At 40.9% G+C, this 115,343-nt stretch carries 103 protein-coding genes, 1 tRNA gene and 1 pseudogene (1 of these 105 running past the window's edge); 65 read left to right on the top strand and 40 right to left on the bottom strand.

The window, feature by feature from the left end; all coding sequences use genetic code 11:
* Window positions 1–241: the final stretch of an arginine--tRNA ligase gene (gene argS / locus ORQ98_RS11075; RefSeq protein ID WP_274688870.1), read on the top strand. 1,499 nt of this gene lie to the left of the window's left edge; only the last 241 of its 1,740 coding nucleotides appear in the window; the start codon falls outside the window, past its left edge; the stop codon is at window positions 239–241.
* Window positions 242–374: 133 nt separating this feature from the next.
* On the opposite strand, the gene ilvA is transcribed toward argS, so the two are convergent.
* Entirely contained in the window at window positions 375–1,895 is a 1,521-nt protein-coding gene (ilvA, locus tag ORQ98_RS11070; protein ID WP_274688869.1) for a threonine ammonia-lyase, biosynthetic, read from the bottom strand.
* A 187-nt stretch (window positions 1,896–2,082) separates the two neighbouring features.
* On the opposite strand from ilvA, the gene rpiA reads away from it, so the two are divergent.
* Entirely contained in the window at window positions 2,083–2,757 is a 675-nt protein-coding gene (gene rpiA, locus ORQ98_RS11065) for a ribose-5-phosphate isomerase RpiA (protein ID WP_274688868.1), read from the top strand.
* Between the two features lie 15 nt (window positions 2,758–2,772).
* Here rpiA and ORQ98_RS11060 read toward each other — a convergent pair whose 3' ends face one another.
* Entirely contained in the window at window positions 2,773–3,687 is a 915-nt protein-coding gene (locus ORQ98_RS11060) for a LysR substrate-binding domain-containing protein (RefSeq protein ID WP_274688867.1), read from the bottom strand.
* Window positions 3,688–4,170: 483 nt separating this feature from the next.
* Between ORQ98_RS11060 and ORQ98_RS11055 the strand changes: the two genes are divergently transcribed.
* The 4 genes from ORQ98_RS11055 to ORQ98_RS11040 all read left to right on the top strand — a co-directional run bounded on the left by ORQ98_RS11055 (window position 4,171) and on the right by ORQ98_RS11040 (window position 12,731).
* Complete coding sequence (locus tag ORQ98_RS11055) at window positions 4,171–5,574, top strand: MATE family efflux transporter (RefSeq protein ID WP_274688866.1); 1,404 nt, start codon at window positions 4,171–4,173, stop codon at window positions 5,572–5,574.
* 541 nt (window positions 5,575–6,115) lie between these two features.
* Entirely contained in the window at window positions 6,116–7,501 is a 1,386-nt protein-coding gene (locus ORQ98_RS11050) for an aminoacyl-tRNA deacylase and HDOD domain-containing protein (RefSeq protein ID WP_274688865.1), read from the top strand.
* Between the two features lie 449 nt (window positions 7,502–7,950).
* On the top strand, window positions 7,951–11,466 hold the full coding sequence (locus ORQ98_RS11045) for a LamG-like jellyroll fold domain-containing protein (protein ID WP_274688864.1): 3,516 nt from the start codon (window positions 7,951–7,953) through the stop codon (window positions 11,464–11,466).
* Window positions 11,467–11,492: 26 nt separating this feature from the next.
* The gene (locus ORQ98_RS11040) at window positions 11,493–12,731 is read left to right on the top strand and encodes an adenylate/guanylate cyclase domain-containing protein (RefSeq protein WP_274688863.1); all 1,239 of its coding nucleotides are present in this window, start codon (window positions 11,493–11,495) and stop codon (window positions 12,729–12,731) included.
* A gap of 134 nt (window positions 12,732–12,865) precedes the next feature.
* Here ORQ98_RS11040 and ORQ98_RS11035 read toward each other — a convergent pair whose 3' ends face one another.
* From ORQ98_RS11035 to ORQ98_RS11025, 3 genes are all read right to left on the bottom strand, one after another.
* The gene (locus ORQ98_RS11035) at window positions 12,866–13,867 is read right to left on the bottom strand and encodes a fatty acid desaturase family protein (RefSeq protein WP_274688862.1); all 1,002 of its coding nucleotides are present in this window, start codon (window positions 13,865–13,867) and stop codon (window positions 12,866–12,868) included.
* Window positions 13,868–14,271: 404 nt separating this feature from the next.
* Window positions 14,272–14,904 (bottom strand): hypothetical protein, encoded by a 633-nt coding sequence (locus ORQ98_RS11030; protein WP_274688861.1) that lies wholly within the window; start codon window positions 14,902–14,904, stop codon window positions 14,272–14,274.
* Window positions 14,905–14,999: 95 nt separating this feature from the next.
* The gene (locus tag ORQ98_RS11025) at window positions 15,000–16,205 is read right to left on the bottom strand and encodes a trypsin-like serine protease (protein WP_274688860.1); all 1,206 of its coding nucleotides are present in this window, start codon (window positions 16,203–16,205) and stop codon (window positions 15,000–15,002) included.
* 535 nt (window positions 16,206–16,740) lie between these two features.
* Here ORQ98_RS11025 and ORQ98_RS11020 point away from each other — a divergent pair.
* Window positions 16,741–17,124, top strand: a complete 384-nt coding sequence (locus ORQ98_RS11020; RefSeq protein WP_274688859.1) for a hypothetical protein — start codon at window positions 16,741–16,743, stop codon at window positions 17,122–17,124.
* Between the two features lie 76 nt (window positions 17,125–17,200).
* Here ORQ98_RS11020 and ORQ98_RS11015 read toward each other — a convergent pair whose 3' ends face one another.
* The gene (locus ORQ98_RS11015; RefSeq protein ID WP_274688858.1) at window positions 17,201–18,112 is read right to left on the bottom strand and encodes a LysR family transcriptional regulator; all 912 of its coding nucleotides are present in this window, start codon (window positions 18,110–18,112) and stop codon (window positions 17,201–17,203) included.
* Between the two features lie 128 nt (window positions 18,113–18,240).
* On the opposite strand from ORQ98_RS11015, the gene ORQ98_RS11010 reads away from it, so the two are divergent.
* The gene (locus ORQ98_RS11010) at window positions 18,241–19,203 is read left to right on the top strand and encodes an NAD(P)H-dependent oxidoreductase (protein WP_274688857.1); all 963 of its coding nucleotides are present in this window, start codon (window positions 18,241–18,243) and stop codon (window positions 19,201–19,203) included.
* Between the two features lie 256 nt (window positions 19,204–19,459).
* On the opposite strand, the gene ORQ98_RS11005 is transcribed toward ORQ98_RS11010, so the two are convergent.
* Entirely contained in the window at window positions 19,460–19,633 is a 174-nt protein-coding gene (locus tag ORQ98_RS11005; protein ID WP_274688856.1) for a hypothetical protein, read from the bottom strand.
* Window positions 19,634–20,012: 379 nt separating this feature from the next.
* On the opposite strand from ORQ98_RS11005, the gene ORQ98_RS11000 reads away from it, so the two are divergent.
* The 4 genes from ORQ98_RS11000 (at window position 20,013) to ORQ98_RS10985 (ending at window position 22,928) form a co-directional block, all read left to right on the top strand.
* Window positions 20,013–20,498 (top strand): DUF3592 domain-containing protein, encoded by a 486-nt coding sequence (locus ORQ98_RS11000; protein WP_274688855.1) that lies wholly within the window; start codon window positions 20,013–20,015, stop codon window positions 20,496–20,498.
* A 58-nt stretch (window positions 20,499–20,556) separates the two neighbouring features.
* Entirely contained in the window at window positions 20,557–21,078 is a 522-nt protein-coding gene (locus ORQ98_RS10995) for a DUF3592 domain-containing protein (RefSeq protein ID WP_274688854.1), read from the top strand.
* Between the two features lie 298 nt (window positions 21,079–21,376).
* Entirely contained in the window at window positions 21,377–21,799 is a 423-nt protein-coding gene (locus ORQ98_RS10990) for a hypothetical protein (protein WP_274688853.1), read from the top strand.
* Window positions 21,800–21,851: 52 nt separating this feature from the next.
* Window positions 21,852–22,928 carry an RICIN domain-containing protein gene (locus ORQ98_RS10985; RefSeq protein WP_274688852.1) on the top strand — a complete coding sequence of 359 codons (1,077 nt, stop codon included), beginning with the start codon at window positions 21,852–21,854 and terminating at the stop codon, window positions 22,926–22,928.
* Between the two features lie 183 nt (window positions 22,929–23,111).
* On the opposite strand, the gene ORQ98_RS10980 is transcribed toward ORQ98_RS10985, so the two are convergent.
* Together ORQ98_RS10980 and ORQ98_RS10975 are read right to left on the bottom strand one after the other, a co-directional pair.
* Window positions 23,112–24,380 carry an MFS transporter gene (locus tag ORQ98_RS10980; RefSeq protein WP_274688851.1) on the bottom strand — a complete coding sequence of 423 codons (1,269 nt, stop codon included), beginning with the start codon at window positions 24,378–24,380 and terminating at the stop codon, window positions 23,112–23,114.
* A 325-nt stretch (window positions 24,381–24,705) separates the two neighbouring features.
* Window positions 24,706–25,581, bottom strand: a complete 876-nt coding sequence (locus tag ORQ98_RS10975) for an SDR family oxidoreductase (RefSeq protein WP_274688850.1) — start codon at window positions 25,579–25,581, stop codon at window positions 24,706–24,708.
* Window positions 25,582–25,657: 76 nt separating this feature from the next.
* Between ORQ98_RS10975 and ORQ98_RS10970 the strand changes: the two genes are divergently transcribed.
* Both ORQ98_RS10970 and ORQ98_RS10965 read left to right on the top strand, forming a co-directional pair.
* Window positions 25,658–26,590 (top strand): LysR family transcriptional regulator, encoded by a 933-nt coding sequence (locus ORQ98_RS10970; RefSeq protein WP_274688849.1) that lies wholly within the window; start codon window positions 25,658–25,660, stop codon window positions 26,588–26,590.
* 117 nt (window positions 26,591–26,707) lie between these two features.
* Window positions 26,708–28,255, top strand: a complete 1,548-nt coding sequence (locus ORQ98_RS10965) for a substrate-binding periplasmic protein (protein WP_274688848.1) — start codon at window positions 26,708–26,710, stop codon at window positions 28,253–28,255.
* Between the two features lie 54 nt (window positions 28,256–28,309).
* Here the strand turns inward: ORQ98_RS10965 and ORQ98_RS10960 are convergent, their stop codons facing one another.
* The 3 genes from ORQ98_RS10960 to ORQ98_RS10950 all read right to left on the bottom strand — a co-directional run bounded on the left by ORQ98_RS10960 (window position 28,310) and on the right by ORQ98_RS10950 (window position 32,218).
* Window positions 28,310–29,764, bottom strand: a complete 1,455-nt coding sequence (locus ORQ98_RS10960; protein WP_274688847.1) for a helix-hairpin-helix domain-containing protein — start codon at window positions 29,762–29,764, stop codon at window positions 28,310–28,312.
* A gap of 381 nt (window positions 29,765–30,145) precedes the next feature.
* A complete protein-coding gene (locus tag ORQ98_RS10955; RefSeq protein ID WP_274688846.1) occupies window positions 30,146–31,375 on the bottom strand; it encodes a M12 family metallo-peptidase in 1,230 nt (409 codons plus the stop codon).
* A gap of 177 nt (window positions 31,376–31,552) precedes the next feature.
* On the bottom strand, window positions 31,553–32,218 hold the full coding sequence (locus tag ORQ98_RS10950) for a fumarylacetoacetate hydrolase family protein (protein WP_274688845.1): 666 nt from the start codon (window positions 32,216–32,218) through the stop codon (window positions 31,553–31,555).
* 338 nt (window positions 32,219–32,556) lie between these two features.
* On the opposite strand from ORQ98_RS10950, the gene hisB reads away from it, so the two are divergent.
* From hisB to hisF, 4 genes are read left to right on the top strand one after another with little or no spacing between them, the layout of a single operon-like run.
* A complete protein-coding gene (hisB, locus tag ORQ98_RS10945) occupies window positions 32,557–33,150 on the top strand; it encodes an imidazoleglycerol-phosphate dehydratase HisB (RefSeq protein ID WP_274688844.1) in 594 nt (197 codons plus the stop codon).
* A gap of 28 nt (window positions 33,151–33,178) precedes the next feature.
* On the top strand, window positions 33,179–33,823 hold the full coding sequence (hisH, locus tag ORQ98_RS10940; RefSeq protein ID WP_274688843.1) for an imidazole glycerol phosphate synthase subunit HisH: 645 nt from the start codon (window positions 33,179–33,181) through the stop codon (window positions 33,821–33,823).
* 23 nt (window positions 33,824–33,846) lie between these two features.
* Window positions 33,847–34,581 carry a 1-(5-phosphoribosyl)-5-[(5-phosphoribosylamino)methylideneamino]imidazole-4-carboxamide isomerase gene (gene hisA, locus ORQ98_RS10935; protein ID WP_274688842.1) on the top strand — a complete coding sequence of 245 codons (735 nt, stop codon included), beginning with the start codon at window positions 33,847–33,849 and terminating at the stop codon, window positions 34,579–34,581.
* A 33-nt stretch (window positions 34,582–34,614) separates the two neighbouring features.
* Window positions 34,615–35,388: an imidazole glycerol phosphate synthase subunit HisF gene (gene hisF, locus ORQ98_RS10930; protein WP_274688841.1), complete on the top strand. Its 774-nt coding sequence runs from the start codon at window positions 34,615–34,617 to the stop codon at window positions 35,386–35,388.
* Between the two features lie 457 nt (window positions 35,389–35,845).
* Here hisF and ORQ98_RS10925 read toward each other — a convergent pair whose 3' ends face one another.
* Window positions 35,846–36,220, bottom strand: a complete 375-nt coding sequence (locus ORQ98_RS10925; RefSeq protein WP_274688840.1) for a DUF2750 domain-containing protein — start codon at window positions 36,218–36,220, stop codon at window positions 35,846–35,848.
* A 461-nt stretch (window positions 36,221–36,681) separates the two neighbouring features.
* Here ORQ98_RS10925 and ORQ98_RS29590 point away from each other — a divergent pair, with 461 nt between their 5' ends.
* Window positions 36,682–36,840, top strand: a complete 159-nt coding sequence (locus tag ORQ98_RS29590; RefSeq protein ID WP_425347681.1) for a helix-turn-helix domain-containing protein — start codon at window positions 36,682–36,684, stop codon at window positions 36,838–36,840.
* A gap of 323 nt (window positions 36,841–37,163) precedes the next feature.
* On the opposite strand, the gene ORQ98_RS10920 is transcribed toward ORQ98_RS29590, so the two are convergent.
* A complete protein-coding gene (locus ORQ98_RS10920) occupies window positions 37,164–37,967 on the bottom strand; it encodes a S1/P1 nuclease (protein ID WP_274688839.1) in 804 nt (267 codons plus the stop codon).
* 52 nt (window positions 37,968–38,019) lie between these two features.
* Window positions 38,020–39,273: an ABC transporter substrate-binding protein gene (locus ORQ98_RS10915; RefSeq protein ID WP_274688838.1), complete on the bottom strand. Its 1,254-nt coding sequence runs from the start codon at window positions 39,271–39,273 to the stop codon at window positions 38,020–38,022.
* A 561-nt stretch (window positions 39,274–39,834) separates the two neighbouring features.
* Between ORQ98_RS10915 and ORQ98_RS10910 the strand changes: the two genes are divergently transcribed.
* Both ORQ98_RS10910 and guaD read left to right on the top strand, forming a co-directional pair.
* Window positions 39,835–40,500: a TetR/AcrR family transcriptional regulator gene (locus ORQ98_RS10910; RefSeq protein ID WP_274688837.1), complete on the top strand. Its 666-nt coding sequence runs from the start codon at window positions 39,835–39,837 to the stop codon at window positions 40,498–40,500.
* A 325-nt stretch (window positions 40,501–40,825) separates the two neighbouring features.
* Window positions 40,826–42,139: a guanine deaminase gene (gene guaD / locus ORQ98_RS10905; protein ID WP_274688836.1), complete on the top strand. Its 1,314-nt coding sequence runs from the start codon at window positions 40,826–40,828 to the stop codon at window positions 42,137–42,139.
* A 65-nt stretch (window positions 42,140–42,204) separates the two neighbouring features.
* On the opposite strand, the gene ORQ98_RS10900 is transcribed toward guaD, so the two are convergent.
* The 3 genes from ORQ98_RS10900 to gpmM form a co-directional block, all read right to left on the bottom strand.
* A complete protein-coding gene (locus tag ORQ98_RS10900; RefSeq protein ID WP_274688835.1) occupies window positions 42,205–43,521 on the bottom strand; it encodes a S41 family peptidase in 1,317 nt (438 codons plus the stop codon).
* Window positions 43,522–43,660: 139 nt separating this feature from the next.
* Window positions 43,661–44,842, bottom strand: coding sequence for a murein hydrolase activator EnvC family protein (locus tag ORQ98_RS10895; protein ID WP_274688834.1), 1,182 nt, complete (start codon window positions 44,840–44,842; stop codon window positions 43,661–43,663).
* A gap of 377 nt (window positions 44,843–45,219) precedes the next feature.
* Window positions 45,220–46,770 (bottom strand): 2,3-bisphosphoglycerate-independent phosphoglycerate mutase, encoded by a 1,551-nt coding sequence (gene gpmM, locus ORQ98_RS10890; RefSeq protein WP_274688833.1) that lies wholly within the window; start codon window positions 46,768–46,770, stop codon window positions 45,220–45,222.
* Window positions 46,771–46,971: 201 nt separating this feature from the next.
* On the opposite strand from gpmM, the gene ORQ98_RS10885 reads away from it, so the two are divergent.
* The 3 genes from ORQ98_RS10885 (at window position 46,972) to secB (ending at window position 48,424) form a co-directional block, all read left to right on the top strand.
* The gene (locus ORQ98_RS10885; RefSeq protein ID WP_274688832.1) at window positions 46,972–47,385 is read left to right on the top strand and encodes a rhodanese-like domain-containing protein; all 414 of its coding nucleotides are present in this window, start codon (window positions 46,972–46,974) and stop codon (window positions 47,383–47,385) included.
* Between the two features lie 49 nt (window positions 47,386–47,434).
* On the top strand, window positions 47,435–47,695 hold the full coding sequence (grxC, locus tag ORQ98_RS10880; protein WP_274688831.1) for a glutaredoxin 3: 261 nt from the start codon (window positions 47,435–47,437) through the stop codon (window positions 47,693–47,695).
* Window positions 47,696–47,935: 240 nt separating this feature from the next.
* The gene (gene secB / locus ORQ98_RS10875; protein ID WP_274688830.1) at window positions 47,936–48,424 is read left to right on the top strand and encodes a protein-export chaperone SecB; all 489 of its coding nucleotides are present in this window, start codon (window positions 47,936–47,938) and stop codon (window positions 48,422–48,424) included.
* A 100-nt stretch (window positions 48,425–48,524) separates the two neighbouring features.
* Here the strand turns inward: secB and trmL are convergent, their stop codons facing one another.
* Together trmL and ORQ98_RS10865 are read right to left on the bottom strand one after the other, a co-directional pair.
* Complete coding sequence (trmL, locus tag ORQ98_RS10870) at window positions 48,525–48,992, bottom strand: tRNA (uridine(34)/cytosine(34)/5-carboxymethylaminomethyluridine(34)-2'-O)-methyltransferase TrmL (protein ID WP_274688829.1); 468 nt, start codon at window positions 48,990–48,992, stop codon at window positions 48,525–48,527.
* 98 nt (window positions 48,993–49,090) lie between these two features.
* Window positions 49,091–49,654: a GNAT family N-acetyltransferase gene (locus ORQ98_RS10865; RefSeq protein WP_274688828.1), complete on the bottom strand. Its 564-nt coding sequence runs from the start codon at window positions 49,652–49,654 to the stop codon at window positions 49,091–49,093.
* A gap of 146 nt (window positions 49,655–49,800) precedes the next feature.
* Here ORQ98_RS10865 and ORQ98_RS10860 point away from each other — a divergent pair, with 146 nt between their 5' ends.
* Window positions 49,801–51,363, top strand: a complete 1,563-nt coding sequence (locus ORQ98_RS10860; protein ID WP_274688827.1) for an alkaline phosphatase family protein — start codon at window positions 49,801–49,803, stop codon at window positions 51,361–51,363.
* Between the two features lie 303 nt (window positions 51,364–51,666).
* Here the strand turns inward: ORQ98_RS10860 and ORQ98_RS10855 are convergent, their stop codons facing one another.
* The gene (locus ORQ98_RS10855; RefSeq protein ID WP_274688826.1) at window positions 51,667–52,137 is read right to left on the bottom strand and encodes a hypothetical protein; all 471 of its coding nucleotides are present in this window, start codon (window positions 52,135–52,137) and stop codon (window positions 51,667–51,669) included.
* Window positions 52,138–52,413: 276 nt separating this feature from the next.
* The gene (locus ORQ98_RS10850; protein ID WP_274688825.1) at window positions 52,414–53,166 is read right to left on the bottom strand and encodes a flagellar brake protein; all 753 of its coding nucleotides are present in this window, start codon (window positions 53,164–53,166) and stop codon (window positions 52,414–52,416) included.
* Between the two features lie 168 nt (window positions 53,167–53,334).
* Here ORQ98_RS10850 and ORQ98_RS10845 point away from each other — a divergent pair, with 168 nt between their 5' ends.
* The 3 genes from ORQ98_RS10845 (at window position 53,335) to ORQ98_RS10835 (ending at window position 55,689) form a co-directional block, all read left to right on the top strand.
* Complete coding sequence (locus ORQ98_RS10845; protein WP_274688824.1) at window positions 53,335–54,291, top strand: GGDEF domain-containing response regulator; 957 nt, start codon at window positions 53,335–53,337, stop codon at window positions 54,289–54,291.
* A gap of 630 nt (window positions 54,292–54,921) precedes the next feature.
* Window positions 54,922–55,056 carry a hypothetical protein gene (locus ORQ98_RS10840; RefSeq protein WP_274688823.1) on the top strand — a complete coding sequence of 45 codons (135 nt, stop codon included), beginning with the start codon at window positions 54,922–54,924 and terminating at the stop codon, window positions 55,054–55,056.
* A 557-nt stretch (window positions 55,057–55,613) separates the two neighbouring features.
* Window positions 55,614–55,689, top strand: a tRNA-Thr gene (locus ORQ98_RS10835).
* Between the two features lie 21 nt (window positions 55,690–55,710).
* Here the strand turns inward: ORQ98_RS10835 and ORQ98_RS10830 are convergent.
* The 5 genes from ORQ98_RS10830 to nudE all read right to left on the bottom strand — a co-directional run bounded on the left by ORQ98_RS10830 (window position 55,711) and on the right by nudE (window position 61,659).
* Complete coding sequence (locus ORQ98_RS10830; protein ID WP_274688822.1) at window positions 55,711–57,330, bottom strand: ABC transporter substrate-binding protein; 1,620 nt, start codon at window positions 57,328–57,330, stop codon at window positions 55,711–55,713.
* An 84-nt stretch (window positions 57,331–57,414) separates the two neighbouring features.
* Window positions 57,415–59,055: a peptide ABC transporter substrate-binding protein gene (locus ORQ98_RS10825; protein WP_274688821.1), complete on the bottom strand. Its 1,641-nt coding sequence runs from the start codon at window positions 59,053–59,055 to the stop codon at window positions 57,415–57,417.
* A 320-nt stretch (window positions 59,056–59,375) separates the two neighbouring features.
* Complete coding sequence (locus ORQ98_RS10820; RefSeq protein ID WP_274688820.1) at window positions 59,376–60,137, bottom strand: substrate-binding periplasmic protein; 762 nt, start codon at window positions 60,135–60,137, stop codon at window positions 59,376–59,378.
* An 80-nt stretch (window positions 60,138–60,217) separates the two neighbouring features.
* Complete coding sequence (gene cysQ / locus ORQ98_RS10815) at window positions 60,218–61,045, bottom strand: 3'(2'),5'-bisphosphate nucleotidase CysQ (protein WP_274688819.1); 828 nt, start codon at window positions 61,043–61,045, stop codon at window positions 60,218–60,220.
* Window positions 61,046–61,107: 62 nt separating this feature from the next.
* The gene (gene nudE / locus ORQ98_RS10810) at window positions 61,108–61,659 is read right to left on the bottom strand and encodes an ADP compounds hydrolase NudE (RefSeq protein WP_274688818.1); all 552 of its coding nucleotides are present in this window, start codon (window positions 61,657–61,659) and stop codon (window positions 61,108–61,110) included.
* Between the two features lie 79 nt (window positions 61,660–61,738).
* Here nudE and yrfG point away from each other — a divergent pair, with 79 nt between their 5' ends.
* A complete protein-coding gene (yrfG, locus tag ORQ98_RS10805) occupies window positions 61,739–62,413 on the top strand; it encodes a GMP/IMP nucleotidase (RefSeq protein WP_274688817.1) in 675 nt (224 codons plus the stop codon).
* Between the two features lie 66 nt (window positions 62,414–62,479).
* Window positions 62,480–62,887, top strand: coding sequence for a ribosome-associated heat shock protein Hsp15 (gene hslR, locus ORQ98_RS10800; RefSeq protein ID WP_274688816.1), 408 nt, complete (start codon window positions 62,480–62,482; stop codon window positions 62,885–62,887).
* A 50-nt stretch (window positions 62,888–62,937) separates the two neighbouring features.
* Here the strand turns inward: hslR and ORQ98_RS10795 are convergent, their stop codons facing one another.
* Window positions 62,938–63,474: a MerR family transcriptional regulator gene (locus ORQ98_RS10795; RefSeq protein WP_274688815.1), complete on the bottom strand. Its 537-nt coding sequence runs from the start codon at window positions 63,472–63,474 to the stop codon at window positions 62,938–62,940.
* A 17-nt stretch (window positions 63,475–63,491) separates the two neighbouring features.
* Window positions 63,492–63,914 (bottom strand): hypothetical protein, encoded by a 423-nt coding sequence (locus tag ORQ98_RS10790; protein WP_274688814.1) that lies wholly within the window; start codon window positions 63,912–63,914, stop codon window positions 63,492–63,494.
* 928 nt (window positions 63,915–64,842) lie between these two features.
* Between ORQ98_RS10790 and aepX the strand changes: the two genes are divergently transcribed.
* The 16 genes from aepX (at window position 64,843) to ORQ98_RS10710 (ending at window position 80,819) form a co-directional block, all read left to right on the top strand.
* Window positions 64,843–65,712, top strand: a complete 870-nt coding sequence (gene aepX / locus ORQ98_RS10785) for a phosphoenolpyruvate mutase (protein WP_274688813.1) — start codon at window positions 64,843–64,845, stop codon at window positions 65,710–65,712.
* 51 nt (window positions 65,713–65,763) lie between these two features.
* Complete coding sequence (gene aepY / locus ORQ98_RS10780) at window positions 65,764–66,873, top strand: phosphonopyruvate decarboxylase (RefSeq protein WP_274688812.1); 1,110 nt, start codon at window positions 65,764–65,766, stop codon at window positions 66,871–66,873.
* Between the two features lie 79 nt (window positions 66,874–66,952).
* Complete coding sequence (locus ORQ98_RS10775) at window positions 66,953–68,167, top strand: pyridoxal phosphate-dependent aminotransferase (RefSeq protein ID WP_342455196.1); 1,215 nt, start codon at window positions 66,953–66,955, stop codon at window positions 68,165–68,167.
* Window positions 68,168–68,234: 67 nt separating this feature from the next.
* Window positions 68,235–69,095 (top strand): phytanoyl-CoA dioxygenase family protein, encoded by an 861-nt coding sequence (locus ORQ98_RS10770; protein ID WP_274688811.1) that lies wholly within the window; start codon window positions 68,235–68,237, stop codon window positions 69,093–69,095.
* Window positions 69,092–70,246, top strand: coding sequence for a 2-aminoethylphosphonate--pyruvate transaminase (locus ORQ98_RS10765; RefSeq protein WP_274688810.1), 1,155 nt, complete (start codon window positions 69,092–69,094; stop codon window positions 70,244–70,246). Before ORQ98_RS10770 ends, ORQ98_RS10765 begins: the two co-directional genes overlap by 4 nt.
* A complete protein-coding gene (locus tag ORQ98_RS10760; RefSeq protein WP_274688809.1) occupies window positions 70,237–71,466 on the top strand; it encodes a pyridoxal phosphate-dependent aminotransferase in 1,230 nt (409 codons plus the stop codon). Before ORQ98_RS10765 ends, ORQ98_RS10760 begins: the two co-directional genes overlap by 10 nt.
* Before the next feature lie 11 nt (window positions 71,467–71,477).
* Window positions 71,478–72,833: a hypothetical protein gene (locus tag ORQ98_RS10755; protein WP_274688808.1), complete on the top strand. Its 1,356-nt coding sequence runs from the start codon at window positions 71,478–71,480 to the stop codon at window positions 72,831–72,833.
* Window positions 72,834–72,885: 52 nt separating this feature from the next.
* The gene (locus ORQ98_RS10750) at window positions 72,886–73,626 is read left to right on the top strand and encodes a phosphocholine cytidylyltransferase family protein (RefSeq protein WP_274688807.1); all 741 of its coding nucleotides are present in this window, start codon (window positions 72,886–72,888) and stop codon (window positions 73,624–73,626) included.
* Window positions 73,623–74,888: a pyridoxal phosphate-dependent aminotransferase gene (locus ORQ98_RS10745; RefSeq protein WP_274688806.1), complete on the top strand. Its 1,266-nt coding sequence runs from the start codon at window positions 73,623–73,625 to the stop codon at window positions 74,886–74,888. Before ORQ98_RS10750 ends, ORQ98_RS10745 begins: the two co-directional genes overlap by 4 nt.
* Window positions 74,885–75,499 (top strand): CDP-alcohol phosphatidyltransferase family protein, encoded by a 615-nt coding sequence (locus ORQ98_RS10740; protein WP_274688805.1) that lies wholly within the window; start codon window positions 74,885–74,887, stop codon window positions 75,497–75,499. The genes ORQ98_RS10745 and ORQ98_RS10740 overlap by 4 nt, the downstream gene beginning before the upstream one ends.
* Window positions 75,500–75,568: 69 nt before the next feature.
* Window positions 75,569–76,855, top strand: coding sequence for an ATP-grasp domain-containing protein (locus ORQ98_RS10735; protein WP_274688804.1), 1,287 nt, complete (start codon window positions 75,569–75,571; stop codon window positions 76,853–76,855).
* A 21-nt stretch (window positions 76,856–76,876) separates the two neighbouring features.
* On the top strand, window positions 76,877–78,127 hold the full coding sequence (locus tag ORQ98_RS10730; protein ID WP_274688803.1) for an MFS transporter: 1,251 nt from the start codon (window positions 76,877–76,879) through the stop codon (window positions 78,125–78,127).
* A 334-nt stretch (window positions 78,128–78,461) separates the two neighbouring features.
* Window positions 78,462–78,860 carry an acetyl-CoA sensor PanZ family protein gene (locus ORQ98_RS10725; protein ID WP_274688802.1) on the top strand — a complete coding sequence of 133 codons (399 nt, stop codon included), beginning with the start codon at window positions 78,462–78,464 and terminating at the stop codon, window positions 78,858–78,860.
* A gap of 59 nt (window positions 78,861–78,919) precedes the next feature.
* Window positions 78,920–79,789 (top strand): type 2 periplasmic-binding domain-containing protein, encoded by an 870-nt coding sequence (locus tag ORQ98_RS10720; protein ID WP_274688801.1) that lies wholly within the window; start codon window positions 78,920–78,922, stop codon window positions 79,787–79,789.
* 364 nt (window positions 79,790–80,153) lie between these two features.
* Window positions 80,154–80,522, top strand: a complete 369-nt coding sequence (locus tag ORQ98_RS10715; RefSeq protein WP_274688800.1) for a hypothetical protein — start codon at window positions 80,154–80,156, stop codon at window positions 80,520–80,522.
* 18 nt (window positions 80,523–80,540) lie between these two features.
* A complete protein-coding gene (locus ORQ98_RS10710; protein WP_274688799.1) occupies window positions 80,541–80,819 on the top strand; it encodes a hypothetical protein in 279 nt (92 codons plus the stop codon).
* A gap of 25 nt (window positions 80,820–80,844) precedes the next feature.
* On the opposite strand, the gene ORQ98_RS10705 is transcribed toward ORQ98_RS10710, so the two are convergent.
* The gene (locus ORQ98_RS10705) at window positions 80,845–81,591 is read right to left on the bottom strand and encodes a TrmB family transcriptional regulator (protein WP_274688798.1); all 747 of its coding nucleotides are present in this window, start codon (window positions 81,589–81,591) and stop codon (window positions 80,845–80,847) included.
* A 116-nt stretch (window positions 81,592–81,707) separates the two neighbouring features.
* On the opposite strand from ORQ98_RS10705, the gene glmS reads away from it, so the two are divergent.
* Window positions 81,708–83,540 carry a glutamine--fructose-6-phosphate transaminase (isomerizing) gene (glmS, locus tag ORQ98_RS10700; RefSeq protein WP_274688797.1) on the top strand — a complete coding sequence of 611 codons (1,833 nt, stop codon included), beginning with the start codon at window positions 81,708–81,710 and terminating at the stop codon, window positions 83,538–83,540.
* Between the two features lie 102 nt (window positions 83,541–83,642).
* On the opposite strand, the pseudogene ORQ98_RS10695 reads toward glmS, so the two are convergent.
* The 3 genes and pseudogenes from ORQ98_RS10695 to ORQ98_RS10685 form a co-directional block, all read right to left on the bottom strand.
* A pseudogene (locus tag ORQ98_RS10695) lies at window positions 83,643–83,879 on the bottom strand (helix-turn-helix domain-containing protein); the annotation flags it as partial.
* 326 nt (window positions 83,880–84,205) lie between these two features.
* Entirely contained in the window at window positions 84,206–85,381 is a 1,176-nt protein-coding gene (locus ORQ98_RS10690; protein WP_274688796.1) for a phage tail protein, read from the bottom strand.
* Between the two features lie 135 nt (window positions 85,382–85,516).
* Entirely contained in the window at window positions 85,517–86,401 is an 885-nt protein-coding gene (locus ORQ98_RS10685; protein ID WP_274688795.1) for a LysR family transcriptional regulator, read from the bottom strand.
* Window positions 86,402–86,662: 261 nt separating this feature from the next.
* Here ORQ98_RS10685 and tmpT point away from each other — a divergent pair, with 261 nt between their 5' ends.
* Window positions 86,663–87,307, top strand: a complete 645-nt coding sequence (tmpT, locus tag ORQ98_RS10680; protein WP_274688794.1) for a thiopurine S-methyltransferase — start codon at window positions 86,663–86,665, stop codon at window positions 87,305–87,307.
* A 2-nt stretch (window positions 87,308–87,309) separates the two neighbouring features.
* Here tmpT and ORQ98_RS10675 read toward each other — a convergent pair whose 3' ends face one another.
* Window positions 87,310–87,603, bottom strand: a complete 294-nt coding sequence (locus ORQ98_RS10675; protein WP_274688793.1) for a hypothetical protein — start codon at window positions 87,601–87,603, stop codon at window positions 87,310–87,312.
* 77 nt (window positions 87,604–87,680) lie between these two features.
* Between ORQ98_RS10675 and ORQ98_RS10670 the strand changes: the two genes are divergently transcribed.
* The 5 genes from ORQ98_RS10670 (at window position 87,681) to ORQ98_RS10650 (ending at window position 90,456) form a co-directional block, all read left to right on the top strand.
* Window positions 87,681–87,884 (top strand): hypothetical protein, encoded by a 204-nt coding sequence (locus ORQ98_RS10670; protein ID WP_274688792.1) that lies wholly within the window; start codon window positions 87,681–87,683, stop codon window positions 87,882–87,884.
* Between the two features lie 214 nt (window positions 87,885–88,098).
* Window positions 88,099–88,470, top strand: a complete 372-nt coding sequence (locus ORQ98_RS10665; protein WP_274688791.1) for a hypothetical protein — start codon at window positions 88,099–88,101, stop codon at window positions 88,468–88,470.
* Between the two features lie 224 nt (window positions 88,471–88,694).
* The gene (locus tag ORQ98_RS10660; RefSeq protein ID WP_274688790.1) at window positions 88,695–88,994 is read left to right on the top strand and encodes a hypothetical protein; all 300 of its coding nucleotides are present in this window, start codon (window positions 88,695–88,697) and stop codon (window positions 88,992–88,994) included.
* Window positions 88,995–89,106: 112 nt separating this feature from the next.
* Window positions 89,107–89,379 (top strand): N-acetylmuramoyl-L-alanine amidase, encoded by a 273-nt coding sequence (locus tag ORQ98_RS10655; protein WP_274688789.1) that lies wholly within the window; start codon window positions 89,107–89,109, stop codon window positions 89,377–89,379.
* Window positions 89,380–90,045: 666 nt separating this feature from the next.
* Window positions 90,046–90,456 (top strand): tail fiber domain-containing protein, encoded by a 411-nt coding sequence (locus tag ORQ98_RS10650; RefSeq protein ID WP_274688788.1) that lies wholly within the window; start codon window positions 90,046–90,048, stop codon window positions 90,454–90,456.
* Window positions 90,457–90,676: 220 nt separating this feature from the next.
* Here ORQ98_RS10650 and ORQ98_RS10645 read toward each other — a convergent pair whose 3' ends face one another.
* The 6 genes from ORQ98_RS10645 to ORQ98_RS10620 all read right to left on the bottom strand — a co-directional run bounded on the left by ORQ98_RS10645 (window position 90,677) and on the right by ORQ98_RS10620 (window position 105,063).
* Window positions 90,677–90,886, bottom strand: coding sequence for a hypothetical protein (locus ORQ98_RS10645; protein ID WP_274688787.1), 210 nt, complete (start codon window positions 90,884–90,886; stop codon window positions 90,677–90,679).
* A gap of 431 nt (window positions 90,887–91,317) precedes the next feature.
* Entirely contained in the window at window positions 91,318–91,737 is a 420-nt protein-coding gene (locus tag ORQ98_RS10640) for a hypothetical protein (RefSeq protein WP_274688786.1), read from the bottom strand.
* Window positions 91,738–91,739: 2 nt separating this feature from the next.
* The gene (locus ORQ98_RS10635) at window positions 91,740–93,032 is read right to left on the bottom strand and encodes a retron St85 family RNA-directed DNA polymerase (RefSeq protein ID WP_274688785.1); all 1,293 of its coding nucleotides are present in this window, start codon (window positions 93,030–93,032) and stop codon (window positions 91,740–91,742) included.
* A gap of 58 nt (window positions 93,033–93,090) precedes the next feature.
* Complete coding sequence (locus ORQ98_RS10630; protein ID WP_274688784.1) at window positions 93,091–94,968, bottom strand: hypothetical protein; 1,878 nt, start codon at window positions 94,966–94,968, stop codon at window positions 93,091–93,093.
* 244 nt (window positions 94,969–95,212) lie between these two features.
* Entirely contained in the window at window positions 95,213–101,773 is a 6,561-nt protein-coding gene (locus ORQ98_RS10625; protein ID WP_274688783.1) for a HEAT repeat domain-containing protein, read from the bottom strand.
* Window positions 101,770–105,063: a BRCT domain-containing protein gene (locus tag ORQ98_RS10620; protein ID WP_274688782.1), complete on the bottom strand. Its 3,294-nt coding sequence runs from the start codon at window positions 105,061–105,063 to the stop codon at window positions 101,770–101,772. The genes ORQ98_RS10625 and ORQ98_RS10620 overlap by 4 nt, the downstream gene beginning before the upstream one ends.
* 1,245 nt (window positions 105,064–106,308) lie before the next feature.
* Here ORQ98_RS10620 and ORQ98_RS10615 point away from each other — a divergent pair.
* From ORQ98_RS10615 to ORQ98_RS10560, 12 genes are all read left to right on the top strand, one after another.
* Window positions 106,309–107,502 (top strand): ABC-three component system protein, encoded by a 1,194-nt coding sequence (locus ORQ98_RS10615; protein WP_274688781.1) that lies wholly within the window; start codon window positions 106,309–106,311, stop codon window positions 107,500–107,502.
* Between the two features lie 14 nt (window positions 107,503–107,516).
* A complete protein-coding gene (locus ORQ98_RS10610; protein WP_274688780.1) occupies window positions 107,517–108,011 on the top strand; it encodes a three component ABC system middle component in 495 nt (164 codons plus the stop codon).
* A gap of 2 nt (window positions 108,012–108,013) precedes the next feature.
* A complete protein-coding gene (locus ORQ98_RS10605) occupies window positions 108,014–109,960 on the top strand; it encodes a DUF3732 domain-containing protein (RefSeq protein WP_274688779.1) in 1,947 nt (648 codons plus the stop codon).
* A gap of 7 nt (window positions 109,961–109,967) precedes the next feature.
* Complete coding sequence (locus ORQ98_RS10600) at window positions 109,968–110,504, top strand: hypothetical protein (RefSeq protein ID WP_274688778.1); 537 nt, start codon at window positions 109,968–109,970, stop codon at window positions 110,502–110,504.
* A 35-nt stretch (window positions 110,505–110,539) separates the two neighbouring features.
* The gene (locus tag ORQ98_RS10595) at window positions 110,540–111,238 is read left to right on the top strand and encodes a tetratricopeptide repeat protein (protein WP_274688777.1); all 699 of its coding nucleotides are present in this window, start codon (window positions 110,540–110,542) and stop codon (window positions 111,236–111,238) included.
* On the top strand, window positions 111,235–111,816 hold the full coding sequence (locus ORQ98_RS10590; protein WP_274688776.1) for a hypothetical protein: 582 nt from the start codon (window positions 111,235–111,237) through the stop codon (window positions 111,814–111,816). Before ORQ98_RS10595 ends, ORQ98_RS10590 begins: the two co-directional genes overlap by 4 nt.
* Window positions 111,817–111,822: 6 nt before the next feature.
* Complete coding sequence (locus tag ORQ98_RS10585) at window positions 111,823–112,197, top strand: DUF7674 family protein (RefSeq protein WP_274688775.1); 375 nt, start codon at window positions 111,823–111,825, stop codon at window positions 112,195–112,197.
* Between the two features lie 62 nt (window positions 112,198–112,259).
* On the top strand, window positions 112,260–113,060 hold the full coding sequence (locus tag ORQ98_RS10580) for a hypothetical protein (protein ID WP_274688774.1): 801 nt from the start codon (window positions 112,260–112,262) through the stop codon (window positions 113,058–113,060).
* Window positions 113,061–113,098: 38 nt separating this feature from the next.
* Window positions 113,099–113,236 carry a hypothetical protein gene (locus ORQ98_RS10575; protein ID WP_274688773.1) on the top strand — a complete coding sequence of 46 codons (138 nt, stop codon included), beginning with the start codon at window positions 113,099–113,101 and terminating at the stop codon, window positions 113,234–113,236.
* A gap of 24 nt (window positions 113,237–113,260) precedes the next feature.
* Window positions 113,261–113,878 carry a nucleotidyltransferase family protein gene (locus ORQ98_RS10570; RefSeq protein WP_274688772.1) on the top strand — a complete coding sequence of 206 codons (618 nt, stop codon included), beginning with the start codon at window positions 113,261–113,263 and terminating at the stop codon, window positions 113,876–113,878.
* Window positions 113,879–113,905: 27 nt separating this feature from the next.
* Entirely contained in the window at window positions 113,906–114,277 is a 372-nt protein-coding gene (locus ORQ98_RS10565) for a GFA family protein (RefSeq protein ID WP_274688771.1), read from the top strand.
* Between the two features lie 236 nt (window positions 114,278–114,513).
* The gene (locus ORQ98_RS10560; RefSeq protein WP_274688770.1) at window positions 114,514–114,924 is read left to right on the top strand and encodes a hypothetical protein; all 411 of its coding nucleotides are present in this window, start codon (window positions 114,514–114,516) and stop codon (window positions 114,922–114,924) included.
* Window positions 114,925–115,343: the final 419 nt, after the last annotated feature.

Raw genomic sequence — 115,343 nt, 5'->3', positions numbered from 1 at the left:
GCTCTCCCAGTTTGAAGAAGTTTTGCAACAGGTAGCTAATGAAGCCTATCCTCACATACTGTGTAATTATTTATATGAATTAGCATCTTGTTATATGAGTTTTTATGAGTCGTGCCCAATCCTTAAAAGTGACGTGGATGAAAAATCCAGAAATAGCCGGTTACTTTTATGTCACCTAACAGGAAGAGTTTTAAAACAAGGGTTGGAGTTATTGGGTATTGAAACTATGGATAAAATGTGAGGCTTGTTAAGGCTCGCTAAGAAGGCTGTGTGCTGAGTTCAGAAAGCCACAGCCTGCTTGCAACTCTCATTGTTGCTGGCTTCACAGTAGTGAGCCAGCCCAAAAAACCTTCACTTTGGCTATCTATAAAGAACTATTGATTTGATAAAAACAGCTGATAAGCAGGGTTTTCAGATTCTTCCCAATAGTGATAGCCAATATCGGTTAAAAACTCAGGTACTTTTTCACGGTCCTTGCTGGGTACTTGAAGGCCAACCACCACTCTGCCATAAGCTGCACCATGGTTACGGTAGTGGAACATGGAAATATTCCAGCGTTGACCTAGTTTATTTAAAAAGTTAAGTAGTGCGCCAGGTCGTTCAGGAAACTCAAACCGATACACCACTTCGTCTTTTGCTGCTTCTGCATGGCCGCCGACCATATGACGAATATGCAGTTTTGCCATTTCATTATCGCTTAAATCGACAACAGGGTAGCCTGCATCCTGCAGTTGCAGAACAAGCTGCTCTTTGGTATCAGTATCGGGCTTAGTTTGCACCCCAACAAAAATATGTGCCTGTTTATTATCATAATAGCGATAGTTAAATTCAGTGATATTTCGTTTGCCTAAGGTTTGGCAAAAAGTTTTGAAACTACCAGGCTTTTCAGGAATAGTTACCGCAATAATTGCTTCGCGACGCTCACCTAACTCTGCACGTTCAGAAATATAACGTAGCCGATCAAAATTAACATTGGCGCCGCTATCAATAGCTAATAATGTTTGGCCGCTGACTTGTTTACGCTCTACATACTTTTTAATACCTGCAATACCTAAGGCGCCGGCAGGTTCGGTGATCGAACGGGTATCATCGTAGATATCTTTAATTGCAGCGCAGATTTCGTCAGCAGTCACCGTAATGACTTCATCAACGTAATGCTTACATACTTCAAATGTCTCTTGTCCGATTTGAGCAACCGCAACACCATCGGCAAAAATACCCACTTGAGGTAAAACAACTCTTTCCCCAGCTGCCAGAGCGGCTTTAAGACAAGCAGACTCTTCATATTCCACCCCAATTATTTTGGTTTCTGGGCGCAGATATTTTACATAAGCAGCAATGCCTGCAATTAAGCCACCACCACCGACAGGTACAAAGATAGCGTCAATAGGCCCGGAATGTTGGCGGAGGATTTCCATACCAATAGTGCCTTGGCCAGCAATGGTATCGATATCATCATAAGGATGAATATAAACGTAACCATGCTTCTCCACTAATTGTTTGGAGTAAGCTAAAGCTTGATCAAATGCATCACCATGAAGGATAACATCTGCTCCCCGAGACTTTACAGCTTTTACTTTAATTTCGGGGGTGGTTTGTGGCATGACAATGACGGCTTTAATACCAAGCCGCTGTGCAGCCAGGGCTAACCCTTGAGCGTGATTACCCGCAGATGCTGCGATAACTCCTCGTTGCTGTTCGGCTTTGGTGAGCTGTACAACCCGGTTATAGGCACCGCGAATTTTAAATGAAAATACCGGCTGTAAATCTTCTCGCTTAATTAAAATTGAGTTTTGCAGTCTTTCAGATAAAAAGGTGGCATGATCTAGCGGGGTTTCTACCGCTATATCATAAACAGGGGCTTCGAGAATTTTTTTTACATACGGCTGAAGCATAATAATAACTAATACACTGACCTGAACTATATGGAATTAATATGTATATTGGTGCAGAAAACACCAAATAATTATAAACAGAGCATTTCACACTGTTTGAGCTAAGAATACAAGAGTAGCCTGGAAATCCTGATTATTTATAGGATAATGTGCCAACTGATTAATCTCTCCCTAGGAACCCATACGCATGAACCAAGATGAGTTAAAGCAGGCTGTAGCACAAGCTGCCCTTGAGCAGATTGTTGACCAATTAGAAGAAGACAGTATTGTTGGAATTGGCACTGGCTCAACAGCCAACTACTTTATTGATGCATTGGCTGCTTATAAAGATCGCTTTGATGGTGCTGTGGCTAGCTCTAAAGCAAGTGCAGAGCGTTTAAAAGGGCATGGTATTCCTGTTTATGACCTGAATGTGGTCAGCGAAATCAAGTGGTATATCGACGGGGCTGATGAAGCTAATGAGCACCTACATTTAATTAAGGGAGGTGGTGCAGCACTGACTCGGGAAAAAATTGTAGCCGCAGTGGCTGAGCAGTTTATTTGCATTGCAGATGAGTCAAAGTTGGTGGGTAAGCTAGGCACTTTTCCCTTACCCGTTGAAGTGATACCAATGGCTCGCAGCTACGTAGCACGAGAGTTGGTTAAGCTAGGTGGTGACCCTGTTTATCGAGAAGACACTGTCACAGATAATGGCAACATCATCTTGGATGTGTGGAACCTAGATATTGGCTCTGCAGTGCAACTAGAAGAAGCTATTAACCAGATTGTTGGTGTGGTAACAAATGGTTTATTTGCCAGACGCCCAGCTGACATTCTATTACTTGGCACCCAAGCGGGGGTTAAAACCTTAAAAGCGAAATAATATCTAAGGGCACCTCTAAGCGCTAGATGTATTTTGTTGGTCTAGCGCTATTTCAGCAAATAACCAGTTTTTAAACGCCTCTATTTGTTGCTGAAATCGCTGCTCGGAAGAGTGGACCAAAAAATAGCCAATACCATTTTCAAGTGACTCTGCAAAAGGTTTTACCAGATAGCCTAGTTCAAGCTCTTCTTGCACCATAGTTAAATCAACCATCGCAACCCCATGCCCTCTTACTGCTGCATTAATAGCTAGTTCCATAGCATCAAACACTAAGCCACTATCGGTATCAATGTTATTAACATGGTTGGCATTTAACCAGTTTGTCCAGTCTGTTTTGTCTCGGGTAGGATGGAGTAGATTAACTATGCTCAGTCCATTGATATTGTTTAGTTGGTGCTTTGCTAAAAAAGCAGGTGAGCAAACGGGCGCCATGGTTTCTTTAAATAATGAAATAGCATGGTTTGGTACTTCAACGATAGCGTCATTAACAATAGCTGCCTGAAACTCATGTTGTACATCATAATGATGCTGCTCCCACATGGTGGTCAGGGATAGTTCAACATCGGGTTGAAGTTGCTGAAACTTTGCTAGCCTTGGCAATAGCCATTTCACCGAGAAGGTGGGAGGTACAACCACATTTAATTGATTGCGTGGCTGTAATAAATAGTCTGTTGTGCGGCAAATAGCATCAAAAGACTCTGAAAGTGTTTGGAACAAGTCACTACCTGAAGGCGTTAGTTGCAACCCTCTGGAAGTACGCTTAAATAGCTGGCAGTTAAAAAAGTCTTCCAAGGTTTTTACTTGGCGGCTGATAGCTCCTTGGGTGACAAACAACTCAGTCGCAGCTTCCGTAAAGCTGCCATGGCGTGCAGCGGCTTCGAAGGCACGCAAGGCTTTTAGTGGTGGTAAGTTTTTTCTTCGCCAAGACATGTGTTTTTGTCATACCTACCATGAATTAATATCGTTTGATAGTTAATAAGAGATAGTAATAAATTAATAAGCGTCCATTGACACTTGCTTGATCATAACCCGAGCCTCAATATTTCTCCAGATGTCAAAAATCTGGGTATTTGAGCTGATTGCGCCCTTTAAGCGGTTGTGTCCTTCAAAGGAGGGTCAGTGGTCCTGATCAGCACAACATATTGTGCTTGCGACTAAGGAACGACTGTAAGCACAGATACTAGCGCTCCGACTTAACCAGGTGCTCACAACCTTTGGCCCAAACCTCTTGTAGTGTGCCTGGTCGCTGAAATCTTTCTAGGTAGGCTGAAGCTTCTCTAGTTAGGTTGAATCTCTAGGTAGAGAATGTGCTGATGCCCTTATTAACTCCCATTAGGGTCTACCCTTTATATGCCTACTGTCCCCAGTAGGCTATTTTTATTGCCTTTCATATGTGAAGTGTTGTTGAGAGATATGAAACAGTTGTCGGTTTTTTCAAAGCAAGCAAAGGCGCTTTCTACTTTAGCTTGGCCCATTGTTTTGTCACAAGTGGCCTTAGTTGCATTAGGCTTAACCGACACCATTATGATGGGAGTCTTGGGTAAAGAGGCTTTGGCTGGCGGTGGCCTAGGGGTAACTATAACCGGCTTATTATTAACCTTGGCATTGGGAGTATTGGGGGCCACCTCAAATTTGATTGCGCCTTGTGCACATAAAACACCTGATGGAACAGTTAAACAATACAGTTATGCCAGCTTAATCGTAGCCACCGGTTTTGGAGTATTGATTTTATTGGTTCTGTTTTGGGCTAAAGAGTTAATAAGTTTAGCCGGACAAAGTGAGGAAACTACAGAACTTGCAGATCAATACTTGCAGGGCTTTTTCTGGGGAGTTTTACCTGGTCTATGGTTCCAAGCACTAAGGTTTACGGTAATGCCATTAGGGCATACCAGAATAGTCACAATAATTGCCTGGTTCGATGTATTACTGAATATACCTATTAACTACCTATTAATTACAGGTAGCTTTGGTTTTCCTAATTTAGGTATTAAGGGAATCGGTGTGGCGACAAGTGTTGTGCATATAACAAGTTTTATTTTGTTAGTTGCTTACATACTTTACCATCCTAAGTTAGCTGAGCAACGTCATGCCTTTATTGGAAAACTCCGTCTTGGTTTTTATTGTAAGGAGACACTGAGGTTAGGTATTCCACAAGGTATTACTTACCTAGCTGAAGTTGGATTATTTTCAACGGCTGCGTTTATGATGGGATTATTTGGCAATGACACATTGGCAGCTCATCAAATAACCTTACAAACTATTACTGTTCCTTTTATGGTTGCAATGGGTATTGCCCAAGCAACAGGCATAAAAGTAGGTCATGAATTGGGGCACAATAATATTCAGGCCTGTCGTCAATATGGCTGGTTGGGGTTAGGCATGGGTGGTTGTTGGATGCTACTGGCTGCACTGGCTTTTTGGCTATTTCCCGAAGTAATCGTAGGCTTTTATTTGGATAAAAATAATCCAGAAAATCAGCAGGTATTTCTTATCGCAAGTCAATTACTGATTATTGCTGCTTATTTTGAAATTTTTGACGGTTCGCAAACCATTGCCAGCTCGGCACTACGGGGGTTAAAAGAAGCTAAACGCCCAATGTTGCTAGCGATTAGTAGTTATTGGCTGGTTGGTTTACCTGTTGCGTTATTACTTGGCTTTTACTGGCAGTGGCAAGGCGCTGGTGTTTGGTGGGGGCTGGCAGCTGGATTGGCTGCAGCAGCGATTAGCTTGATCTGGTTATTTGAAAAAGCGACACGCGTGAGCCGCTCCGACTCAGGAGAGTTAATCACTAATAATAGAGTTGAAAACTACGTTTAATCTTGCTCCAAAAGTGGAGTTTTTACATAACTATGACAAATGAGCTTCTGACGGTTTATATAATTAGCACCGTTGTACGGTTCTACTGAATTATGAAAGGGATACTAAGGTACATTAATCTGAACCTTATTCATTAGATAAACTAGTTATTGCGTATTGACCATACGAAACTCATTAGCCCCATTCAGGGGCTAATTTTTACATAGCTGTGACATATTACATGTTATTAGCTTATATACTATGGCGTATTGCTTAATATTACTTCTCAGCAACAGTGTTGCACATGGTGTGTTATGTTGCTCTTACAGCTCCACCCGTGGGGCTTTTTTTGCCAAAATTTCACCGAGCTGGCTTTGCTAAATAAAGCTTAACTATCACAGATAGTAAGCTAAAGAGCTTAAAGCAGAGCGTCTTATTATAAACTTTTATTAACCTAATTTTGGATAATAGGAGTTTAACACTAGATATTTCATGTTTTCGGTATAGCTGCTAATAGTCGAGCTATAATTATGTCATTTAGGCTGACAGTTGGGTTTGGAGCATGAATGTTATTTCAGAAAAGGTGAAGGAGATCTTAAAACAGCAGGGTATTGCATTTGAAATCGATGAGCGTAAAGAGTTGGCTGGAAATAACCAGGAATTATCTAATGTCATCTATTCTACTATATTAGAGGATGATAAAGGGAAGGTGATGGTCATTTGCCCACGAACCCATATCATTGATTTGAACTTTTTTAACTCGCAATTTAATCGCAAACTTAGTGCTATGGAAGAAGGGAAGCTAAGCAAGCTGTTAAAAGATAAACAGTTAGAAAAATTGCCTGCGATTCCTCAATTATTTGATTTGCCAGTAATTATTGATAGTCAGTTATTTAAATCTGATGAAGTATTATGGCTGGATAGTGGCACGAAGGATAAACTAATAAGTATAAAAAGTGATGATTATAAAAAACTGGCAAGCCATTATACTCAATCGCAATTTAGTGTAAGAGTGGCGGAAATGGCCGAAGGTCCTGAAACATGGCAGCAGGATATTTTTGAAATCACTCAGGCTGTGAATACACATACTCAGTTGACTATGAGGGCGCAGCTGGAAGAAACCGTAGATTTACCACCACTACCACAAACTGCGCAAAAAATATTACAACTGAATTCAGATCCAAATGCTGACATTAATCAATTAGTTAAAATTGTTGAGTCAGATCCGAGCTTAGCTGCTCAAGTTGTTAGCTGGGCTGCATCCCCTTATTATGGAGTAAGAGGCGAAATCAAAAATGTTAAAGATGCTATTACTCGGGTGCTTGGTTTTGATTTTATTATGAGCATTGCTGTAGCGATGTGCCTAAATAAAACCATTGAACTACCGCAGGATCAGCCTAGAGGTTATACACCGTTTTGGCAGCAAGCATCTTATGCAGCAGTTACAGCTGAACAAATGGTACGTAAAATGTCAGGAGCCAACAAATTAGATAAAGGTTTGGCTTATTTAAGTGGGTTAATGCATAACTTTGGTTATTTAGTCATGGCTTATGTGTTTCCAGATCATTTTTCAAATATATGTCGTTATATGGAAGTGAATCAACACATTAATCATATAGAAATAGAACGCTATTTAATTGGCGTAACTCGTGATCAGGTTTGTTGTTGGTTAATGCACTATTGGGATATGCCAGAAGAGCTGGTAGTCGCTATAAGGTTTCAACACTCCCCAAATTATAATGGTGAATATTCGCAGTATGCTTTATTACTTTATATAGTACAAAGACTGCTAAAAGAACAGGGGATAGGAGATGCACCTTATGAGCAAATTCCTGATGAGTTTTATCAACAATTAAATCTTACACCTGATCAGGCTGCTGAGGTGATTGATAAAGTAGTGGAAGATCATGATAATGTAGAAATGTTAGGAAATAGCTTAGCAGCATAAGAGTATAATATTTGTAATTGACTAAACTTGTCTTCCATATCAACAGGGTCAGCCTCTAGTGGTCCATGCGCAAAATAAGGTAACAACTTCTTCTCCATTTATCTTCTGGCTGTGTTACTTTTTCTTGACGTAGGCCCACTATGCCTGCAAAAAAGCGCCTTACCAGAAAATAAATGGCTTTGAAGACTGTTACCCAACTTTACGCATGGACCACTAGCCGGCCTTTTCAGCTTTAATAAAGATCTTTTCTCATTGTTTTCATTCTATAAATAGCACTATTCACGAAAATTATGAGTGAAATTCGCACATTTATGTAGACTTAATGATGTGGTGCTTGATTGGTGTGATGTAGGTGATGGAAAAAATGTATTAAAGGTGCCCTAAAGAGTAAATTATACTGAATGTAATAATTTCTGAACATTTATAACTTTGCTTAAGGGAGTTAAGCGATGTTAATTATTCAAAAATTTTTTTTAAAGTTAACAGGAATTTTATTATTATTTGTGGTTTCTATTACGAGCTATGGAATGTTGCCTAATGCTTCATTTGAGCAAGGAGACGTTGGGGGAAGACCCGATGAATGGAAATGGTTTGGAAGTGATGAAAGTTTTTTTCCACAAATAGTGAATGATGCTTACCATGGTGAACAGGCCGTCAGAATTCCCGTTAGAGATAAGGAGTGGGGTGACGCTGTTTCTGGCATTAAGCCAAGTGATCATTTAACTGCAGGAAGTCAGAAATTTTATAAATTTGGCTTTTATTATAAAAGCAGAGATTTAAAATCTGTTCGTATCAGAATGAGAATGTATGATGCCTCTGATACAAGTATTGGTTATGTTGACTCTTTATTTGGTGTAGAAGATATGGATACATGGGCTTATGGAGAGCTGCATATAAAAGCAACCAAGCCAGAAACTACTTATATTAGTCCTCAATTCAGCGGAGTTGGTATTCGTGGTTGGGAGCGGCTGCATCTTTTTCATGATTATGACTATCTAAAAAATGTTTCAAAAAATAACGATGTACATGATATCAGTGAATTTACCAATCATGGCAGTTTTATTGGTGATGCAGCGCTAGATGAAGGAAAATATGGGGTTGGTTTAAACCTGGATGGTAAGGGCGACGCAGTGGTTATTCCACATGATGACTCCTTGAACTTAAAAGATGAGTTTACCATTGAAGCCTGGATAGCGCCGAGAAACTCCGCTGAACAGGTTCGTCGCACAATTGTTGGAAAAAAAGGGAGTTTTGAACTGTATCTTGAAGGAAGCAAACTGGTTTTTAGAGGCTATGGTCTAAATATTCAAACACATGAAGCAAAATTTTTATCCCATGCAAATAACTGGACTCATGTCGCTGTAAGTTATCGAGGCTATGATTTAAAAATTTATATCAATGGTAAAGAGCAGTATAAAAATGGTGGAGTATTTGGAGACTTGCAGATCTCTCATAATGATCTGTATACAGGCAGTTATGATAAAACCCTTACCAATACCTTTAATGGTAGAATAGATGAACTTCGGATCTATAAAGAAGGACTCACTACTTTACAGGTAGTACAGGATATGAATAAGCATGACCCTTCGCCTGTGCTTTGGTTAGATAACTTATCAATGCAAGAGATTGGCAGTCGTAATGGTATTGGTGAAGTTAGGAATAGGCTTTATCCTCAGATTTTTCCTGTTCCAAAACACGTCAGTTGGAATCACCCGGGTAAGTTTGGAAAATTTACTATAAATAATGAAACTGTTATATATGTTCCTGACTTAAAAAGTATTGAAAGTGCTATGACATTGAGAGCTGAAATAAAGCATTATTTTGGCCTTAGCCTTCCGATACGACCTTGGACAGCTAACGACCGTCCATATAATGCTATTTTAATGGGTACAATTGCTGCTAAAAATATATCAACAATATTAGCTAATGAAGGTTTACTTAGATACTTCCAAAGCATGTCAAATACAGGGCAAGGTTATGTCATAAAACTAGACTCAAAAGGCATTATTCTCGCTGGTCAAGATTATGTAGGTAGTTTTTTCTCTAGTGCCTCGCTATTACAAGTTTTAAAATTTAACTATGCGAAGAAAACTGAGCCAGTTTCCCCTTTTGGCTTGGTAGTTGACTATCCTGATACAAGTAATAGAGGGTTTCATTACACGATGTATAAGGATAAGTTAAAAATGGATATGAAAACTTGGGAGGAGCTTGTTCGTAGAACTCTAAGTCAATTTAAAGTAAATGAACTTCAACTATATTTGGGTAATTTGGCTATTGGTGATGGACGCTATTATTATAATTGGGATAGATTTTTAACCCCCCAGGAAATGCAAAAACTAATTCATTTTGCTAAGCAACACTATTTTGAAAAGGTTGTGCCCACAGTCTATGGTGGTGCGTTGTTTAGAAAAAAACACCCAGAATGGGCATGGGTAGAAAAAAGTGGGAAAATTTATTCACACTTCTTTGATACAACTAACCCAGGCTACCAAACACTGACAGATGCTTATTATAAGGATATATTATCAGCATTCCCTTCAGAAAAAGTATTTAATATTGCCCATGATGAGTCATTTGGTCATTACTGGGTTAATGGTGCCCCTTTTGAGGAGCAAGATTTTATTACCCAAGGCCCTGGTAGGTTCATGGAGCCAAGAGTTGTATGGTCTGACAGTATTATTCGCCAATGTAAGTACCTAAGTGAGCTAGGTATACAGGAAATAAGATTCTGGGCTGATGGACTTGCACCAGACCGAAATGGTGGGCCTCCCTTCCATACTGATGCTCAGTTATCAGCTATTGCAAAAAATTGTGAAAACATAGTTCCTATGTACTGGATGAGTAGAAGTAAGCACTACGAACGAGGTTTTATCAAAAAACTTCAGAAAGGTGGGTTTGATACAGTCATTTATTCAAGTAATAAAGCTGATACATCACCTTATGAGTTACCTAAAATGACTGAAACAAAGACTATGTATTCTAATAAATGGTCATCACCTTATCCTTGGTGCTCTGTAATGAACAGTACGACACAAGGAAAGGTATCGGAAGGATATGCTGACTATTGGTCCTTTTCAAAAATAGTGCATGAAGCAAATTTATTCTGGAATACAAACCAAAAAAATCTACCGCATTTCTGGGAGTTTACTAGTAAGTATGGTATTGATATTTCCAGAATTACTTCCGTTAGTCCAAATCTATATGGAGGCGATACTTATAAAGTATTTCCAGTTGAAAATTATAATGCAGATTTGATTGGTGAAACTAATGACTGGAGTTTAGCTAGCCCAGGATTTGACTTTTCGCAGGTGGTAATGAAAGGGAATGAACCTGCAGAATCATTTGCGTCAGTGGTGCAAACCCTACCAGAGGACTCTCCAAATTCATTGGTTTTATCTGCTAAAGGTGCTAAGTCTACTACACAAGCAGTTAACGAAACAGTTTCATCAATTTCAATTGTTATCAGTAGTGCTTGGGAAGGTCCTGATCAAGAACTATCAATGACTAACTATATGCAAAGAATCCAACAAATGTATCGGAATTATTACACAACAGATGATGGCAGGGATGGTGGAAAGATTGCGTATTTAACTCTTAATTATACAGATGGAACAACTTATGAAGAGCCTATTCGGTTTGGGAATGATGTTTATCTACATCAAACCAATGATATGACCAGAATTGCTTATGGTGCACGGGATATATTGCATGTACCAGCTGGTCCTATGCGGTCAAATGCAGCCTATATTTGGGAAGTGGTTAATCCAGCCCCTTGTAAAAAAGTAGAGTCAGTTACCTTATGGCTGAATGATGGAAGATATGAACCAGAAATAGATACGGGAGATTACTATCGGCCAGGAAACATTACTACTGAGCTTAAATTAGCATTATTCAGTATCGCTGGAAGAAGTGTGAAAAATGCTTGCATGGCAGGTAATAAATACTCAAGTTATAATTTAAATTAAAATAGACAATAAATGGGTTGATAACGTTGGTACACAATATTAGTAATAACTGGCAAGAGATGTTGCTGGGAGATGTTAAAGATTGGAGTATAGCTGAAACGGTGCACTGGCTATTAACATCTGGACGAACGATAACGGACCCTGCTCTATTCCTAAAAAGTCTTGGTGAGCACCTAATAAAAGCGGGCGCTAATCTTGCTCGAGTTCGCATCACACTCAATACAATTGATCCTGAAGTGAGAGCGAAAGTATATACCTGGTGGCGTGATAAAGATGAAATAGAGGTGTTTGATCCACCACATGGGGTTGATCAAACACCCGCGTATCGTGGTAGTCCAATAGAAGAGGTATTGGAGCATCGTCGTATAGTTCGCCATAAATTAACCAAAGAGATGGATCCAGACTCACATATTATTCTACAAGAGTTATATTCTGAAGGCATTACAGATTATGTTGCTTTTCCCCTAGAATTTACTGACCAATCAGTGAGTACTTTTATTATCGCAAGTGATAATGTTCAAGGGTTTTCTGAAAGTGATTTTAAAAAGTTTCAGACATTACTCTTATATCTATTACCTGTTTTAGAAGTCTTTTCAACCCGTAATACTATTAAGTCGTTGTTAAATACTTATGTTGGTCCCAGTACAGGGAGAAAAATCCTAAAAGGTAGTGTAAAGCGTGGGGACTCAGAACTGATTGAGTGTGCTTTATGGTACAGCGATTTACGCAATTTCACAGCTCTTACTGAATCCTTAGCAACTGATGCTATGTTACAGCTACTGAATTCCTACTTTGAATTAATTACAATCGCAGTCACTCAGCGTGGTGGTGAGGTTTTACGGTTTATAGGCGATGCAATGCTGATTGTCTTCACAGCGGAAGAGCTAGGTTCAGTTGATAATGCTTGTACAGCAGCACTACAAGCTGCAATTGAAGCTAATAACCAATTACAACAGTTGAATAAAGAGTTAACTTTGCAAGAAATGCCGTTATTATCTTTTGGAGTAGGTTTACATATGGGAAAAGTAGTATATGGCAACGTTGGCTCATTATCACGCTTAGACTTTACGGTAATGGGGCCTGCGGTTAATCGAACAGCACGGCTTGAGGATTTAACCAAAAAACTTGATGCTGACTTGGTATTGACAGCTGAATTTGCTGAACATATTACAGAGCCGACAGTATTTCTTGGAAGTTATGAGGTAAAAGGTGTTTCAGAACCATTACAGGTGCATACCCTAAAATCGTTTTTTAAAAAACAATAATTTTCTAGAAAGTTATTTGCTACAGTCTTTTAACTGAATTACTAATTAAATATCTAGCTGGTCTATGAAGCAAGATGGCGTTTGGTGTATTAACCAAACACCATTATTAATGAATTCATTTCAAACTAGACTTACTACGGTTGTATAAGTTTCGATGAAGCTCTTTTAATAACAGAAAAATAGCCAGGTTCTAATGCATAGGGGTGAGCATCATAAAATCCTCGTCTTTTTAAGACTCGATGAAGTTTTTCAAGGTTATAAGCTGGCACCACTGGATAAAGATGGTGCTCACAGTGGTAGTTAATCTTATTGGGCGCAAACAGTAACTTTTCCCACCAGCTTGCTAGAGTGGTTCGTGTGGTTAGACGAACATCTTGGCCAGACAGTTGAGGCATGGCACCATGTTCCCCTATTTGACGTATACGCAAAATGAACGGATAGATAAACAAGTAGGCTATCCACCATAATCCATATAACCAGGGTTTATCGATCAAATAAAAAACACCAAAAAAGAGCGAATGAAAAATCAAGATCTGGCTAAAATTCTTAAGTGAGCACCAAAAAACTCCCTTCGATGTCAGTGTACTTTGATTTACCCCCATCGAAGATGCATTCCCGGCTCGACCTGTATTTACATACAGAAAAATGCCTAATAAAGACTTAAAACCCGATTGTCCGGTAAAATCTCGAATTAGCTTGCGAGTCATACTGGCCTTGGTAACTGGATAATTTTTAATATTCCCTACATCCGGATCGATATTTTCACCAGTTCTCGTATGATGAATAAAATGATATTTACGATAAAACGACATAGGAACCAATACAGGTACACCGCCCAGCCAGTGTCCAATCACACCATTCACCCATTGTCGTTTGAACATGGCACGATGAGAGCAGTCGTGCAGCAGCCCACCCAGCGACAACTGAGAACCACCTAACAGCAACACAGCTAGCAATAGGGTTATAGGGTTGGGAAAAATAGCTGCAAGAGTAAAAATGGCTGCAATAACCAGCCAGCATCTTACAAGATGAATAGTTGCCTTTATATTAGAAAGTTTGCGTAGAGCTGCCAGTTCTTCCTTATCAATGTATTCTTTTACCTCTTTAGCAGGTTGTGCGTTTTTCACTGCAGTCATCTTGCCTCCTTTCTATTGTTATTTTTCCACTAGAGTCATACCTTAAAGTCGATAAATTTCAACTTCTAATGACTGCTATTCTAAAATATAGATAAAAATTCCACTTGGCAGGCTGACTCATGAACCATGTTTCGTATTAAAATAAGCTGCCTGATTCTCTAAGGCCTGTTAACATTATATGAACAGTCACAATCCTTTGGGCTTTCTGCCCAGCTGTGTTACAAGTCATTTATGTAGAATGACTACACAGCATTCCTTGTGCCTTGCTGGACAAAAAAATAGCCTCCAGCAGTGGTGATTCAAATAGTGTTAACAGGTCCTAATCAGTCTTAAGTTATTAATCCAAGTTCAACTTGAAGGTACAAAACAAGTCTTGGTTAGTTTTCTAGATTATCTATATATTTTTATTTTTCAACGAACTTGACTTCTATAATTGCTCCGATACTGTTTGGTTGTGCCTCGATATAGCAAGAGTCTCCAGCTTTAAGCTGATACTCAACAGGGGTATATTTAGCAGAGTTGTCTGCCTTTTCTTCTGCTAGAATTCTTACTGCTTGACCATTAGCATTTGTTTTAGTGTAGCCAGGCAGATCAAAGCTAACTAAATAAGGCCCACTTATCATATTTGTTGCTTGACCATTTTGTGTTGTAGTATATCTGGTAGTAGAACCTTGTTTTCCTTTTAAATTTCTACATACTAAAGAAAAAGTGAGTTTATTATGTTCGTCGAGCCCAGTATCAGGAAGATACAAACCTTCTCGGAGATAGCATTCATTTAGGTTTTCATAGCCACTACTTTGGCAAAATTCTTTGCTATTTTCTATCATAAGTAGTTCATTAAGATAATTACTAAGGCCTTGATATATTGTTTCATTATTCAAATCAATAGAAATTTTTAATTGCTTTAATGTGACTGACGCTTCCACGACACCTGTAGTTGACTTAGGTGTTACCCACTTAACATTGACTTCAGTATTTGCATAAGTACCAGTAGTAATAAAACTTGTGACTAATATTAACTTTGAAAAATGGTTCATTAAAAACTCCAGTCAGCTAATTTATTTGAAATTTTATAGAAAGCTGTCAATATCTTTGCTCAAAAAAGAGCCTGTCAGCAATGCCATATTAATTGCTATTGATTTATTATTGCATTTATCCAGTCTGAAAATGCATTAACTTTTATATAAATCATTGCTTTGTCTTCTCCATAGGGGCGATGAAAACTTACTACACCATAGAGAGTATTAGTTTCAGGATTAAATAATGGGCCACCGCTATCACCAGGTCCTGTTACTGATTGGGCAGTATTAAAGTGACTGGAATTTGAATCCCTGATAGCACAAATTTGATTCTCACTTAAGTATCTTTCCACAGTGCCTTCAGTCATTTCATTTTCTAAGGCACTCAATAATTGTGTTTGTGATCCCAGTAGATTAAATATATAATGTGAGAATCCTGCCTTCATGTAACACTTGCCTTTGGTTGTGTGCTCTTCCCCATTAGAAAGACAATAATCTATAACCATATTTCTTACTTGCTCTTTTCCTTTTTCTTCACCTTCCTGCCTATTATCATCAAACTCCTTAGCTAGATGATTTTTAAGAGTTTTCAGCGGTGTCATATAGCTTAAGAATCGTGATGATTGTTCTTTATCCCTATCAACAATAGTTTGAGTTGCTAGTTTTTGAATGCAGTTATCATGGTCTAATACGACTACATCAAGTGATCTACGTTTTGAAACCCTATCAGAAAAAATTTTAGGATTAACAAAGTGCACTTCATTGCCTTCATGGTCGTTTGATGTTGTTATAAAAAAGTCCTGATCTGAACCCCAGCCTGTTACGCGAAGATGAGAACCTTGAAAAGCACTACTGTTATTTAATGATATAGTTTGATGGTCGTTTATAGCAGGTATTTTTACAAGTGCAATGTCGTAATCAAGGACACCTTTACTCCTATCTTGAACAAAGTCTTCACCAACATATTTGGCATCTTTTTTAAAATTTGGATGTATAATAATTTGTTGAGGAGCATACAGTTTAAGGATTTTGTTAGTATTTTCTTTATTTAGGTCAAAACTGCCTAAAGCTATTTTAAAGTCTTCTTTTTTTATTTTTCCTCCCTTAAAGCAATGAGCAGCCGTTAGAATCCATTCTTGGTTAATGAGTGTTCCACCACAGAAAACTCTTGTTGATACATCATCTTGTTTATTAGTAATCAATGTTGCTACCCATGGTAGCGATTCAGTTGACTCATATCCATCAACAATAGCGTTAGAAATAGAGGTGCCAAAAAATAAAGGTGATATACATGTAAGTATTTTAAATTTTAATCTCATGTTTATCTCTAATAATTTATAAGGTATTAAAAAGCACAATAAATTCTAATGTTGAGAGAATAATAAGTATATATTGACGAATAATTTACAATACATAAGCTTTACAATATTTACACTAGTAATGATTATCAGTTATATTTGACGTGATTTAATAATGACACATGCAATACTGTTTGATTAACTTTTTTAGTTATGGTGAACTATGCTTAAATGATCATCAATATACATGAAAGCTATTTATTCTATCGAATAAAAAAATACAACCAGTATATAAACAACCTATAATGCTTTCACCTTATTATATATAAAACCATTTTACAGTGGCTAACCTTCGTAATCATTATCAGGAATTCGGTTCATGATAAATAGTGTATCAACATCTACAACTTGCACTGTTCCTTTACTTAATGACGTTGTAACTCAGCCTAAAGACTCAGTACAAGCTGAGATTAGCGACTTTTGTGCCAACAGGTACAGTTTGGTATTCATGGGTTATTCAGGAAAAGGCTATAAAGACCCTGAGCACTTGGTGCAAATGTTAAATCAACTTTTAGATGAAGCGATTGAAAAACATGGTGGTGCTGATAAATTAGTGGTTTCTGCAGGTGCTACATCATGTGGTATTGGGATTGTTTATGAAATTGCCAAACAAAAAAATATTGCAACATTAGGTATTGTTTCTGCGCTTGCAGATGAGGCTGAGACATCAGGTTTTTGTGATAAAAAGGTATTTGTTCAGGCTGAGTCTTGGGAAGTAAAAGATCCCAATGGTAATTCATATACACTCTACCCAGCAACCCTAAAAGGGGAGATTTTTAAGCTGGGGGGAGGAGTTGTATCCGATTGTGAAATTGCTGAGGCAAGAGAAAAAAGATTAACCTATGAAGAAATTCCTTTTGAACCGGGTCCTACGATATAGCTAAGGTTTAGTCGTATGAATGGGTAGAATGACTCCTTTCAACAGCTCATTCTACCTATTAGGTATTTAATTGATATTACGTTTCTTGCTGTAAGCGCCCTTTATCAATTAAGAAGTCGATAAATACTCTTAGCCGTTTGGCTTTTTGGCTATTCTGAAGAAAATAAAGATATAAACCTGGGTAAGGCTGCCAATGCTTTTCCAATATTGGTATCAGTTTGCCAGAAGCTAATTTTTCTGAAATCATCGGAGTCACTATACGTCCAATACCCAAACCCTTTTCAGCCGCATCAACCATTAAATCAGTATCATTAACAATCATTCTGTTAGGCATGTCTACAATGATCTCTTGGCCCCGCTGTTGAAGAATCAGTGGGGCTAGCTGGTTTGAGGCAATAAAACGGTATTGAATTAATTTGTGCTGCTTTAGCTCATCTAGGGTTTTAGGCTTGCCATGCTTCTGAATATATTCCTTTGAAGCAAAAAGTGCCTCTTTCATCTGGGGGGTAATTTTTTTAGCAACCATGCCTGGTTCGATCCGATCTCCAAAGCGAATACCTAGATCTATACCTTCACTAATAATATTTATTGTTTCATCTGATACTGAAATTTCTAATTGGACTGCTGGGTAAAGCCTGCAAAATTCTGAATAGATTGGGCGCAGGAAAAACTGATAAGCAAATCTAGGCAAAGTTAGCCTTACTTTACCTGAAGGTATTTCACCAAGATTCTGAACACTTTCAAGCGCAAACTCTAATGTGTTTATAGATTCTGAGATTCGTTCATAGAGAAGCTTACCAGCATCAGTGAGGTCAATGCGTCTGGTACTACGGCTGAACAAGGGCAGTCCCAGATGACTCTCTAGTTGCTTTAGAGATTGGCTGACTGAAGGTGGTGCCATCTCCAGCTTTCTGGCAGCACCTCGAATGCTACCCTCTTTGACAATTGTCTGAAAAATTGTCAACTGATTGAAAGTCGTTCCTTTCATAACTTAGCTTTATTGTTTGAAATTACCTAACTATCTATTAGTTATTAATATACTAAAATTAATCAATAATCTAGCCTAGACTACAAGCACTGTTGCTATAGAGAGTTACCAAACGAAGTGGAGTGTTTATGAGCAAGGTGGTAGTGATATCTGGTCACCCTGATTTAGGGCAGTCAAACACTAATAGTGTGATACTTTCGCAGTTAAGCCAATTTATTGATGATGTTGAGATAAGGCGACTTGATATGCTTTATCCAGATTATCAAATAGATGTAGAGGGTGAACAAGAAGTCCTGTTAGGGGCAGACATCATTGTTCTACAGTTTCCATTTTACTGGTATTCAATACCTGCGTTATTAAAAAAATGGATGGATGATGTCTTTGCCTATAATTTTGCTTATGGCTCAAAAGGAGACAAATTAAAAGGTAAAGAGTTTATTCTATCTTTTACGGTCGGCGGCCCAGATGAGTCTTACAAACCACTTGGCTATAACCATTTCGCTATAGAGCAGCTGCTTCACCCTTTGGAGCAAACAGCCTATCTGTCCGGTATGAATTATCACACTCCAGTCTATACGCATAGCATGGTTTACATCCCTGATGTCTACAATACCTTGGAAGATGTGCAGCAGCGTGCTATGGAGCATGCATTAAAGTTAACCAATAAAATTAAAGCGATTAGCCATTCTACTGACAATGCTATTCGAAAATTTGTGAAAAACTGGTTTGAGGAATTTGACCAATTACCAGCTGAGTCTGATTTCTTCACCGCCGGTTTAACCGAAGATGTAAACTGGAAAATGCCTGATGGCCAGTTTAATGGACATGATGGTTTCTGCGAGTGGTACGAGATCGCAAAAGCTACCTTTAAACCAAATTGCGATCATCAAGTCGAGCAAATTGAAGTACATCAATTTGGTGATGACTATAAAGTTAATCTGCGAATCAGGTTGATAGCCGAAACATTTGAAGACTCACCAATGGAAGGGAATGAAGTCAATATGCTTGTTAATGAAGCATGGCTTGTACACCTAAATAAAGCAGGTGAAGTAAAAATATTTGATTATGACGTACAACTAGTAAGCGCCTAATCCAAGGGAGAACAGCAATGAAATCTATCCAGTTAAATACAACAGTAGGAACTCTGGCTGCTATAAGTTTGACCTGATTAGAGTCGCCGGTCATTGAAAGGTTAGTCAATTAACTTTATTGGCCAAATCAGAAATGGGCAATAGAGACATGCTTATTGAGGCAAGTAAGCTGGCCTCTCAAAGGTTGGATCAAAAACAGCAGCGCAAAATTAATTACTAATAGGATTAAACGTTGATGGAGAGAAATATGAAATCTTTAGCAACGTTCTTTTTTTGTATGAATGGTTACCTCCTCTGTAATCGCTGGTGAAAACAAACAGGCAATTAAAGATAGTGCCATTATTATTAACTTTTCCTTATGGTCTAAGCCAGCAAACCCAGTGGCTCTCCTTGGCAAGTAGGTAGCAGGAGTAATTTTTTCACTGATCATTGAATGTCTCTAGGTACTAGGGATAAGAGTTAAGAAACTATCATGCTAAATAAGTCACTCGTATATAGGTAATAAAGCAGTAGTTAAAAGAAGTCGTTACAAAAAATACTTTAGACAGCTTTTGGTCTTATAAAGATGTGGTAAATCAAAATTTGTTCTATGGTATACACTTCTGAGTTGTTTAATGGGAAGGGACATAACATAGCCACTTTCCTTTTATTAAATTAGTTAAAACATTATTGACCGAACAAAGTGTAGTTGTGATATACTTTTACTCAGTATGATCCCTTGTCTTTGATTTTTTCGTAAAGCTAAGCTTAACTTGGTAGTGAGCTACAGTATTAAATTAATGATATATTAAGGTGATTTATAAAGTACCATGCTAATTTTATTTATATTTACTTTTGTTGGAATCGCATTTTTTATTTGGGGTGTTCGTAATTTTTATAGAGCAAAAGAGGCTATAAGTTGGCCAAAAGTTCCTGCACATATCTTAACATGCGACCTCATCGAAGATTCTCATGATGATAAAAAAGTTTGGGAAGTAGAGCTGTGCTATCAATATGTAGTAAATAATTCAACCTTTACAGAAAAACGGCTTGCATTTGGTTATGGTGGCAGTGGTTTTTATGAAAAACACAAGGCTATTTATGATAAACTGCAGACATCAGACTCTCTACTGATTAAATATGATCCAAACCATCCTGAATATTCCACTGTTGTCACAGGGTTTACTCGATCAAATTTGGTTATATTGGTGTTTGGCTTTGTATGGATGTTCTGTTCAATATGTGGAACTGTTATGTATTTTCTTTTTAAATATGATTTTTCAATTCTTCATGGAATTAAAATGATTTCTCATTAACTAGGTTTGTTAAAAAATAGTTAAATTAAGGCTGTTTGTTTGTGGTTATCTGATCTTTATGGAGAAAATAATTTCAAAATTAGTTATTATATGTATGTTGTTTATTTTTAGCTGTATTGGAATATGGCTTGTTTACGACAAAATTCATGACTTCTATATGGGACAGCAGGCTCTTAATTGGAAAGAAACTCCAGGACTTATTGTAAAATGCACACTGACTGAAATTAAACATAAAGATGATGAAGGGGAAAAATTGACCTGGAAGGTTGAACTACAATATAAATATGTAGTAGATGGTTTCACTTATAAAAGAGAACGGCTTGCTTTTGGTTACAGTGATACTAGCTTTTATGATGTTCATAAACAAATTTATAAGAAGTTACAGACATCAGATAAGATATTAGTTAAATATGATCCAAACTATCCTGAAAATTCCGTTGTAGTGGCGGGGTTTAATATGTCTCAGTTAGAGGGTATATTGATATCCCTACTATTCATACTTTTTTTGATTATAGCGGTTGTGATAGAAATAATTTCCAAACGTGATTCTCTTCTTGTAGAAAAGATTAAAATGGTTTAATGAGAGTTTCAGATTAAACGCTTCTTCTATGTATATGTGTAGTTATAAAATTTTTTCGCTCTATATATGCTCGCCGGAGAGGTATAATCAGCTATAAAGGGCTTATAATGCTAATAAGAAACTTTTCGAATTATATACCTGCCATTAATCATTTTTAGCTGTAAAGATCAAATGGTATAAACTTGCAATGGAAGGAGGTATTCGGTGAGGTTGCCGAACAATGAAGCACCAGGAATATAAGTAGACGAAATGAGTAAGTAAAGAATATATTTCTATAGGTTGTAACTGGATTAAAGATATGAAATTTTTTAAAATTATTGTTTTAATATTATTTTTAGGTGGTATTTATCATTACTGGGATTCCTATAGGGATGAGCCAGACAGGTATAATTCTAATGCATTCATTCCAGTAGTAATGCCTAATGAAACAATACCAAATCATGTTATGATTTTGGCCCCTTTAAATTGTCCAGAGGAAGAAGGGCGTCGCGCACAGGAACTATCTGAACAATTAACTCAGTTAGGTATTCCAAATAAAATAATAGATTCAGTTAGCTTTCGTTCTACACAAGAGCAAAAAATTAAACAAACAGTAAAATTATTAAATAGTAAGGTGCCGGTTGTGCTTTTTAATGAACTAGGACAATCAAATCCATCGACTGATATGGTTGTAGCTACGTATGTAAGGTATAAAATGGGTTTAGATTCACCCTCCACATAATTATTATTTAAATCGGTAGTTGTTAGAGTGGTATTATGGGTGGTTAAATACAATGAAAATTTTAATATTTATATTCATGCTCATACCCTCCTTAGGATTTTCAGCAGGTGAAACTCCTGGAACATATACCTACTACCAATTTTCAAACGCCACCAGTGGTTTTGAATCTATTGATTTTGACATTAAAATAAATAAAGATGCAGGTTATTCGTCCAATATATTTTGGTCCAACCAATTTGGTATCGTTGGCAGCTCATCTGGTGCTTATACTGGTTTTCAAAGTAATGGAGGAAAGAAACGTACCTTTTTATTTTCTGTTTGGGATGCAGTGGAATCGAAAAAAGGATCGAAAGGAAGCTATTGCCTTAAATTTGAGGAAAGTAGTTTTGGTCAAGGCTGTCGTATTCATGTTGATTGGAGTGAAAATAATAAATACCAGTTTCATGTTGCCTATGAATATGACCACTGGTTAAGCGTCACAGTTACAAACTTAACGAAAGGGTCTTCTTTTAAAATAGGCAGTATCAAAACAAGAGGTGATAGAATATCTTCTGAAGGTATGTTTAATTGGACTGAGTATTCTGAATGGAATAATGACAGAACAACCTGCTTGGGACAGCCCTACAGTAAAGCCATTTTCTTTTTACCTCAAGGGACGTTGTCTGGAAAGAAATATGATGCAACAATTTCATCGACAAGTCTTAGTAGTATGTGTCAAAAATTTTCAAACGTTATTAGGACTAGAGAGGGTAGTGTTCATGAGAACGGGATTGGAAACTCTGAACGAGGCTCTGTCAAGAATGATAAATTTTGTCTGGATGTTGAAAAAGGCCTAGGAGAAAATAGAGCCGTTATTTTGTATCCCTGTCATGGCCGAGCAAATCAAAGCTGGGTATTTTCTAAAGCATCTTCTATTGAGACACCTCATAATTACTGTTTGACCAATAAAAATGGTATTAGGGTGACTACCTGTAACCATAGGGATAGGCGTAGTCAGTGGATTATTCGTGGTTCTAAAATAAAGAATAAGTTTACTGGTGCATGCCTAACAGGTAATGGTTATCATAAACAGGTTACCCTTAAGAGGTGTAATAATTCAGTGAGTCAGAAATGGAGTTTTCCGTGGTAGAGGAAAGGAATAAATTCTTTACAAAATACTTGCCTCAAGAATATATTTATAAAAAGTATTAATTGCCTGCTCGAATTTATCAATATTATTCTCAACAATTCCATAAAGGGCCGAGCAGGTATTTTCACTTTTTGGCAAATACTGTTTGCTTGCCTAAGAGAAACACGAAAAGAGAAAGAAAACTCAATATCTTGCAGCTTGCTTTTCCCCATTAGACACATCCACCCGAAGTAATAAATACCCCCCAAGCAGAAACAGCAATAATATCGACAGAATGCCGATTCTGTTGCTACCCGAAAGGATGGTTACCCAGCCTACAAGAATAGGGCCCAATACCGCAGCAAATTTACCCAGCATATTATAGAAACCGAAGAACTCGGCAGTTTGCTTGACTGGAATCAAACGACTATATAGCGAGCGGCTAAGTGCCTGAACACCTCCTTGGACTAATCCAATGACTCCTGCCAGTAGATAAAACTGCCAGGCTGAGTGCATCCAGATACTGTAAAGCGTCACCATTATATAAACGGTAAGTGCCAACAATATGGCTGTGCGAGGACTGTATCGTTCACCGATCCTGCCAAACACCAGGGCGGCGGGAAACCCTATGAACTGGGTCAACAACAGAGCGGTGATCAAATCATTGGAATCTAGACCAATGGCAAGCCCATAATCTACTGCCATCCGAATAATGGTATCAACACCATCGATATATAACCAATATGCAATTAGAAATCGATAAGTTTGCGGCAATTGATGTATTTTTCTCAATGTCTGCCGTAACTGTTTAAACCCGCCAGTTAATGACTTTAGCGGTGTCGATAGAGTTTGGTTAGTCTCTTTAACAAACAGCCACAAGGGCATACTAAACAGTATCCACCAAAGTGCTGTCAGCAAAAATGCCAACTGTACTGCATCGGCGCTATTTGCCAAACCAAAGACCTCTGGTTTTAGAGTCATCCACACGTTCATCGTGAATAGCAGCCCGCCCCCCAAATATCCGAGGGCAAAGCCCAAGGCCGAAACCCTATCCAACCAGTCGCTCGGTGAGACGATTGGCAATAGTGCATCGTAGAATAGGTTGGCGCTAGAAAACCCAATCAATGCACAGACATATAAGGCAGCAGCCACCTGCCACTCTCCCTTTTCCACCCAGTACAGCCCACCAGTCATTACCGCACCGAAACAGGCAAACAACAACAGTAATCCTTTACGTCTTCCCAGTTGATCGGCAATTACTCCGAGGATAGGAGACATCGCCACTACTATCAGGCTGGCTACAGAATTGATCATGCCGAGTTGATAGGTGCTCTCTGTCACTGGCACACCCGATGACCAGAACTGCTTGAAGAAAATCGGGAAAAAGCCTGCCATAACCACTGTTGCAAAGGCACTGTTGGCCCAGTCATATAGTGCCCAGGACCAGATCGATTTCCTATTGGCGTTACTCATGGCTATTTATGTTTGCTTATGATTGTTAAGCTATGGATATAAACAGTTTAAACGCCTTAATCACTTTTCCCCATATTGCACTTTAAGTCTTCTTAACCCCTTTTTTGCCAAATATTTCAGAATCGTTCAATCAGCATGAACATTTTTGTTTCCCCTTGGTAGGCATGCATAAATCAAAAAGATAATAGTTAAGGCTTAGGAAGTATTAAAAAAATAAAAAACGGATTAAATAATTTTTTCTTAAAAAACTCAGGATCAAGAGTTAATAAGTCAAAACAATGTCCCCTCATAGCAGAGAGGGGCAATTTGTTAAGGCGCTATTTTTTTACTGTACTTTTAGTTCTAACATTTCAGCAGTACCAAATACCTGGTATATGTCTTTAGTTAATGCAGCCAATTGCTGGTTGTAGGCTTCAATCGGCTCTCCCATTCCCATCTTGTCAACAACCGTTCGGAATGGTCGTGAACCAGGGGCTGTAGCAATCACTTTAGCAACAGCATCTGCAACTATTTGAGGGTTCTGTGCTGGGTTGGCTGCCAATGCCTGCTCAAACCCTTCTAAAGCGGCTTTTGGTGCGTTAGCCATATCACCATAATTGTTTAGACGCTCTGTATCTGACGGTTTAATTAGTCGACCAATAAACTCCGTTGGAAAACCGCCAGGCTCAATAATGGCTACATCGATACCAAAGCTTGACAGCTCTGTTCGATAGTTTTCTGATAAAGCTTCAACTGCCCATTTTGTAGCATTATAAGGTCCATAAAACGGAATAGTCATACGCCCAAGCAGGCTTGATACATTAAGAACTAAGCCTGAATGGCGCTGATGAAAATGCGGTAATACAGCACGGATCATTCTGTTTAATCCAAATACGTTTATCTCAAAGACTGCTTTTAAATCATCGGTTGAGAAGCTTTCTTGTATTCCATGAACCCCAATACCGGCGTTATTTACTAACACGTCGATATGTCCTGCTTGTTCAATTGCGGAAGCGACCCCAGCGATAACACTGTTTTCGTCAGTTACATCAATATTAACAATTAACCCGCCCAAGCTTTTGATTTCACTAGCAACTTGACTATTTCTTCCTTCTGGGTCTCGCATTGAAGCGATGACATTATGGCCTTGCTGTAAAAGTAACTTTGTTGTTAGTAAGCCAAAACCACTATTAGAACCTGTGATTAAGATGTTTTGCTTCATGATTAAGCCTCCAAACTGGTATCTGTTGTTGAATTGATGATAAGTAGTTTAGTCTTATAAATTATTAGAACAATATATGGATTTTAAACTTATGGTTCGTAAATTAAGAACAATGACCTTCATGGAGTTAATCATTTTTCAGGAGGTCGTTCGTTGTGGAGGCATTACTGCTGCAAGTATCAAACTCGACATTGCAAAATCTGCTGTTAGCACCCAATTAAGTCGGTTAGAAAGTAGACTAGGGGTAAAATTGTTGGAGCGAAGCTCACGAAGAATGACGATGACGGTTGAAGGTCAACAACTTCTGCCAAAAGTTGAATCGCTAATCGCAGAGGGTGAGTTATTGCTTCAGTATGCGGAAACCAAAAGCAAAGAACCGAGTGGTCAGGTTCGAATCGCTCTCACCTTGGATTTTGGCCAACTAGTTGTGGCTAATTTCTTTCCTCAAGTGACCAAGCTATACCCAAAAATTACTTTGGGCTGTAAATTCAGTTACCAGTTTGAGGATATGCAAGACACAGCATTTGATCTGGGTGTGAGGATAGGAAAAGTTAACGATGAAAACCTTGTTGCGCATAAGCTAGGGGAGATTAGGCGGGTATTAGTTGCAGGTAAAAAATATATACAACAGCACCCAGTTTTTGTACCAGAAGATTTAAAAAAACTAAATTGTATGATTTTTTCAAGTAGTAATACCTCTCGCACCTGGTCCTTAATTTCTTGTGAAGATGGGGTAACTGAAGCATCGTTGGATGTTAGTGGTGATGTTGCTGTGCAAAGCTTCAGTACCTTGGTTGAGTTGTGCATGTCCAATCAAGGGGTAGCATATGTACCTTATTTTTTGGTTAAAGAGCATATAGCTTCTGGGAAACTAAAGCATATCTTACCTCTTTGGCAAAGTAAGACCTCAAATGTTTATCTAGTTTATAGGTTTGGTGCTGACAAAATTCATCGGATAAAAGCCGTTATTGACTGTGCGAAAAAGTATTTGCCCTCGCTCATTTGTTGAAACCTGCTAGAACGGCATAGCCTATCTTCTACAACCAAGTTGCCAGTTACCCGCCAATAGGGCACCTCTATATTGGTGCCCTATAATATAGAGGTAGGATCTGCGGGATAATGCTTTATGAGATATAGACTGCTGCTTATATTTTGGATGATTATATCTCCTAAAGTACTAGGTGAAGAAATAATTCGTATTGCTAGTGGAGAATGGCCGCCATTTTTATCTCAGCACTACAATGAATATGGTGCAGGGTCGCATATAGTGACTGAAGCGTTTGCGTTAGAAGGAATTAAGGTGGCCTATATTTTTTATCCTTGGAAGCGGTCTATGGAAACGGCTAGGGATGGTAATGTTGATGCTACTTTGCTGTGGTCAAAAAATGAGGAAAGAGCAAAGCACTTTTTATTCAGTGATCCTGTTTTAACATTGCGCCATGTGTTTTTTCATCGAAAGGATTTGCAATTTGATTGGAGAGATATAGATGATTTGAAGCAATACAAAATAGGAGTGACTCGTGGCTATTTTTATGGTGAGCAAATACAAGAAGCTATTGAAAATAGTTTGATAGACACGGAGGTAGGGAATACAGATATAATTAATTTTAAAAAACTCATTGCAAATCGAATACAGCTATTTATTGTTGAGCCTGAAGTAGGCTATGAGTTATTAGCAAAAAACTTTTCTGAAAGTGATCGGAAGCTATTAACTAACCATCATAGAGCAATTCAAGAACGGCAGTGGCATTTATTAATATCAAATAAAGTTTCTCAAGCAGAAGAGTGGCTAGAAAGATTTAATAAGGGGTTGGCCAAGTTAAAAAGCCAAGGAACTATCGATAAAATAATGGAAGATGTCATAATGGGGCAGTACTCAGAAAAGTCACTGGCTGTATCTCCAGCTAAAAGCAAGCCATTTATCATTGTGGGTGATAGCCTTCATCCTCCTTTTTCTTACCTGGATAATGGTGTTCCTAAAGGGATTTATATGGAAATCATCAAGCAAGCATTTAAAAGAATGGGACGTGAAGATATTACAATCGAGCTAATGCCCTGGAAACGGGCGTTACATATGGTTAAATCAGGTAAAGCCGAAGGTATTTTTCCACCCCATTATTTTCCTGCCAAGCGACCATTTTTAGGGTATTACTCTGTTCCCATTATGCAGGAAATATCTACGGTATTCTGCAATGCTAAAAACTTAATGAAAATAGGGATAAACTTTAAACAACTAAAAACTTGGCCTGATGATTTGAAGCATGCCAGATTTGTATTGAGTTTGGGAGTGCTTATGGGAGGTGATAAATTTTGGCAAGGAGTTAATAGCAATGCAATTAATGCAACCAAGGTTTCTGGGCCTGAAGATGCTATTCGTAAGATTACTCCTGGCAAGCTAGACTGCCATATTAACGATCGTGTAACAATACAGTGGTATTTGAAAGCACTAAAAAATAAATATCCTAGTATAGCAATTGAAGATATTATGGAGGTTTTTCAAATTGAAGTAGAGGCTGGTTATCTTGCCCTTTCTGCAGGCTTTTCAAACAACGATGCGAAATCCTTTCTTGAAAAATTTAATTCAGAAATACAAAGTATGAAAGAAGAGGGGGTAATACAGCAAATTATTGATAGGAATATATCTAATGCTAAACTGCCACTATCGAATTTTTAATTATAAGAGTGGCTTATATCAATGGGGTGTAAATAAGCCACTCTTATTTTGGTTTTATTGATTTGAGTTTCGTATTTTCTCCAACGTAGCTTTGCCCACTCGTGGTAAGGCTAGTAGTACATCATCAGGTGCATTGCAAATAGCTTGCTTACTAGTGTACCCCTGTTTAAACAGTAATACTGCCAGCTTCGTGCTAATCCCTTTAATGCTTTTTACTTCCTGTTCAATACTCTTGGTAATTTTCCAGTCTTCGTCGTTTCCAAAATGGCTGGTTACGAATAGTTGCCAGTTCTCTTGTTTTTCAACTTTAGTTAGCTCAGCTACTTTTTGCTCAGGTGTTAATTGTTTATTTTCAAGAGTAACTAATAACTGTTGTAGAAAAGCCAGGTATGCAGGTTTGTCTTCAACAGTTATGTCTGTTTGATAAGGCAGTTCAGCAGAAGGACTAACCCACTCGCCGTGCTTATCAAGCGTATTTTTAGTACGTTTAGGTAGCTTTTTATATTCACTACTGCTTTCAGCTATTTGAGCTTGTTCAAGACAAACCAGTGGCGTTTTTAGTGTGAGTTTTGGTAGATAAACTAACGTATCATCTTTACTATTATTTTTAGTATCTTGTTTGGCATTATTAGCCCTTTTTTCAACAGCTTCAGGTATCTGCTCAGAAATAATATCATTATTTGTAGCACTACATGGTTGAGCAGGTGTTTCAATGTTATCAACTGCTTGATTTTCTATAGTTTCATCATTGAATACACTTTCTACAGGCTCTTCTACTGACTTTATAGCAGCAATTTGTTCACTATTATCAGTGTCAATTTTTTTCAAGTCTTCTACTTCTGAAGTAGTGTAGTTATCCTGTTTATCAACAGTTGACTCATCAGTAATTGAGCTGCTGGCTAATGGCTCAGTTGTTGTTGAAGTAACTGCCGTCTTTGTTGTGGTTGCTATTTCAACTGGATAAGCTTTTTCAATCGTATCAGCTGTTTTAAACGGGGTAGCAACTTCTGGTCGTTGCTGAGTATTGCCAGCTTCAACTTGCTGGCTTTCCTTCGTGAATGTTTGCTCTTTCATGTTTGCTGTATCAGCAACATTATTAGCTTGTTCCTCATCAGCCTGTTTTTGACTGAATGGCTTTATATCTGTTTGCTCAATATTATCAGATGCAGTGTTGTTTTTATTGGAAAAAACCTGCATGGTGGTTTTTATATTATTAAGCTGTGCGGTTAAGCATTGTGACTTATTGTTTTCTAGCGATTGTTCCTGTTCAAGCTCAGCTAGTTTTTCGAGTAATGCTTCACATTGCTCAATTTCGGTTGGGTGAATCGAGCTTAAGCCGGTGTGTTGCCAGTCTGTAAAAGTTTGTTCTATTTCTTCAATGATTTTATCAACACTATTATCTAAACTATCTACATTAGTTGTATTGATTTGAGCGACTGTGTTTGCACTTGTATTTGTTGGGGTATGGCTGCTTGTTTTCCTGAAAAAATAGAGCAATTTCTTAAACATTAGGCCTCCGCTACACCATGAGGTGAATGAATATCCAGTATAAAAGGATATATTTGGAAATTAATCAGTGAATATTTAATCTCAACTAATATACTGTTTTGGTTGTAAATAAAATAGACAATTGTAGTGGTTTGTTAATAACTTAACAATACGTACTCAAAGCGTGGTTTTGTCTATTGTTTGATTTGAATCACAGGAAACGGGAGTTAACAAATTAAAAAGATAGGAGAGATGAAATAATTAAGGTACGCAAATAAAGTTTTGTACAACACTTCTACTGATTGTGAAAAAAGTTGCGAGAGGGGAGTATAGCCTTGGTGCAATCTAACCTCCCCCTTTGAAAAAGGGGGGAACAGTTTTTACAAGTGATAGAAGTAAAATTTAACGGAATGAAGAGACATATGGTGCTGTTCTGCGTAGTACTAAAGCATTGTTGCTCACTCCATTTTCACCCATTGTGCTGCTCTCTTCATAATTTACCCATGGGGTTGACCAGAAGGGGATTCGGGTTAACCCTGAAACATCACAGTTATAAGCCATAACAGTACGCCAAGTGTCAGGTACTGGATTACAATAGCCATGACCATAAGTAAATGGGTCTAATGACTCGTCTTGGGTAATAATATGCCTGGCCCCTTGTAAATGGCCTATTTCATGGGCAAAAGAGTAATAACCTGTTGCACAACTATCTTTTACTAAAGCAAAAGCAGTGGAAGGATCAGCCATAATGCTATGTGCTACACCACAAGCCATACCAGTGCCCGTGAGTAAAATAGTCACGTCTGCTTTGAAGCGATCACGAAGCTGATGGAGCTCATCCATGTGGCCATCTTCTTTACCCATTAAACGTTCAACATCTGTGTAGATATCAAAGAATGACTCGGTATAATCGGTTTTTACAGTATGGACTAAAGTCAGATCAATAGGGATGTTGCTGTTTTGGTAAGACTGGTTGGTTTCTTCGACCGCCTTTTGTATTAAGCCATTAACCCCTTCAATACCGTCATTATCATCTATTGCTTTTTGGGTATAGGCAACCATTACGGTTATTTCATAGCGCTTGTTTCGTGCCATTCGATCCATGTCGAGAGCTGGTAGCCTAACCATACTTGGTGTTTCTATATGTACATCTCGAATAGACTCTTGCTGTTGTTTAGGCATTGTTAATAAGCTGTAACTACCATCGTGTAAATGCTTAATTCTGTATAACTGGCCTTGATGGTGTAAGTCTCCCAAAATGTAATGGGGTGTTTTAATCAGGGATAAGTAACTGGAGCTGTTACTTGTGTTACTGGTGGCTGTTATATATTGGCCATGTTGAGTTGGTTTTGACTCAGTAATAGTAAGGGTTATTTTTTTATTTGGCAGAGGTAGTACTATTTTTTGTTGTTTTTGCAAGTTGTTAAGAGTGGATGTATTGAGATTGATTAGCTGAGCTGTTTGTGCTTGCTGTTGTTCAACAAGTTTATCCTGTGCATCAAATAATTCTGAGTAGTCACCATTTATTTGATAAACAGGGGGGAACTCATAAAGTTGGTTGGTTGCTGCAAGTGCCACCCCGCTTAGACAGGCAGACGACATCAGCACTATTGCTTTAAAGTCCATTTTCATTGGTATATTTCCTTTATTTTTCTTATTAATAATTTTCGTGAACTCAATATCACAGCATATTAAATGTAGCTTTTAAAAAACGCAATTAGAACAATAGCTAAATTATATTCTTCGTATTGGCTATATTTCGTATTGGTTATATTTCGTATTGACTATAGAGCTATTTTGGTTTGGTAGTCAGGCAACACTCGTTGAAAATTGGGCATAGTCCTGTAATTGTAAAGTCATTTGATCACCTGAAGTTAATTTGTCAACACCTTCAGGTGTGCCAGTCAGTATTACATCGCCTGGTAATAAAGTAAAAAACTGACTGGCATAACTAATTAAGTTGGCAACAGAGGTAAGCATTAGCTTGGTATGGCCTTGCTGAGAAAGTTTCCCGTTGATTTTAAGTGAAAAATGTAAATCATCGAGTGGTATACTGGTATGGTATGGAATAAAAGGTGATAGTGGACAACTGCCATCGAATGCTTTGGCTTTTTCCCAAGGGTGACCTTTTTCTTTTAGCTGGCTTTGCAGTTTGCGTAAAGTTAAATCCAGAGCCAAGCCTATGCCACCAATTGCACTTAAGGCGGCTTCAGAAGAAATCGATTTTATTGGCTGTTGAATCAATATCGCCAACTCAGTCTCATAATGTACTTCACCTAAATTGTCGGGTAGTTGCAGAGGCTTCTCAAGTGGAACGATGGCCGTCGTTGGCTTAATAAATAATAATGGAGTGGCTGGGATAGGGTTATTAAGTTCAGCGGCATGAGCGGCATAATTTCGGCCAATACAAACAACCTTGCCACATGTTAAGTTGACAGGGCTTCCATCAATCCATTTGTGATGGTATTGCTGCATTAGATGACTCCTAGTGTTAGCTATATATTTACTACTCTGCCATTTACTCTGGCTATATGAGCATAACTGAAATTTTAACTATAATTTAAGCTATTTTGTATATACACAAAAATGAACTGTATATACATTAATAGCATTATTTTAGGTTGTCAGGATAGCAAGTATTAATAGAAGCTATACAGGGAAAATTCCTGACCAATGGGTACTGTTCAGTATATAATTCCCTGGCGTAGGTTATCCATAACCATAATAGTACTTACCAACAGCTTTTATATGAAAATGTTGCAAAACATAGCATTGTTAATAAATGATGGAGTTAGCTGCTCCAGGAGTGTTGTATGGCTGATCGGCAAGCCACGGTAGAAAGAAATACCTTAGAAACCCAAATAAAAATCACTATCAATTTGGATGGTACAGGCCAGGCACAGTTTGAAACTGGTGTCCCCTTTCTTGATCATATGTTGGATCAAATTGCTCGGCATGGTTTGATTGATATTGATATTAAAGCGAAAGGCGACCTGCATATAGATGCTCATCATACTGTTGAAGATGTTGGTATCACGCTAGGTCAGGCATTTCACCAGGCGATAGGAGACAAAAAAGGTATTCAGCGGTATGGCCATGCCTACGTCCCCCTTGATGAAGCATTATCCCGAGTAGTTGTGGATTTTTCCGGTCGACCTGGATTAACGTTTGATGTGCCATTTACTCGTGCGATGATCGGTCAGTTTGATGTCGACCTTTTCCATGAATTTTTCCAAGGCTTTGTTAACCACGCTTTAGTGACACTGCATGTGGATAATTTGCGTGGCAAAAATGCCCATCACCAAGCAGAAACTGTATTTAAGGCATTTGGCAGGGCGTTGCGAATGGCTGTAGCACCTGACCCGCGTATGCAAGGAATAACGCCATCTACCAAAGGCTGTTTATAAAAAGGCCTACTGAAGAGGAATCGGGTGAGTGAACAAAGTCGTTGTTGTCGATTATGGTATGGGTAACTTGCACTCTGTTGCAAAAGCACTTGAAACAGTGGCAACCCCAAATACGCAAGTAGCTGTGAGCAGTGACCCCCACTTTATTAAGGCTGCTGATCGAGTTGTATTTCCAGGGGTAGGAGCCATTCGCGACTGTCGAGCAGCACTCCATCAGGCTGGTATTGATCAGGTCATTACTGAGCTATTTACAAATAAGCCAATTCTAGCCATCTGTGTTGGTATGCAAATGCTGTTTGATCACAGTGAGGAAAACGATGGTGTAGACTGTTTAGGCTTGCTGCCTGGCCGCGTGAAATTTTTTGGCCGAGAATTAGCTGATGCTAATGGTGAGAGATTGAAAGTGCCTCACATGGGTTGGAATCAGGTTCAGCAAATAGAACATCCTTTGTGGCAAAACATCTCCCAAAATAGTCGGTTTTATTTTGTCCATAGCTACTATGTAAAAGCGGATAATACTGCTGCAGTTAAAGGCCGTTGTGAGTATGGCCATTTTATAGATGTTGCTGTAGCGCAAAATAATGTATTTGCAGTGCAATTTCACCCAGAAAAAAGTGCCCAAGCCGGTTTGCAATTGCTTGCTAATTTTATGGCTTGGAATGGTGAAGGTTAAGTACAAAAGGTATACATAAAGTAATGTTAATTATTCCAGCAATTGATCTAAAAGATGGTGCCTGTGTTCGGTTACGCCAAGGTGATATGGAAGATGCGACGGTTTTTTCTGATGACCCAGTAGCGATGGCTAGCCATTGGGTGGAGCAAGGCGGGCGACGTTTGCATTTAGTTGACTTAAACGGAGCTTTTGAAGGAGAGCCTGTCAATGGGGAGATTGTTAAGCAAATTGCTAAAACTCATCCAAATCTGCCCATTCAAATCGGTGGTGGAATTCGTAACCTAACTACTATTGAACACTACCTGAATGCCGGAGTGACCTATGTGATTATTGGTACTCAGGCAGTCAAGCAACCACAGTTTGTGAAAGAGGCTTGTAAAGCATTCCCTGGCCATATCATTGTTGGCCTGGATGCAAAAGATGGCAAAGTGGCTACTGATGGCTGGGCAGAGGTATCGGACATTGAAGTAACCGAATTAGCCAGCCAGTTCGAAGGGGATGGGGTCAGTGCTATTGTATACACAGATATTGCCAGAGATGGCATGATGCAAGGAGTGAATGTAACCAGTACCCACGCCTTGGCCCAGGCTATTAGCATTCCTGTCATTGCTTCAGGTGGTATCACTAATATAGAGGATATCAAGGCCTTACAAGCCGTTGCTAAGGATGGTATTGAAGGGGCTATAACTGGCCGAGCTATTTATGAAGGCAGTTTAAATGTGGCTGAAGCTCAGCAGTATTGTGATCAAAACAGCTAAAGAAAATGTGCAGTTAAAGCTGTGAGGTAAAAAATGGGATTAGCCAAACGAATTATTCCTTGCCTGGATGTAGAAAATGGCCGGGTAGTAAAAGGTGTTCAGTTTGTTGATATTCGTGATGCTGGTGACCCAGTAGAGGTGGCCAAACGATACAACGAGCAGGGAGCAGATGAATTAACCTTTCTGGATATTACCGCCAGCCATGAAGAACGAGATACCACCATTCATACGGTAGAAAAAATCGCTAGTGAAGTGTTTATCCCATTAACTGTTGGGGGTGGTATTCGTAACTTGCAAGATATCAGAAACCTGCTTAATGCAGGTGCAGATAAAGTCAGCATTAACACAACTGCCGTATTTAACCCGGAATTTGTTGCAGAGGCATCCGCAAAGTTTGGTGCCCAGTGCATAGTGGTGGCAATTGATGCCAAAAAAGTGAGTAAACCAGGTGAGCCTGATAAGTGGGAGGTGTTTACGCATGGCGGCAGAAGACCTACGGGGCTAGATGCTATCGAATGGGCCAGAAAAATGGAACAGTATGGTGCAGGTGAAATTCTTTTAACCAGTATGGACCAAGATGGCGTTAAAAATGGTTATGACTTAGGAGTAACTCATGCAATTAGTGATGCTGTAGTGATTCCAGTGATTGCTTCTGGTGGTGCAGGCAATTTAGATCATTTAGTTGACGGTATCAAACTTGGTAAAGCAGATGCCGTATTAGCTGCTAGTATTTTTCATTTTGGCGAATATACAATTCCACAAGCTAAGCAGTATCTAAGTGAACAGGGAATAGAAATGCGCTTATAGGGAGCCTATATACACTTTATTTTTACACCTAAAAATGATTCGTGATAGGTATAGATTAGGTAAAGTGAACACTTATTTTTTAATGAAAGGCCATTAATATGGTCTTTTTTTGTGACTAAAGAAAGTGTAAGTGCTTAATTTTTAGTATTACTGTACCTCATTTATTTTATATTAATAGATACTGTTTCATAAAATGAAATTCTGGCGTACTCTTTAATCACTCTTGAAGAAGTTGTTCATGAAGGACAGAGTGATGGGCAAACCGTTTCATCATTCACAAAGCGAGCGTTTTTTTGCGGTAACTTTGTTACCGCTTTTTTTATTGAAAAAATAATTGGTGATAATCTGCAAAATTTATTTTTTCTTTTAATGATTGAAAAAAGACCAGTACAGCAAAACCCGGCAAAAGGGATGAAACACCCCTGACCCAACCAGAATAGTGGATGCGTGGTTTTAATTACATCAGACTTAATAATTCATCTTTTAATAGTTGAGTATTTATAATTGTGCCTTTGTCAGAAGGAGTTTGAAAAATTGATGGAAACCATAAACTGTTATCTAACATTGGGATTACTTCCTTCAATATAATCTCTATATTAAATTGTATAGGCTTAAAGCATTGCCATTGTTTAGTCGCACAAATAGTTGCAAAAGCCTGGTTGGGCCAAAGGGGAAAAGTATGATAGCCGTTGGATTGTTCGATGGCCCAACTTCTTCGATATAATGTCCAGATTTGATCGGTTTCAACCGCTTCTTCAAAAAAATAACAGTAACGTTTTAAGCGTGGCCAGGTGGCAATGGTGGCCAGATCATCAGGCAATGGAGACCGCATTTAAATAACCCCATCAATTATTCTTAGTAAAACTTAGATATGAATAAAAAACAGGGGCAATAATGCCCCTTAATCTAGAGGTACATTCCTCTTCTATAGATACACTCTACACAAGTTGAGAAAAGAATAAATAAACGAACCCCAAAGTAGGGCCCTATTATACGACAAGTAAGCTCAGGAGCGGTGGCCCTAATAATAAGCACAGCTGTAGCTAACGAAGTGAGTTATTAGTCTGCTGGAGCTTATATTGAATGGAGACAGTACCACCTGACCGCTTCCACTGTCGTATATCTACTATAAATTGGTATGGTGATAATTCTCAATAAATAAAGTTTATGAATTAGAGTCATAAACTTTACTGGAGTATTCAACTAACAAGTGCAACTCAACAACATCTAGGATGAAAGGGGCTATCTGCTATAATAGCCTGCTTCTCTTTTCTGCCAAGATTGGAGTTGTTAATGGTCAAGGCTTACAAGCAGATAACTCTGGAAGAACGATATCAAATTTCAGCTTATTTAGCAGCTGGTTTTAGTCGTTCAGCCATCGCTGTGAGTCTAAACCGCTTTTTCTTTACACCTAAAAATGATTCGCAAGTGATATATATAGGATTGGGCTGAGTATTCTTTTTAGTGTACATGTTGCTGTGTTAAGTATCTGCATGTTTGTATCAGGTATAATTGGGTCTAACTTTACTATTTTATTTCAAAATGGCTTGATGAATGCTTATCCTCATACAATTCATCAGGCGTCATCCTTTTCTCAGGGAATTCAGTCAATGATAATGTTAATCGCACCAATTATTTCTACTTCATTTTTTATACCTCTTGGTTACAAACTAGTAATTCCTGCTGCTATCCTTCTATCACTTTTTGTATTAGTCGCAATGATGTGTATAAACTTTAAATTCTGTACTATAAAAGGAGTAGCCGATTTTTGAGTACTAATCAAAAAAGCTATTCAGTTTCCCCGCTAACCGTACACCAGCTATTAACAGTCGTTGATTGATAATCTTTGTTTTCTGGTAAGTATATTTATAGCTTAATTGTGGTATATCTGAATCTATATTGTTAAAGTCATAGGCTTGTTTTCTGATTGCTTTTGACTCTTTAGCCCAGTCCAGGTATGAAGCTTTTTGCCAACTTGTTACTTGGCTGCTTGTGGCAATATTGATAAAGCTTGCGTAATCTTTATAGCTTAATCGCTGGTTTTCAATTAACTCTGTATCCCAAACAGCATGTAGGTTTGAATTCTTTTCAAACCATTTAACAGCTATATCATTGCCTCCACGGTCATTTCTGTATCCGACATGTAAAGGTTGATGAATATCGCCAACAAGATGAGTATAAAAAGCTAGGGCTTGCCATTTATTACTTTGAGTGGTTTTGGAATTTGTTAATACTCTCTCAAAATGTACTAAAGCAGATAAGATGTCTCCATTAGGACTCCGGTTTAAGCTTTCGAATGACTCGTTATCATCAATAGAAATATAGTGCCAGGGTTTTGCATAATCCCAACTTGGTTCTGATTTTATTTCGTCTGGCCAGGTAGCTAATTGTGCAAGTTGGTACTTGCCTGTTATTTGTTTGATCGCTTTTTCTGTTTTAGGTGTTAAGTAAGCTTCTGCTATATGGGCAACAATGCGGTGACCATTTTGACCAAAAGCCCATGTAGACTGTGAATTTAAGCAAAAGTAGGCGATTACATAACTAAAAATACTGATACTTTTCAAGTTCCACAAAACCATTGATCTGTCCTTTTGTTTGTCAAGTCAAACAGTACAACAGAAGTTTATGAATTTAAAATAAATTGTTATTAATGTTGTATAACTTTTGTCTGGCTGCTTCTAGTTTATCCGTAACAGATTCTACATCAGCTGTTTTTATAAACTCTGCGAATAGCTGGTTGGCAACGTCTACCATTGGTTTGGGAGCATCTCGGTCAAAAAACTGGGTTATTCCTTCGGCTTCATCTAACAACTTTTTACCTTTTTTGGTTAGTGCTTGATCGCTAGCTTTTGCGCCTAGCCTAGGGGGTAAGAACTTCATTTTTTGATTAAGAGTGGTTTGCACATCTGGTTGAGCAACCATGATTAAAAATTGTTTTGCCAGCTTCAAGTTTTTAGTATTGTGGGGGATAGTAAATATGTCAGTGGGGGCTTCTTCATATTGGGGGGTTGAAGGGTTTATTTTGGGAAAAGGAAAAAAGTCCAGATCATTAAGTAAGTTTCTCGATGCTTTGCTGGTGATAAAATGGCCTATCAGCATCATTGTGGCACTCTCACGATTAAGCTCTGGCAATACTTCATACCAGTCATATTCTTCTGGCAGTGGGTTAAAACATTTATTATCTATCAGTTGTTTCCAGTGAATAAATACCTGCTTAACTCGCTGGTCTTTATAAGAAATATTGCCTGCTAATAATGCCTGGTGAAACTCAATACCGTTAAGCCTTAAATTGATATAATCAAACCAGGACTCTGCTGGCCATAAGTATTTATTACCTAAGACAATAGGATTTTTTTGGTTAGCTCGTATTTTTTTACATATTTCAATAAGTGTATTCCAGGTCGTTGGTGGGGTAATATTTAATTTCTTGAATGTGGATTTTTTATAATAAATAGCCCAATGATAATAGCTAAAGGGTACGGCATAAAAGTCATCATTAAATTTTACCAGGTCTTGCATGCCTGAAGAAAATGCATTGTTCCATTGCTGTTGTTGCCACAGTGGGGTTATAGGCTTTAGATAACCTTTTCTCACTAAGTTAAACAAGCGTTCACCTGCTTGCCAGTGAAGAACATCCATTCCTTTTTCAGCTGTTAACCACTGAATTAGTTTTTTTTTGTAATTGGCATCAGATTCTGTATGTAACCTTACTTTTACTTCTGGATGGCGACGTTGGAACTCACTGGCTAAATAACGAAAAGCAGAGCCCATCGGTCCGCCTAAGTTAAGCACTGAGACATCTAAATAGGCTTTCGGGGGTTGAGATTGGGCAATAGCATTAAAGGCTACCCCCAAAATTAAAAGAGAAATACTTTTAGGCCACATACCAGCTAACAACTAACTCATTACTATAATATTAGCAGTGAATGCCTCATGTTTAGGGCACCTCTAATAATTGTTTATGGCCTCTGCGCAAGCTGACGGGGTCTTGAATAAGACGGCTTGTGCAGTGTAAGGCTAGGTTGCCTTTCCAAACAAGCCAACGCAGTGCAAGAGCCCGTCAGGCAGCGCCTTTCAGGGCCTTCTGGTAAACCCGCACTCAGTGTTGTTGCTTTTCGACAGGCCACCAGCATGCCTTCAAACCAACGCCTTGATTGCGAATTTACCAGAAGGCCAGAGACTGAAAACAATTATTAGAGGTGCCCTTTATGCTACCAGTGTCTTCAATCTTTTGTCTTAATGCCACAACTGATAGCTATCAAATCCTTTTGCAGTTATTGCTTGGGAGTAGCAACAAGCTTTGATAGGCTAGTCTATAGAGGTTAGGGTTTGAGCATAGCTTGCAGTAAGTATACCCTAAGTGAATAGTGTCACCTCTTAAAGAAAGGTTGCTTGTAGGAGTACAGCCTACTTTCTGATTCAATTAACATTTGATGTGGCTAGCTAATGAGTAGTACAGAGAATATCTTGACAAAAGCGGCGGCTGATAAACAACGCAAGCCTACTGGTAAAATTCGCCAACAAAATGAGCAGGTGATTATTGATGCCGCTGAAATTGAGTTTGTCAACCATGGCTTTAAAGGGGCTTCAGTAAGGAAGATTGCAGAGCGAGCAGGGTTACCAAAAGCAAATGTTCACTATTACTTTAAAAGTAAGATAGATCTTTATGGTGCTGTATTGCATAACATCATTGAGCTATGGAATTCTGCTTTTAACGATATTAAGCCAGATGATGACCCTGCTGAGGCATTAGCTGCTTACATCCATTCTAAGGTCATGTACTCTAAAACAAACCCTTTGGCATCCAGAATTTTTGCCAGTGAAATCATTCATGGTGCTCCCTTCTTAAGTCAGTATATTGAAACTGACTTTGAAAACTGGGTAGCTGAAAAAGCAAGTGTTATTAAAGCCTGGATTGCTCAAGGCAAAATGGATCCAGTTGACCCTTATCACTTGTTGTTTTTAATTTGGGCTTCTACTCAGCACTATGCTGATTTTGGCGAACAAGTGAAAGCTGTGCTAGGTAAAGAAAACTTAGCAGATGACGATTATCAACAGGCTGCCGAGCAAATTACTCAAATAATTCTTAAGGGCTGTGGCATCAGGCGTTAGTTTGAATAGGGGAGAAGTGCTTGGACTGGCGTTAGGGAGAGTAGAATCAGAGGCTCTACTTCTCGTTGTTTTGGAAGTGTTTACACCAAGTGATATTCGAGCTATGCTCGTTAAAGTTTGTCTTTGTGGTCAGGTTTTTGATATAAGATCAACATAGCCCAGTTTTTTGGTTGGATTATTAGGCAGCCAGAGCACTGGATACTGACTAAGCAAAGTACAAGCTAACCTCTTGTTATTAGCAAAACCAAGCCATTGGCTTGGTTTTTGTGCGTATAGTGCAGTGTTTTATGCACGTTCCTTAGCAAGAACCTAAGAGAAAGAGTCTATGTCAGACACTATTACGGCTGTTCGTGCAGCTTTGCTGCACTTTACTGCAGACCCTGCCAGTGCAGGTGATCAAGCTTATCAATACTTTCCTGATGGACTGTTAATTATAAAAAATGGGTATATTGATAACGTCGGGCCAGCAGAGCAATTGCTACCACTGTTACCAAAGTCTGCATCAATTAATCACTATCCCAACTGCTTAATAACACCTGGGTTTATTGATACTCATATTCATTACCCTCAAACGGGAATGATTGCTTCTTATGGTGAGCAGCTTCTTGATTGGCTGGAAAAATATACATTTCCCGCAGAAATGGCTTTTACTGACCAAGCTCATGCAGAGGAAGTAGCAGAGGTATTTCTAAATGAGCTGTTACGCAATGGCACCACTACTGCTTTGGTCTTTGGTACGGTTCATCCAGAGTCGATAGATGCATTTTTTACTCAAGCACAGCGCCGCCGTTTACGAATGATTGCTGGTAAGGTAATGATGGACAGGCAAGCGCCGGAAGATTTATTGGATACACCAGAGTCCAGCTATCAACAATCCAAAGCACTTATCGAACGTTGGCATCAGCAAGATCGGCTGCTTTATGCAGTAACTCCTCGTTTTGCCATTACCTCAAGTAAAGAGCAGCTGGCTAAAGCGGGGCAGTTGTTACAAGAGTTTCCAGGTGTTTATTTGCATACACACTTGTCAGAAAATACTGATGAAATTGAGCTGATTAAACAGTTGTTTCCAGATGCCAAAGACTATTTGGATGTATACGATACACATCAGCTGTTGGGGAATCGGTCTGTTTTTGCTCATGGCGTGCATCTTTGTGATCACCAATGTCAGCGGCTGGCTGAAACTGAATCTGCTTTAGCTTTTTGCCCTTCTTCCAACTTATTTTTAGGCAGTGGATTATTTGATTTGGCAAAAATGGAAAAGTATGGTGTCAAGGTAGGGATGGGTACCGATGTGGGCGGTGGAACCAGCTTTTCTTTGCTACAAACGCTTGGTGATGGTTATAAAGTCAGCCAGCTAAAAAAACAACAATTGTCACCCTTAAAGTCATTTTATTTGGCTACTTTAGGTGGAGCAAAAGCGCTTAGTCTTGATAGCAAAATCGGTAATTTTGCTAAGGGGAAAGAAGCTGATTTTGTGGTATTGGATTATCAAGCAACGCCATTGATCAAATATCGCTTACAGCATACGACAGATTTGTTGGAAAAATTGTTTGTGCTAACAACACTGGGGGATGATCGAGCAGTAGCGGCTACTTATATTATGGGGCAGTTAGTTTATCAGCGAGATGCTCGCAATTAAAAAATATGTTGTAGATTCTTGGTTTAAAAAAGCCGCTAACTTTATTAAGCTAGCGGCTTTTTTATTTATTTAATCGCTTTATTGGCAATACTTAGGCCTTTAAGAAGACTTAGCGCTTGCTGTAACTGGTTGTCACTTTCCAGCTGCTTATCTACTTTTTTTGCCTTGAGAGAGCTAGGTTTATCTTTTAAACCATTACCATTATTCAAATGTCCCTGTAGATCTGCTTCTTTATAAGTGACGCCTTGATCGAGTTTAGTGACTTTAGCCCTATCAACAGTAATATCTGGCTCAATACCTTGTGCTTGAATAGAGCGACCATTAGGGGTGTAATACAGAGCTGTTGTTAACTTTAAGGCTCGCTGGTTATTAAGGGGTAAGACTGTTTGTACGGAGCCTTTACCAAAACTATCAGTTCCCATAATGATGGCGCGTTTATGGTCTTGTAAAGCCCCTGCAACAATCTCTGAAGCAGAAGCAGAGCCGCTATTGATTAATACAACAACGGGTACACCATTGGATGGGTCTTTTTCGTCTGCTTTAAAGCGCAACTCAGAGTTTGGAATACGACCTTTTGTATAAACGATGACACCTTTTTTCAAAAATGCATCAGAAACATCCACTGCTGCTTGCAAAACCCCACCTGGATTATTGCGTAGGTCCAATATCAGTCCATTTAATTTGCCTTTATTGGCTTTGGCTAGCTTTTTGATGGCATTAACGACTTCATCGCCTGAGTCGATTTGGAATTGAGTAATTCGAATGTAGCCGTAGCCTTCATCAAGTGGCTTGGACTTGACGCTTTGTACTTTAATGATGTCGCGCTTGATCACGATATCAAAAGGCTTACTATTGCCTTCACGCACAATAGTTAATGTAATTGGCTCACCAGGCTTGCCTCGCATCATTTCTACGGCTTCGTTTAGGCTCATGCCTTTGACTGGTTTTTGGTCAAGCTTGATGATGAGGTCTCCAGCTTCTACACCAGCACGTTGTGCAGGCGTATCGTCGATAGGAGCAATGACTTTGACAAATCCGTTTTCCATACCAACTTCAATGCCTAGCCCACCAAACTCACCAGTGGTATTGATTTGCAAGTCCTCAAAGTCTTTGGGGTCAAGGTAAGCAGAGTGGGGGTCTAGCCCGGTCAGCATACCTTTGATGGCATTTTCTAAAAGGGTTTTGTCATCAACATTTTCAACGTATGCCACTTTGATGCGGTCAAATACTTCTGCAAAGGTGCGAAGTTCTTGTAGTGGCAAGCGGCCTTTCAAGGGCTGGTTCGGCTCGGTTTCGGCAAACGCTAGGCTACTAACAAGGGCAGTCACTGCGAAAGCGAGATGACGAACTGAAGGGGAAAACTTTAAGCGTTTGCTGATCATTAAAAACTCTCGATTGAATAACTCTCTATTAAGGTATTTATATCCTATGAGATGTGGTAAAACCACTGCCCTTGTAACATCCTCTGTTTAGGCCCTTGCGATTCGTGATCTCTATCTGCTTATTGATTACTGGGCGACCTTACCGACGGGCAACTATCCACCCACTTGGGTTTTGTGGCCGACCTTTATGTCTTATCTCAAAGTAAAGCCCGATTTCATTGTTTCCGCCTGTATTGCCAACCGTTGCAATTGCTTCACCTGCTTTTACCCATTCGCCTGTTTCTTTTAGTAGCGTTTGGTTATGAGCGTACAGTGACATATAGCCGCCGCCATGATCCACAATAATTAACAGGCCTGACCCTCTCAGCCAATCAGAAAACACTACTCTGCCATGGTGTACGGCTGATACTGAGGAGCCCTCATTACTTTGAATAAATAGACCCTGCCACTTTAATTTAGTTTGTTTTTTCAAACTACCATAGCGGTTTGTTACTTTTCCTTGGATTGGCCAGGGGAGTTTGCCTCGCTGTTTGTAGAAAGGCGTGCCTGGTAGAGGCAGGGGAGTAATCGTTTTTGCTAAGGTTTTGAGAACTTGCTCTAGCTCTGATCGCTCTTTCTGTTGGGATGCCAGCGTCTGGTCTTTAGCCGCCAGCTCTTGCTCAAGCTGCTTTAATAGCAGGCGTCTCTTTGCTTTTTGGGTTGTGAGTGCTTGCTTTTGTTTGGCTAAGGCAAGCTGCTGGTTAGCCAGCTGAGTGTTAGTTGCTTTAATTTGTTGGCCAACCTGAGTTAACGACTGAATAGTTTGATTAAACTCAGTGACTTTTTGTTGACGGGCTTGGGCGAGATAGCCAAGATATTTTTGGGTACGTGCAACGTCAGTAGGTTGCTGTTGGTTCAGCAACATTTTTATATTAGAGTTTTGACCTGTGTACAGCGCCAGTAACATGGTTTGTTCTAGTTGTTGTTGCTGTTGACGCTTGGCAACCCTGAGTTGGTGCTGCCTAGTTTGGAGCTTTTTTAGTTGTTGCTGGCCCTCCTGCAACCGGTTTTCAATTTCTTGCACTTTTTTATGAAGCTGCTCCATTTCCTGCTCACTTGTTTGCAACGACTGCTGTACGTTAGAGCGTTGTTGCTGAATTTTTTTGAGTAGCTGCTGAGTTTTTTTAATTTCAGCCTGTAATTGTTTTAATTGTTTTTCTTTTTCTTGTAATTCAGGGTTAGCCCAGCTAATGCTGCTGTAGAGGAGGGCAGTACTGCTTATTAAACAAATACAGATAGGTTTATAAAGTTGTTTGGTCAAGGAAAAGATAAATTTCAACATTGATTACAACACTTGTAGTTGGAAACATTTAATGAAACACACCAGAAGGTGTTTTTTTAAGTATGCCTGCTAATTAACGATGTCGCAAAGAAACTTCACGAAAAGCTAAAAAACCCAACATATATGTTGGGTTTTTTAGAGGAAGAAACAGCGGATTAATTCCGTAAGTTTTTTAACTTATTTTTTGGCTTATGAGGAAATAAGGGACGTGCACGAAATAACTTGCTAGATTTTTGTTCCAAGGCGCCCGTTTGGCAAGGCGCAAAAAAGAAGGCATAGTGGGCCTACGTCGAGTTTTTGCAACACAGCCAAGCGGGATGGATTGGAGCCAAAACTGTAAGTTATTTCGTACACGTTCCTAAGTCTTTGTGACAAAACTAGTTTGCTTGCTCCACTAATATTTTACCTGTCATTTCTTCTGGAATGGGTAGTTCCATTAAGCTAAGTATTGTCGGGGCAATATCTGACAGAATACCGCCATCTTTAATCCTAATCGCTTTTGGGCCAGCATAGACTAGTGGTACAGGCTCACACGTATGGGCCGTATGGGCCTGTCCTGTTTCTGCGTTACTCATCTGCTCTACATTACCATGATCAGCGGTAATCAAACATTGACCATTAACTTGCTCCAGCGCTTTAAGAATTCGGCTAAGGCATTCATCAAGACATTCAACTGCTTTCACTGCCGCATCAAAAACACCAGTGTGGCCTACCATATCACCATTCGCATAATTACATACCACTAAGTCGTACTTTCCACTGGTAATTGCTTCAACTAGCTTATCAGTGACTTCGGGGGCACTCATTTCAGGTTTTAGGTCATAAGTGGCTACATCCGGTGAGTTAACCAAAATACGAGTTTCGCCCTCATAAGGGGTTTCTTCTCCCCCACTAAAGAAAAAGGTTACATGAGCGTACTTTTCTGTTTCTGCAATACGTAATTGGGTTTTTCCAAGAGATGCTAAATATTCACCAAGGGTGTTTTTTAATGATGCTGGTGGAAATGCGCAAGGTGCAGGAATATCAGCAGCATATTGAGTGAGCATGACAAAACCAGCAAGATTAGGTCGGCTATTCCGTTCAAAGCCACTAAAGTTGTCTTCTACGAATGCGCGTGTTAGCTGCCTGGCTCGGTCAGCACGAAAGTTCATAAACACAACTGCGTCACCATCGCCAATAACGGCAGGTTTCTGGTCGGCAGGAGTTACGCTGGTTGCCTTAACAAACTCGTCATTTTCATCTCTAACATAAGCTGCTTGCAAGCCAGCAACTGGATCTTCTGCAGAGAACTCTGCGGTACCTAAAGTAAGCAAGTTATAAGCAGCTGCAACTCGGTCCCAACGATTGTCACGATCCATGGCGAAGTAGCGACCGATTAAACTGGCAATGTGACCCACACCTAAGTCTGTAAGCTTGGCTTCAATTCGCTTTAATGATGCCTCAGCACTACGAGGGGGAGTATCACGACCATCTAAAAATGCATGTACATAAACTGCTTTAGCACCACGCTGAGCAGCTAAGTCAATCATGGCTAAAATATGGTCTTCATGACTATGTACACCGCCAGGAGATAGCAAGCCTAAAATATGCACGGCTTTATTATCAGCAATCGCTTTGTCTACCACTTCAGTCAGAATTGGGTTGGTAAAAAAGGAGGCATCTGCAATGGCTTTAGTTATACGAGTGAAGTCTTGATACACCACTCGGCCTGCCCCTAGGTTCATATGGCCAACTTCTGAGTTCCCCATTTGGCCATCAGGTAGCCCTACATCTATCCCAGACCCTGAAACTAAACTGCGAGGGTTTTGTTGCCAGAGCTTGTCCCAAACAGGCGTTTCAGCTGCTGCAATAGCATTGGATTCTGACGTTTCGCTATAGCCAAAACCATCAAGGATAAGTAGTGCGGTAGTACGACGTTGGTTACTCATATGGATTAGTGCTGCTCGTAAATAAGTGGTACATAAAGGGGTAAGAGAGATATTAGCGAGATTCTAATTAGAGGTCTATTGAAGGCAGCTGAGGTTTTTATTGCAGTCAATGTTTAGCATTTAACCTGTTAACAGCTATTTAGCATGGTTATTGAAACCTGTATACTTGCCAGCCTATTTAATCGCAAGGTCTGAATACAAATGGAGAAATTGATAGAGTTTGTTGTCAACCATCCATACTTGGTTACTGCTTTTATAGCGCTATTGGCGGCTTTGATTTATACCGAAGGGCGCAAAGCTGGGGCTACTATCACCACCAGCCAGCTAACTTCTGCAGTAAACAACAAAGATGCAGTAGTGGTAGATGTTCGAGATGGTAAGGAGTTCCAGGCGGGACATATTGTTAATGCTATCAATATTCCATCTACCAAGTTTGCTGAACGGATGAAAGAGTTAGAAAAGCACAAGGACAAGCCCATTATTATCGTTGATAAAATGGGTCAACAAGGTAGTACAGCTGGTAAAGCGTTGAAAGCTGCTGGCTTTGAGCAAGTGCTTAGGTTGCAAGGTGGTATGCAAACCTGGACGAGTGAAAACTTGCCAGTGATTAAGTAATGCCAGGGTTTTGTTAGTGACTATGTGTTGCTGAGGATGTTAAAGAAAGATGAGTGGTATAACCATTTACAGCTCAGCTTACTGTCCCTTTTGTATCCGGGCACTACGCTTACTTGATAGTAAGCAAGTGCCTTATCAATTGGTAAGTGTGGATGGTAAGCCAGGGGTGCGTAGGCAAATGGCTGAAAAAGCAGGGCGTACTTCGGTACCACAAATTTGGATTGGTAAACAGCATGTGGGTGGCTGTGATGACCTTTATGCTTTAGAGCGCGAAGGCAGGCTTGACCCGCTTATTGCTGACGCTCATTAGCACCATTCACCTTTAATAATTGTTTATGGCTTCTGGCCTCCATACTATGTAAAGTTCATAGGTATGTAGATATAGTAACCAACAAGTGACGTCTTTATTTTGCGACATAAACATTGATTAGTGCTATGGTTGCTGTCACAGGCCAACCAGGTGATGCATGACGAAGGTGTGTCAGCTGAGTTAGTATTGCTGACCTGCTTAGCGTATTAAATGACATAAATTAATTAAGGAATTACGTAAATGGCTGAAAATCAACAAAATCAGGCAGCTGGCGAAGAGAATCAACCTCAGTTTGCATTACAGCGGATCTATGTGAAGGACCTTTCATTTGAGTCGCCCAAAGCACCTGAGATATTCACGAAAGAATGGCAGCCACAGGTTAACTTAGATCTAAATACCCAAAACACTCAACTAGAGGAAGGAGTATTTGAGGTAGTTTTATCTTTAACAGTAACGGTTACTAACAATGAAGAAACCGCATTTGTTGTTGAAGTACAACAGTCAGGTGTCTTTTTAGTAAAAGGCTTAGATGACGCCTCTTTACATCAAACACTGGGTGCTTTTTGCCCGAACATCCTTTTCCCTTATGCGCGTGAGTGCATTGACAGTTTAGTTTTACGTGGCAGCTTCCCTCCAATTATGCTGGCACCTGTTAATTTTGATGCATTATATGCTCAAGCATTGCAACAACGTGAGCAAGAACAGCAGCAACCAGAAACTATTCAATAAGTTTTAATATTCTTTTTACTATCTGTTTGCTATTGAATTAAACCAAAGAAAGGGGCTTTAGCCCCTTTCTTTGGTTGTAGCCCATTTTGTAAGTTATAGCTTATTTCCCATTTTTAAATTCTAGTTGCCGCCAGCTTTCATAAATCATTACGGCAGCACAGTTAGATAGGTTCATACTACGACTGTTGGGCTTCATGGGTAGTCGTATAATATGTTCGGGTTTTACCTCATTTTGTAAAATGCTACTGGGCAGCCCACGAGTTTCTGGGCCAAATAATAATGCATCATTAGGTTCATATTGAACCGATGTATGGAGGGTAGAACCTTTAGTACTAATAGCAAACAAGCGGTTATAGTTGACTGATTGACAAAAGGCTGTGAGTGACTCATGTACAATCACTTTGGCAAATTCTGAGTAGTCCAGCCCTGCGCGGCGTAGCTTTTTATCATCCAAATCAAATCCTAAAGGCTTGATTAAATGCAGTTGATAACCAGTATTCGCGCATAAGCGGATGATATTGCCAGTATTAGGTGGAATTTCAGGCTCAAATAACACGATATGGAGCATAGAGGTTAATACTCAATAGCTAAAAATGTTTATTAGGGCACCTCTACTCATTATTAGAAGTGTCCTTTAGGGTGCTTCTGTTTAGGTATGTAATTGTACTATGTATTGATAGAGTGCTGCACTAAAGTATCAGGAAACAAACCAAACATGTAAGAGTCACGGGGTTGCTCTGGGGTTCTGCTACGGTGTCGTAACCTGCCTTCTAATTGCCCTCCCACCCTTTTAGCAGTATTGATGCTAGCGTGATTATCAATATCAACCACAATTTCTACCCGAATCAAATTTAGTTCTTCAAAGCAAAACTGGGCAGCAGCTGTAATTATCTCGGATGCGAAGCCTTGTTTTAGAAAATTGGCGTTAACCCAATAACTCAGGTTAGTAAAACCATGAGTAAGGTTAGTGCCACTTATTCTAGCTTCACCAATATATTCTTGGTTATTTTTGCCGATGAAAGCAAAGTTGAACTCTGTTTTAAGTTGTTGCTGAGTAATACAATATTCAACCCATTCTTTATTGGTAGCTGCTGAGTAATCAGAGCTGCACCAATATAACCATTTACCAACAAGAGGCGCCGATTGTTGAATAGCGACTAATCGTTGGTCAACTAGAGATAAGTTGAGTGGCACTCCTGTCAGGCGTTTGGTATTAAGCTGTTTAAACATATAAATTTGCTTTACACTTCTCTATAAAAAGAGCGTCATTTTACTGACATAAAAAAGTGGCTCAATATCAATAATAATTAAATTTAATAGTACGTTCGTAATTAATGTAGACAGCTTGGATTTTACGACAGTTAAGGATAGTTATAATGAAATTAACAGTAAAACGGATTATCTGTAAGTGCTTACTTTGCGGTTGGTGCATTATCCCATCAGCAGCTTTTGCTCAGCAAGTTATACCTGATAATTGGTTTGAAGCAGGTCAACAAGCAGTAGCTAAAGCTATTCAGCGACAACCAAATACCGCACTTGCTCGCAATGTTATTTTATTTGTTGGTGATGGAATGGGAGTGTCAACTGTCACTGCTGCCAGAATTTTAGATGGCCAACTAAAGGGTAAAACAGGAGAAGAAAATTTATTAGCATTTGAAAAGCTTCCTTATGTTAGCTTATCAAAAACCTATAACACTAATCAGCAAACAGCAGATTCGGCAGGAACAATGACTGCCATGATGACAGGAGTAAAAACGCTGGCAGGGGTTATTTCGGTTAATCAACAAGCTATTCGAGGGGACTGTGAGACAGCTAAGAGATATAAGGTAATGACGTTATTGGAGCAAGCTGAACAGGCAGAAATGGCTACAGGTATTGTGACAACGGCTCGAATCACCCATGCAACGCCTGCTGCCACTTATGCTCATAGTCCTGAACGGGGGTGGGAAGATGATGATGATATGCCTTCTTCTGCTAAGCGTGCTGGCTGTAAAGATATTGCCAGGCAATTAATTGAATTTCCTTATGGTAATGGATTGGAAGTAGCGCTAGGAGGAGGGCGTCGAAGTTTTTTGCCTGATAACCAGGCTGATCCTGAAGAGCCGAATAAAGCAGGAGAGCGAGAAGATGGCCGGAATTTGGCTACAGAGTGGTTAACGAAATACAGTAATGCTCAATATGTTTGGAATGAACGACAGTTTAAGTCTATCAAGGCAGCAAATGTCGATCACTTATTAGGGTTATTCAATCGCTCGCACATGGCTTTTGAAGCAGATAGAAATGATGATAAGGGAGGAGAGCCATCGTTATCAGAAATGACTGCTAAAGCTATTGAAATCTTACAAAAAAATGAGAATGGTTTTTTTCTAATGGTTGAAGGCGGGCGAATTGACCATGGCCATCATGCAGGAAATGCTTACCGAGCATTGCATGACACAGTTGAGTTTTCAAAAGCGGTTGCTACAGCTATGAAAATGACTGACTCACGTGAAACTCTGGTAATTGTTACTGCAGATCATAGCCATGTTTTTACGATGGGAGGTTATCCTACACGAGGTAACCCTATTTTAGGTAAAGTTGTTGGAAATAATAGCAGAGGACAGCCTAATAAATCGCCTACCCTGGCAGCAGATGGTTTGCCCTATACAACATTAGGGTATTACAGTGGCCAGGGTGCTGCTAGCGATCAATCAGGGCAGCGTCAACCTGGTCGAATGAATATTATTGATGCTAATACTAAATCGAAAAATTATTTTCAGGAAGCACTGTTGCCGATGTCGTCGGAAACCCATGGCGGTGAGGATGTAGCTATTTATGCGTCGGGCCCTTGGGCGCATTTATTCCATGGTGTCCATGAGCAAAACTATATTTACCATGTTATGGCTCATGCAGCTAAGTTGAATGACCCTCAGTCAACTCAACAACAGCAGTCTCGTTAAATACTTACCCTGCGTTGTCCTCCCTTTCTGAGGTGATCGCTAAAGCCTTTAATAAGAGGCTTTAGCAAAAGGTTCTCCCCCTTTAATAAAGGGGGCTAGGGGGGATTAAAGTGACCATAGTTTTTGAACGGTCTTCGCTTTATTTGCTTGTAAAAATCCCCCTCACTCCCCTTTTTCAAAGGGGGAGGTTGGATTGTGCCATAGTTTTAATCTTAACCTTTAGACACTTTTCTATGGGGCTAAAAGTAACTTTTATTTAAAAACGTCGTGTATCTGATTATATAATTAAAACGATAAAGTTTTTTAAGCGCATTCTTTAAATAATAACGAAGGATTTACTTTTCCTATCGCTATTTGACAAAAGTCTTCTATGTTGGAAAAGTCATCTAATAAATTTTTAGCATATAAGCAAACATCTTTTACTAATGCGACGACTGGAATTAAAGATAAAATATAATCAACATTAGCTTTTAGCTGATTAAACTGTTTTTGTAGACGGTTGCTTACGCCTTGCAAGAGGTCTGTTATCTCATCAAATAAATAACTTAACTTTCTTTTTAGCGTTTTATCAGGCAAGCAAATACCAACGATACGATATTTGGTAATAATAGTTCTACAGAGTGGACAGAATTCTGCTTCTAGTAGCTGTACCAACTCCTCTAGTAATAAAAACTTATCACTATTTACTCTATTGCTTTTGGCTGCTCGCTCATAAAGGGTAACAACTTCTCGACAGGCTTCTTTTACTTGATTAAAGTAATTGACCAATTCCATGGTAACTCCCTCCAATATGTATGTGCCTACAGGTAACTTGTTATTAATGATTATTTAGTATTTACCATTACTCGCTCGAATAAATACTGGTAGGTACAGAAAGTGTTTTGTGTATTGCTGACTTAGGTATAAGTATAATGGGTGCTTTTCGTTATATTTTTTTAATAAACTAGTTTTGTTAAACCATTCACATTAAAAAACTCAAGGCCCTAGAAAAATCTATGGTGTTAATGAAATAAGCAAGTTTGTCGAGGTATAGAATTACAGATATATTGATTAAAAAGGATGGCTGTCATTTGCAGCCAGAGATTGCCGTCTTTGTTCTCTTTGCAGTTTTGCAATAAAACGATCGAGCTTTTTATGAATAGGAGGCTCCATATTCATAAACCGTCCACCCACTATAGTGTGGGTAATTGGTTTACGATTAAACTCTAAATGAGTAACAAAAAGCTTACTTTTAACGTGCTCTTCATCTGTTGTTTTAAAGATGCAATTACCAACAAGACCATCTCGATGTAAGCCATCAGGAGGTGGCCCCATTAATTTTAAACAGATGCCGCTGCTAGATAAGTCAATAATGCGCCCAGAAGCTGTAACAGGTCCAAACCCTGTGAGACTTACACGAATAAAGTCTTCAGAGGGGATGCTTACTCTAAAGTTCATTCGGCGTTGACCATGTTGCAAATCAATTGGCATTGAAAGGCGATAGGCAGGCATATTATCAAAGCTTTCATAGCCTAAAAAATTAGATTGAAAACGGGTACGAAAGCCTTGGTCGTGGCAACTAATATTTAATAAATTACCTGGTTCTAGTACTTTCTCTGGAGGGTTGGGGTATAGCTCATCAATAAGTAAATAATTTTCTTCAGGGTGCACCTGGAGAATTATACTACGATAATTTTGGTTAATATCTACTGGTTGAACATCAATAAAGCTGTGCTCCTGGCAGAGCTTAGCTAGCACCTGTAGATTGTTACCGTCATATGAAGGAGCTTTTTCTTCTCGCTGTCTGCGAAACCACTGAAACATTGCTGTTACGCCTGTTTATGTTACATCGCTCTTCACCTTAAGCCTAGTTAGCTCTTGTTGCTGCGGCAAGGTTGTGTATATTTTATTTATCGGCAGCAATCTCTATAAGTGTATATACTAGTTAATAAAAATACGTCTTCTATGTAATGCCAAGGATAGGTAGCGTCTTTGAATATTCTAATTGCTGAAGATACTCCCTCAATTAGACTGCTTTTAGCTAAAGTTGTTAGCAAAGCAGGGCATGTTCCTTACTTGGCAGAAAATGGCTGTCAGGTTTTAGAATTTATGCAATGTACAGCCATTGATATGGTCTTAATGGATATCAATATGCCCAAAATGGGTGGGCTGGAAACTACTCGACGAATTCGTGAAGAATATGACAGTTGGCTACCTATTATTTTCATTACTGCCAGTACCGATGATGATGAGTATGCAGAAGCTTTGACAATAGGTGGTGATGGTATATTGGTTAAACCCATCAAACCTGCCTTAGTGTCTGCACAAGTTAAGGCAATGGAACGTATTGTCCGTTCCCAGCAAGAACTGAATAGAATTAACGCTAAGCTGGAAGCAATGAGTAAGCAAGATGTGCTTACCGGTGTTGCTAATCGAAATGGGTTATACGAAGCAGTACAACGAGAATTAAAACGATCTAAGCGTCGGCAAAGCCCATTATGCTTGATGATGATTGATGTAGATTATTTTAAGCAATATAACGATACCTATGGCCATTTGGCTGGTGATGAATGCCTACAGCAAGTGGCTCAAACCGTAAAGCATCAACTGAAGCGCTCTGTTGACATGATTGCTCGATTTGGCGGGGAAGAATTTGTGGTGCTGCTGCCAGATACAAACTTAGAGGGTGGCAGGAAAATAGGGGAAAGCCTGCTCAATGCTATTCGCCAGGTTAAGATTCCTCATGAAGGCAGCCCTATTGCGGAGATTTTAACAGTAAGCGCAGGGTTGGTAGCTAATGAGTGTGCCATTCAAGATTACCAGCTGAATGACCTACTCGATCAGGCAGATGCCGCTCTCTATAAGGCCAAAGCAAAGGGAAGAAACTGTTTGGTGAGTATGGCGGACAAGCTGAATAGCAAATCTCCTACAACTCAAGCTGGCTTTTAGCCGATGTATCCTACTTAGTGATCCTTCATAATGAAGCCCACTTATGATGATCTGCATTACTTCAGCAAGGAATGCTGGGGTAGGTGGTCAAGGATGATCGGTGCAAGGATGCACCTCGCAAGGATTGCGCTAGTGAATTGAAAAAGGAAGTACCCATCAGTATTGCAGGGTAATCAAAGGAACTGAGTTAAGGATAAATTGAGCTAAGGATAGCTGCAAAGGAATTAACTGAAATTGACGCAAAGGAACCGCGTTGATGGTCTAAAGCTAAGGAAGCTTAAGGAATTCATCAGATCAGGGAATTAGGATTTTGCTTGTAGGATGAAGCAAAGGGAATAGGTTAACGGAAGAACTGAACAGGAAGTTAACACAATTGCACAAAATTTTAGGATTATGAGTTAACAGGATGTTGACTTCGCATGGAACCTCAAAAAGCCCACTATTGTGGGCTTTTTGCTTTTCAAATAACCTAAATATTTAGAAGTGTAGGTAGTAGAGACAGGTAGTAGCAGCTGCTAGAACCTAAATGTCCTTGAGTTTCAATTAACAAATAGTCGATATCTCACATCAGTTATAGATCATAGCTAATGATCTCATCAAGGAAATCAATAATACTTAATAGCAACAACGATGTTGAAGCCTGTTCCAAGCAAGGAAGCACCATCAAAGGTCAAGGAAGACCTTAGTTTGTTAGGAAAGGCTTATACTCATGACCTCAAGGAAGAGGTAAAAGGAAAGCTGGAAGGAATCCAGCGTCATGGATGATAACAAAAAGCCCACTCCTAGAGTGGGCTTTTTGTTTGTAAGATATCCATTATGAGTCACTTTTAGGCTTTGTTATCGTTAGTCTCGCAGTAGTAGGCTATCCCTAAATAACTCATAGCACTGGGTATACAAAGAAAGTAGCAGATATCTCGGGTTATTTTAGTGTCTAACGGGTGAATAACTTAACTCGGTATGGCAAATATCCTACAAACCTTTGCTCCTTTGCTGAATGACAAAGAAAGCAAGCAAAGGCAAAATAGTCACCAGATTCAGCGACGTAGCAAAGGAATCAAACGGATTAAAGCCATGGGATGCTGAAAGGAATTCAGGCCCATTAGTATCAGGAAGATACAAGGACTGTCCTGAATAATAGGACTGAATGGAAGCGTTAAGCCAAAAGGAACTTGAATCAAGGATGGCAAGATTCTAAAAGCCTGCTTATTTTATAAGCAGGCTTTTTTCGTTGTATTGTATCTATAGAAGCCATAAAGCTATTCACGAAGCATATATTGACAGAGGTGCTTTGATTAACTATCATCACCACTCTTTTCTACAGTGCCGGTATAGCTCAGCTGGTAGAGCAACTGACTTGTAATCAGTAGGTCCCGAGTTCGACTCTTGGTGCCGGCACCATTTTCCTATCCAATTAGTAATCTAATGCTTCATAATATAGAAGTTTTTTGAATAGAGCTGATCTGTCGGATTTTTATTCATATAACCTCCAACATGGGGCTTAACCAGTCGTACTCTCACATAGTGATAAATTGGTGCAATAGGCATATCTTTCGCTAAAATTGCTTCAGCTTGTTGATAGAATGGCGAAGGGTTTTTTGCTTTTTTTGCACTGAGCATTAACTGGTCATATGCTGAGTTATTATATTTACCATCATTGTTGCCGTGATTACTGGTCATTACATCCAGCATAGAAGAGGCCTCGTTATAATCTGCAATCCATGCAGCTCTGGCTACATCAAAATTACCTTGTCGGGTAGTGCTTAGAAATGACTTCCATTCTTGATTATTAATTGTTACTTTAATCCCTAAATTTTTTTTCCACATAGAAGCAATAGCTAAAGCAATTTTTTTATGGCCTTCACTGGTATTATAAAGTAGTTCAAATGATAGTGGCTTATCTTTTGAAAATCCCGCTGCTTGGTAGAGTTTTTTCGCTATTTGTAAGCGTTCTTGCTGAGAAAGTTTTTCGTAGCGGTTATCAGGCTTAATAAAACCATTAATGGCAGGAGGGGTAAAGCCAAAAGCTTCTTGCTGACCTTGACCTAGTACTTTATTAACAATGATACTCCTATCAATCGCCATTGATAGAGCTTTTCGAATCCTTACATCATTAAATGGTTTACGCTTGGTATTAAAAACATAATAGTACGTAGCTAAATGAGGTTTAACTTTAAGCTCATTAGGAGAGTCTTTTTTTAAACGTTGGAAAAAATCAGGTGGAATGGTGCTAGTTAGGTCTAGTTCTCCTGCTTTATAACGATTTAGCTCAGCATTGTTAGACTCAATAGGTAAGAAAACAACTTTATTAATAACTGTGTTTTGGTTGTCCCAATAATATGGATTACGCTCAACTTCAACCCGTTCATTAACTACCCATTTTGTTAACCGGTAGGCGCCATTACTGACCATGTTACCTGGTTGAGTCCACTTATCTTGAAATTTTTCTACAGTTTTTTGGTGGACTGGAAACATTGTGTAATGAGAAAGCATTTTTATAAAATAGGGTTTGGGATTGGCCAGTTTTATTTGCAAGGTATAGTCATCCAATGCAGTTACAGCTAGTGTACTTGGCTTTTTCGTGCCTGCTAGAATTTCTTTAGCGTTAATAATATCTGCCATTTCCAAATACCAGGCATATTCTGAGGCTGTTACTGGATTGACTACCCGTTGGAAGCTATAAACAAAATCATGGGCAGTAATAGGATCACCATTCGACCATTTAGCATTTTTTCTTAAGTGAAAAGAGAAGGTTTTATTGCTATCAGCTACATCCCAGTGGGTTGCAACGGCTGGAATAATGTCGCCATGTTCATTCTGGCTAACTAAACCTTCAAATAAGTCCCCTGTGATACTTCCACCAACATTACTTTGTACATGATGTGGGTCTAATGATGTGGGCTCAGATCCATTACCTCTATATAATATTTGTTGTTTAGCCAGTTTAACCCCTTGTGGGATATCTGCTGCGTGAGAGAGGGAATTGATCGTGAAATTAAGGAAGATAACGGTGGTTAAAATAAGAAAGAATTTTCTTATCATGGAAAGGCCTCATTTATTATTGTATTTATTTTTTATATTTTGAATGGCCCCTAAAGAAAATCCATTTCTTTAAGGGCTGAACAATTATTTTTTAGTAATATAAAGGTTTTTTGAGTAGATATTATCTAGTGGATTAGCATTAGCGTAGCCACCTACATTTTGTTTAAGTAAAACATGGCTCACATAATGGTAAAGTGGCAAAATTGGCATATCTCTGGCGATAATCGCTTCAGCCTGTTGATAAAATTTGTTGGGGTTTTTGGCGGTTGCTGATTGACTTAATAGCTTGTCATACTTCGCGTTACTGTATTTACCATCGTTTGCTCCACTTGAAGTAGTAAGAATACTTAACATTGTAGAAGCTTCATTGTAATCGCCATTCCAGCCATAGCGAGCCACAGTGAAATCACCCTGCTTTTTGGTTTCTAAGAAGGTTTTCCATTCCTGATTAAGCAGTTTAACAGTGACATGTTTTAAGTTTTTCTTCCACATAGAGGCGGCAGCAAGGGCTATTTTTTTATGAGACTCTAAAGTGTTGTATAGAACTTCAAACTTTAAGGGGTTATTTTCATTAATGCCTGCTTCGGCTAATAACAATTTGGCTTTCTTTACTCGTTCAGCTTGACTCATACTGGCATAAGGGTTTTCTGGTGCCTCAAACCCATCAACGTAAGGAGGAGTGAGTGAAAAGGTAGGTATTTGCCCCATTCCAAGTATCTTATCAGTTACTATATTCCTATCGATTGCCAGGGTTAAGGCTTTTCTTACCCTTACGTCATCAAAAGGTTTTTTCTTGGTATTAAATACGTAAAAGTAAGTAGCAACGATCCCGTGTACTTTAATTTCGTCTGGAATAGTTTTTTTAAGGTTACGAAAGTGATCTTCAGGAATAGTATGAGTAAGGTGCATTTCATCAGCTTTATAGCGATTTAACTCTGCATTAGAAGATTCTATCGGTAAATAAGCTACATTATTGATGACCGTTTTTTTGTCATCCCAATAGTGCTTATTTCTTACCGATTCCATGCGTTCATTAACTACCCATTTAGTGAGCTTGTATGGGCCATTGGTTACCATATTTTCTGGCTGAGTCCACTTCTCTCCGTATTTTTCTACGGTTTTTTGATGTACGGGGTAAGTTGTATAATGCGCAAGGGTTTTGATAAAGAAAGGGAGAGGTTTGGCTAAGGTAATTTCAAATGTTTTAGCATCAATAGCTTTAACCCCTAATTCAAAAGGCTTCACCTTACCATTAATCGCTTCAGAGGCATTTTTAATTCCCATTAGCTCCATATACCACGCATAGTTTGAGCCAAGCTTGGGGTCTACGGCACGGCGAAAAGCAAATACAAAATCATGAGCGGTTACTGGGTCACCATTTGACCAGTTTGCATTGTCACGTATTTTAAAGGTATACACTTTCTTATCGTTGCTGACTGTCCATGACTCTGCTTGCCCTGGAATAATTTTGCCATAAGGGTCTTCAGTCACTAATCCCTCAAATAAGTCTCTTACAACATAACCACCGGGGGTCCCTTCGACTTTTTGTGGATCTAACGATCCTGGTTCAGCGCCAATGCCTCGTATTAGTGTTTGGTCTTTAGCAAGCTCAACACCCGCTGGTACTTCAGCAGCCATTGTGGGGTAGCTAAGGCCAGACCCTGTTGCAATAAATGCTGTAGCTATAGCTGTTGCTATTAATTTAGGTAGTTTGTTAAATTTCACTTGGGTCTACTCTCCTAATGATTATTATTTATGCTATTTTTATTTGGTTATTGACTGATTAGTCGTTTTTAATCAAGTAAAAGCTTGGTAGGCAGTGTTATGCCTACAGCTTCAAACTACTTAAAAACAGTAGTAGAAGCAATAGCCGATTGGTTTGTTAGTGGTATAGCCTAGCATCCGTGGCTGTCATATATAAATAATATTATATATTTCCTATGTTTGATTGTATGGCAAAAAATCTAATAGTCTATGATACATGCTACTTTCACTGGTAGGGAAGTTCCAGCAGGGGGTATGGGGCTGTTTTTTTCTATTATATTTTATTGAAATTGCTTTTCCCAACGATCGATAATTCGTTGATAACGGCCATCTGCTTTAAATTGGCGTAGTGCTTTGGTGAATCGATCGCGAAGAGTTGATAAGTCTCGTTTTTTGGTAAATACCATATAGCTGGGTGTGTCTTCTACATCGGGTTTAAGGCGTTTAATAGCGTGTTTATATCTGATAAAAGTGTGCTGATAAAGATATAATATGCCATATTTATCACCTATTAATAAATCTATTTCTCTAGTATTTAGCATACGTAATAAATCTTCATTCCTGGTTCGTTTAATGATGACTTTAAACTGGTTATTGTCAACTGATTTATCAAAATTTGAGCCGTAGCTAAAATCTTGTCTTACACCTATTTTATAAGGAGAGAGTAGTGACATATCACCTGTGTATTGAATAGGTGAACTGGCCAACACAAAAAAAGAAGCAGTTTCAGGCATCAGCACTTCTTTGCTGTAATCCATAAAGGTTTCTCTTTTTTGTTTCCATAGCACTTCAAAGAGAGCGTCAATTTTGCCATTTTTGATATATTTAAGTGCTCTGGACCAGGGAAGTTCAACAAGCTTATAATCAATTCCCAGCTCATGAAAGATAGATTTTACAATATCTACTGAAATGCCTGTGATTTTACCGTCTTTGGTGAACTCATAGGGGGGAAAGTTCATAGTGCCTATTGTTATAGGCTTGGTATGAGCCGGGCTAGCGGATAATAGTCCGCATAATATTAAAATAGCAGCTATATATTGCACGTTTACATATAGTCAAAGCTGGAAACTTAGTTAAATAATAGCAGTTAATTAATGATTACAATGCTGGGGCTGCAGTGTTTTTAGTCTGCTAAAAGCTGATTAAAGTACTTATATAAAGTTTCGAGTGTGGTACTTCTGTAAGTTGAAATCAGAAAAGGCCCATTGATTAATGATTCTTTCTGGTTATAGGAAAAAGGCAGCTTTTCTGGGTTTAACATCATGCCACCTGCTGATTCAACTATTGCTTGGCCTGCAGCAGTATCCCACTCAGAGGTTGGTGTAAAACGACAGTATAAGTTTGCTTTGCCAGTTACTAACCAAGTAAATTTTATTGCGCTACCTACATGAACCACGTTTACAGAGAATTCTTGTTTTAAGTTATCCAATAGCTGTTGATCTTTAGTAGATAGATGACTTCGGCTCATTAAAATAGAGAGAGTTTGGCTATCCTGAGAAAGGGCAGTAAGCGATTGCCAGGAGTGTTTTACTGGGGTCCAACGCATTGGCGGTAGACTCTCTCCACCCACATAACATTCACCAGTAACTGGAACATAGAGTACTCCCAGTATGGGGCGGTGATCTTCAATGAGTGCAATATTTATCGTGAATTCATCATTATGTTTAATAAATTCTTTGGTGCCATCAAGGGGGTCCACCAGCCAATAGCGTGACCATTGCTGCCTCTGGCTAAATGGAATAGTCGCTGATTCTTCAGATAATATAGGATATTGATCAGCAAGTTGTTGTAAGCCTTGAATAATAGTTTGATGGGATGCATAGTCAGCAGCAGTGACGGGCGATTGGTCTTGTTTCTGCCACTGCTGAAAGTCAGGTTGCTGGTAAACATCCATAATGGCTTTGCCTGCCTGTTGGCAGATTGCTAGTAAAGGCTCAATCAATAACTTCATAGTTTATCCTTTGTAAAGAGTAATAAGCCATTCGCTTTGACTAACAGGTTTAGTTAGAGCACTTAGCGCTTTGTTAAAAACTCTTTTAAGTAAAATAACGCTGCAATTGCTCGTGCTTCGGTAAAATCAGCGCGAATTGCCCATTCGTATAACTGATCTAGAGGTAGCCGACAAGTGTCCAGCAGTTCAGGCTCATCACCTGGTAGTCGAGAAGGGTAAAGGTCTTCAGCCAAAACGACTTTCATTTTATGAGACATATAATTAGGCGAAAGACTAAACTCAGTCAGCTCTTTTAGCTGTTGAGCTGCTAAGCCAGCTTCTTCCTGCAACTCTCGGTTTGCACCCACTAAGATATCTTCTCCTGGCTCTACCAGTCCTTTAGGTAAAGACCATTCATACTGGTTAGTGCCTGCTGCATATTCTTGGACTAACACCACTTCATTATCATTGATTAATGGAATTACCATTACTGCCTGATGGCCAGTGCCTCGTGGAGCTAGCCGTTCATAAACTCGCTCGGCACCATTACTAAAACGTAAGGCCATTTGCTCAATACGAAATAGACGGCTTTCAGCCACTATTTTTTGATCTAATATGGTAGGCTTGGTTTTCATTTTTTTCCCCTTTTAAACAAGCTATCATACTCCTTGCTTACCTCAACTCAAATGGGGCATCAACTCACAAGGGTGCAGTATGTTAAAAGGGGATAGTATGTTGGATTGGCAACAAATTGATACAGTGCTTCTGGATATGGATGGCACCTTGTTGGATTTACATTTTGATAACCATTTTTGGTTGGAGTATGTGCCTGCTAAGTATGCTGAGAAGCACCAGTTGTCAATTGATGAAGCAAAGCAACATATTTACCCTAAATTTGAACAAATGATGGGTAAGCTGGAATGGTATTGCCTTGACTACTGGAATCAAGAGCTAGACTTAAATATGGTCGAGCTTAAGCAGGAAATAAAGCACTTAATTACCCTTCGCCCTGGTGTGGATGAGTTTTTACGAGCACTTCATCAGTCGGATAAACAGGTCGTGCTGATTACCAATGCGCATCAGGATAGCTTATCGTTAAAGCTGGAAAGAGTTGAGTTAGCTCAATACTTCGACTGGTTAATCAGTTCCCATGAATTTGGCTACCCTAAAGAAGAGCAGTTATTTTGGCAGGGGTTGAGTCAACGCATTAACTTTGATGGTAAACGCACCTTGTTTATAGATGACAGTTTACCTATTTTACGGTCAGCCAAAAAATATGGCATAAAGCATCTACTAGCGATTAAACAGCCTGATAGTAAAAAAGCTATCAGAGACACAGAAGAGTTTGAGGCAGTAGCAAATTATCATGACTTATTGCCTGTTTTATAATGTATACATTTAAGGGATTTGCGACGGGTATAGCCAGCTTGAATGATTTATTAAGGTTGTAAATGAATGGCAAAAGACAAACAGGAAACAGATAAAATTCGCTTGGATAAGTGGCTGTGGGCTGCGCGATTTTTTAAAACCCGCAATTTAGCTAAAGAAGCCATTGAGGGGGGAAAGGTTCACTACAATGGGGTACGAACCAAGCCTAGTAAAGAGCCTCAAGTTGGTGATCAATTAACGATTCGTCAAGGTTGGGATGAACGTGTCATTGTAATCAAAGCACTGTCAGATCAGCGTCGTGGTGCACCAGAAGCGCAACTGTTGTATGAAGAAACAGCAGAAAGCATCACTAAGCGGGAAGCACATGCTGCTGAGCGAAAGTCAGTGTATGCTAGTCAGCTATCACCGGATAAGCGCCCAACCAAAAAGCAACGTCGGGATATTCGACAGTTTAAAGATAAGATGGATCACTAGTGGTCCATGCATAAAGTTGTTACCTTATTTTGCACATGGCCCACTAGTTATCAAGAAGGAGGAGTACCTTGCTTTGACCAGGTACGAATGGCTTTAATTTCTTCCTCATCAATACCTAAGCACTCTAAAAAGTCCTGATGACCTTCTGGCATTGCCTTTTCAAACTCAATATGCCAGCGGGTCATATCTGCATCGGTTAACCCTGTTGCTTTTAGCAGTTGTACCCACTGCTCTTTATTAATATTACGGGATTTTGTATGCAGAGATTGTTGTTCAATTAGTTGAACTATCACCTGTTGCTGCTGGCGTAATTGGTTTATTTCTTTATTAAGCTGTAGCAGGCGTTGCTCCAAAATGGAGCAGCTTTTACTTTCATCGCTGTCTAAAATTTGAGTAATTTCTTCCAGAGATAAGCCTGTTTGACGGTAGGTGTTAATTAACTCCATTTTCTTTTTGTCTGCTTCGGTATATAAACGATAGTTAGCTTCACTACGAGTGGAAGGCTTTAGCAAGCCTATTTTGTCATAGTACAACAAAGTACTGCGAGATAAATTAAATTGCTTGCAAAGTTGACCAATAGTGAACATGGCTTTAGAGGTACCCTTTAGCTTATTGCTGACTGTTTGTTGCTAAAAGCCAGTCTATCAGGTTCAACAAACAGTTTTTTAGCTTCTGTAGAAAATAACACTGATGCTGAATAATATTGGCAAAGTACATCTTTAGCATTATTCACTAAATCCTGATTGACTAACAAAAAGTCAGAAAAACTGCTATCAATTATTGTTATAGTGCGATGGTAGATGATATGGATTAATGCCTCTGTAATAGTATGATGAAATTTATCTTTAGCCCCTAAATGATTGGCATAGGCCTGAATGCCTGTAGTGGTTTTGTTAATAGCATCAGTCAGTTCATACTGTTGCAGATACAACCAAGCCAAGCGAAGATGACCCACATGGTTAAAGTATTCAGCAGGCAAAGTGAGCTGTTCAAACTGCTCTATAAAGTCTTGGTCTGATAGTGACATATCGCGTTCCGTCTTCAGTGCAAAAATGTCACTCTAAGGTATAAAGCTATAGACAGGTCAATAATTCTCGCTAGGAGTTTTTCCGAGAATAGAAGCCTTAGCGAGGAAAGGCTGTTTTGAGTCAGATTTTTTCATAATTTGAGTCGAATATTGAGCATATTTAACAAGAATTAGCTCCTAGGATAATGGAGACTTTTGTTAATATTTTTAAAGCGTGAACATTCCCATTTAAAATTGATTATCATTGGAACTATAGTAGTATTTACATTCACCCCAGCAAGTGATAGTAAAAAGAAAACTGTATGGGAGTTAACAGAAGGTATGCCGTCAGGTTGAGGTTATTAGGAGATGTTGTTGGGAGATAAAGGCTGTTTAGATGCTGAATTTAAAGCCCTGACGAATAATTAAAAAAAGACTTTTCATGGCTTTTTAGTTTGGTCCAGTTCAATTTAATTTAGTTTGTATATGTGCACTTTTTAATGCAGGCTTTGTAGTACAGCTATTGAGCATTCAGTTTATCTATAAAAAATAAAATATCTACTGACAGTTGCTGAATATTCTGTGCATTTTTTGACTTTTAAGTCATGTTTTAATAGTGTTTAACGGTTGTATTTATTGTAAGACCTCGTTTATTGTTTTGTCGAAAGCAAAATAGAATTAAATAGGCGTCAGCTTTATTATTTTATTGTCTGCTATCAGGTGTGGTCTCTTTTTGGGCTGAACCATCTTGCTTTTAAAGGGGTTTTTCATGAGTCTTCTCATGGGTCTTAGATCCGCAGAGACACATTGTATTTATTAATGTGTTCTGGATATTAGTGTGTTCTGGTTGCGCCTGTCAAAGAGTATTTTATACAACGCTAATTAAAAGTGCGTATGAACGCCTACAGGCCAAGTAACTTATAGGTCAAGTAACTACATGGGAAGTAACATGAAAACAACCACTGCGCTTAAGACCTTGCTGCTTAAACAAGAATTATCATTTCTGATGGAATCACACAATGCCCTCAGTGCTCGAATCGCTGAAGAGAGTGGATTTGAAGGATTATGGGCTTCAGGACTTTCCATTGCCGCCTCCATGGGACTGACTGACCGAAACGAAGCGTCTTGGACCCAGATTCTGGAGGTAGTTGATTTTATGACTGACTGCACCACTGTTCCGGTGTTGCTCGATGGTGATACTGGCTTTGGTAATTTCAACAATGTTCGCCGCTTAGTAAAAAAACTTTCTCAACGTCATGTAGCTGGTGTGTGTTTGGAAGATAAATTGTTCCCCAAAACCAACTCGTTTATTGGTGCTGGGCAACCACTGGCAGATGTTCAGGAGTTCTGTGGAAAAATCAAGGCCGCCAAGGACAGCCAACTGGATGATGATTTCTGTGTGGTTGCTCGGGTCGAGGCTCTGGTCAGCGGTCTTCCGATGGAAGATGCATTGATGCGGGCAAGGGCCTACGCCGATGCTGGGGCTGATGCCATCCTGATTCACTCTAAGCAGTCTGATGGCGAAGAAGTATTGAGTTTTTGCCATCAGTGGGAGAGGGACATTCCCATTGTTATTGTGCCCACTAAATATTACCAAATACCAACGGACCGATTTGAGCAGTTAGGCGTCTCCACCGTGATTTGGGCAAACCATAGTGTACGAGCGGCTATATCCGCCATACGCTCAATCACGCGCAGTATCCGGCAAAACAACAGTGTTGCCCAGATAGAACAGGATATTGCTACGCTAGACGACATTTTTAACTTAACCAGCGAATACGAGCACCAAAAGGCCGAACAAAAGTACTTGCCTGCCTAATCCGATAGCTGACAACCCGACGGAGCGCCGTTTCACAGAACGAGAAGTCCTATGGTGAATGTTCAACACTTTGTCTCTGCCCTGATTGATTGGAAAATCTGCTGTTTTACTGGGGTTCCCTGCTCCTATCTGACACCGTTAGTGAATGAGGTCATTGCCCGTCCGGATACCCGCTACCTCATGGCTGCCAACGAAGGGGAGGCGCTGTCCATTGCTTCTGGCCTCTGGCTGGCTGGCAATAAAGCAGTGGTACTCAGCCAGAACTCTGGCTTGGGCAATATGATCAATCCTCTAACTTCATTAAATGCACCTTTTCGAATTCCTGTCTTGTTGCTGATGACCTGGCGAGGCCAGCCGGGTACCCAGGATGAGCCCCAGCATGAACTGATGGGGAGCATCACGCCCTCGTTACTGGAGAAGTGCGGTGTAAGTTGGAGCCTGCTGCCTGAAGATCCAGGGCAGATGGAAAGCAGTCTAAAAATGGCCATTGACACTATGGAGCAACAGCAGGCACCTCACGCATTAATCATGACCGGTGATCAATTTGAAGGTGGTGTTCACGTTCCTTCTTCCATCAACGCTCCACACATCAAAACAGTACTACCCGCACGGGCAGATGCGCTAGAAACTTTGCTGGCCCATGCAGACCCGGAAGGCGTGATGATTGCCACGACAGGAAAGACGGGTCGGGAGCTGTTTACCCTGGCAGATCGGCCAGAGCATTTGTATTGTGTGGGCTCCATGGGTTATACCAGTGCCATTGCCCATGGTGTTGCCCTTGGCTGTCCCAGTCGGCGGGTGTATGTGATTGATGGGGATGGTGCTGCGTTAATGCATGCAGGGTCAATGAGTAGCATCGGTGCCAGCGCTCCGGCCAATCTGGTTCACATTGTGCTGGACAACGGTTGCTATGATTCCACGGGCGCCCAGCCCACTTCCGCCCAATCTACCGATTTTGTCCGTTTGGCACTCGCCTTTGGTTATACCAGCGGGCATCGCTGCACCTCCTTGGCGGATTTTGCCCGAGCACTGAATGAGCTTGATGAGTCTGGCCCTTGCTTGCTGCATCTGACCATTCAACCTGGCTCCATGAAAGCACTGGGACGACCCACCATAGCACCGCCAGAGGTAGCCCGTCGATTAAAGCGCCGAATCGGGTAATGCCCAAGTGTACTGCAGAATGCCTTTGGCTGATTAGAAGCTCTTTAGTTTGGTAAACCATCACAAGGAAGATATCACCATGCACCCACCCTCTACTGAGTGGTCATTGAATCCGGTACTGACGGAGATGGATATTTACGCATCCAAAGCCATCTCCCTAAAGGCTAAGGCCAATCCATCGGTAGCCAATCTGAGTTTTGGTGAGCCAGTGTTTGGCCCGCCAGAACACTTGTTGGAATCCATCGGTTCGGAAGATTTGTCCCTGTCAGCTTTTCTGGACGGAGCCAAGCGTTATGAAGATCCAAGAGGCAGCCTGGCACTACGCCAGGCCATTGCCAACTGGTACGCCAAACGCTACGGCTTGATCGTCGATCCCGAGCGGGAAGTTATGGTAACCCATGGTGGTGTAGAAGCCATCACCTTGGCGCTGCTGGCCACCACGTCAGCGGGGGATCGGGTAGCTATCAGTGACCCTTCCTACATGCTATATGCTCGAACTATTAAAACACTAGAGCGTCAGCCTTGGTCGCTGGTGCGTTCTGGAGGCAACCACGAGTACGCTGAAGCACTGGAAACAGAGAGTCTCGAAGGTGTTCGGGCGATGATTGTTAACTCTCCAGAAAATCCCACTGGCTATGTTGCCAGTGTTACAGACTGGCAAACGATCAACAGGAAAACAGTCGCTGAAGGTTGTTGGTTGATCCATGACGAAGTGTACGATGCCATGGATTTCCAGCGCCCTCATCAACCCGCTGGTGCCAGCCAGGCACTGGCAGAGAATGCCATCTTAATCAACAGTTTTTCCAAAAAATTTGGCCTGCCCGGGCTGCGTATTGGTTGGATTGTAGCGCCTGCCCAGGTCATCGAGCAGGCCGCCAAAGCTCATGATTATTTGTATCTTGGGGTCAACATACAGTATGAGGCTATTGCCTGTCGGCTATTGTCTGATAACCAAGCATTTCATTGGCTCGATGGCATGGCCATGATGATGAAAAATCGTTGCCAGATAGCACTACAAACCCTCACTGAGGCTAAGGGCTATCGCTGGCCCCGTCAGCCATCTGGCGCTATGTTCCTCTTTCCTGAGGTAAGCGGGTTGTATCAGCGCCTGCCAACATCTTTCCAGAGCCAGGCTAATACCTCAGGTGAGGCGGTGGCCAACTACCTGCTGCAAGAGTGTAAGGTCGCGGCTGTTCCCGGTGCAGTGTATGGATCACAAGGGGACAATCACATCCGTTTGGTGCTCTGTACACCAGAGGATGTATTCCAACAGGCTATGCAACGTATGGGGTAAACCGCCTTTATTCAAATTGTGGCTATCCATGTTATGAGACTATCCACGCTATCAGAGAGGTAGAACGATGGATTCCTTGGGTCATCGCTTTCTTTCACAGGGTTTTATCCAACTTGAACCATCGGCCATCAAGCAACAGATGACCAGGATCGACACTGAACTCAATGTACTCGTTCAGCCATCATTCCAGCACAGTGGAGCGACTGGGTTGGTTCGGGTCCCGGAGCTGGACAACCCGAACCAACTGTGTCGAGTAGAATATCTTGCTGGGGCCAGTACCTGGTATCGCAATGAGCTGGTGCCTGAGTTGGCCCGGTTAATTGAGACGCATCTGGGCCAGCCCGTCAGCTTGTTCAAGGATAAATGCAATTTCAAGCGCCCCGGTGGCGGCGCCTTTCCACCCCATCAGGACATAGTTGCCTATCGGCATTTTGGCTCTTGGTACCATGTCACGGCAGCGGTGTTGCTGGATGAGGCTACGGAAGAAAATGGCGCCCTTCATATGGCAACCCGTTGGGATGTGCCTGACAGTTTGGCAAAGGAGGCTGTCAACTGGGTTGATACACCCAGAGGGCTACTACCCATGCTGCCAAGCTATCAAGGAGGTTGTCGTAATGGTGATATTCAGGAGGAGTTGACCGAGACCATGCAGTGGCAACGTGTGGATGCCTCGCCTGGTGATGTTATTTTGTTTGATTCCTATGTGCCTCATTTCTCTCAGGCCAATCACTCAAATTCTACCCGGCGCATTTTGTTTTTTACGTTTAACCTGGCCAGCGAGGGCTCTCTTTATTTCGATTATTACCAAAAAAAGTGGCAAGAACCCAATAACCCTATTTTTCATGTAGCGACTCCCACCTCCCACAGCGACCGAACTCACCAACCAGATATCTTGTCACCCCCGCAGCCAGGAGATTGGCCACTATGAGTGCATCCGTTTCTGCAACTCCAGTTCGCTTGTTCACACCCGGCCCCCTGAATACCAGTGAATCGGTTAGGCAAGCGGCGACTCAGGATCTGGGATCGCGAACACCTGAGGCCAGTGCCTTGACTCACAGCCTATGTCAGGCACTTCTAGAGCTGGCCGGCTGCGATAACCGTTGGTGTGCCACTCCCCTTCAGGGCAGTGGTACCTTTGCGGTCGAGGCCATGCTGACCTCCCTGTTGGCACCAGATGATCAGTTGCTGATCATTGAAAACGGTGTATACAGCGCCCGGATGGCGGATATTTGCCAGCATCAGGGGATCAATCACTCGGTACTGTCGTTGCCTTCCCAGCGTGGTTTTGATCTGGAGATAATTTCCGAAACGGTGGCACAACGCCCTGGTATTACCCATCTGGCAGCTGTGCATTTTGAAACGGGGCTCGGGGTACTTAATGATATTAATGCCCTGTTACATCTGGCTGAAACGCTTGGTTGCGCTGTGCTAGTGGATGCAATCAGTACCTTTGGTGTCTTGCCCATTGATTACCAATCACCAGCCCTGGTTGCGGTGGCTGTTTCCGCTAACAAATGCCTGCATGGGATTCCGGGGGTGGCCTTTGTGTTGTCGCAAACAGCGGCATTAAATCGCGATATTCCACCCCGCAGCCTTAGTCTGGATCTGCAGGCACAGGCTCGTATCCTGGCACACAGTGGTCAATGGCGTTTTACACCCCCGCTACAGGTAATGCGTGCGTTGCAACAGGCCGTTACCGAATACCAGGAACAGGGGGGGCAGGCTGCACGTCATCGTTGCTACCAGGCTCGTATGACCCATCTGCTTAAGGGGATGCAGGCGCTGGGCTTTGAGCCAGTGATTGAGCCGCAGTACCGAGCCCCCTTGATTGTTACCCTGGCACCCTCCTCAGGAAGACAGGTGAATATACAGGAACTCAATGCCTTTTTACTGGATCGCCAACTGGTGATCTATCCCAGCCAGCTGTCTACGCCTCATTCATTTCGGGTGGGCGTGATGGGTGAGCTGACCATGAAAAACCTAGATGAGTTGCTGGAAGCTTTTCAATTGTATCTGGATGAGGCCTTAACAAGACAGTCACCCCAGAGCCCATCGCAGGAGATACCCCAATGCCCCTGATTAACCCTGGGTTGCTGACTATAAATCCTGTTTCTTCCAAACGCGTTGCCAAGCAGGCCAAAGCAAATCCAGCCATCTTGAATCTGAGTATGGGGGAGCCTGACTTCGGCCCGCCACCTTGGTTGGTGGAGGCCATTTGCCAGAATGATTTAAGGCCAGAGCGGTTTCTGGATGCGGCCAAACGCTATGAAGATACGCTGGGCTCTTTGTCATTACGAGAAGCCATTGCCCTCTGGTACCAAAATCGTTATGGCCTTTGCATTGATCCGCAACGGGAAATCCTTATTACTCACGGCGCCATCGAAGCGGTGAACTTAGCATTGTTGACCCTCACTAAACCAGGTGAAGCGGTGGCACTGGCCACTCCAACCTATACCCTTTATCAGCGAGCGGTGGCGCTTATGGGCCGATGCCTTGCGCCGTTTGAGCGCAAGATGACTGATTTACCATACATCGATGGTCTAGCGGCGCTGAAAGCGCGACACGCAGCACTATTGATCAATTCCCCAGAAAACCCCACCGGCTATGTACTCAGTGACTTGGACTGGCAAAACCTGACTCAATACTGTCAAACCGGAGATCAATGGCTTATCCATGATGAAGTTTACGATACCTTGGCGTTTGGTCGGGATCATCGCAACGCCTGGTGCTTCCCCGAGCTACGCGATCGAAGTGTGTTGATAAATAGCTGCTCTAAAAAATTGGGGATGCCTGGCCTACGTATTGGCTGGCTGATTGGTCCAGCAAATGTGATTCAGGCCGCTGGCCAGGTGCATGAAAGCCTGTGCCTTGGCGTCAGTATTTTGAACGAACCCATTGCTGAGCGCCTGCTTAGAGACCCGGAAATCATGAGCTGGATGGACAGCCAGTGCCTTATGGTAAAAAACCGTGCCCAACGAGCCCTGGCCTGCCTTGGTAGCATTCAAGGATTTGAATGGCAACACCATCCCATGGGTGGGCTGTTTCTGTTTCCAGCAGTGCACAGATTGTATACCCGGCTACCCAGGCAATACCGGGAGAAAGACAATAATCCCGGCTGTGCTGTTGCTGCCTGGTTGATGGATGAGTTGAAAATAGCCACTGTGCCTGGTGTAGCCTACGGACCCCAGTGCAGCCATCACCTTCGCATAGCGCTTGGCAGCAGCGACCAGGTGTTTGAGGCAGCACTGGAACGCTTGATGGCGCTGGTTCTGGCCAAAGGAGCTAGCCATGATGCTTAAAGGAGCTACCTGTGTCTCATAACATCGATCCAGAAGTAATAGCATTCTATGCTAGGCAAACGCCAGCAGCACTAAAAGCCTGTGCTGATCATTTTGCTCAGGATCTATTGCTGATTCATCCCGGCAACTGGCAAGTCAGTTTTCCTCCAGCCATTTACCCACCAGAGCACCTAAGTAACATTGGACAAACTGTGCAGGAAATACTGGCTCTGGTCTTTTCCTTACCAGATCGCCTCTTTGGTGGTGACTACGATGCGTTATTAGAGGCTCAGGGGCTCTCACCGGATTATCGACACGCCATTCGGCCCTTTTGTACGCCGAGACTGTTAGAACGAGCCCGTTTGTTTGCTCGGCCTGACGCTTTACTGACCCAGAGTGGATTCAAATTGGTTGAGATGAATGTTTCTCCCTCTTTGGGAGGGCTTGGCGTTTGTGATCGCTACCTGAATCTCTGGCACAGTAACCCGCTGGGGCAACAAATGCGTCAGGCAGGTATTCAAGTGCAAGCACCACCGATGGGCGAACGATTTGGTCAGCTACTCAAGCGACATAGCCGAAGGCTCAATGTGGGCACCCCACCCATCATGCTGGAGCTTTTAGATGATCCGCAGGAGAACCCTAGAGACAACACCGGCTGGCCTGATTTTCTAGATATTTCCCGTCAATCAGGTTTTGAGGTGGTCACGGCCTGGCCATCTGATGTGGAAATCCGTGATGAGGGTGTCTTTGCTTTGGGGCACCGAGTTGATCTGATCTATACCGATTTTGCCTACGCCGAACAACGGATGCATGGCATTGATGATGATTTTTTTGCGGCGCTGGTGAAGGCCGAGCAACGTCAACAGGTGGACCTATTTAGCGTGCCTGCCAGCTGTGTGGTATATGAAAACAAGGCCAATCTGGCGCTGTTGTCTAATCCAGACCATGCTGCCGTTTTCACCGATCGAGAGCGCCAATTAATCCAGCAACACATACCGGTTACCCATATTTTATCTGAAAGTACGATGGATCAGGTGCTTTCTGAGCGACGAGATTGGGTGCTGAAGCCTGCTCTGGGACTCTGTGGCCATGAAGTGGTAATAGGCGAGCAACTGACAGATTCACAATGGCAAGCAAAACTAGTCACCTGCCTTAAACAGGATGAGGCTTTTATTTTACAAAGACACATCAAGGATCTGTGGACTTACCAGCTACCAAACTTTGAACATCCGAGGATGGTGTGCCTGGGGCCAGTGATTCTGGATGGCCAGTTTGCTGGGGTGTTCTCCCGGGAGGCTGATTATGAGGGGAAGGCTGTCGTGGTGAATTATGCTCGGGGAGCTTTCTGGTCATCTGGGCTTGAGAGAGTAGTCCATTCTCATGCTTAAGAGAAACTGACAGGTAGAACAACCTCCACATAAGAGATTACAAGGACAATGTATGCAACTTGTTTGTTTAATGGCTGGCTCCAGCAGCCGCCTGTTGCCATTAACTGAAACCCGGCACAAGGCCTGCCTGAATTTGGGAGACAGGACAATGCTGGCTCATCAGCTGGATATTTTCACCCAATCAGGGATTAGCAAAACTACCTTTGTTCTAGGGCACGGTGCTGTAGAGTTGGCCTCAGCGTTGTTCGATGGGCTAAAGCACAGCCTATTTACCCTGATTCACAACCCCCATTTCAGTACGTGTAACCTGGACTGGAGTGCCTGGCTTGGGCTGAGTTCTGTATCCGGACCAGTGGTGTACTACGAAGGGGATTTGTTGGTACCGCCATCTTTACTGAAAGAGCTACATACACACCCGGCTGACATCTGCATTGCGCTGGACTCAGCCTGTGACCACGATAGCCGGGATACGCTAGTGCTCGGGTCAGAAAACAAGGTCGAACGATTGTTATTTGTGGAGCACGGTATCGCTAATAGCTCACCAGAGGATCAGGCTTTAGGCGAGTTCATTTGCTCAGTCAAATTCAGCGACCAGGCAAGGCGATTTGTGGTGGATGCCCTGGCTAGTCAGCCTTTCAAGGGCCCCATGCAGCTGTATCGAATTTTTGAGAAGGCCTTTTCCTGCTTTTCTACTGCTTTTGTGGATGCAAGAGGGCGTCCCTGGTATGAGGTGGATAATCATCAGGATCTCGATCGGGCCAGCATTCTGGCCAAGGAGATTCTGGCCTCATGAAACCTTCTTCATCGCCACCGGTTCCCACCCCACTGAACCCAGCTCTCACCAGCATGGGCGCCTATGCCTCCAAATCTATCTCCCAAGCCGCTCGGGCCAATCCCGATGTGGTCAACCTGAGCATTGGCGAGCCAGAGTTTGGCCCGCCAGAGCACCTGATACACGCCATTGCTGAAGAGGACCTAAGCATTGATGCACTGTTAGCATCGGTTAAGCATTACAACCACACACAGGGTACGTTGGCATTGCGTCAGGCTATTTCTCACTGGTATCAGCGCCAGTATGGGCTGACCATTGACCCAGAGCAGGAAATTCTGATTACTCATGGTGGCGTTGAGGCCTTTGCTTTGGCTGTGCTGTGTTGCTCATCTCCGGGGGATGCCTTAGCAGTCACGGATCCGTCCTATATGTTATATGAGCGCGCTATCACTGCTCTGGGGCGACACTCTATGTGCTTCTCCCGTCCAGTAGCGAACAAGGAGTTTGCCGCTTTATTGGAACAACCGACATTTCATCAAGCAAGTGCATGCAGTGCCTTGGTGGTGAACTCGCCAGAAAACCCTTCAGGCTATGTACTGTCTGCTCAGGAGTGGCAACAGCTGGTGACTCAGGCCCAGCAAAATGGACAGTGGATTATCCATGATGAAGTGTATGACAGCATGAGCTTTGGCCGAAAACACTACTCCGCACGGGCTTTTGATCCAGCTGGAGAACATACAGTATTGATCAACAGCTTCTCCAAAAAATTTGGCACACCAGGGTTGCGTATTGGGTGGATGATTGGTCCACCCAAGTTAATTCAAACTGCCAGTAAGGCCCACGATTACCTGGTGTTGGGTGTGAATCAACAATACGAACGGATTGCCCTGCGTATGTTGTCAGATCCAGAAATCGATCATTGGCTAGCCAAACACCAGCGAATGCTGGAAAACCGGGTGCAACAGGCCATGGCTCAACTGACGGAAGCGGTCGGCTTTTCCTGGCCAAGGCATCCCATGGGTGGCATGTTCTTGTTTCCCAGCGTACGAGCACTTTATGCCCGCTTGCCCAGTGCCCGGCAAAGTCGCTTTGCCACAGTGGGAGAAGCAGTAGCAGATTACTTGCTGCATGAACGGGGGGTCGCCACGGTGCCAGGTATTGTCTACGGTCAGGACTGTGCTGATCACTTACGCATGGTGTTATGTTGTGAGACGTCTCGCTTCCAGCTTGGGATTGAGCGGCTAACGGGAAATGTTCCTGTCATGGAAAAGGAACTCCTATGATGACAAGCAGGCCTCATTATCTGATGCTTAGCCGGTATATAGACGGTGCCAATCTGGTGACCGGTGTAAATCTGCTGATCGGCGCCCTAGCACTGATGCTGCTGCAGCAAGGAGTCTTTCTACCAGTTATTGGATTGATTTTTTTGGCCATTTTACTGGACCACCTAGACGGCTGGTTGGCTCGGCGATTTTACAGCCACAGTACCCATAAACGGGCTTTTGGTAAGCAGTTTGACACTCTGGCCGATCTATTCAATTTCAACGGAGTGAGCGGACTTCTGTTATTTTTCCAGCAACCGAATCACCCTTGGTTGGCTGGTGTTGTGGCCGCTTCGTTGATTTTATTTGGAGCGATTCGCCTGGCGCACTTTACTCTGGATACTGGAGAGGAAGAGGGATTGCAGACCCCCTATGTAGCCTTTGTCATCATTAACCTGATCTTGCTGAATCAGGCTGGCCTGCTGTCCGATGGATTGCTGCTTGGGCTGGCTGCACTGACCTCAGTATTGCAAATCATTTGTGTGCGGATTCCAGTGCTCGATACAGCCAAGGGGCTAACTCTGATGGCCACCCTGCTCGGTGTCAATTTCTGGTTCACAGCGCCAATCTGATTGCAAACTGGCCATAGATCACTTGTCGATGCTTATTTCAGCCAAAACAATAAAGTAAAGGATATCATCATGGCGCACCTTGTGTTTATCGATAGTACCCTAACGGGACTAAACGCTTTTGCCACGGCGCACCGTCTTGGGCATCAGGTGACTTTTATTCGACCGACGCAATCTGCCAGCATTTATAACATTCTGTCTAGCAACCCGGCAGTGCCCGCCCATGTGGACCATTATCTGGAGGTGGCTACACTGGAAGCGGAAGACTTGATGCCAGTGCTAGATCAGCTGCATGAGAAGCACCCCATTGATGCGGTACTTAGTACTTCTGAAAGTGGTATTTTACCTGCAGCCCAGGCTGCTGAACGGCTGGGTACTCCTTATACGGCTCTGGGTAGCCTGAAAAATGCTGTATTTAAGCATCAAATGAGGGAACAGCTACAACAACATGGCATTCCCACACCGGATTTTGAATGTCTCTTAGAAGAACAACTAGTCAACGGCCCTAAACATCTGAGCCTGCCATTTGTGGTTAAGCCTGTACGAGGCTTTGCCAAGCAGTTTTCTGCCATTTGCCACACACAAGCTGATTTTGATCAGTATATTCAGGAGTTGGCGGCTGATCGGCGCAATACGCCTGGTATGGATGCACTGGTTGCTAGGGAGTATATCGTCGAACAATATGTAGAAGGCAGTTTGCATTCAGCAGAAGTGGTCGTTCGAGATGGTCGGGTCATGTTCTACGCTACCACCACCCGTTACCGAGCTCACTACGACGATTTGCTGGAACTTGCGGCTGTGATGCCATCAGACCTGTCTGAATCAGCCCAACATGCCATGAAGGATTACTTGCAACAGGTATTCTACGCCTTGGGTATTAGCATTGGGCTGTACCATGTGGAACTACTAATGACTGGGCAAGGGCCGATTCTGGTGGAAATTAATGCCCGCATGATGGGGAGCGTGTCGCCAGTCATGTACCAGATGCAAACCGATCAGGATGCCTTTGAGCACTTGATTCGCCTGCACCTTGGAGAACCTCTTACCATCAATGATAAAGGTTTTCATAATGCAGGTATCACCCTGGCAGTGGCTGCCCGGCAGGGCGGTGTTGTGGTGGAGTCGTTCCAGCCGCAGTCACTGTATGAGCTGCTGAATACCTATGAGATTTCTCACCATACCTTGAGGATTGAAGCAGGAAAAGAAGTAGCTCGTTACAAAGGCAATGTCAGTATTATGGGGCATGTAATTCTGCTGGCTGACACGCCTCAAACTGTGGCTGAGAAGGGGCACCGGTTTCTATGTGATATTGAGCGCCTGATTGGTCTTGAAACAGCCAAGTATTTTCCTACACCCTGACCACTGCGCAAGTTGTACCTTATGATTCGACAAGACTCTATTTTGAGACAGCCGATGTTTTTCCGGTTTTGTGTAGGTGATGTAGCTACACAACTGGGCAGTGCCGTGATGATTGTGCTCATTCCTCTGGTTGCAGTCACTCACCTAGACGCCTCAGAGTTTGAAGTGGGGCTGCTATCAGCATGTGAACGGTTGCCCTTCTTGTTGTTCAGCCTGATGGCCGGTGTGTCTGCGGATCAGAAAGAGCGGAGGGCGCTTTTATTGTGCGCTAGCTTCATCCGCTGTCTGTTACTTTGGGGGCTTATGCTACTGGCCATTGGTGGCTCACTCTCAATCACTGCAATGGCAGGGATGGTCTTTCTGATTGGGACAGCCAATGTCTATTTTGAGGTGACTTACTGGACTTACGTCCCCGCTTTGCTACCAGCCCAGCAGCTCGCCCGGGGCAATGGCGCATTAGCTGCCATTGCTGGAGCAAGCGAATTTGCAGGCCCTGCCTTGGGTGGGTTGCTGTTAAAGTGGCTCAGCGTGGCTGGTGCTTTCTTTGTCAATGGTGTGCCATTTCTACTGGGCTGGGTTGCTATGTTGGCGCTGCCCAAATATCAAATGAAACATTCCCCAAGTCAGGGAAGTGCTTCCAGCTTGACAAAGATTAGGCAGGGATTTCATACCCTGATCTATAGGCCGATTTTGCGTCGCCTGGTGATCATCGCAACCCTGTGGAATATGTTGGCCAGCGCTGCCACACCCCAAATTGTGGTTTATCTAACCCAAGGGGTCGGCATTACTACAGAGCGGGTTGGAATGGTGCTTGGCATTCAGGGGCTCGGTGGGCTGCTGGGTGCAGTGCTAGCTGGTCGACTGGAGGAGCGCTTGGGTACCGGTCGCGCTATTTTGCTGTCCGGCATCAGCTACGGATTGTTTAACCTACTGATGACCCTGATCGACCAGGCAAGTACCAGCCACCAAATGATGATTGGGGGGTGCCTGTTTTTCGCAGGTTTGTCCTCTTCCGTAGGCGTGGTCAATACTTTAAGCCTTAGGCAAAGGGCTTGCCCTCCTGAGTTGCTTGGCCGGGTTAATGCCAGCTTCCGCTTTCTCACTTGGGGTATTATGCCTCCTGCTGCCCTGTTCGGTGGCCTGATCTCTCAGTTTTCGGGTAGTCGTGTCTTTATTGCACTGGCCGGTTTGGCAGGAATCATTCTTTTGCTATTGGGTTGGCGGAAAAGTCGGATGCTGTTGGAAGGTCAACAGGCATCAGCTTCTAAATAGCGTGAATTCGGGACAAAAAACCTGGAGTTGTATACTATCAATCAGTGAAATGCTGACCATATTAATTTAATTTCACTAATCTCGTTATAGAGATTTTAAAACTTACTATATAAAACATATTCAGAAGCATTATTTATCTGAATTTCATAATTTATTATCACTCTATTATAAGGTATTTAAAAATATAGCCGTTAAAAGAAAGACGTCGTTAGACTGATTTTATGAAAAATGGAGTTTAGTGGGAACAGTTGTAAGCAAGTCAATGTATACTCTTCGCGAATGACTTTTAGGGTATACTTTTCTTGTTTGATTGGATTGAATTGGAGTAGGCAGAGTGCCAGTAACTGTTGAAGTGCTAACCAACATTATTGACCAGGGCTATATTAACCAGAACTATCAAGATATAGCGAAAAGCTACCAACAAGCAGTGGTTGATAGTTCGATGGTTGATATGCCGCCAGAGTTCGAGCAATTTTGGTCTAAATGGGATGGGCAAGCAACCCCCTGTTTTTATGCAGCTTATTTTAATCGTCGAATAATAGGCTGGGCTATAGTCAATAAAGTGGATAAAAGTTGGGTGTTGGAGGCATTATGTGTAGGCTTGCCCAATCATGGCCGGGGAGTGGGTGAACGAATATTGCAGGTACTGACTAAACAAGCAGCTGAGGCTGGATGTCAGTTACTGGTTGATAAACCAGCAATATATTTTGAAAAGGACTCCTCAAAACTATAATATTTTCTATATGCTTGACTACACTCAGAAGAAGACATATTGCTGGGTGTAGTTAAAAAATGGCACAGAAATTATTTCTACTAGTTACTGTTATTATTTGTAATTTATTCTTGTCTTCACTTGGCATTGCTGGAGAAATAATTAAAGTAAAAATAGCAGCACCTGGCTATGTGTATGAGAACTTTCAACATTGGAATACAACTGTTCCCTGTAAAATGTTAAAAACCTATGACTCAGAGTATGCTAATCGAGCGACGGTTGATTTAATGTTAATTTGCCGGGCATTATATGAAAGTGGCCTTAAATTTAATTTTCAGCTTACCCTTTACCCAAACTACTCTAGAGTGCTAGCAGAAGTCAAAAGAGGCAGAGAAAACATTGCGGCAGAAACGATCTGGAAAAATGAAATTGATGAGTCTGTGCTTTATAAAACAGAGCCAATTATTCCAATAGGAGGCTTTATTAAGGGTGTATATGTCAAGGCAGGAAATAATCGATTGGCTAATGTCAAATCCCTAGATGAATTGAAAAAGTTTAAAGGGGTGATGATAAAAAACTGGGTTATCGATTGGAATACGATGGAAAGCTTTGGACTAAATACACTTTATGAAACCAATGGTTTGGAATCTATGTATAAGCTAATCAATAACAATAGGGCAGATTTTACCCTGTTTGAATTCAGTCAGACTCAACATAAAGTACAAAAATTAAAAGATATTAACCTTGTTCCAGTAAAAGGTATTAAAGTAAAACTGTTAGGCGAGCGTAGTTTTGTCGTATCGAAAAAATCAAAAAATGCAGATAACATCTATGAGCACTTAAATAAAGGAATAGCTATTTTAAGAAAAAATAAAGAAATTGAACGAGCCTATCTAGAATCAAAATTTATTAATCCTGATGTGGCTGACTGGATATTATTAAATCCTTAAGGGTTCTTCAAATCGCTGGCCGCCCCTAAAAACCATTCGCTTTGGCTATATATCTAAGGTTAATAGATATTTAATCCTTAATCAAACTTGGGTACATCACCAACTTCTCCATATTTCTTGAGGATAGTGTTCATTAAATTTTTTCTTTAATATCATTTATTCCTTTGTTAAAAATTGCTGCTTTTTCTTGGGTTTTTGCATCTTTTTTGAAAATAATAAATATATAAGCCGCTAAGGTTTTCATAACACCCATTAAATAAAGGCTTTCTTATTATCAAACTTAGACGAGTATGCTCAAAATAGTAATGACTGTAAGTAATCACAAACATTATTATAAAGTTGAAGATTGACTAGAAGAACCATATTGATAGACTTACCATATGGCAAAGATATGGTAAAACAACGGCTTATATATGGGTATCTGGAGGCTGATGTGGACGGTACAAATGGTATTATAACCAGTCATAATACAACAAATGTAGATGATACAAGTGGAAGTTCAACAAGTAGTGTAAAAAGTGGTACAAAAAAAGTAACAATGAACCTGACTGAACGAGACATTCAAAATACCACTGAGCTACAGCGTATTATCCATGCCCGAAGTAAAGCGGGTGCCGTCTCTTATTCGCTTTCCCTGGCAGCAATGTTGGCTAGCCAAATTGAGCAGGGAGCAGAGATATACATCAAAGACAAGTCGGGAGAAACCCATAAGCTGTTGTTTACAGGAGTATAGGTAACTAAAAGGATGTTAATGGAAAGTGATACGGAAAGCTTAGACTATGAAAACTGGGGAAGTAGCGAAAACAGTAATACACCACCACCTCCGGTTCCATTACAAAGACCTGAACCTTTAGAAAAAGATCGTCATGTTTATCGAACCGCAGTGTATGCTCTGTCTAGCGGTATTTTTATCGGTTTAATTGGTAGTGTCTGGCTAGCTTCTAATGATAAGGAAATACCGCAAATTTTAGTTGCTATTGCTTCAGCTTGCGCTGGTGCTTTAGGAGCATTAATTGCGCCAAAATCTTGATTCTACATATTATAAAAATATATTTTTATAATAACTGCCAAAGTGTACTAAATGATAACTTCAATGCCTGGCTAATGGCTGCAGACTCAATAACAACTGCAGTAGGGTAATTACCTTCTTGTAAAGAAATCATGGCACACTTGGGCGGATAAATGGCTACATAACTGGCTTGTCCGCCATTATTGCCATCATCAATCCATTTCCGTTCAGAGAGGGGTGCCTCTTCGCCACCTTCACCAATCGCAATAGCTCGAACACGAATATTACGTTTTACTCGTTGTAGTGTGTAATTAGGAAAAGGGCGATAAAGATATTTTCGTATGGCTTTAGAAGAATATACATCATAACTTTTCGATTCAGCTTTTTCCGTAGTATTTAAAATATCCTTTAATACTTTTTCTATTCCTTCATCCCCTTCATAGTATTTTACTTGGGGTGAACCGGTGTCAGATCTGAGCCGATTTAAGTCTGGAATAATATCAGTCGTTAGGTGTCGTGTTGCTGACAGTAGTCTTTCCTGTTTTTCTGTAGCTAACTCTAATAACTTGTCAGGTGGCTCGGCACAAAAATGGCGGCGTTTACCCTTAGGGTAAAAACTGACTAAACCACGTTTTAATAAATGTTTAAGAATGTCATGGGTTGTACCACGATTGACGCCTGACTTTTCAGCAATGTCCCTGATTGAGGCTGTACCAAGCGCCAATAAGGCGCAGTAAACATCCACCTCTCTAGAGTCTAAATCTAACTGGGCTAGCACCTGTTTTATATTCATTTGTCAATTTTCTGCTGACAATAAGTCTATTCGTCCAAGTATGCTTTATATATCCTGCACTATCAATAGGCTAGCCATCCCTTAACATGATAATGTCAGTAGAGGAATGACAAACAATGTGCGGTATATTTGCTTATATTGGTAAAAACAGTGCAGTTGCTACAGTTGTCAAAGGTTTACAGCGCCTGGAGTATAGAGGCTATGACTCCTGGGGCTTAGCAATCCCATTACAGGGCAGCATCGAAGTGTATAAAACACTTGATCCACTCCAAACAGCTGATGTTACGCCTATTAATGTGCAAGGATCCATGGTGCTTGGTCACACTCGTTGGGCTACCCATGGTGCGGTTAACATTACAAACTGTCATCCCCATGTGTCTAGTTCTAAGCAATTTGCTCTGGTTCATAACGGTATCGTCGAAAATTATCAGGCACTAAAGACCCAGCTTGTTTTTCAAGGAGTTCAGTTTATTAGTGAAACAGATACGGAAGTAATTGTTCGCTTGATTGAAAACGAGTTAAACCAGCTACAACTGAAAGATGAAATTCAAAAAGAAAGTAGGCTTACCGCAAAGGATTATCAAGCGGTTCTGAGTCAAGTGTTTAAAAAACTAGAGGGAAGAAACACCCTGGTATTTATTTGTGCTGAACTTCAATTGTTAATTGGCATACGTAATGGTTCACCTTTAATAGCAGGGATAAAACCAAATAATATAACAGCCGAGAGTTATGATGAGCTTTTTCTTGCGTCAGATTATTACTCCTTTGCACAACATACCCATACTTGTTTACTCGTTGATGATTTACAGATGATTTGTTGTGAACAAAGTAGGGTGAAGCTCATCGATTTGCAAACAAATAAATCAGTTGAACCTGATTGGCAAATACTGGAACGTCAGGAGCTAGAGCATTCCCTTGAAGGCTTTTCCCATTTCATGCTCAAAGAAATCCAACAGCAGTGGGAAACTATTCCAAGAGCCGCAGCGGTTGATCGTCAACAGCTGGAAGCAATGATCAAAGCTATCAATAATGCCAAAAATGTGTTTATCACAGGGGCGGGTGCAGCATTTTTTATTGGGGAGCAAATTGCTGCAATGCTACGGGAAATAGCGGGTATTTTTGTCACGCCTATACCAGCTTACGAATTTGAAAGTTATTTGGTATCAATAGAACCTAGTGATGTATTAATCGCAATCAGTCAAAGTGGCGAAACGGCTGATACATTAAATTTTATTGAGCAAGTAAAACGTAAAGGAGTAGTGGTTGCTAGTGTCGTGAATATGCCGGGCGCCATGTTATCACGGCTATCTGACTTTGCATTTTTAAGCTATGCAGGCCCAGAAGTGTGTGTGCTTTCCACCAAAAGCAGTACCTCTCAGTTAACTTTTGGTTATTTATTGGCTAAAACCATTATTAATCAGTATGAATCGGCTAAAGCTGATATTGAGCAACTCACACATCAACTAAGTCTTTACTTTAATGATGAAAACTTGCAAATTATAGAAAGCTTGGCTCAAAAGATAAATGGTGGCCATATTTATTTGTTAGGTAACCGGCATTTTATTGGTGCAGGTAAAATCGGTGCATTAAATATTAAAGAAGCCAGTTATATCCATGCAGAAGCATTTCCAGCCGGTGAACTAAAACATGGGGTAATAGCGTTAATCGAAAAAGAGACCCCGGTTATTTGTTTTATGGATGAAACCAATGCTACCTATATGACAGCAATTGCTTCAGAAGTTAAAGCCCGTGGCGGCAAAATTATAGGTATCAGCCAACAATCGAATGAGTTGTTTGATTATATGCTTAAATTACCTGTGACGGGTAATTCAGCAAGCTTTATTGTTCATATTTTACCCTGTCAATTGCTTGCTTATTATTTGGCTATTCAAAGAGGGCATAATCCGGATAAGCCGAGAAACCTGGCGAAGAGTGTAACTGTTATATAAGGTATTAAGCCTTGGGGATGCCAAGGCTATCGGAAAATAAATATATTGAAGCGTAATAAAAAATCTTGATACCCATACTAATTATGTGGTGGCAAGTAAAAGTTACTGTAAAGGTTTAAACCCAAGTGTAAGCTCGTAGCCACAAGCCCTTGCATATTTTTGTAATGTACTTAACTGCGGGTTTGTTTCCCCATGTTCTAGCCGGCTAATATTACTTTTTTGAGTACCCATTAAAATAGCTGCTTGCTCTTGGGTGAGGCCTGCTTGTTTTCGCATGTTGATAAGCGTATTAACTAAAGCAAACTCTATATTAAGTTTGTCATACTCTTGCTTTACTTCAGGGTCTCGAAAGGCTCTTTTTTTAAACTGTTGAGGCTCATCTACTTGTTACCTCTCACAACAACTGCCTTGTATCATAACTGTTATTTTATGGAAAATCCATATAGTCATTTATTCATCCATTACACTCTTTACTTTTGAGTGGCGTGAAAGAAAGTGGCAATTAAGCTTGGTGCCCGATATGAGATAATAGGATATTCTTTCACAGCTCTTGAAGAGCCATCCCTGGCTCATCAAGAGCTAAAGCGACATCCATGTCGCAGTTTCAGAACATCCTGTTACCCCATATCCATGTGCTTTTGTGAAACCTTTTTATTGAAACTACTCTAATGCCCAATAGCAATATACATCAATGCCGCCTTTTCATTGGTACTGCTATTTGTACCTGTTACACGAGTTGCAAGAAAATCAAACGAATCATTACTAATTCCTCTTATAGCTATGTTTAACTCTTCACCTTCTGTGGGAAGGTCGTTATTGATTCCTGTAGCGACAGCAGCAAATATAGACTTTGGGAAAGGTATAGTAAAACTTCCTGTAACTGATACTTTATTTGCATTGGATGAACCTGGTGGGCCGATAAAATTTACCTTACCCCATTGCAAAATTAATCCCCCCAACCATGACGGAAATGCAATATATCCACTTTCTTTTAAGGAACATTTAAATCCAAAGCATAGTTTCTTAGGAGTAACATACTTATTATCAACTTCACTGCTATTTATTTCTTCGTTTGAAGTTGAGTCTGTAATTTTAAGGTACTGCTGATGAGGATCTGGTGCTGCTAAGTGCTGTGAAATCTTATCATAAACCTTCTTCACCGCTTTAGCCGTAGCCAATTTATCTGAGCTATTATCACTAATGGCATCAGATTTTGCATTAGGTAAACTACCCAGTCCTACATCTACTTTGGTTGGCTTATGTCCTTCATGATAAACTCGTTTATCGTGGTTCGCTCCTGCATAAATTTCACCGGTTATTCCGATATCGCCACTAAAAGTGCCTCCGGATTTATTTACAAAATTATCATCTACATATTCCCGTGATGCCATGGCAATCGATAAATCTACTTTTAATTCAACATTGCTGGCATTAGCGATTTGTAAAATAACCTTCAAGTAAAGGCTGTTGGATGTACCACTACTTTGTGGAATTAACGGTTTATAGGTGCTGGGGTATTTACCAATACAAATCAAGTCGTCTTCATCATCATACAAACCAAATTCGGTTACATAAAAGCCTCCTACATCGACAGGAATTAAAGCTTCTGCAATTACCCAGTTTTTGTTGTATGGGTCAACCGACAGGTTGGTTAAATTACCCGTCCAGCGTTCTCTAATTAGACTGGTAGCTGATTCATTGGGAAACGTTTCTTTGCCTTCATCGGCGCCGCCGTCACCCACTTTAATTTGAGTGAGTTTGAGTTTACCACCCATTAAAGTGGCATTGGTAAGTTTTGCCTTACCGATTTCTGTAAGTAAGTTATAGTATTGTTTGTTCATGGTTTGAGTGTTAATTTTTTTCCTGGAATTAGTTAAACGCTATTTTCCTCCTTTTGAATGATTAACATCAGGTGAAATATTTCACTCAAGTAGACTGAACAACATAGGTGGGCTATCTATGTCATACTGAAAGGCTCATACTAAATGTGTCTTTATATACTCTTTTAAATAAGTACGAAGGCATTTTGCTTTCTCACTCAACAGTCGTCCGCTTGGCCAAACTGCATATATTTCTCTTACTTCACCTCGCCACTGAGGTAATATTCGAACCAGCTGGCCTGAGTCAAGTTCTGACTTGACCTCAGTTAATGGAAGCAGTGAAATGCCCTGAGAGTCACAGACCATATATTTAACAAAACTAGTGTCATTGAATATTGCATTGAAACGAGGGAAAATTTCTTGTGTTTCTCCTGATTCAATATGACTAAGTGTCCACTTTGAAAATAAGGTGGTGCCAATAACACGATAAGTCTTTACTTCTGAGGGGTGCTGAGGTTCTCCAGCTGTTGTTAGAAAATCAGGAGAAGCCACCATAATTTTGTCAATCTGCCCTAGCTTCAGTTGGTAAAGTGAAGAGTCTGCCTGTGGTCCTATGCGTATGGCGATATCTGCTTTATTTTTAATCATATCTTGAAGTTGATTACTTAAGATGAGTTCCAGCTGGATTTTAGGATAGGTGCGAGTAAACCCTAACCACATTTGTCGCAAAAAACCGTGTGATATATTGGTTGGTGCTAGTATTTTTAATTTACCACTGAGTTGTTTCAAATCTTTGCTTAGTTGCTGCTGGGCTTGCTCAAATTGCTCAACCAACTCGGCATAGGCTTGGTAGTAGACTTCACCTTCCTGAGTGAGTACACATTGTCGAGCAGATCGATGTAATAACTGACAGCCTAGTTGTTGTTCCAGCTTCTTAAGTCGACGAGTAACCGTTGCTGCAGGTAACGAGAGGTAGCTAGCAGCACCTGATAGGCCACCTTGTTGTACTATATGAATGAATAACGCGATATCGTCAAACATGATTCCACTTATGCAATTTAAGATTTAATCATTGTCTATAGTTGAGAGTTTGAAAAAGAATTATCATTGATTTATCTAATTAACTGAAACGGAGTAATAGAACTTTATCAGGCAATTTTATGGTGGATTCAAACGCGACTATAGTTGAGCCTTGATTATGGACCGCTGGACACTATTTTGCGTCTTTGCTCAAAATGTTGTCACAAATCAATTGCGCGTGTTGTAGTTATTATGTGTAAATAAACTGCTGTAGGAATAATTATGGACCCAAATTATTGGTTACAAAGGTGGAAACAAAATGAAATTGGTTTCCATGAAAGTGAAGCTAATCCTCTACTGGTCAAACACTTTAAAGCGCTTTCTTTAGCAAAAAACAGTCGCATCTTTGTACCATTATGCGGTAAAACGCTGGATATTGGCTGGCTGCTTACTAATGGCTATCGTATTGCTGGAGCTGAATTAAGTGAACAGGCCATTGCAGAATTATTTATGGAGCTTGCGGTTGAACCAAAAATATCAGTTATAGGTGAAATAAAACACTACAGTGCCAAAAATCTCGATATATTTGTAGGTGATATTTTTAATATATCTATCGAGATGCTTGGATCAATCAATGCAGTTTATGACCGAGCTGCTTTGGTAGCCCTGCCCAAAGAAATGCGCAAACAATATACCGCGCATTTATTACGGATTACAAATAAAGCGCCGCAATTACTGATCAGCTTTGAATATGACCAAAAATTGATGGAAGGCCCTCCTTTTTCAGTTAGCAATAAAGAAGTAAGTCAGCACTATGGTGGTAGTTATGATTTAACACTTATTGAAAGCGCAGATATACCTGGTGGGCTGAAAGGGATATATGCTGTTAAAGCGAATGCTCGGCTATTAAAGAATGACAAAAAATAAAATTATTTTTGCGAAACCAGAGTAGCTCCGATAGTGCCCATACTTTTAATATTATATTGAATCTCTTTTTGTCTGCTCCAGCCAGTGCGTACAGTGAGGAAGTTATCACTCCAGTAACTGCCATAAATATAGCCATAGGCAATTGCAGAGTGGTTTGTTCCTATACTGCCTTGGGTATGATAATGAACCATTGCAGGGCGTTTGGCTTTAATTTCATTCATCAAATAGGTAAAAGTAGTCATTGATGCGTAGTTTATACGACGTGCTTTCCTTTGTGTGGTGCCAAGGCTGTTCATATAGTCAACAATTTTAGTACTGTTGCGCTGAGGTGTTCCACCTTGGCCATCTTCACGACAGTACGTACCTAAATAACGTGAATTCGGAGCAAAAAATTGCTGTAACTCAACAGTTTCCAGGTTCTGGAGATAATAAGGACTGGGAAAATTTCACTGCTAATGGAGGTAACACTAGAGACAATTGTACAATAATTGGCTTATCTAGAAATGAAGTAAAAATAAAAGTTGGAGATGGCAATGGCAATGCATCAAATCGTAATTTCTGCTTTGTTGCTGTTTAGATAAAACAATTAATATTCTTAAACCTCACATCGTTGGGGCCTTTTTGCTCTAATAATAGCCAATGAAAATGCATGTTTTTGTAAAAACATACGACAGTTTTGTCACAGATATGTAAATCTCAATTCGAGTGTGATTTATCTAGCAAAAAGCATAAGCGACTTCTTGTAGATTTCAGCTTCCAATGTTGGAAATCTATATAAGAGACTCAAAATTATGAAAAAAATTATTTTATTAGCTGCATTAGCTGCAAGCACAAACAGTTTTGCATCAGAAGTTTACCCTTTAAGTGATGAGGCAACAAAAATAGCTAATTATCTAGCAACATACTGTGCAGATAAACTAGTAGAGCTAAAGCGAACTCATCCTACATTTTCCATTATGTCTGGATCAATAAGACGAAGCCATTTTGTAGCAAAGGAATATCATCCTGCTTTTGGGTATAGTTTTAAATTGTCTCATAGGCCGAATTATTTTACACCAGAGGCATTAGGTGTATTAAATATACTCCCAACGCCAATTGACGAAAATGCTCCAGCAGATGCACCATCATTTACATATAACTGTGAAATTAAGTACTTTAACTAAGACGTTAGTTATTCAGTAAAATAAGCAACCAAATAATGCTTAAACTACGTGCATTATTTGGTGCTTATGCTATCTGACATTACAGTTTTAATTTTTTGTAGTTTACCCCATTCCTGAGGCTATTTTTGCCCAAAATTATTACACTGGTCTCTTAGTTGTCATCTGTATTTATACATCATAAGTATTATACTTCGCGCTCCTTAAACTAAGAGAGAGTAGTTCTTATGAAAAAGGTGTTAGCTACAGTATTAGCTGTTGTAGGCATTAACAGTGTGTATGCAGATGTAGTCACTAAGAATGATGAGTTAGACCTACCACCCGAGTTTAGGCTAGTTACGCAAGTACAAAAATGTAAGTTTAAGGTCTGTCCTCTACCGTCATTAAAATCTAGTACTTTTGCAAATATTGCTACAGGACGTGGAGGTTTGAGACCTAGTGTTGTATCAGAGCCTGTTAAGCTTAGATTGGCGGATCAGGAGCCAAAAAGCCCTTTTTGCAGATTTAAGCTTTGCAAAGTTTCATAGTTTGCAAACTTTAACCAACTGGCTATACTCTGACAACTCAGTTGTAGATGAAAACAGTTAATATCTTTTAAGCCCCCACAGTGTTGGGGCTTTTTGTGCCTAAAGAAAAGTCATGAAAATAACAAAACTAGTCGTCCACTGCTCAGACACGCCAGACGACCGGGAAGTTACTGCCGCTGATATACACCTATGGCACGTTCAACGTAACTGGTCAGGCATCGGTTACCACAAGGTTATACGGTGTGATGGGACTATTGAGAATGGCCGCCCAGAGTTCTGGCCAGGGGCGCACGTTAAAGGGCATAACAGTCATAGCTTGGGTGTTTGCCTGGTGGTGGTTCGTGATGAGCGCCGGACCAATTACACTGTCTGTGTAATGTATTAACCTGATGGAAAGACAAGCACCCGCTGGCCGAGATATGTGGACATACAGATTTAGACCCTAAGAAAACCTGTTCTAATTTTGATGTCGAGGAGTGGTGGGAAGGAAATATAATGCATTATACTTGAATTTTGACTACAAATTTTCAAGAGCTTTGATGTATGAAAATTTTTGCCTCACTTATATTTCTATTAGGCGCATGGATACTATATAGCTTTCTTGATACTGGAGAAATCCCAATCAGAGCATCTAGCATATACCGATCAACTGAACCTAATGTGTACTGGTCTTTAGCTTTTGTATTTCCCTTCTGCTTTTTTGCAAATGCATTATTGGTTTGGAAATGCAAGAATTATAAGGAGCTAAGGTCGTTATATAAAAACTCTAGATTCATGTGGTCGATCACTTTGATATCATGTCTTGCAGGCTTTCTATTAGGGAAGTTTACTCAGCACTTTGTATATTGAAAATAAACTAGAAACTTAAATAGCTAGATATCAATAAAACCTCAGTTTTACTTCTGGGGCTTTTTTATTCTTAAAAAAACAATGAAAAATAATTACACACTCGATTACTTCCAAAAAACCGTCCTACGCAATCAATACAAAATACTCAAGCTGTTGTATCCGTTCTTAGATAAAGAGCAAGAGCGCTATCAGCAATATAAATATGAGTATTACATTGACATGCTCAACCTCAATGGGAGCTAAGAGGTATTACGATTGCAGAGGTGTTCCAAACTTCATGCGCTTCAGCGACAAAAGCCTAAAAAAGAATACGGCTCAAGTTGATAAGGCCCTAGAAAAAGTATCTAAATTAAAGGGAGTTTCATTTAATTGGAAAAGCGCTGAAGAAGCTGGTATCGAAAACCTTCCTCAAGGAAAAGATATTGGTGTAACTGCTCAAGATGTTGAAAAAGTATTGCCTGAGCTAGTGAAAGATGTTCCCGTTAAGAAAACAGATGGTACTACTCCAACTCTGAAGACGATTAACTATGCTGGATTGGTGGGAGTGTTAATTGAGGCAGTGAAGGAGCTTAAGAAAGAAAATCAAGAGCTAAGGCAGCAAGTGGGCTTGTAGGTTTTATCATTTATCAGTATAGCTCCACTCATCAAGCAATATGGCTACATCTGGCTTTTATTTTTATTGTAAAATTTCAGTAATCTACTATGCATAAAGAGTTCGTTGCTGTTATGGAAAACTGGCCCAATAGTTCCCCTCATGACAACAACGGGCATTGGCATACCAAGAATGACTATACTTTACGCAATAAATTGCCACTTCGTTTGGAGTGGCTTTTTTATTCCCTTGATACACATTGACCATTAATCATTTCTCCACCAACAGCTTTGCATTCAGCCTCATTAGGCGTAAACATGCAACCACCTTTGCTTGTTGGTTTTCCACCTTGTTTAATGCATTCCTCAGCGGATAATAATCCATCATCATTATCAGAGCAGGCAATTAAAAGATTGAAACTAATTAGCAAAGCGATATGTGATACTTTCATGATATTACAGCTATCTAGGAGGGGTGGATGATCACAGTGTAGCTGATTATACTTTCCTTTAGCGACATTATTTACAGAATTTACTTCAATAGAAAACTAAAAATTAACTAGATGTTTTCAACAATACTTACATCAGTAACTAACCTTTTCCAATCGTATCTCACCAACAAGCAACAAAAAGACCAAAACTAGTAGACAATGCTTGAGCATATAAGCTCCTTACTAACTTCTGATAACTAGAATACACAGTCTTACTTTAGCACAACTAAGTAAATATACATCAAACTTCTCTTGGCTGTTCTCCAAGCCTAGAGGGTGAAAACTATTTAACCACAAAAATTAAATAAGGAATTAGGAAAAATGATAACACAAGAAGAGTTTCATATTTATTCACCAATACTCTTTCGTGATGCCCTAAAGGAAAGAGGGTGTTAAAAACAATCATTAACAGGACAGTATTTTTTCAATACCCGTCTTTCAATGATTTCCAAGTGTTGTTTAGTTTCTTCAACAGAGTCAGGGGCGTGTAAAAATCCGCCTTTTTTATTTTTAAAGCCCCAAATCTCGTGGCGTATTTGATGTTTTAAGTGATACATCTGTTGTATAGCATCTTGGCCTTCTAGCAAGTACATGTCGAGTTTAAATAGGGGAGGGAGGCGTAATACGGTGGCAATGCGGGGTATCCAGCCTTGATACATACGGAAAACATCACCGAAAGTCAGTCGAACTGACCATTTTTCGGTGATGGTAAAGCCACTCTGTTCAATCCGTGATTTAATATAGCTTTGCTTTCCTAGCAAATGAGCTTCAGATTTAAGCAGACAAAAGGTTTGTTGAATATTTTGAGGCATATTTACAAAGAGTTAGCTATATCTTTTAACTGGGCTAACATTTTATGCCCTAATTCAGGCTCTGTCATGCAAATAAATGCGGCTAGCCCTTCAAGGTGCGCTAGGGTCTCTCCTTCCCGTAGTGGTTTGCCGTTTTTAAGATTATGAATTGCGGCCCGTAATTCTCGCTTGGTTTTTTGGGGTACACGTGGCGTTCCTTTACCGTTCACGACCAGGCCAGTGACTTTTTGTCGTCCACCTTTACGAGTGATTCGGGTTTTTTCGGGGTGAATGACAAAGCCTTCATCTTTGACAATTTGTTTGATTACATGCATCAGCTTGCCTAAGTTTGGTTCTTTATCTTTGCAATCAGGAAGGCTAAAAGTTAAGTCGTCTGCATATCGGGTATATCGCCAGCCAAACTTTTCAGCTAAGCCGGTTAACCGTCGGTCAAGCTTTAAACATAATGCATTGGTGATCATTGGGCTGGTGGGAGCGCCTTGGGGCAAACAGCGTGGCCCCATTGAAACAAAGTAGGTTTTGTTTTGATCTTCAACGACTTCCCTTGGGGCTTCTGTGACTAATAAAGCCAATAAAGTGGCAATTTGCTCGCGGTAGCCTGCTTTGCGGAATAAGCCTTTTACTCGTTTCAAAGTAATGGTGGGGAAGAAGTTTTCCAGGTCCATTTTTAGCACAATTTTTGCGTTGGTATGCACTTCGGCATTACTTAAAATGGAACGTCCTGCGATAAATCCATGTGCCGCACCATGTACGACTAACTGACGGGTGATATTGTCATTAATCCAATATTGTGCTTGTTTTAGCAAGGTTTTAGGTGCCCAGATAGCACGATCACTGCCGTCTTTTTTGGGGATAGTAAAGCGACGATAATGTAATTCAGTTGCGGCATCTCGATGAAAAGCCAGCCAGCGTAACTGGGGGATAGTAATACCCAGTGCCTGGGCTAAGTGTTGTGGCTTGTCTAATGCTGGTAATTCATTTTCAGCTGCACGTTCTTCTGCGTTATTTAAATCCCAGCGATCAAAATTGTCATGATCATTCCAATAAACACCATCACCTAAATGCACAATATGATTGGCTTTATAGGCTTGCCAGGCCACTTTCTTTAAACGCCTTTTTTCAGCGGCCTCTGCTTTTAGTTCTTTTTTATACCGGTCTAATTCACGCTTAGACATATTATCGGTATCACGACGTTTAACTAAAAAACCGTGTTCTCGTAATTGGATATCGATATAAGCATTCATGCTGCCGGCTTTTTCGATAGCATTCCATAACTGATTTATTTTTTGAGTCATACAAATTCACTATTAATTCTTTTTACCCAAAGCCTAAAAATCATTCGCGAAGGCTATATCATTCGGCAGATGCATCTAAATAGCCCTTATTAATTAATTTTTCGACCCTTGCTAAGTAGTCGTTTCGGGCCATGGCTACGGAATTAAATTGAAAACGTTGTAATCGCAAATTTGACCCTGCCCGTCCCCATCGGCAATTAACCCGTTTATGATCCAGAGATAGCTGATACACATGTTCCCCTTGTTTATCTCGACGGCTATAAGTACGGGTTTCTACGGTAATCGTATTGCGCGATTTACCGCTGTTTTTACGCTGTATTTCCCGTTTGGCAAAGGTTAATCGTAAGGCAATTAAATGTTCACAGGGGCCGGCTTTTAACCCTTGCTTGCGAAATAGACTGCAACTGCATTCTGCTTTTGAAACAAAGCCTTCTTCCGAAATTAAAAATTGGGGGCGATAATCCCGCTTGTCTTCGTTAACTTCTACTTTGCCCGTTATTTCTGTGCCAGTGCCATAAATACGGTTTTCACTGCTAATGGTGACAGCACTTTTTCTTGCTAATAAATCATGGGCTTTCCGTTCCCGCTGGTTGCGAAACTCCAATCGCGGTAGGTCTAATGGCGTATTAGTCAGTGGGCGCAGTCGATAAACCTGGTGGGCAATATCATACATCAGTTGTCCATGTTGGCAGCCAAGTTGTAAAGCTGCAATGAGCTCTGATTGCTTTAATTTTGTTGCGGTGGCGATAGTGTCCCGGCTGGCAAACCAGCTGTTACTGAGGTGCTGAATGATTTTTTCCAGGGCTTTATTGCCTGCATCATTTTTATCTGCAGCTGATGCTCTGGGCAGCAGTAAATCAAAAGTACACGCCTGAGACCAGTCATTGGCAGTAAACCCAGTTAATCCCAGGGTTAATGTCATTGGCCCACAACGTAATACCCAAAAGCAGGGCAGGCCGCTACCGGCAATATGCACATCCACTGACTCAATAAAGGGCAGCAGTCGTTTCAGTAACATCAGTCGACGCCGCCCCCATAATCGAACCACTTTAGCCTGTTTGCCCTGATAAATGCCTGCACTGGATTCAATCACGGTTTCCCAGGGTTCTAACACTAACCGGGGGGCTTCCCCTGGGACTAACTCAACTCGTAAGCCACGGCGTTTGCCTTTTACATCTGCATTCATGCGTAGCTGACGCAGGCAGTTATACAGGTCCATTGGGGCTAGGCTAAAGCTGTCACTGGGCAACATAGCGGCAGATTGTACTTGGAGGAAGCCTCGTAACCAGGAGTCTGGCACCTTAATTTGCTTTTCTAGAGTGTTGTCCCCTTCAACCTCTATGGCAACAGTCGCCTGACCCACTCGCAGGGTGGCATCTCGATAGCTGCGGAATTGCTGAATGCTGTCATTCAGGGCTTCACTAAAATCGATATTGGTGGTGCCACAGGTAGGTGTGCCTTCCAACTCCAGGGCAGATAGATCTATGGCCAGATTGGCATAGGTGCCTTCATCTTTGGAAAACACTTCCAACATTAGCTGATCCGGCTGCACACTTATTACTGGGTCTAAAATCAGAAAGGCTAGTGGGTCGTTACGGAGCAACCAGCTAAAATAGTCCTGCTGGGCTTGCCAGGCATTCTTGTTAGCTGACTCATTACGCATCCGCCGATAGGCTTGATACGCCGTACGATCCTTAGGTTTGTAGCGATAATCACTGCCAACGATGGCATACAGCGTAGAAAGCGCCTCACGCAGGGCCATGGGTTGCTTAACCTTACCCACCAGACTTACGGGATCACGCTTGATATTGCCAAACAGGCTTAGCTCAGCACTAGTGTCTTTAGTGGTGACCTGGCTTTGCCCTGTATACTCAATGGCTATTTTAGTATGGGAAGGGCTGCTTTCCGCTTCCGTTGTGTTGTTTTCATTACTCATATTTTTTTCCTGCTGCCCTATTTAAGGCACCTCAAAAGGCCTATTTAGCGCTTTGAGAAACTGTCGCAAAGCCACTTCCCCCCTTTGAAAAAGGGGGGCTAGGGGGGATTTTAGCTTTTAGCTCAGCCTTATTCGTATTTGTCGTGTTAGGTGAGCGCGTTTGCCTAAGATGCTTTGATTCGTTTTCATTCAAATCCCCCTCATTCCCCCTTTTTCAAAGGGGGAGGCAGAAAATGCTCTGGCTCTAACCACTAACCTCACGATGACTCCTGTTGGTAGAACTGACTTTGGCCCTTACCCGCTTAGATCGACGCAAGCAACGCCATGCCATTTTGCGTAAGTCCTCATCCAGCGACTCATTGGTTGCTACCTTAACCAAGGCAGATTCCCCCTCAGTGCTGGCCACCTGTGCCAATGCTTCAATAGCCCCTAAGCGAGTGTTTTCAGCCAGCTCGCTATTTAATGTGGTTGCCAGTAAGGCATCAGTACTTTGGCTGTTAACCACTTGAGGAAGCACGACCCCTTGTAAGTGAGCATTTGATAGGTTGGCTTCATTCAGTGATTTAGCGTCGAACCGTTGGGTAAGCTGCTGATAAACCAGCCGATCACTGGATGCCTGGGCTGCCAAAGCTTCAACGGGAGTCGCTTTTGTGTTGTTGATAACAGAGGCTGCCAAGCTACGGATGCGGCTATCGGTATGGAAGATCGCTTCCGCCATTAAAGATTGAATAGTGCTGGTTGGCTTGATGGTTGCCAGCGCTGTATAAACCGCAAACCGAATATCAGTGAAGGCAGGGTCATCCTGATGAACATTGGCCAAACTCAGCAAACTATCAGCGCTACAGTCTGCTACACCCGCTACCCATACTAGCCGTTGCAGGGTTTGAGAGAGGTTTTCGCTTTCATCAGCGTGGTAATGTCTCATGCCTTTACGTTCTAACTCTCTCATTTCAGCCCATTGAGTGGCCCAGTTAGCCAGTGCGGCTTCGATAGCTTTTATGCCAGCCTTGGCTGTAGCACTGCTGTAGCCCATTAAGGTTGCGGCTACTTCCACGGTTTCCATATGAGGACTGGTCAGAGCGGTAGTGGCTTCTTTGAGGGGCAATGGCTCTCGGTTTAGCAAGCTCATGGCCAGTTGAGTACGAACGCCATTAGCACAGTCAGGCAGAATACGGAATATTTCGCTGGCTTCGCCAGTCTGGCAAACCCGCTGTAATGAATGGCTGAAGTCATCATCTGTTCGATAAGCCTCAGCCCCACAGCTTAAAAAGGCATAATCAGGTGCTAAGGCGTCACCCCCAAATAGTCGTCTGGCACTGTTTAGGGCTATTTCTCCCCAGCCATAGTAACTAGCACCTTCTTCTGCCAGCACTGCCAATAACAGGTCTTGGGTGGCTGGGTCATTGTTATAGCCCAGCACTTCCAGGGCCGTTTCGCGGCCAAAGAAGTAAGCATCTTCAGCTTTTTCTCGGACTAGCTGCCAGCCAGCACGGGTATCAAAGTAACGTAATCCATGTAAGCCATTAATCACCAAGCCCCAGCGATCACTGGTGACAAAGCGCTGCAACAGTTCAAATATGGTTTCAGCCTGATCAGATTGGCCTAAGTGACCAATGGCTTCAGCAGCTACTTCTTGTAGCGCATGCTCGTCATCTTTTGCTAGTCGTAGCAGGGTATCCAAGGCACGCTCATCACCAAGTTTGCCTAATGCTTGCACCGCATATTGACGCAGTTTTAAGTCAGTCAGGGTGTCGACCCCAGCCAGCAAAATGCTGATGCCTTGGGCATTACCAGCTAGGGCTAAGCAGTAAGCTGCCCAAAACTGAGTGATAGGGTGTTGATGGGTAAGGGCGTTAACAACCGCAGCACTAGGGCCGTTACGTTTTCTGATTCGCCAGCCAAGGGCATAGACACTGAGCTCTCTTACCTCATTGTTAGCATGGTGAGTCAAGGTGGCTAACACATCGTTTACTGCATCTGTGGGTGACCAGCGTGCGGCATCAATCAGGCCTAATATCAGGGTGACTTTGCCTAGTTCAACACAACGCTCTAGCAGCTGCTTCAGTAGCTGATCATGGCGGGGGTGTTGCTGCTCAAGCCAGCTTTTATCGACTCTTTCATCTTCTGGGTCTTCAATAGGCTGGTCGTAGCCACTGATGCTGAGTAAGGCCAAGTAAGCCCCTTGCTGCCATCCAGGCTTATCCATCATGGTTAGCAGCCTGGAAGCAACAGTGGTTTCTCGAAAGTTACCAGCTGCTTCAAACAGGGTGTTGATTTGCTCGCTAGTGGTGTTAGCAAATGGCTCTAGCTGCTCAATCAGGTCGAGTAACGCATTGGCTCCTTTGGGGTCACCTAGTTTAACCAGGGCTTGAATTGCCCGGCGCTGTTCACGGCTAAAGCCTCTGGCTGAATGATCAAGCAGCAGGTTACTTAGCAGGGTAATGAGTGCATCAAAGGCTTTGGCATCTTTCTTAACTGCCAGGGCATAAGTGCTGCTTTCTCGCACTTCTGGATGGCGGGAGTTCAGCGCTTTATGCAGCAGCGTCTGGGCTTTGGGGTTGTCATAGTCATTAGCCAGCCAATCAATGGCTCTTAGCCGGACGGCTCTGTCCACTGCATCCAAGGCTGGTTTGGCCACGGCGACGGGCTTACTGGTTTTCAGTAGTAACTTAGCGGCTTCCAGTGCCAGGTCATCAGTACGGCTCACCATTGCCTGTTGCAGAATGGCCTGGCCTTGCTTCAGGCTTTCCCCTTCAGTCAGCATTTCCAGGGCTTTTACCCCCAGATCATTATGGCCGGTTTCCAGGCACTCATTGGCAAGCAGGCTAGTGTCAGTACCTAATATTTGTAATTGGTCTAGCGCATATAGCCGCACGGCCTGGTTAGGGTCACCCAGTGCCTGCATAAACACTGACTCAGCTGCTGCTAGCAGACTAGTGTCACGCTGACACATAGCGGACAGTAGCGTGAGCGCTGATTGGCGTACGGTGATAATGGAACTATCGGTATAAGCTACCTTATGGCGACCGGCTGCTTTGCCTTGCTCACGGACCAAACCACAATAGGTACCAAAGGCCATTTGCTCCAACTCGGTTTGGTCGACTTTTATTTTTGCTGACTTGGCTTTAGTCGACTCAGTTTTGGCCGACTTGGGTTTTCCTGCTGCTGCCAGTAGCCCATTGATTTCTGTTTGATAGCGTTGGGTGTGGTGCTGCCAGGCTTGGTCCCAGGCGTCTTGCTTGTCGGCAAACAGGTGCGCCAGTAACTGTAAGGTTTTGCAGCGCAAACGACTGTTACCGGATATCACTAGCTCAGCAAACAACTCAATCACTTCGTTGCTGATCTGCCACTTTTCACCAGACTGAGTATTAAACAGCGTACTCAGCAGAGTGGCATAAGCCTCGTTATGGTGAAAGTGCTCAATGGCTTGGGCGGCAATCAGACGAAACATCGGGTTTTCGACTGATAGCATGGCTAACAGATGAGTAGGAGACTGGCCTTTGTAACCTTGCAGCAAATGCACGACCAGCGCAGGAAAGCTCACTAAATGATCTGGGTCATCCAGGTAGCTGCTCAGCCTGTCGGTTAATTCATCACCAAAGCCGATGAGTGCACCCACACAAAGTAGCTTTTCAGATTGGCTGCGACTTTGCGCCAGGGCTTGTTGCATGGCCAGCTGATGGGTGTTGTCTAGCAAAACCAGGCCATGAGCAGCGGCTAGTTTCACTTCGCTATCTTGATGTTGCAGGGCCTTTTCCAGCACTTCCTGCTGGTTTGCATCGCAGCACCAGGTCAATACCTTAGCGGCAGCCCGGCGAATAGCACTAGTGTCACTTGCCAGTAAGGGCGCTACAGCAGGTACACAAGCAGGTGACTGTAACTGACTTAAACCTGTTAATGCCGATTCAATAGTGGCTTGCCAGCGCTTAGCGTCGTCCTTGTTTTCAGGCTTTGTTAGGGTTACCAGACTCAATAGTGGCTCAAGTGCTGCATCATCACCTAATCGGGCGCAGGCATTGGCAGCTTGTAACACCACATCCTGGTGCTCACTGCGCATAGCCTGCTTTAAGGCAGCATTGGCTTTGGCATCTACTAATGCCTGAATAGCCTGTTTACGAACGTCTCGTTCACTATCATTGATTGCACTGATCAATAGCTGCTGAGACTGTTCTCCTGGTTTTTTGCTCAGTTCGCTAATGGCAGTTAAGCGCGTATCGCGATAGGGGCTCTTCAGCGCAGCAGCCAGGGGTGCATAGTCGCGGCCTTTGGTCTTCTTTAAGGTGAAGGCCAGGGTTTCATGACGAATGCCTTGGTCTGGATCACTGAATAGTTCCAGTAACAAGGCCCAGGCCCAACTTTGGCTGGCCTCGGCTATTAGCTCAGTTTGCACTTCTCGACGGATATCAGCATGGGTGCTCTGTAAGGCAAATCGCAATGCTGATTCCTGGCTGCCACCCATGGGTAGATTTAGCACCGCTTTAAAGGCTTCACTACGCACATTGGGGGTGCCATCGTTTAAGGCTTGCTGGAAAAGCACTTCATGGACTGTGGAAACGTCATCTTTTTTGGCCACCCTTACCAGGCTTTGCAAGGCACGGCGACGCACATCCGCATGCTGGCTGGTTAATCCCAACTGTACAGCGGTGAGTGGCTGACTCTCATGAATAGCCGCAAGCGCAGTAAATGCAGCATCTCTGACTTCAGTAGCAGAATCATTAAGCAGCGTTTGTAGCCGCTGGTCGGTTCGAGGGTCATTTAAGTTGGCTAGCGCATGGCAAACCCGTACTCTCGCACTGCTGTCTTCTGCTCGACTTAATTGGAGTAATAAGCCAAAGGCTCGTGGATCATTCAACAAGGCCAGGCAATGTGCACCGAGCAAGCAGCTATCCAAGGATAAACTGGCTGTGGCTTGCAGTAGCGGTGCATAGTCGGCAGTGGTGAGTGCAAGTTTGGTTTTGCGGGTTTTAGGCAGCTCTTTGGTTTTTTCAGCAGGTTTTGATTTAGCTGACTTTGGTTCGGCAGATTTGGATTCGGCAGACTTGGACTGGTCTGACAAGTCGGCTTCTAAGGCAAACTGTTCAATATCAAACTCTTCAATATCAAAGAGCAATCGGTGGAGATGTTTATCTCGTTCGCGAATAGCTTTAGCTAATGCTGGACGGCTGAATAGACTGACTAAAAACGCGGTTTGCCGCACCTCTGTGTTGTTGTCATCCAGGCGACGCCGCAGTGTGGATAACACCCGGGGTTGGTCCAGTAACGCTCGTTGAAACAAGCGAATTAACGAGGCTCGACGCACATCAGCATGGCTCGCCCCAAGGGCAACAATGTTAGCTTCTGAATTAACTGATTCTAAGCGGGCCAATGCCAGCATTCTTACGGGGTAGGCCTTTGCATCCAGTGCGTCAGTTAAACGCATCATGGCTCTGTCGTCCTCAGCAGCTATATTGGCCAGCGCATTCACTGCCAGTTTGCCCACATCCGTCTGGCCGGTTTTTAGGGCTAAGGTCATTGGGCGTAAAGGCTCGTCTGATCCAAACCTTTCCTGCAATCGAGCAAAGGTGGCTGTTCTGATGGCTTCATCTTTGTGGTTGAGGTATGACTCTACTAACCGTTGGGTGTCGGGGTGGTTAGTGGTAGCAATCCGCTCTGCAATCAGTTGACGTAAAGCAAAATCTCGGTCTTGGTGAGCCTGTTTATCCAGCAGCTGCAGTGATGCTTTATCCCCATAGCTGGCCAACCTTTCAATAGCGGCTTGGCGATGGGTAACTTGAGCACTGGCTAATTCGTTTTTAGCTAGTGCATAGGTGTCGTAAATACGGTGGGTGAGTTGGCCAAACTTACCGGCGGCATCAAGGGCAACAACCGCTAATCGTTCATTGCTGGCGACTACTAAGTGAGGTCGGTGATGAATCGCTGCAATGGCTAACCCAGTGACTGAGCCAATTCCTTCACTAAAAGTAGAAGGGCGAGTGGCTCCACCGCGCAGCCAGCTTTTACAGGTTTTATCCTGAGCACCTGTTATAAACCGTTCGGCTGTTGTCTGGATGTTTGCCTGGATAGAAGGATGCACAATTGCCGTGACGGGAGCGGCATGGCCCGCGCCTCGGTCGCGGTCTTCTGGCTCTAGCTTGCCGCGGGCGTGGGTCAGCAACAGTTTATTGTCGTTACCGGCGGATAAAAATCGTAATTCAGTGGGGTCAAACGCTAAGGCTGTAACAGCCCCTTCATGTAATTTATCTGACTCACTCAGTTTAAATGCTGTTTGGTCTTCATCTTCATTTTCAAAAACCAAAACGGTGCCTTTATTGGTCCCAACAACCAGCCATTGGCCACTGGCATCCGCTGCGATAGCCGTTCCGGTTTCTGGTTTTTCAGAGGATAGTTTATGAGGAGATAACTCAAGAGTTTGTAACTGAGTGCCTTTGGTTTGATCGATAATCTCAATTTTGCGACCAATTAACACCCCTAACCGCTGCTGACTTAATGCAACTAAGGCATTGACTGACGTATTTTGGTCGTCGGCTAATTGAGTTAATCGTTTACCATTGCAGTAAATACCACCTGCAATGTCACCTATCCAGACTTGGTCCTTTTTACTGGACGGGCTTTGGGAAACTAATAGTGCACTGGCCCTGTTGTTAAGTGGGATTTCGCTGAGGGCTTGAGTTTCTAAATTAAGCTGATAACACGGCGTAAGCTGTTTTTCCGGGTGCTCAGTAATAAAATAAACAATATTTTCACTGGCCCCTAACGCTTTAATATCACCACGATAGGGGAGTAACTTTTCTATTATATCGCTCATTGTTCATTCCCCTTTAATTGAGCACTCATTTTTGGAGTAGTCAATACTGATAATTCAGGGTGCTTTGCCGTAATACGTGTAACAGCAACTAAGCAGGCAGCATGTTCGCTTTTACCGCGAGAGCCTTTAAATTCTTGCAGTAAGGGCAAAACGTAGCGGGCAAAATCGCTATCTGCTACGGCAATATCCCGTAATGTTTCAATTAAATTCAATTTAGCCTTGCGGGTCGGCAATGGTTTTAATTTATTAATCATTTCACCATTGCCTTTTTTCTTGCTGGTTTTAGCTGTTTTACTGGGAGAGCTGTTTTTCGCTAGTCGGCCAGGAGCAATTTCAAGCAGAATACGGCGTAAGAATTGTTCCAAGCTGTCATGGTCAGCGGGTAGTGCTGTTGGTTTGACAGGTGCGCCAGCGCCTAAATTCTGCTGGTCAGCTTCGGCTTGTTGTTTGGCTATTGCCCCAAGCGTAGCAACAGACGACAATTGTGGCTTCCAACCTTGGGTAATGCCTCGGTCCCGATACCAGTGCCAGAAACGTTGAATAACAAAACCGCGAACGGATCGATCGGGGCTTTCGGTAAGCCGGAATAATTCTTGTGGCAATTGTAACCGGGGGTGTTTTTCAATTAACACCATACCCAGCTTGCGCGCTGATTGATCGGCTGCCTCGCAAAAGCTATACACGGCATCTGGCGTAAGAATATCTGGGTCCAGTCGATAACGCTTGTGTTCTGGAGTAGCATCAGCCGTAAGGGCTTTGGCAATAAAACCCCGTACTGGTTTATAGGGTGATTCACATAACGCCACAATATTTTCTATGGGGGGTTGCCAGCGAGCAAATTCCCAATGGGCCAGCTCTAAAGCGAAAGCGCGGATATTGACGCGATTATCATTAAATAATGGTTGTACCCGTTCAAAACTCAGAAAATCAGCTGGGATTTCTGCACCTGGGTCTACAGGCCGATCGGTTTCTTTTAAACAAATATCTGGGTGGTGATGACGAATATACGATAGGGCAAATAAAGTGAGAGGTGCATCTTCTTTGCCTGGCGTAGTAATCATTTCCCACAGGCGGTTACAACCAGCTTCGATAGCATCATCGGAAAATTCTCGTTGCTCATCTGCCAGCATTTGTAAAAAAGCAGTCTCCGATATAATTTTTAATTCAGCCCCTTCTTCAATTAACGATTCGGCTTTAACTTGTTTGGAGCCTTTGCGTCCTTCTCCATATAGTGGCGAGCCTTCATCGCCAATGACGAGCCATTTTAATTTTTTAGTAACACCAGAGGCGTTGCTGCCACCAGCGGTAGTAACTTTATTTTTGGCCTCAGAGCGAGTCATCTTGGCTAGCTTGCCAGTAAATAAAAAACTGTCGCCGCCAAAGTCTACATTAATTTCTGTTTCAGCACTTGTGGCTACTTTTGATGGTTGTTGCTCGCCTGTGTCGGGGGCAAAATCTGCGGGTAAAAAGGCCCGGTTCATGACATCCACAGCAAAGTCGTGATAAAGCGGTTCGCTGCGTTCAACCAAAGTCATTAACCAATCAAAGCTTAATTGCTCTGGCGTAAAATGACGTATATCTGCTAGCCAAGAAAAAATCGTTTCGGCTAATTCTTGTGAATAAGTCAGTTCTTTTGCCCAAGGCTTAGATTGCTTAAGGGCTGTTAGCCAGGCATCCTGTTCCCAACTGGGGTGGAAAGCAATGGCTTTTAAAAAAGTTAACTCTAGTGATTTGGGGCTTAATAACCCTTGATCTACCCAGTGCGCAATATAGCGTTGGGTTTTGGGGTTAATTAAAGTAGCTTTTAAAAAGTCAGTGGGTAAACTGTTTAAATCAAATTCGGTTAATGCTTCACAAGCAAAACGAATGGTTTTACGTGCCCGTTGTTGTTGATAGTCAAGCATTTCTAATAGTTGACTAAAATAGAGGGCGCCTAACGATTTATTTGAGTGATGCTGAGTAAGGTGTTTAACCGCAAAATCAAACCCGTTGGATGATGGTTGCAACAAACGCTGTTGATACCAGCCCGGGGTTAATTCTCGTTTGCTGAAATGTTTAAGTAAGACACTTTCGGCAAACTGATAGCCATAGTGGGTTTCTAAAATAGCACCCCAGTTATCAAGGCCAATGCCTTTGCGTGGCTCGTGAGATTGAATTAAGTCAAACGCTAGCTGACGTACTGTTTCATTACTGTTATCAATTAAGCGAATTAAGCTTGGAATGGAGAGGTCCCGTGCATGGGTGCGAGCATAAGTGGCAGCATAAACCCGAGCATTATCTGAAGGGGAATTAAATAATGCTAATACGCTGTCGTGTAAGCCAAGTGTTTTAAAAGCTGTTTGTTCAAAGCGGGGGACGTTATCCAACACCCAAATAACAAAGTCGTCTATTGTGGCACTTTGATTACCGACTAAGCGGCTGATCCATTGCGGCTCTACTTCACGCAGGCTGGCTCGGAAATCGGTTTTTAACGCAGTAGTGGCATAACGGCGAACTTGTTCTGCTTGTGCTTGTTCTAGTAATGCAAATAATGGCCTGGGAGTTAATCGCCAACTGTCGGTAAATGCACGATATTTCAGTAAAGTGCTGGGGCGAGAACGAAAGGTAAAGCGGTTGCGGTTATACTGACCATTTTCATGATAAAAAATATGGTTGGCAATCCAGGTGCGTGACCAGTGGGTGTCATCAGTATAATGGGCTAATACATCACAGGCTGTATCTGGGTAGCAAGCCGGAAGTTGCTCGCCTTTTCGGCGTAAATAACGCCAAGCACGACGAGTTAAGTACACTAAGGTACTGCGATTGATTTTAAAATGACCACTGGCTAATGCTTGATCAAAACGGGCAGCCAATGCACCATAAATAATGGTATCATTATCAGCTTCGGCTTGTTTGAATATAGCTTTTAATGCCCGCCAGGGGCCGTAAGTTAGCTCAATTTCTGGAAAAACGGCCAGCAAACACCAACGACTGAAAGCATCATTTTTTTCGTAAAGGGCAAATAATATTTGGTGAAGTTTTAAGCATTCAGTTAATGGGACTTCAGCATCAGCCACTTCTAAAGCTTTAATTCGCTCTACCCGTAAAGCCCATTGTTCTTCTTTCGGTTTTTTGCGGAAGACACTGGTGGAAATTTCAGCAATAAATGAATCAAATGTATCGGCGCCTTGGCGAATGGGCTTTTCAGGGATTTCTATTTGTTGGGAAAGTTGAATAATGAGTCTTACAAGCTGAGGGTCGCTTACCTGCAATGCTCGATGTAGTTGATCGAGCGTCAATCGTAGTGACACAAATCGTCCCCTTTCCTGTTAGCTTATTTGTATTGGGTATAGAAAGTATTAGGAAGAGTTGGGAAAGTGCTCCCTCAAAATTAAGAGAGCCCAACCCCTATTCTGGAAGGGTTTACTACTAAACCTGGAACATTGACGACTCACTGATCCCACCGACGGTAGTACCCCTATTTGTCGTGCGGAACCCCGATCGGCGTGGTTGTTCCAGACCGCAACGACAAATAGGGGTACTACCGTCGAAGTGGGGCTGAAACAGTCGTCATTGTGCTTGAAAGTTGGAGGACTATTCCCCTCGGTCAGCGCAACGCTAACCACAGTGCAGAGCACTCAGCTAAACCTGTACTTCCAGCAACTGCTTACTAGAAACAGTTGTCTTTTTATAACAAAGCGACATGGGTGCCGCAACCAAAAAATGAATAATTGGTATCTAAAAAATCAGTAAGTGATAAACAGTCGTATTTCAATATCGACAATAGTCGTATTTACAAAAGGTGTACTTTTCCTACTGCTAATTAAAGACAAAAGATGTTCATTTATTCTACAGCTGCCGCTTGATGTGATTAAGTTAACGTTTTAGATTAGTCAAAAGCTAATTAAGCAAATAGCACGCACGGCCAATTCCTTCGCCCCCTTGGGAGGGTGTCGCAAAAGGTGATGAGCGAAGCAAAGACAAGGCAAAAATCGGCGAAAAGGCGGAGTTTATACTTAATAAATGAGTACTTTGAGCTGATTTTTAACGCTGTATTTGCAAGCGCAGTAGTTTTGCGACAGCCTCTTGAGGGAGAAGGTTGGGATGAGGGGGTAATATGGCACAATCCAGCCTCCCCCTTTGAAAAAGGGGGATAGAGGGGGATTTTATAAAAGAAGTTGCCAACAAAGCTCAGCAAAACATACGAAGTAACAGGATATTCTTCCGCCACTCTTGAAGGCCCATCCCTGGACCATCAAGAGTTAAAAAGGCATCCATGCCTTAGCTTCAGAACACCCTGTTACTCCATATATCTGGCTTATGGTGTTGTTTGTTGAGAAATAAAGAGTAAGTGAAAAGTAGCTTACCTTTTTGATGAGCAGGAGTATGAGGAGGTATTTAATTGGAGTAGTCCAAGGGCGGTAGCGTAGTGAGTTAGCTCATTTCTATAAAGATTTGATAGAAAGTTCACAAGTGATTAAACCTTGTTTTTTAAATAAATAAATTCTCATTTTAATAAATATAATATATTTCATAGCTTGAGTAGAGGTTGATTTATGGAGAATAGTGTATTTGACGCAACATCTTCGATGTTAGGTTATATTTATCAAGTAAGATATGCATTATTACTAGCACTGAAAAAAATAGCAGATGCTAATGATCCGGATGATTGTTTTATTTCTATTGAAAAGCTCGATGATATAGCATTTGAAGAAAAAGGAAATCCTGTCGAATTACTGCAGGCTAAATACCATGGTTCACCTGGTAATTTAACTGATAGAAGTCCAGACTTATGGAAAACTATAAGGGTTTGGTCTGAAATGATACAAAAAGAAAGCTGCTTGATCGAAGAAGCATCATTTACTCTTTTGACTACAGAGAAGGCCGCACCAAATAGTATTGCAAGCTATCTGGGTACTGAAGAAAAAAATAGAAATGTATCAGAAGCGTTGAAAAATATGAGGGAAATTTCCAAGGAAAAAAGTAGTATAGCAAATAAAAAAGCATATGTATCATTTAACTTGTTAAGTGAAAATGAACAGGAAATACTGCTTAGTTCGGTATATGTTATTACTAAGTCTCCAGATATACTAACTGTAGAAGAAAAAATAAAAAAACAAATAAGGTTAAGTGTATCTGCAAGTCATATAAATGCATTTACATCAAGATTAGAAGGGATATGGTTTAAAAAAGTAATTGAAGTTATGCAAGATACAGATCAAAATGGAATTAATATCGGGGAGTTGGTTGATTATATTGATGACTTGCGAACCCAGTTTTTACCTGGAAATCTACCTGCTGATTTTGACGAACATAATCCTGATGAGATTGAAATAGAGGATGAAAGTCGAGTATTTATGAGGCAGTTGAGTCTAATAGGGTTGAATAGTAAAGCAATAAGAGTTGCAGTAATTAATTACTATAAAGCATATGAACAAAGGTCTAAGTGGTCAAGGGAAGGCTTGGTAAAGCCAGGAGAAATACAAAAATATTTAAACAGACTGAAAGATGAATGGATAAACCAATCAGTTTTAATAGAAATGGATTATGACTTGGAGCAAGATGATAATGAAAAAATAAAATATGGTCGAGAGTTATATAAAGAGTGCCAAAAAAATTCAATTTTGCCTATAAGACCAGGATTTAAGTCTGCATATGTTGCTCGTGGCACATATCACACACTATCTGATAAGATGGCTATTGGTTGGCATCCAGACTTTTCTAGCTTACTAAGTAATATAAATTGTTAAGAGAATAGTAATTCATGGAACAACAACAGTATTCTGAGGAAGAAGTTGGATTATATAATCCTGCTTATATTGGATTTATATTGTATTCATGTATAAGGGAGTATGTTGAAAATAAAGTAGAAGGAATGCATTGTGCTCTTCCATTTGTTGTTGTACCAATGGCAATGTCTAACACAATCTCTCATAGATTACCAAAACAATATAGCACATCGATTTCTTCGTGGGTAACCAAAAATGAAGGTGTACTGATAGATCTAGTAGAGCAAGCTGAATCTTACATTCCCATAGTTCAATCTGCATGTAGCTTTTTGCTGCATAAAGAATTGATTACTATGAAAAAAAGTGGAACTTTATTATTAAAAGATAGTAAGTTGTCGAAGATACCATCTCTATTTAATAAAAGTGTACATATGAAAAACTCCTTACGAGCTTCAAGATTTTTGGGGAAATGGTTTTCCCATGCACCAACTACAGAAATAATTTTTATTCAATTAGGCATAAGACCATAATCATGCAAATTTTAAAAATATCACTTTATGGAATAAATGGAGAGCGGCGTGATGTTGATTTTAAACCATCTCAGGTTAATATTATTACTGGGGCATCAAAAAAAGGTAAATCATCATTAATTGATATAATTGAGTATTGCCTAGGAGCAAGTGAGTGTACAGTTGCTGAAGGCTATATTCGCAAAACTGTGAGTTGGTACGCTTTGTTGTTACAGCTTTCTGACGTGCAGGTTTTTATAGCTAGGGCTGCACCAGTTAGTAAATATAAGTCTAATTCCGCATGCCATATGTTAATTGAAAAATCAGTTATAATGCCAGAAGCTTATGAACTAAAAAAATCAGATAATATAAATGGTGTTGTTGAGTTTTTAACAAGGAAAATAGGAATTCCAGAGCAAGTTACCGAGGTGCCTAAGGAGCAAACTCGGTCAAGTTTTAATATTGATTTTAACCACTCAATTTATTATTTGTTTCAAGGTCAAGATGAGGTGGCTGCAAAAAGAACACTATTTCATAGGCAGTCAGAACCATACATTCCTCAAACTATAAAGGATACATTGCCATTTTTTATGGGGGCTGCAGATAATACAAGATTTTCTGAAATGGCTAAATTACGTAATCTGAGAAGAGAAAAAAATAAAGTTATTAAGAGAATACAGGAAATTGATAGTATTAAAGGTGAGGGCTTAAAAAAAGGCTTTAACTTGCTTGCTGAAGCATCAAGTATCGGTATATATAAAGGAGAGCATACTCTCAGTGATGATGAATTGTTAGTAGAGCTTAGGAGACTAAATAACTGGATTCCATCTAATACAGAAAATGATGATTTTGATGAAGAAAAACTTAGTAAACTTCAAAAACAGTATGATTCCTTAAAAGAGTTGAAAAGATCATTAAGATATAGAATTAATGCAGCTAAAGAATATGCTGGATCAATTCATGGATATGAAAGTGAATTAAATGAACAGTCATATAGATTGCAGTCAATTGGAATATATAAAAATTTTTCGACATCCTCTGCTTGCCCTATTTGTGAAGTTGAACATGAAAATACAAATAAGGTAGAAAATCTGATACTGTCATCAATTGAAAGTCTAGATAATAAGCTTGAAAATATTTCAAGAAATAAACCAAGAATAAACTCTTACTTGGAGAGTTTGAAAAGTGAAGATGTTAAGCTAGCAGAAGATATTAAAAAAGTACGCACATCTATCGATGTTCTAAAAAATCAGGAATTGAGCATTATAAAGAAAGAAATGTTAGGTGATAAAAGATCCCGTGTCGTGGGAAGAATATCTTTATACCTTGAAGGAATTGAGTGGAGTAGAGATACTATACCCCTTCAAAATAAATTGAAAATACTTGGTGACCAAATAGATGAGCTTGAAAAAAAGTTAGACCCAGAAACATTAAAAGAAGTTTTAGAGTCACAGCTTAGCTGTGTTGCAGTTGATATGACAAATTGGGCTAGAGAGTTAAAACTTGAGCATTGTGAAAACCCAATTAGACTTGATATTTCTAAATTAACTGTTGTTGCTGAAACACCAAATGGCAGAACTCCTTTATATAGGATGGGTAGTGGAGAAAATTGGGTCGGATATCACTTAATTACTTATTTGGCTTTAGCTAAATGGTTCATTAAGCAGAAGAGGCCTGTATGTAACTTTATAGTTTTTGATCAACCAACTCAGGTTTACTTTCCTTCTGACAAAGCAGTTCTTGGGAAATTAGAAGAAATTAAAAAAGATGAAGATAGGCAAGCAGTTAAGAAAATGTTTAAGTGGATTTTTAAAGTGGTTTCCGAGTTGAATCCTGATCTTCAAGTTATCATTACTGACCATGCTGATATAGATGAAGAATGGTTTCAAAATGCAATAGTTGACAAAAAGTGGAGAGGTGATAATGCACTAATTCCAAAACACTGGTATTCACATTTAAAAAATAGCTAGGCATTCAATGACAATCGATACAAGCTGCGTAATTGATCATTGTTTCAACAGTAGTGATCTTATAAATTTGCCTAATAAGCTAAATAGTTTATTTAATGATTTTGAAGTTCAGTATCACTATGGCAAGAAACAAGGGTGGGAATGGAAAAACTGTTTAGCTGATAAGGAACTTAATGATAAAAATTTACTAGAAATGAGTGTGGAAGGATTGGTATGGATAGATGGACCTATGAATATATCATTAACAACTTACAAAAATACTCTAGAGCTGAATGGTTTATCCTGGAGACGGTTTGAAAATATTAAAGAGCAAAGGAATGAATTTATTTATATTTGTAATAAAGTAGCCAGGTTCGCTGGTGCAGAAAAAATGTACTTTTTTCTTGATAGCATAGATATAAGTAGTCTATGCGAAGCTGGTGAAGGCCTTAGCTCTATAGAAAACTATTTTTACACGAAACAGTCAAATATACCTGAAATTGGACTTGATGATGAGCAAATAGATGATGAGTTAGGTGTGTTTTTTTGTTATGTTGAAAACTAGCATGACTTGACTAAGTTATGCTAAATATTAGTATTATGAAATTCAACCGAATAGGTATCGCTAAAAGACTAATCCTTGCTGAAAAGTATAAGCAGGCAAAGAAGTTATTAATTCCTTTGGCTAAAAAAGGTAACGCTGAAGCTCAACTTATTCTAGGTTATTTGTATTATGGTAGTGACCCGGAAATGTCTGCCAAGGAGTCTGAGTATTGGCTTAAAAAAAGTGCAAATAATAAACATCCAGAAGCTGTAGCTTTACTTGCGAATACCAATTATAAGAAAGGTTGCTGGTCTTCTGTACCTAGTACCCAAAAAGCGATTAAACAACTAGAATGGGCTGCAAGGAAGGGTTCAGCTGAAGCACAAAGAAGCCTTGCCTGTGCTTATGCGCATGGTGAAGTCGTTCCTTTAGATAACAATAAGGTTATGTATTGGGATGAATTGGCTGCAAAACAAGGATTAGCTGAGTCTCAAAACGACTTGGCGTTGATGCTGCTTTTTGGAGAAGGTGGTAAAGCTGATATAGAACAAGCCATTTATTGGTATGAACAGTCAGCTAGCAAAGACTATAATGTACCTCATGCACAATGGGCGGCTGAAATTCTAGCTAGTATTTATATGGGCGAATTTGATACACAGTATCTAAATGAAGAAAAAGCCAGTTATTGGCAAACTAGAGCTTCTTACTTAGGCTCGCTCAGCTTTCGGTCGCACCCCGATTGGTTTTATAAATGAAACAACACCCACAAAAGCAACTCTTCAAAACAAAGCTTATACAGTTGCTAAATAAGTATGCAAACGTTGTTGAGCTTTTTCCTGTATTGAAGGATCTATATGACTCTTTCAATAGCACCTTACTACCAGCCGCCCCGTTTAAGGTTGAACTGATAAAAACAGCCAGTATTCAGTACAGTGTTTTCTATGAAGCTTCACCTGATATGTCTGAACAAGCGATTCAAATTACTAATACACGCTATGATGCTTATTTATGGACTGAGGGTAATGGGTGGTGTTTAAATGATGATTTTTATTCAGTTGATGAGATAGCTGAGAACGTTGTTAAAAGCGTGCCATTTAAAGATGTGCCTGAAAATGTGAAAGAGCTTGAATGGTTGCTTGCTAATAAGTTTTGGTTGTTGATTTTAGAACAACTCCCTTGTTTTGGTGAAACAGCGCCTGCTGATACCGAAGAACTCATATCATGGGATGATAATTATGTATTGGCGGGAACATGTCTAGAGAATATGGAAATTTTATCCAGGGCTGAATGGGATAACCTCTGCAATAGAGAGCAAAGGTGGTTTGAAGAGTAAGTAAAAATGACCCTACTAGAATTTTACAATGAAACTAGACAAACGTTTCCTGAAATTACTGTAAAAGCAGATAAAGAGCATATTAGAGTGTGGGATGAAATTGATCCTGAGTTTGCTTACAGCTGGTTTGAGAGTTTGGCCAAGGCGCTTAATCGTGAAATGACCATGTCTGAGGATGTTGGTAAATATATAGAGCTGTTCAATTATATGAGCAGTAATTTTAGAAAAGGAAACAAAGAGGTAAAAAATTGTATAGATGTTGCTTTTACTGAGAACTTATTCTGGCAAGTACCTGAAGATAAAATCAAACCTTATTGGTTAGCTTTACCTGATGAGTTAAAAAAGCTTTATATTGACTTTCATAGAAGAGAGCCAATATGATGAAAAAAGATATTTTATTAGAAACGTTTTAAAGTCATAGGATAGGTGTTAAATATTAAATAATGAGTGAGAAAAAAGTTTCTTTTTTATATAGTTGGCCATTCTTAGTTTCATTAGGCGTGCTTTTAGTAAATGATTTATATCTCAAAGAGGCCTTCTCTAATTGGGTAACAGGTAAACTATCAGACTTCTCAGGGTTATGCTTGGTTTCGATGATAGCTTTTTACATGTTTCCTCAATATAAGAAGCTATGTGCGGTGCTTATTGGTTCAGGGTTTGTTTTATGGAAAAGTCAATATTCTCAGCCTTTGATTGATATGTTTAATAATATTGGCTTTATATACTATGATCGAGTAGTGGATTATGCTGATCTAGTTGCCCTGGCAATAATACCTTTAGCAGCATCTTTTGCAAAACAATCATATAAATATAAGACCAAAACTCGGCTAACTAACGTGCTGAAGATACCTATTGTTATTTTATCAATATTTGCAATTACAGGTACATCAGTGATAATACCTCGTCATGAGTATACGATACGAAAAAGCAGTGAAAATGAACAAATTGATATGGTTTTAGCGTTTAACTTGTTAAAAAGAATTGCTGAAAAGCATGAACTAGTCTGTTATCAGTGTTTGGCTGATAAGGAAAATGGCATCTTTAGGAATAATGATATTAATTTAGAATATTATTTTAATGGTAAAAGAGGAATACTTTTCAAAGTAACTGGCAAACCAGGAGGAGTATTTATTGGTGGTAGCTCTTATCCTGAGATGGAAAAATTGAAGCATGATCTTCAATCAGCTTTTGGTAAAGAGTTTGACAACATGGAATTTGTTATCAAGTTGCAGCACTATAAATAGAACTATTACAAAACATATATACAGAAGTAAATAAAACTATGAAAATACCTAAACAAAATAAACACTGGCTAAAAGTGTGTCAAAAAGCCTTATCAGCTGCTGAGTTGCTTGATGAAATGGTTGCTGATCGTATTATGGAATATGTTAACGATAATATGCACTTATTTAATAAGTGAAAATATCTGTTTAAAGAATTAATTATGGAAAAAGTAGTACAACTCGCAATAAAAGAGCTTCAAGCAAAGTACAACCCCCATACAATTATTTTATATGGTTCAGTGGCTAGAAATGAAGCTACTGACACAAGCGATATTGATATCGCCTGCTTTTGTGATAGAGAAGATGAAGTAAAAGACGCTCGAATTTTTCATGGCATTTATCTGGATGCTTGGATTTATCCAACATCAGCATTGGAAGAGGTTCCAGATACTGCTTTGCGTTTTGCTGATGGTATTGCGGTAGTTGATAAACAGGGTTATGGAAAGACCTATATTGATAAGGTAAATAAAAAACTAGCTAAAGGGGTTGATAAAATTAGTGACTCTGATTTAGCTCATGTAAAAGCATGGCTAAATAAAATGCTAACCCGTGCGGCTATTGATGATATGGAAGGTAATTATCGTCGAACATGGCTTCAGTTTGAATTACTAGAAACTTACTTTAAAATGCGTGGCTTGTGGTTTTTAGGCCATAAAAATAGTTTTAGTTATCTTGAGAGTAATGATCCAGAGGCTTACGCTTTGTTTAGGCATATTTACCTTAACCCAAAAGATCATCAAAGTTTAGAAAAATTAGTGCAATATGTAATGGGGCAATAATGTTTATGCTACGAATAAGAGGAATGTATGTATAAAGGCAGTTGTCTCTGTGGTGTAATAACTTATCAGTTAAAAAGTGAACCTAAAAAAGTCACTAATTGCCACTGTAAAATGTGTCAGAAGCAACATGGAGCTGCGTTCGCTACTTACGGAAGTGTGCTGAAATCTGATTTAGTCTATTTAACAGGTCTCGATAAGTTAGTCTCTTATAACTCTTCAGGATTGATTGCTAGAAAATTTTGTAGTTGTTGTGGTTCAAGTATTGAATGGAGTGGTAGCAAAGCCTTTTCAGAATGGGTATCGATTGCAATTGCAACATTAGATACTCATTACAAGCCAGAAAACATTGCTGATATTTATACAGAGACGAAAGCTTGTTGGTTAGTCAAACAGACTTAATTTTATATACCCAAAGCGTAGGGTTTTTAGGGGCGGCCGTCGAGCAGCAAAGCCCCATGAGCCTATAAATAATAGGTGATTGGGGTGAGATGTGATGACAACAAAGCCTAAAAATTATTCGCGAAGGGTATAGCTTGCTTGTAAACTTTCTGTGCTTTAAGTTGTTATAGCCTGCTACACATATATCCAAAAGGCAGAATATTAAACGTTTAAATTGTCAAGGAGACACAACAGACATGTCAAAAAATAAGTTTAACGGCGTATTTAACCGGTCTCTAGTAAAAGCAACTGCTTGCTTATCTGTAGTGCTGTTTACATCTACTGCGATGGCGATGAATGAAGCAGTTGAAGAAGTCAACAACGACTTAACGAATGGTTATCAACCAGCCATTGAAGATTTACATGGGTTGCAAGTGACTGAAAAGTCAGTTTCTATTGTAGTAACCAGTACTGGATGTACTAAGAAAGAAGACTTTATTGTTGTATCAGATAAGTCAGTACCACCTAAAGTAACATTTATACGTCTAAAGCCGGATTATTGTCGTGCAGCTTCCCGTCCTTATCTAGTTAGGTTTTCGTTGGAGGAGGTCGGTGCTCGTAAGTTTAGTGTAGTGAATCCAGTTATACCTAGTCCGTCTGACTTTTAATATATACTCTTCGCGAATGACTTTTATACCCCTAGGAAGCTGTCGCAAAACTACTGCGCTAGCAAATACAGCGTTAAAAATCGGCTCAAAGTGCTCATTTATTAAGTATAAACACCGCCTTTTCGCCGATTTTTGCCTTCTCTTTGCTGTGCTCATAACCTTTTGCGGCACCCTCCTAGGGCACAAGGGCTTTGCAATTTAACGACCGCTCCTAAAAATCGTTCGCTTTGACTATACTTTTCATCATGGGTTATTTTGTTAATAATACATAAAAATGAATCATGATTAGTATAAATAAGTCAAGGTAGTTCAAAAAACATAGTAACCGCTTTCCAAAAAAATACAGTCAGTACGTGTTTTTTGGATTTTGTTTTCGAGTAAAATAAATCGTTAGTGTCTTGCTAAGATTTATACTGTAA

The organism is Spartinivicinus poritis (genome assembly GCF_028858535.1).
GTDB classification, from domain to species: domain Bacteria; phylum Pseudomonadota; class Gammaproteobacteria; order Pseudomonadales; family Zooshikellaceae; genus Spartinivicinus; species Spartinivicinus poritis.
Note: the sequence above shows the minus strand (reverse complement) of the source record. Positions and strands in the feature narration are given on the sequence as shown.

Excerpts from the sequence above, each read along its gene's own strand:
- ilvA (WP_274688869.1), bottom strand. The coding sequence starts at position 1,895 with ATGCTTCAGCCGTATGTAAAAAAAATTCTCGAAGCCCCTGTTTATGAT.
- rpiA (WP_274688868.1), top strand. The coding sequence starts at position 2,083 with ATGAACCAAGATGAGTTAAAGCAGGCTGTAGCACAAGCTGCCCTTGAG.
- ORQ98_RS11060 (WP_274688867.1), bottom strand. The coding sequence starts at position 3,687 with ATGTCTTGGCGAAGAAAAAACTTACCACCACTAAAAGCCTTGCGTGCC.
- ORQ98_RS11055 (WP_274688866.1), top strand. The coding sequence starts at position 4,171 with ATGAAACAGTTGTCGGTTTTTTCAAAGCAAGCAAAGGCGCTTTCTACT.
- ORQ98_RS11050 (WP_274688865.1), top strand. The coding sequence starts at position 6,116 with ATGAATGTTATTTCAGAAAAGGTGAAGGAGATCTTAAAACAGCAGGGT.
- ORQ98_RS11045 (WP_274688864.1), top strand. The coding sequence starts at position 7,951 with ATGTTAATTATTCAAAAATTTTTTTTAAAGTTAACAGGAATTTTATTA.
- ORQ98_RS11035 (WP_274688862.1), bottom strand. The coding sequence starts at position 13,867 with ATGACTGCAGTGAAAAACGCACAACCTGCTAAAGAGGTAAAAGAATAC.
- ORQ98_RS11030 (WP_274688861.1), bottom strand. The coding sequence starts at position 14,904 with ATGAACCATTTTTCAAAGTTAATATTAGTCACAAGTTTTATTACTACT.
- ORQ98_RS11025 (WP_274688860.1), bottom strand. The coding sequence starts at position 16,205 with ATGAGATTAAAATTTAAAATACTTACATGTATATCACCTTTATTTTTT.
- ORQ98_RS11020 (WP_274688859.1), top strand. The coding sequence starts at position 16,741 with ATGTTAAATCAACTTTTAGATGAAGCGATTGAAAAACATGGTGGTGCT.
- ORQ98_RS11015 (WP_274688858.1), bottom strand. The coding sequence starts at position 18,112 with ATGAAAGGAACGACTTTCAATCAGTTGACAATTTTTCAGACAATTGTC.
- ORQ98_RS11010 (WP_274688857.1), top strand. The coding sequence starts at position 18,241 with ATGAGCAAGGTGGTAGTGATATCTGGTCACCCTGATTTAGGGCAGTCA.
- ORQ98_RS11005 (WP_274688856.1), bottom strand. The coding sequence starts at position 19,633 with ATGATCAGTGAAAAAATTACTCCTGCTACCTACTTGCCAAGGAGAGCC.
- ORQ98_RS11000 (WP_274688855.1), top strand. The coding sequence starts at position 20,013 with ATGCTAATTTTATTTATATTTACTTTTGTTGGAATCGCATTTTTTATT.
- ORQ98_RS10995 (WP_274688854.1), top strand. The coding sequence starts at position 20,557 with ATGGAGAAAATAATTTCAAAATTAGTTATTATATGTATGTTGTTTATT.
- ORQ98_RS10990 (WP_274688853.1), top strand. The coding sequence starts at position 21,377 with ATGAAATTTTTTAAAATTATTGTTTTAATATTATTTTTAGGTGGTATT.
- ORQ98_RS10985 (WP_274688852.1), top strand. The coding sequence starts at position 21,852 with ATGAAAATTTTAATATTTATATTCATGCTCATACCCTCCTTAGGATTT.
- ORQ98_RS10980 (WP_274688851.1), bottom strand. The coding sequence starts at position 24,380 with ATGAGTAACGCCAATAGGAAATCGATCTGGTCCTGGGCACTATATGAC.
- ORQ98_RS10975 (WP_274688850.1), bottom strand. The coding sequence starts at position 25,581 with ATGAAGCAAAACATCTTAATCACAGGTTCTAATAGTGGTTTTGGCTTA.
- ORQ98_RS10970 (WP_274688849.1), top strand. The coding sequence starts at position 25,658 with ATGGATTTTAAACTTATGGTTCGTAAATTAAGAACAATGACCTTCATG.
- ORQ98_RS10965 (WP_274688848.1), top strand. The coding sequence starts at position 26,708 with ATGAGATATAGACTGCTGCTTATATTTTGGATGATTATATCTCCTAAA.
- ORQ98_RS10960 (WP_274688847.1), bottom strand. The coding sequence starts at position 29,764 with ATGTTTAAGAAATTGCTCTATTTTTTCAGGAAAACAAGCAGCCATACC.
- ORQ98_RS10955 (WP_274688846.1), bottom strand. The coding sequence starts at position 31,375 with ATGAAAATGGACTTTAAAGCAATAGTGCTGATGTCGTCTGCCTGTCTA.
- ORQ98_RS10950 (WP_274688845.1), bottom strand. The coding sequence starts at position 32,218 with ATGCAGCAATACCATCACAAATGGATTGATGGAAGCCCTGTCAACTTA.
- hisB (WP_274688844.1), top strand. The coding sequence starts at position 32,557 with ATGGCTGATCGGCAAGCCACGGTAGAAAGAAATACCTTAGAAACCCAA.
- hisA (WP_274688842.1), top strand. The coding sequence starts at position 33,847 with ATGTTAATTATTCCAGCAATTGATCTAAAAGATGGTGCCTGTGTTCGG.
- hisF (WP_274688841.1), top strand. The coding sequence starts at position 34,615 with ATGGGATTAGCCAAACGAATTATTCCTTGCCTGGATGTAGAAAATGGC.
- ORQ98_RS10925 (WP_274688840.1), bottom strand. The coding sequence starts at position 36,220 with ATGCGGTCTCCATTGCCTGATGATCTGGCCACCATTGCCACCTGGCCA.
- ORQ98_RS29590 (WP_425347681.1), top strand. The coding sequence starts at position 36,682 with ATGGTCAAGGCTTACAAGCAGATAACTCTGGAAGAACGATATCAAATT.
- ORQ98_RS10920 (WP_274688839.1), bottom strand. The coding sequence starts at position 37,967 with ATGGTTTTGTGGAACTTGAAAAGTATCAGTATTTTTAGTTATGTAATC.
- ORQ98_RS10915 (WP_274688838.1), bottom strand. The coding sequence starts at position 39,273 with ATGTGGCCTAAAAGTATTTCTCTTTTAATTTTGGGGGTAGCCTTTAAT.
- ORQ98_RS10910 (WP_274688837.1), top strand. The coding sequence starts at position 39,835 with ATGAGTAGTACAGAGAATATCTTGACAAAAGCGGCGGCTGATAAACAA.
- guaD (WP_274688836.1), top strand. The coding sequence starts at position 40,826 with ATGTCAGACACTATTACGGCTGTTCGTGCAGCTTTGCTGCACTTTACT.
- ORQ98_RS10900 (WP_274688835.1), bottom strand. The coding sequence starts at position 43,521 with ATGATCAGCAAACGCTTAAAGTTTTCCCCTTCAGTTCGTCATCTCGCT.
- ORQ98_RS10895 (WP_274688834.1), bottom strand. The coding sequence starts at position 44,842 with ATGTTGAAATTTATCTTTTCCTTGACCAAACAACTTTATAAACCTATC.
- gpmM (WP_274688833.1), bottom strand. The coding sequence starts at position 46,770 with ATGAGTAACCAACGTCGTACTACCGCACTACTTATCCTTGATGGTTTT.
- ORQ98_RS10885 (WP_274688832.1), top strand. The coding sequence starts at position 46,972 with ATGGAGAAATTGATAGAGTTTGTTGTCAACCATCCATACTTGGTTACT.
- grxC (WP_274688831.1), top strand. The coding sequence starts at position 47,435 with ATGAGTGGTATAACCATTTACAGCTCAGCTTACTGTCCCTTTTGTATC.
- secB (WP_274688830.1), top strand. The coding sequence starts at position 47,936 with ATGGCTGAAAATCAACAAAATCAGGCAGCTGGCGAAGAGAATCAACCT.
- trmL (WP_274688829.1), bottom strand. The coding sequence starts at position 48,992 with ATGCTCCATATCGTGTTATTTGAGCCTGAAATTCCACCTAATACTGGC.
- ORQ98_RS10865 (WP_274688828.1), bottom strand. The coding sequence starts at position 49,654 with ATGTTTAAACAGCTTAATACCAAACGCCTGACAGGAGTGCCACTCAAC.
- ORQ98_RS10860 (WP_274688827.1), top strand. The coding sequence starts at position 49,801 with ATGAAATTAACAGTAAAACGGATTATCTGTAAGTGCTTACTTTGCGGT.
- ORQ98_RS10855 (WP_274688826.1), bottom strand. The coding sequence starts at position 52,137 with ATGGAATTGGTCAATTACTTTAATCAAGTAAAAGAAGCCTGTCGAGAA.
- ORQ98_RS10850 (WP_274688825.1), bottom strand. The coding sequence starts at position 53,166 with ATGTTTCAGTGGTTTCGCAGACAGCGAGAAGAAAAAGCTCCTTCATAT.
- ORQ98_RS10840 (WP_274688823.1), top strand. The coding sequence starts at position 54,922 with ATGTTGAAGCCTGTTCCAAGCAAGGAAGCACCATCAAAGGTCAAGGAA.
- ORQ98_RS10830 (WP_274688822.1), bottom strand. The coding sequence starts at position 57,330 with ATGATAAGAAAATTCTTTCTTATTTTAACCACCGTTATCTTCCTTAAT.
- cysQ (WP_274688819.1), bottom strand. The coding sequence starts at position 61,045 with ATGAAGTTATTGATTGAGCCTTTACTAGCAATCTGCCAACAGGCAGGC.
- nudE (WP_274688818.1), bottom strand. The coding sequence starts at position 61,659 with ATGAAAACCAAGCCTACCATATTAGATCAAAAAATAGTGGCTGAAAGC.
- yrfG (WP_274688817.1), top strand. The coding sequence starts at position 61,739 with ATGTTAAAAGGGGATAGTATGTTGGATTGGCAACAAATTGATACAGTG.
- hslR (WP_274688816.1), top strand. The coding sequence starts at position 62,480 with ATGGCAAAAGACAAACAGGAAACAGATAAAATTCGCTTGGATAAGTGG.
- ORQ98_RS10795 (WP_274688815.1), bottom strand. The coding sequence starts at position 63,474 with ATGTTCACTATTGGTCAACTTTGCAAGCAATTTAATTTATCTCGCAGT.
- ORQ98_RS10790 (WP_274688814.1), bottom strand. The coding sequence starts at position 63,914 with ATGTCACTATCAGACCAAGACTTTATAGAGCAGTTTGAACAGCTCACT.
- aepX (WP_274688813.1), top strand. The coding sequence starts at position 64,843 with ATGAAAACAACCACTGCGCTTAAGACCTTGCTGCTTAAACAAGAATTA.
- aepY (WP_274688812.1), top strand. The coding sequence starts at position 65,764 with ATGGTGAATGTTCAACACTTTGTCTCTGCCCTGATTGATTGGAAAATC.
- ORQ98_RS10775 (WP_342455196.1), top strand. The coding sequence starts at position 66,953 with ATGCACCCACCCTCTACTGAGTGGTCATTGAATCCGGTACTGACGGAG.
- ORQ98_RS10770 (WP_274688811.1), top strand. The coding sequence starts at position 68,235 with ATGGATTCCTTGGGTCATCGCTTTCTTTCACAGGGTTTTATCCAACTT.
- ORQ98_RS10765 (WP_274688810.1), top strand. The coding sequence starts at position 69,092 with ATGAGTGCATCCGTTTCTGCAACTCCAGTTCGCTTGTTCACACCCGGC.
- ORQ98_RS10760 (WP_274688809.1), top strand. The coding sequence starts at position 70,237 with ATGCCCCTGATTAACCCTGGGTTGCTGACTATAAATCCTGTTTCTTCC.
- ORQ98_RS10750 (WP_274688807.1), top strand. The coding sequence starts at position 72,886 with ATGCAACTTGTTTGTTTAATGGCTGGCTCCAGCAGCCGCCTGTTGCCA.
- ORQ98_RS10745 (WP_274688806.1), top strand. The coding sequence starts at position 73,623 with ATGAAACCTTCTTCATCGCCACCGGTTCCCACCCCACTGAACCCAGCT.
- ORQ98_RS10740 (WP_274688805.1), top strand. The coding sequence starts at position 74,885 with ATGATGACAAGCAGGCCTCATTATCTGATGCTTAGCCGGTATATAGAC.
- ORQ98_RS10735 (WP_274688804.1), top strand. The coding sequence starts at position 75,569 with ATGGCGCACCTTGTGTTTATCGATAGTACCCTAACGGGACTAAACGCT.
- ORQ98_RS10730 (WP_274688803.1), top strand. The coding sequence starts at position 76,877 with ATGATTCGACAAGACTCTATTTTGAGACAGCCGATGTTTTTCCGGTTT.
- ORQ98_RS10720 (WP_274688801.1), top strand. The coding sequence starts at position 78,920 with ATGGCACAGAAATTATTTCTACTAGTTACTGTTATTATTTGTAATTTA.
- ORQ98_RS10710 (WP_274688799.1), top strand. The coding sequence starts at position 80,541 with ATGGAAAGTGATACGGAAAGCTTAGACTATGAAAACTGGGGAAGTAGC.
- ORQ98_RS10705 (WP_274688798.1), bottom strand. The coding sequence starts at position 81,591 with ATGAATATAAAACAGGTGCTAGCCCAGTTAGATTTAGACTCTAGAGAG.
- glmS (WP_274688797.1), top strand. The coding sequence starts at position 81,708 with ATGTGCGGTATATTTGCTTATATTGGTAAAAACAGTGCAGTTGCTACA.
- ORQ98_RS10690 (WP_274688796.1), bottom strand. The coding sequence starts at position 85,381 with ATGAACAAACAATACTATAACTTACTTACAGAAATCGGTAAGGCAAAA.
- ORQ98_RS10685 (WP_274688795.1), bottom strand. The coding sequence starts at position 86,401 with ATGTTTGACGATATCGCGTTATTCATTCATATAGTACAACAAGGTGGC.
- tmpT (WP_274688794.1), top strand. The coding sequence starts at position 86,663 with ATGGACCCAAATTATTGGTTACAAAGGTGGAAACAAAATGAAATTGGT.
- ORQ98_RS10675 (WP_274688793.1), bottom strand. The coding sequence starts at position 87,603 with ATGAACAGCCTTGGCACCACACAAAGGAAAGCACGTCGTATAAACTAC.
- ORQ98_RS10665 (WP_274688791.1), top strand. The coding sequence starts at position 88,099 with ATGAAAAAAATTATTTTATTAGCTGCATTAGCTGCAAGCACAAACAGT.
- ORQ98_RS10660 (WP_274688790.1), top strand. The coding sequence starts at position 88,695 with ATGAAAAAGGTGTTAGCTACAGTATTAGCTGTTGTAGGCATTAACAGT.
- ORQ98_RS10655 (WP_274688789.1), top strand. The coding sequence starts at position 89,107 with ATGAAAATAACAAAACTAGTCGTCCACTGCTCAGACACGCCAGACGAC.
- ORQ98_RS10650 (WP_274688788.1), top strand. The coding sequence starts at position 90,046 with ATGAGTATTACATTGACATGCTCAACCTCAATGGGAGCTAAGAGGTAT.
- ORQ98_RS10645 (WP_274688787.1), bottom strand. The coding sequence starts at position 90,886 with ATGAAAGTATCACATATCGCTTTGCTAATTAGTTTCAATCTTTTAATT.
- ORQ98_RS10640 (WP_274688786.1), bottom strand. The coding sequence starts at position 91,737 with ATGCCTCAAAATATTCAACAAACCTTTTGTCTGCTTAAATCTGAAGCT.
- ORQ98_RS10635 (WP_274688785.1), bottom strand. The coding sequence starts at position 93,032 with ATGACTCAAAAAATAAATCAGTTATGGAATGCTATCGAAAAAGCCGGC.
- ORQ98_RS10630 (WP_274688784.1), bottom strand. The coding sequence starts at position 94,968 with ATGAGTAATGAAAACAACACAACGGAAGCGGAAAGCAGCCCTTCCCAT.
- ORQ98_RS10625 (WP_274688783.1), bottom strand. The coding sequence starts at position 101,773 with ATGAGCGATATAATAGAAAAGTTACTCCCCTATCGTGGTGATATTAAA.
- ORQ98_RS10615 (WP_274688781.1), top strand. The coding sequence starts at position 106,309 with ATGGAGAATAGTGTATTTGACGCAACATCTTCGATGTTAGGTTATATT.
- ORQ98_RS10610 (WP_274688780.1), top strand. The coding sequence starts at position 107,517 with ATGGAACAACAACAGTATTCTGAGGAAGAAGTTGGATTATATAATCCT.
- ORQ98_RS10605 (WP_274688779.1), top strand. The coding sequence starts at position 108,014 with ATGCAAATTTTAAAAATATCACTTTATGGAATAAATGGAGAGCGGCGT.
- ORQ98_RS10600 (WP_274688778.1), top strand. The coding sequence starts at position 109,968 with ATGACAATCGATACAAGCTGCGTAATTGATCATTGTTTCAACAGTAGT.
- ORQ98_RS10595 (WP_274688777.1), top strand. The coding sequence starts at position 110,540 with ATGAAATTCAACCGAATAGGTATCGCTAAAAGACTAATCCTTGCTGAA.
- ORQ98_RS10590 (WP_274688776.1), top strand. The coding sequence starts at position 111,235 with ATGAAACAACACCCACAAAAGCAACTCTTCAAAACAAAGCTTATACAG.
- ORQ98_RS10585 (WP_274688775.1), top strand. The coding sequence starts at position 111,823 with ATGACCCTACTAGAATTTTACAATGAAACTAGACAAACGTTTCCTGAA.
- ORQ98_RS10580 (WP_274688774.1), top strand. The coding sequence starts at position 112,260 with ATGAGTGAGAAAAAAGTTTCTTTTTTATATAGTTGGCCATTCTTAGTT.
- ORQ98_RS10575 (WP_274688773.1), top strand. The coding sequence starts at position 113,099 with ATGAAAATACCTAAACAAAATAAACACTGGCTAAAAGTGTGTCAAAAA.
- ORQ98_RS10570 (WP_274688772.1), top strand. The coding sequence starts at position 113,261 with ATGGAAAAAGTAGTACAACTCGCAATAAAAGAGCTTCAAGCAAAGTAC.
- ORQ98_RS10565 (WP_274688771.1), top strand. The coding sequence starts at position 113,906 with ATGTATAAAGGCAGTTGTCTCTGTGGTGTAATAACTTATCAGTTAAAA.
- ORQ98_RS10560 (WP_274688770.1), top strand. The coding sequence starts at position 114,514 with ATGTCAAAAAATAAGTTTAACGGCGTATTTAACCGGTCTCTAGTAAAA.